We start from the raw sequence: 115343 nt of genomic DNA, 5'->3' as shown, positions 1-115343 counted from the left end.
TTTATTGACGATCACCGCGTAGCCGTCCATGGCTTCGGCAATTTCGCGGGCCGCAGCGTACACATAGGATAAATCAGCATGGCCGCCGCCGGGTTCAGTCGGTGTACCAACGCAAATAAAGACAACATCAACACCGCTGACGGCCTGTTTCAGATCGGTGGTAAAACTCAAGCGTCCGGCTTTGACGTTACTTGCAACCAGATCGTCCAGCCCCGGCTCGAAGATCGGCATGATGCCCTCGCCTAGCCGGTCAATCTTGCCCTGGTCCTTGTCGACGCAAACCACATCAACGCCGAATTCTGAAAAGCAGGCACCTGAAACAAGGCCGACATAGCCGGTGCCAATCATCGCAATGCGCATTTAGTACCCCCTATCATAAAAGGACGACACGTCTGATCGCCTATCCGGCTTTCCGGGTAGGAGGTGACGTGAAAGCGATGTGGGCGCATCGTTGAACACCACCAACGACCTCCGGAAGGCCGGATAGGCGACCCGGCGGGCGACCTTACAAGCCCATCGAACAGCGTCGCAATGTCCTTGTGATGCACAACATCACGGCGGACACTGCTCCTTGTCGAATGGGCTTGTAAGGTCGTCATACGTATCGTCCTTTTATGATAGGGGGTACTCGTTTAGTCCTTCACGTACTTTTTTAGCATCCGGGTCATGCCTTCGTTGAGATCATCACGGGCCAGGGCGAAAGCGACATTGGCTTCCATAAATCCCAGTTTATCGCCGCAATCAAAACGGTCTCCCTTGAAACGAAGACCATGGAAAGGAATTCTGTCGATGGTTTTGGCAAGAGCGTCGGTCAGTTGTATTTCACCCCCTGCCCCTTGCTCCTGTTTGCCCAAATATTCAAAGACCTCCGGCTGCAGGATATAACGGCCGATGATGCAAAGATTGGACGGCGCTTTTGCCGGTTCGGGTTTTTCAACCAGCCCCTTGGCGCGGGCCAGACGGCCATCGTCTTCAACAACATCCAGAATACCATAACGAGCGGTGTGTTCAGGGGGCACTTCTTCGCTGGCGACGACATTGCCGCCAGTGTCACTGTAAACGTCCATCATTTGTTTCAGGCAACCCGGTTCGGCCATAATCAGATCGTCGGCTAAAAGCACCGCAAACGGCTCATCTTCAATAAAATGACGCGCGCACCATACCGCATGACCAAGACCAAGCGGGCGTTGCTGGCGGGTTGATGAAATCTGCCCCGGCTTTGACATCACGTCCTGCACCTGGAACAACGCTTCGGCCTTGCCGTGATTTTTAAGAATTTCTTCAAGCTCGAAACTGTGATCAAAGTGGTCAAGCAGAACCGCCTTGCCGCGACCGGTGACGAAAATGATTTCCTCAATCCCGGCGTCACGCGCCTCTTCGACCGCGTACTGGATCAGTGGTTTGTCAACGACCGGCAGCATTTCTTTCGGCATCGCCTTGGTCGCAGGCAAAAACCGCGTGCCCAGACCGGCAACGGGAAAGACCGCTTTTCTAACAGGCTTGACCATAAAAATTTCCTCGGATCACTAAGAATCACCAACGCGTAGCGAATGCGCGGCCTTTGTGCCACACCCATAAGGCCGCTGCAACCTTACGTTCCCTCAAGAAAGAAGCACGTCCTTGGCGCGGTTTATTTTTGCAGCCAGATAGGTCGAACCGCCATGATCCGGATGCAGGCCCGCAATCAGCCTGTGATATGCCTCTTTTATCTGCTCATCGCTTGCCTCTTCGGATAAACCGAGTATCTCAAAAGCCTCTGCTCGGTCCATTTCATCTTTGAATGACGTGTTCGAGGCAGCTTCTTTTTCCGCCCCGGCGCGCCAATCCGGATAGTAACGATCCAGGTAGGCTTCGAGAATTTGCGCCGATTGCTCATCCTCACTCCAGCAAGTCTTAAGCAGGCTGACAACCGCGTGTTGGCCGACATCGCTTAACAATCGCCCTTTATGGGGACCTTCCAGAATTTCTCCATCCATGGTGCCACTGCCGTGATCGAGGGTCATGCGCAGGAAGCGGGTTTCCACTTCCGATGCTCCGGGCTGTTGCGCCTCCCCGGCCATGCGAGAGAAGTTCTTGAACATCGTGGCGGCGGAACGAAAACGCATCAGCCAACCGATCAATACCGGCAGGGTAACAAAGGCCCAGGCGAGACGACCGGTCAGGGCAAGGAACAGGCCGATAGAGATGATCAGTCCTAACGACAGCCATTTTAAGACCTTGAGCAGTGTCTTTGGATCGGCGCTTACATACCAGCGCATGGACAAAAGCATCCCCGCCAGCAGAGCCACCCCGAGAATGAAATACGGTAGCACCTCTATTTACCCTTCATCATGTTGGCCAGTTTTAAAACTTCACCACCGCGCTTGCTTCCCAAATCTTCCAGGGCCGTGCGGCCACCGGCGGCGAAGACGGCAACGGCGCTAAGCAATTCCCGCAACACATGGGCGCTGGTGGCATCAAAGCGGCAGCAAGCCCCGCCAGTCAATTTGGCAATCTGCCCGAAAGCAAACGTCGCAACCGGGTCCTCACCTTCCTGAAACATAAAAACCGGCAGCCCAAGAATGCCCAACTCGCCGGCCAATGCACCCAGTTTATCGACATCTTCCTCTACGCAATCACCAATAAACACAAGGGCGTTAACTTTTTCTTTTTTGGTTTCATTGATCGCGTGGCTCAGTAATTTACCGATCTGGGTTTCCCCGGCCAGACAAAAAACCGTGCTCATCAGTTTGAGCAGTTTATCCGCGTCGCCAAGCCAGTTCGACGCCTTAAACTCACCAAAGCCACGGTAGTAGGCCAATTGCAGGTCAAGGCCGCCAAGAGCCGCCGTTTCGCTAAACATCTCGCCTTGAATGTGCGCCGCCCGGTCCCACATGGGTTGCCGGCTGGCCGTCGCGTCCATGCCAAAAATCAGGCGGCCCCGCTTGCCCGGTGTTTTTACAGGCCTGGTGTGCGCAACCTTTTTAAGGAACGCCTCGACATCGCCGGGCGATGATTTTTTGGTGGGAAGATTTCCGTCGTTATCAGCCATGCCGATCCTTTAATATCAATGTAAAGAAATTACAATCTTGTCGCCCACAAGTCATTGACTTCTTGGAATGATTCATTACATATTGCGAACGTGTTACATTTGTTTGGCTGCCTAAACAACCGGTACGCCGATTAACTTGGTTACCTCCTAAACAGTGTTAACGCTATTACGACCGCGTCCTCACATGGTGTGAAGCGCGAAAATAACTATCCTGTTTGAGGAAACTGACTATGACTACCGGTACTGTAAAATGGTTTAACCCGACCAAGGGTTATGGCTTTATCGAACCCGAAGATGGTTCTAGCGACGCTTTTGTTCACATTTCGGCCGTCGAACGCGCTGGCCTGAGCTCGCTCAACGAAGGGCAGAAAGTTTCTTTTGAACTTCAGCCTGGACAGAACGGCAAATCTTCCGCCGAGAACCTGTCGATCATCGAATAGTTCTGTAAAGCGCCCACTTCTGACATCTGCCAGGGGTGGGCACTTCGCATTTACGCTTAAGACCCAAGACCTGCGACACCAAATAACAACACGAAGAAAGTGGGCTGACCGTCAGCGGTTATTTCTTCGACCTCTCATTTTTCAGCATGAAGATGGTATCCGGCGCGACTTACCCTCGCTGCCTTTGCTGTTTCTGCGTTTTACAAAAATTTAACATTCGCTCGCTACCATGGCGCTTAAAGCGCCGGTTTAAGAGCACTTGAACACCTAAGGATAATAAAATGAATAAAGAACAAAACTTTCTGGTCAGATATGGCCTGCATAACTTCGTCACCTGCGAGCGCACAAGCGGCAGTCACGTCTTTTTTATCAAAGGCATGGAAGGTCAGAACATGATCTGTCATGCGAAAAACCTGATCAAGGGCGGCTTCGGCGAAACCACGACGATCGAAGTGGTTTGACGAGCGGCTGCACCCGGCCCACAGTAGCGGCGTCAATAACAGCTTAAGGATCTCCGGGAGATCACGATGATGCTTTTGAGGCTCACGCTGTTTGTCCTGCTTTCCCTCACCACCTTATCCCATGCCGCTGAACCCATCGACCTGATACATAGCCGGGCCGAACTGGAGACCCTGTGGCGCGGGCGCGTCCAGACCATGCTCGATCAGGGGAAATTGCCGAAGATCGACATGGAAACCAGCATCCAGTCCGGACAGGTCGTCGATTATATTCCCGGCGTCTTCGACACCATGGACGAACTGGGCGTGGCGCTGATCGCCGCCGATGGTTACCAGCGCCCGAAAGACGGCTCCGATGGCTACCGCTGGAGCTTCTACATCCACGAACTGGTCAACAAGTATCCCGAACGCTTCATCCCCACCGCCAACGCCGGCACCAACCCCAACTGGGCAAGGCAAAAAGGTGGCTCGGAAAAACATTTCATCGACCAAATGGAAAGATATGTTCGCGCCGGCGTCTATGCCCACATGGGTGAGTTGGAATTTCGCCACTACATGTCGTCCAGCCAGTGCAGGGACAAGCGCCGCGACCGTAACGTCGACATCCCCCTGAACGGCAAAAACGGCCGCCGCCTGTTCACCCTGGCCGCGTTGACCAGTGTGCCCTTCGTCATCCATCTGGAGGCCGAGGACAGGCCCCTGGAGGAGCTCGAGGAAATGTTAAAGGACTACCCTGGGGCCAAGGTGATCGTCGCCCACTTCGCCCAAATCCGCCACCCGGAAAAGCAGAAGCGCTTCACCCCGGCGTACGTCCGTCGCCTGCTGTCACGCCATGCGAACCTCTATTTCGACCTCGCCAACGGCCAGCCTAACCGCAAGTACCGCTGCGCCGGCAAGGATAACAAGGCCACGCTAACCGGTGACACGACGCTGTGGAAAGGCGGCCCGGGCCATCAGAGCGACACGCTCAAGCCGGAATGGCGGGCCATTCTCGGCGATTTCTCGAAGCGCTTCGTGTTCGCCACGGATTACGGCGGCGGTCGCCCGCCCCTGCCCGTTTTCCTGAGGCAGAAGGTGGATAATTTCAGGCGCATCGTCCGCGACCTGCCCGAGCCGGCCAAACACGACATCGCCTACCGGAACGCCTGGAAACTGCTGACCGGCAAGGACTGGTAATGATTACGGAAAATGATTACGGCAGCCCGATAGCGTCGATCAGCCCGCGCACTTCCTGACGCGCCGACAGGTGCGACATGGTCAGGCTATCAGGGCCTAAAACGTCGATGATATCCATCATGGTCAAACCGGCAAGAAACAATTCCCGGTAGATCACCCGCTCGCCGAACCCGGCGACCTGCCTGAAGCCAACCCGCGCTGCCAACTCACCTAGCAGACGCTCGACTTCGCGTTTGTTGCGGGCGTCCACATGGCTTAGGCGGTTACGCATGACAATCCAGTCGGTAGAACCGCCATCGCGCTGGGCCCGGCGCATTTTCTGTTGCCATACCATTTCCGAATAATGACTGGGGTTCTGGATTTTCAGGCTGACCGGGTCAACCCGGGCCAGCACATCCAGATCGATAAAACTGTCGTTCAAGGGCGTGATCAGGGTATCGGCAAAGGAATGACCGAGCCGGGTCAGAATGCTGTCAGCGCCGGGAGTATCGATAACGATGACATCGTGGTTTTGCGACAGATCCCCAATGGCTTCATCCAGGGCCTTCTCGTCATCAATTTCGGCGGTGTCACGGTTGAGGTCGGCGCTGTGCTCGATAACCCTGAATTCCGGCATTGGCAATGCCATACCCTTGTCATCTATAAAGCGCTGGCGATTGCCCAAGTAGTTGGTCAGCGTCCCCTGACGGGCGTCCAGATCAATAGCGGCGACCCGACGCTCGTCTCGCAACAGCCCGATGACCAGATGCATGGCCGTCGTCGACTTGCCACTGCCGCCCTTCTCATTACCCGTAACGATGACGTGTGCGCGTTTGGATGTCATGTGGAAATCATGGCCCCTGCCGAATCACTTGAGAATTTAGAAAATTTTAATCCGGCATTCAGGTGCTGGCAAACGCTGTGGTCGTCTTACTGATGAATAACACCCTTGGGATGAAAGGCGTGGAAGACGAAGGCGAAGGTAATGTCGTGGGCGACGTCCTGCCATTTATCACCCTGACGCTGACGCACGACGATATTGCCTACATCGCGGCCGTTGGCAATGACACGACTGTCCAGGGCGGAATTTTGCCCGGCCTGCCAGCTGATTTCCAGACCATCACCGGCGTTGATAACACCGGCGTTGCTCAGCAATGGCAGACTCCAGGCTTCGCCGTTTACAACGATAACCCGAACCATGGCCTCGATACCTTCGGGCATTTCACCGCGGAAGAAACCGTAAGGCGTATCCCGGCTGTCATAACCGACATAAGGATTGGCCCCGTAACTACGCATATGCGGGGAATTCGGAACCAGCACCTTGCCGTAAGGTGCGCGTTTTTTGAAGCGCTCGAATGATTCCATCCGCGACGGTATGACTTTTAAGACCTTGCCGGTCATCGAACCGACAATCCCTTGCCCGAGAAACTGTTGCCACCAGGATTCTGTTTGTCGGTCATACATGACCAGATCGCTGTTGCGTAATTTGCCGGTGGTTCCGAAATCGAGAACCACGCCGTCCAGCTCACGCTCAAAAACGATGGATGAATTACAAAGCGGACAATAGGTCACCGTCACCGGCACGCCGCCAATGCTGTCATTGACGATTTCATGCCACATCAAAATGCGCAAAGGATAAGCCCGGGCCTCGCCGTTGACATGTAAGGCGATGACCGGTTCCTGCGGGCCCAGATCATCAATTTCAGTTACCGGCAGGAAGGAAGGCTGATCGATGGACGGAATCCCATCTTTGGCCGGGCCACCGGAAAAGATCTCGCTTAAATCGACAGTGGTATTGCTGAAATCCGTTTTCGGCCAATCCAGAGTCCAGCTATCAGGGTACGATGCCGCCCAGGCCCTGACGCCAGCCAGGGTAAGAAAAACAAAAATCACCAGAACAAGATTGCTTATACGGTTTTTACTCATCAACCAAAGGTGCCCTCGCTGTCGCTTTAAGGCAACTCAAACAGTGATCACATTACGGTGAGCCATTTTCTTGACCGGGCAATACGCAAAGGTCACACTCCGCTCGGGAAATAAAGCAAGGACCGATCCAGGTTATGAGCGAACGTGTAGATTGTGCCGTCATTGGGGCAGGCGTCATCGGGCTTGCCATCGCCCGTAAGCTGGCCATGCAGGGCCGCGAAGTCATTGTGCTCGAAAGCGAAGACGCCATCGGCACCATCACCAGTGCGCGTAACAGCGAAGTTATCCACGCTGGCCTTTATTACCCAGAGGGTAGCCTGAAAGCCCGTCTGTGCGTCGCCGGCAGGGCCCTGCTCTATGATTTCCTGCAAGAGCGCGCCATCACCCACCAGCGTTGTGGCAAACTGATCGTTGCCACCACTGAAGAAGAATCCGACGCTCTGGATGGTATTCTCGAAAAAGCCCGCATAAACGGTGTCGATGACATGACCCGGATCAGCGCCGCCGATGCCCGTGCCATGGAACCGGAACTCTCCTGCCATGGCGCCTTGTTTTCACCATCAACAGGCATTTTCGATTCCCATTCCTATATGCTGAATTTGCAAGGCGACGCGGAAAACCACGGGGCCAGCTTCGCTTTTTTGAGTGCCGTTACCGGTGGAAAAATCAAAGATGGAACAGTTTCGCTCGATGTTTCAGGAGCTGATGGAACGATGACGCTCGATTGCGCTACGGTTATTAATGCTGCCGGTCTTGGTGCTCAAAAAATCGCTTCATCTATGGACGGTTTCCCTGACGAAAAAGTGCCGCCCCTGCACTATGCCAAGGGAAATTACTTTACCCTTAACGGCAAAGCGCCCTTTGAACACCTGATTTACCCACTACCAGGCAAGGCCAGTCTTGGCACCCATTACACCCGCGATCTTGGTGGTCAGGGTCGCTTTGGTCCTGACGTTCAGTGGATAGACGAAATCGACTACAACGTCGACCCGGGCCGGGCTGAAAGTTTCTACGCCGCGATCCGCCGCTATTGGCCAGGACTTGCCGATGGCACCCTTAACCCCGCCTACAGCGGCATCCGCCCAAAGGTACAGGCACCGGGGGAACCCGCTGCAGATTTTATCATTCAGGATGCCGGTGTTCATGGTGTCAGGGGCCTCATCAACCTGTTCGGAATTGAATCACCGGGGTTAACGGCATCCCTGGCCGTGGCCGATGAGGTCGCCAGCAGACTTTGATCAGCAGCGGTGCGATGTGGTAAAACTGATTCTCTGTTTTGCCCTTTAGGATAAACCGCATGACCCGGTCAGGGACGACCCGCACGACTGTTCTCCTGTTTCTTCTTGTAGCCCTGACCCTGGCTGCCTTGCCGGCCTACGCGCAAACCACCATTCAGGGCCGAACAACTGATGAGGAAGTGCAAATTCAACGCCAGGATACAGGCATTCTGCTTGATTTCCGTGAGCAGATACGCGAACTGGTTCAAAAAATTTCCGCCTATGCCCGTAGCCAGCACCCCAACTTCGTCGTCATCGCCAAGGGCAATCCGGAACTTCTGAAAAAAGTTGACGATATCGACGAGACCAAAACCTTTCCGGCCCGCGCCTATATGCGCTCTATCGACGGCATCATGATTGATGGCCTTTTTTACGGCGAGAAAATCGTCGGCATCCCGACCCCGCCTGAGCAACTTGAGAAAAAACTGCAACTGGTGCGTATGGCCAAAAAGAATCGCCTCAACGTCATGGTCATCGATTATGTGGAAAATACCGAACAGGCCGATCAGTCCTATGCCTTTAACGAAGAACTCAACCTGACCCCATTCGTCGCCGGGGCCATGGGCGAGGAATTGAATTCAATTCCTGATTTTCGCAAGTATCCCTACCAGGAGAACCCGAAGAGCATTGTTTCCATGACCGACGCGAAGAATTTTCTCTACCTGGGCGATACCTCGGGCTTTGGTCGTCAGGACGAATTTTCCCTAAAAATTCACGATACCAATTACGACATCATCGCCGTCAATATCATGCATGGCCGCACCCCGCTTTCCAGGCAGGCGGTGGAAACCCTGAAATACAAGAAGCTGGGCTCCAAGCGACTGGTCCTGGCCCATGTGGATATCGGCTCGGCGGCGGCTTACGATTACTATTGGCAGGAAGGATGGCGCGAAGGATCACCAAGCTGGATCGCCGCGCCGCTCAGGGATAACCCGGACCGTTATTACGTGCAGTACTGGCGACAGGAATGGCAAAACCTGTTGTTCGGGGACACCAATTCCTACATCTACGGCCTCATCTACCAGGGCTTCGACGGCGTCATTTTGACCGGACTCGATGTCTACAAGTACTTCCTGGGCGGTGATAGCGCTGAGGAAGAGCAGTAACCCCTACTCCGCCGCCACCATCTTGCCACCTTCCCTGTCATGGTAGTAGCCGTTGGAGAATTTCAGCCCGTCCGCCAGTTCTTCGAGATCATGAGCGGGTGTTTTGCCGTCGAGCACGTCCCGGAACACTTGCGCGACTGCGACCATGTCGATGTCTTGCGGTGACAGGCGGAAGCGGTTGATATCCGTCTCCTGCATTTCGCCCAGTTCTTCGATCAGATTGTTGCAAGTGTAAGACAACGTCTGGGTGCCGTTGACAGTGAGGAAGGCTTCGCCGTCCAGGGTGTCCAGATCCATGCCGTCCGGGTCATCGGCGCAAACGTATTGGCAGTTGTCTTTACTCAAAGTGTGGGCGCGGGCGTGGTAGCAGCGGGCCGAGACAGCCAGCGGCAGGCGCCCGAAGGCCAGGACTTCCAGTTCTACGTCCGCATTCTTTGCCAGAACCGACAGGGTTGTCCCCGACAGTTCGACGGGCAGACAAACACGGGTCGCACCCTTTTTGGCGAAGAAGTCCAGCGTCCCCTCGTTATAGATATTGATAAACGGACCGATGGTGTGGGGCCTTCCGGCCAGTAATGTGGCGGTGGAAACGTCATTGGCTTCAACAAGCACGCCCTCCATGGCGGTTATGTCGCGGACGATGTCCATCTCGCGTTTGTTCATGATCAAAGCCAGGGTCGACAGCACGACTTCCTTACCCGCCCCTTGCAGACGTTCAATAACATCGGCCATGACCGGTTCAAAAAACGGCAGTCGCTTGGAACACACAACTTCGCCAAGGGTGACACAATCTACAGGAGCCTCATCGGCGATACGGAAATAGAAATCCCGCCACTTTTCAGGTGGCCAGTTAAACAGCACCGGTCCCAGTGTCAGCATGGCTTTGTTTGTCATCGCCCCCCCCCTAACGCCATGTCTTTTCGTAAACGCCGGTGGTTTCCTGCTGGCCCTCACTTAAACCGGACAGATTCATGGGTGGCGGCGTCTGTCCGGCATGAACGGCGTCAACAGCCTTGCGGAAAGCCTTGACCACCGCCGCCACATAGGCACGTCCACGCTGGCGGCCTTCGATTTTAAGGGCCGTCACCCCGGCTGCGGCCAGTTCGGGCAACATCGTACCCAGACTGAGGCTGGTCGGCTCCTCAAACAGATAGGACGTCTTGCCACCGGCCCTAAAGCGACCCTTGCAGAGTGTCGGATAACCGGCGGGCTCGTTTGCATCAAAAGCGTTGATGGTGAAATCACCCAGTTTGGAAACCAGCCGGTCACCCTCATCTTCGTAATGGACATGGCTGGCGGGCGAACAGGCACCGTTCTTGTTTGGCGAGATTCCCGTCGCATAGGAGGACAGCGCACAACGTCCTTCGGCCATCACACACAGACCACCGAATACGAAGACTTCCGTCTCGACCCCGATTTGTTTGTTGAGGGCGGCTATTTCGGCGACCGTTAAAACCCTGGGCAGGACGACCCGCTTGACGCCGAAGTTTTCCACGTAAAAGCGGATCGCTTCGGGGTTGGAAGCTGATGCCTGAACCGATAAATGACGGCGTAGGTCAGGATGCCTGGTGGCGGTGTAATCGAGCAGGCCAACGTCAGCAAGTATCACCGCGTCAGCACCCAGGACGGCGGCGCTGTTAACGGCCCTTTGCCACGGCCCGGGATTGCCTGCCTCCGGATAAGTGTTAATGGCGACCAGTACTTTTGCGCCGTGCCGATGGGCGTAATCCAGACCCTCAGCCAGTTCCTTTTCATTGAAATTAAGGCCCGGAAAATTGCGGGCGTTGGTTTCATCGCGAAACCCCAGATAGACACAATCGGCGCCGGCATCGACTGCTGAACGCAGTGCCGCCGGGGTTCCTGCCGGACAAACCAGTTCCAGGAAGGGGCTGGTCATGATTCTTTTGAGCGCCGCTTGCGGGTGCGCTTGTCAACGTCACCCAGCTTGTCGGAAATTTTACGGACCCGCGCATCCTGGGCGTCATGGCGGGCCATTGACGGGGCCAGCAAGGCTTCGGCCAGGGTTTGCAAGTCGCGACTGGCTAGGCCGGCTATGTGATTTGCGGTTTTAACGGCGGCCCGCGCAGGGCCGGCAAAAGGTCCGAACAGGGACAGGATATCGGCGGTCAAATTAATTTCAGCACCGTCGACGGCATTGCGAAGGGCGACAATCACTTCCGTGTCGCCCTCGATTGCCAATCCCCGCGAGAAAAACATGGCATCCCCGTCAAGGCGGCCCTCAAGCATATCGAGCAAGGACAAAAGTGGTCCCCGGATAACGGCGTCGACCTCATTTGTTGGATGGTTGCGGGCTGCAATCAATTTTGGAGCGCGCCCGTCGGGACTTAAAAGAAATACATAAGGCAGGTCGATAGGATCAATCAGGATCTGCGAACCGGCGTAGCCTTCCATCCGCTCGAAAACATCCGGATGGCTACGGTGAATGATCAAAAGCGCCGTATTCAGCGCCGGTTGCAGCATCACGGCGGGTACTGGATACAGGGCCATCCCGGCGAGGAGCACCGGCGTGAACGGCGGTGTCATGTTCGATGTCGACGTCATATTGCGATAACTTTACCTCGGCAAAGCATTTGCCATGTTGATCTGGGTCAATCACTCATTTTTTGTTGCCCGCGATGTCGTCCCATTCCTCATCGGTCAGGATATCGGCAAAATTGAATTGTCCGGCCCCGGCCAACCATTCACCGCCATCAATGGTGATGGCGTCTCCGTTGATGTAGGCGGAACCGTCACTGAGCAAATAGGCGGCCAGATCGGCCAGTTCCTTATGATCACCGACACGCCCCAACGGATTGCGTTTGGCCCAGGCCGCGGCAAGCTTTTCATTGGGCACCAACCTGTCCCAAGCGCCATCAGTAGGGAACGGTCCCGGCGCAATGGCGTTCAGACGGATGCCCTTGGGGCCCCATTCGACAGCCAACGAGCGGGTCATGGCCAAAACACCGGCCTTGGCGATGGCTGACGGCACGACGAAGGCAGAGCCGGTCCAAGCGTAGGTGGTGATGATGGAAAGAACATTGCCGGGTTTATCAGCTTCAATCCAGCGCTTCCCGCAAGCCAGCGTCATATAGGTGCTGCCGTGCATGACAATGTTAAGCACCGCATCAACGGCCCGGTGTGACAGGGTTTCCGTACGGGCGAGAAAATTACCCGCGGCATTATTGATCAGGGCGTCGATGGGGCCATCGTCCCAAATCGAGGAGACGACGCTTTCAACGGCTTCCGGGTCGCGAATATCAAGCCCCCGCCATTCTATGCGACCACCCGTGTCTGCCGCCAGCTCAGCCGCCGTTTCTTCCAAAAGCTCTTCACGGCGCGAACAGATAATTGGCACCGCCCCCAGCTCCATACAGCGACGGGCCATGGTCTTGCCCAGGCCGCTGCCGCCGCCGGTTATGAGGATTCGCTTGTTTTTCAGTAAATCAGGAACGAACATGGCTATGGGTGACTTTCTTGAAATGAACATCAATGAAGGGCATGAATATAACGTAATGACATTTTTTTCGGGAACAAGAAATGCTTATCAGGTCAGATAGTTACGATAAGGTTCGCGACGCCCTGAGGTGGCAAATTCCGGAATACTTCAACATGGGTGTCGATGTTTGCGATAAACATGCTGAGCGCACCCCCGATAAAACAGCGCTGATCATTGAAGACGAAGACGGCGACGTCACCCAGTACAGCTTCCTTGCCTTAAAAAAACTGTCCAACAAACTGGCCAACCTGTATGTGGCCAGGGGCTTGAAGCCCGGCGACAGGGTGGCGATCCTGTTGAGCCAGTCCGTCGAGACCGGGATCGCCCATATCGCCGCCTGGAAAGCCGGCCTGATTTCCATCCCCATGTTCACCCTGTTCGGTGAAGACGCCCTGGAATTCCGCCTGAGCGATTGCGGCGCAAAGGCGCTGGTCACCGATACGGAAAACTATCAAAAGATTGAGGCGATCCGTGATAAATTGCCGAACCTTGAGACGGTCCTGCTGACCGGATCTGGTGATTTTTCCGTTGACGGAACCAGCCCCGTTTCCCTGTGGAAAGCCCTTGATGACGCTTCGGACGCCTTCACGCCCTTAAACACCAAATCAGAAGAACCGGGCCTGATCATTTACACATCGGGGACAACCGGCAACCCGAAGGGCGCACTTCATGCCCATCGGGCCTTACTTGGCCATTTACCGGGTGTTGAATTCCCCCACGAATTCTTCCCGAAGCCTGATGACCTGATGTGGACACCCGCCGACTGGGCCTGGATTGGCGGCTTGATGAACGTTTTGATGTCTTCCTGGCATCATGGCGTGCCGGTATTGGCCCAAAGGGCCCGCAAGTACGATCCGGAAAAGGCGCTGGCCCTGATGGCCCGCCACCGGGTCCGCAATACCTTCATGCCACCGACAGCCTTGCGACTGATGCGTCAGGTCGAACACCCGGCGGAGCGTTTTGACATTGACCTTCGCACCGTCACTTGTGCCGGGGAACCGATGGGTGCGGAACTGCTGGATTGGGGCAAGCAGGCGCTGGGGGTTACTTTTAATGAATACTATGGTCAGACCGAATGTAACCTTGTGGTCTCCAATTGTGCCGAACTGATGGATGTCAAACCCGGCTCCATGGGTCGTGCTGTGCCCGGTCATGACGTTGAAATTATTGACGAAAACGGCCAAATCCTACCCCCCGAAACAACCGGCGCCATTGCTGTACGAAGCCCGGACCCGGTGATGTTTCTTCAGTACTGGAATAATGTGCAAGCCACAAAAGACAAGTTTAATGGCGACTGGTTGCTGACCGGCGATCTGGGTACAAAAGACGCGGACGGCTATCTGTGGTTTGTCGGTCGAGATGATGATGTGATCTCCTCAGCCGGCTACCGGATCGGCCCGGGCGAGATAGAAGACTGTATCTCCAAGCATCCGGCGGTGTCACTGGTCGCCGTCGTTGGTGTGCCTGATCCACTACGCACCGAAGCGGTCAAGGCGTTCATTCTGTTGCGTGAAGGAAATAACGGCGATCCAGATCTGGAAAATGACATCCGCAATTTTGTCAAAACCCGCCTGTCGCCCCATGAATACCCGCGTCATATAGAATTTGTCGATGACCTGCCCATGACAGCCACCGGCAAGATCAGGCGCAATGTTTTGCGTGATGGTGAAAAGGAAACGTAGGTCACGCGCGCATAAGCTGCCCGTGATGGCCGTTTCTGTGATCTTAATCTCCCCCCGAAGAGTCAGCCCTTAAACGAAAGCCGAATATTCAGAAGTCGCTTTCCTCGACAAGCTCAATGACGAAACCGTCTTCGGACGGAAAGCGTTTGGAGATGATGGAGACGGCTTCGCCTTCATCGCGGGCGGTGACATTCCTGACATGGATATCGGCCCATTGATCATCAAAGAAATGATGGTGCTGGTTTTCCTTAACCATGGCCCGCACTTCTTTATTATAGATGGACACCTCATAAATGTTGTGTCCGTTAATCGGCATTTGTAACATCGTTTCAGAACCTTTCCGGTGAAGTTGCCTTCCGGTGTTTTCTTCCGGGGCCATGCCGTACCGCTGAAAAACGGATTAAGAATGACCGTCTGTTTCTATCTCCACTAACGTACAGTTTGATTGTTAAGAAACTCTTTCGCCCTGTCAATTGAAGTAATTACATACAAGCTATTGATAAAATGCGGCAAAATTTTGTCAGGGTTCCTGTCACTTTTCGGGATCGCCTTTCCTTTTACAGGTTTCATTGATTTTTCGTGGCAAGTTTTCGACAGCCAAAAACCCGCGCGAATCGCTCGCGCGGGCGAATCAGACCCGGATTGAATTTCAGGAAATTCTAGAAATCGCCATCGGGAATAACGGCGGAAATTTGTTCAATAACAAAGCCGCGGTGAGCCGGATACTGCTTTTCAATTCTGCCCCGGGCCATTTCCTCGTTGGGCGCATTGACCTCGACATAGTGGGTATCGGCCCAGGAATCTTCAAAACCTTCATGGCTATCGCCCTGTTTGACCAGGACGCGGACCTCTTCGTTAAAAAGCGCTATTTCATACTTAGGCATACCCCGGCCCTTTGCTTGATTAAAACGTTGCAAAAAGTATGGCCCAATTGGGCGATCAACGCCAGTTTCATCATCATGCTGAAGGTCAAGAAAAAAGCCCCTGCCGAAATCGACAGGGACTTTTAAATGGTAGGCGCAACAGGATTCGAACCTGTGACCGTTCGATTAAAAGTCGAATGCTCTACCAACTGAGCTATGCGCCCGCATATGTGATGGCCTGCTTATCCAAAAGTTCCAGCTTTAGAATCTATTGGTTAGGACATCATCGGGAAGCCCGGAAAATAGGGATCAGGGGCGGGTCGGTCAACACCTTTAATTGGCCTTTTATTTAAGCCTCTCAGGCTTTCAGTTCGGCAAGGCGCGCAATCAGCTTTTGCTTGACGCCAGCAGGCACAAAATGGCCGATATCACCATCCAGGCGTCCAATTTCCTTAACAAAACGCGAGGCGATAAACTGATGCCTGTCAGAAGCCATCAGGAACACCGTTTCAATTACACTATTCAGGCGGGCGTTCATGCCGGCCATCTGGAATTCGTATTCAAAGTCAGAGACAGCCCGAAGGCCACGGATAATCACCGAAGCATTGACGTTTTCGGCAAATTTCATGAGCAGGGAATTGAACGAACAAACCTCGATATCGGATTTGAGCGCCCCGTTAATTACAGCAATTTCCTCACCAACCATGTCCAGACGTTCATCAAGGCTAAACAGCGTGTCCTTGCCTGTATGTTCGGCGACGCCGACAATCAGCTTGTCGACAACTTTGGTGGCCCGGGAAATGATATCCATGTGGCCATTTGTCAGCGGATCAAAGGTTCCGGGGTAAATGCCGATACGCGGCTCTGCCATTGGACGTTCCTTCCCTTAAGAGGGTTCAGAGTCTGGCGTGGGTTCAGGCGTTGAGAATTCTTCAGCCTCCTCGGGCGCGTCCTCGCCTGCTTCCTCGTCGCCATCATCATCATCGTCGTTCAAACGGCTGACCGATACAACCCGTTCTTTATCAGCGACATTGAAGATGGTGACCCCGCGCGAGGACCTGCCGACGACGCTGATACCGGCAACCGGGCACCTGATCAACTGGCCGCCATCGGAAACCATGACCAACTGGTCATCGGTTTCAACAGGGAATGAACCAACGACGCTGGTCGCCTGGCCTTTCGGTCGTTTCAAATCGATACTGGCGATCCCTTTGCCGCCGCGTTTTGAAATCCGGTATTCATAGGCCGAGGTCCGCTTGCCAATACCATCATCGGCGAGGGTCAGGATGAATTCTTCATTTTCACCCATTTCAGCAAACAATGCCTCGTTCAGACGTTCGGCGCGGCTTTCGTCCTGGACCTTATCTTCGGGCCTGTCCGAGTAATCCCCGCCAGCCAGTCTTCGTGAAGCGCTGACCGATTGCAGATACTCGTCACGCTCTGAAATTTCGGCTTTGACGTGGCTGAGAACCGACATGGAAATTACCTTGTCATCACCATCGAGCCGGATACCACGCACGCCGGTTGACGAGCGGGAGGAGAACACACGAACATCGGTTACCGGGAAGCGAATGCACTTGCCGTTGCGTGATGATAACAGAATATCGTCGGTTTCAGAGCACGCCTGAACACCAATCAACTGGTCATCATCACCCAGCTTCATGGCGATCTTGCCGTTGGCCTTGACGTTGGTAAAATCTGAAAGGGAATTACGGCGCGCCCCACCGGATGCTGTGGCGAACATCACCGACAGTTCGCCCCAGCTTTCCTCGTCTTCGGGCAGTGGCATCAAGGTGGTGATACTTTCACCTTCATCCAGTGGCAACAGGTTGATCATCGCCTTGCCCAGCGAGGTTGGCGAGCCCAGCGGCAATTTGTAGACCTTGAGCTTGTAGACGATGCCCGTTGAGGAGAAAAACAGCACCGGCGTATGAGTGTTGACGACAAACACCTGTGAGACGAAATCCTCATCCCGGGTACTCATGCCGCTGCGGCCCTTGCCGCCGCGCTTCTGGGCCCTGTACGTGGAAAGCGGCACCCGCTTCATGTAACCGGTGTTGGAGACGGTAACGACCATGTCCTCGCGCTGGATAAGGTCCTCAATATCGTGTTCAAACTCGTTATCATCAATCATGGTGCGCCTGGGGGTGGCGAATTGCTCGCGCATTTCCAGTAATTCTTCGCGCAGGAGTTTAAGCAACAACGTGCGCGATGCCAGTAACGCCAGATGATCGGCGATTTCGACGCCCAGTTCGGCCAGATCGGCGGCGATCTTGTCCCGCTCCAGTCCCGTCAGGCGATGCAGGCGTAACTCCAGAATCGCCTTGGCCTGTTCTTCGGAAAGCTTGTACTTGCCATCGACAACGGCCCGGCCTGGCTCATCAAGCAATTTAATCATCGGTTCGATATCTTCGGCTGGCCAGTCGCGTTCCATCAGTTGCTGGCGGGCAGTGGCTGAATCCTTGGCGGCCCGGATCAATTTGATGACCTCGTCGATATTGGCGACGGCGACGGCGAGACCGGCCAGGATGTGGGCCTTTTCACGGGCCTTGCCGAGCAGGTAAATAATGCGGCGGCGGATAACCACTTCCCGAAAATCGACAAATGCCTGAATGATTTCCAGCAAGTTCATCAATTTGGGCATGCCGCCATCCAGGGCCAGCATGTTAACGCCGAAACTGGTTTGCAGCGGCGTGAAACGATAAAGCTGGTTCAGGACGACTTCGGCGATGGCGTCGCGTTTGATCTCGACGACGACGCGCACGCCGTCACGATCGGATTCATCGCGCAGGTCAGATATGCCTTCGATCTTTTTGTCACGCACGCATTCGGCCATTTGTTCGACCATGCGCGCCTTGTTGACCTGAAAGGGCACCTCGGTAATGACGATGGCCTGGCGATCTTTGCGGATTTCCTCAATCGTTGCCCGGCCACGCATGACCACAGAGCCACGACCGGTGCGGAAGGCCGAATGGATACCCTGACGGCCCAGAATGGACGCCCCGGTGGGGAAATCAGGCCCCTGGACATGGTTTTCAATAATTTCATCAATGGAAATGGCCGGATTATCGATCAAGGCGCAACAGGCATCGATCACCTCGCCCAGATTGTGCGGCGGAATATTTGTCGCCATGCCGACGGCGATACCGCCGGCGCCGTTGACCAGCAAATTGGGGAACTGGGCCGGCAGCACCGTCGGTTCACTTTCCGATTCGTCATAGTTGGGCTTGAAGTCGACGGTGTCCTTGTCGATGTCTTCAATCAATGAATGGGCTGAACGGGCCAGACGGGCTTCCGTATAACGCATGGCAGCGGCCCGGTCGCCGTCCATGGAGCCGAAATTACCCTGGCTGTCGATCAGCGGCAGACGCATGGAAAAATCCTGAGCCATGCGGACCATGGCGTCGTAAATCGACTGGTCACCATGGGGGTGATACTTACCCATCACATCACCGACGATGCGGGCCGATTTGCGGAACGGTTTGTTGTATTCGTAACCGTTTTCTTTCATCGAATAGAGGATGCGCCGATGCACCGGTTTCAGACCGTCGCGGACGTCCGGCAAAGCGCGACTGACGATCACGCTCATGGCGTAATCAAGATAGGAGCTGCGCATTTCTTCTACGATTGATACAGGGGAAACGCCCAATTCCTCAGGGGTTTCGGGCGGGGGTGTGTCGGAAGGCGTCGTCACAAATAATAATCCAATGAATTCAATGGGTTAAAAAAGATTTAGAGCCCCCTGAAAAGTGGCGACTCTAGGTTCCAAAATCTAGCATGTTACGGGGTCCGGTACAACCGGCTGGAGGGTCAAAAAAGGCTTGAAAATTGAGCCATTTCAAGGGCCAAAATCCCGTGTTACCTTTACCTCCGTCTCAGGTTTTTAAAGGTTGGTGGAAGCAGCATGTCAGGCAATCCGGAAAGTGATGCTTTCAGCAAAACCATCGGCGTCGCCGGGTGTGGCGCTATGGGTTTGCCGATGGCCAAAGCGCTCGTCGGGTCGGGCTTCACGGTGTCCGGTTTTGATATCCGGCCGACAAAAGAATTTGGCGATTTCGCCAGCAAGATGGTTGCATCGGCGGATGAATTTTGCGGACGCGTCGATGTGCTGATCTCGGTTGTCAGGGACCAACAGCAAACCCTTGATCTGTACTTTGAAGAACAGGCCATTTTCAAACAACCGACTTATCCGAAAACATGCCTGCTGGCCTCAACGGTTTCACCACGTTTTATCGAGCAGGTTGCCGCTCTGCTTCCGAACGATGTCAGCTTCTTTGATATCCCCATGTCTGGAGCGCCCATTGCGGCGATGGAAAAAAGGCTGTCGTTTATGATCGGCGCCGACGAGGAAACCGCAGAACCTGTAAGACCCCTGCTTGAAGCCATGGGCCGGGACCTGCATTTCCTGGGTGGTTTGGGCAAGGGGATGGCCGGAAAGGTCCTCAACAACTTTGTCGCTGCGGCCTGCGTAACCGCCGTCAGGCAGGTGCTAAACGAAGCCGAAAATCTGGACGTTGCGCCTGATCAATTGTTGCAGGTGATGAAAAGCAGCTCAGGCGGCACCTGGTTCGGCGATAATTTTGACAGTATTTCCTGGTCTCGTGAACAGTATGACCCCGCCAACACCATTGCCATCGTCGAAAAGGACGTCAATTCCCTGCTCGACGCCCTGCAGGAAGGCCAGAGCGATCCTGATGCCCTGAACTACATAAAGACCATCCGCGACCGCCTGAGCGCCCTGCCGCCAGCACCGAATAGAACTGACAGCTAATTTAACAGTCATTCCGGCCGGGCGTCGGCAATTTCCCACATGGCGAGGGCCAGATAGGAACGGTGCGGGGCAAAATGCTGTGCCGCTTTGGCTGGTTTTTTTCTGCCAATCAGGCGGGTGAAGGTCTTTTGCACCGTTACATCGCCTTGCGGCCAAACGTCAGGACAGCAGCAGAAGAAAATGGAGGCCATATCGCAGGTCCATTGACCGACGCCCCAGATTTTCAATAACTGTTCTGATCTGTCGGCGTGATCCATTTTGGCCAGGGTTTTACCGCAAAGGTCGCCCGCCTTGTGGGCAGCGGAAATGCCTTGCAGGGCTTTAACCTTGCTTCCTGACACACCGCACGCCCTGATCGGATCAAAGCAGTCATCGTCAAAAAATTCCGGAATTGCGGATTTGGAAGACGCAACCGCCGCCTCAACCCGTTGCCAAATACTGGCGGCCGCCTTGGTCGATAATTGCTGCCCGACGATGGCCCGCGACAAGAAGTATCCCAAGGTGTTGGTCTTTTTGCTTGGTTTGGGCTTTGCCAATGAAAGAACGCCAACGCCCTTTAGCGCTTCGGCAAGCGCCGGGGACACCTCACTGGCTGTCGTTAAAATGTGCTCATGGATGGCAATCTCATCAGCTGACGCGGCCATCTAGAACGGAATTTCGTCGTCCAGATCGCTTCCCGGTGCATTGCCCTCGCCGCCACCAGCACCACCGCTGCTACCGCCGCCATTGTCTGAGCCGCCGCCGTAATCGGAGCCGCTGTCAGAACCACCACCGCCGCCGGAATAGCCGCCGCCTTCACTGCGGGTGTCGAGCATCGTCAACTCGCCCTGATAACGTTGCAGGACCACTTCGGTAGAGTACTTCTCGACCCCGGAATTATCGGTCCACTTGCGGGTTTGCAGCGCCCCTTCAATATAAATCTTGGAGCCCTTGCGCAGATATTTTTCGGCGATATCGGCCAGGTGGTTGTTAAAAATAACGACCCGGTGCCATTCGGTCTTCTCGCGGCGTTCGCCGGTTGATTTGTCTTTCCAGGATTCAGAAGTCGCCAGGCTCATATTGACGATCTTGGTGCCATCCTGGGCGAACCGTACTTCCGGGTCGCGACCCAGATTACCCACCAGAATGACCTTGTTAACACTGCCTGCCATAAAAAAATCCCCTTAACTGAAACTGTATTCGCGACTCGCTTGTCGCGGACTCTACACGCTTGCCCGACCCCCTGCCAGACAGCTTTTATCCACAAGCTGTGGGAGAAATGAGGCCCCAGCATCATGCCAAATATTACCCGACTAGACAAGAACAAAAAGGGAACATACCATTATCATCAAGATTCGGCAACCATCCCCCTTTACGTGCGGGCCGATCACTATTAAATCTGGAGGTTTACGCCCGCTTGATGACACATATTAAGGCCATTATGGATAAAATTTCCGTCCGCGGCGCCCGCGAACACAACCTGCAAAACGTCGACGTCGATATTCCGCGCAACAAGCTGACGGTGATTACCGGCCTGTCCGGGTCGGGAAAATCATCGCTGGCTTTCGACACCATTTACGCCGAAGGGCAACGCCGCTACGTGGAATCCTTGTCGGCCTATGCCCGGCAGTTTCTGGAACTGATGCAAAAGCCCGATGTCGATCACATTGAAGGCTTAAGCCCGGCGATCTCGATCGAACAGAAGACAACATCCCGCAACCCGCGCTCAACAGTCGGCACGGTGACCGAAATCTACGACTACATGCGCCTGCTGTTCGCCCGTGCCGGTATTCCTCACTCCCCGGCCACCGGCCTTCCCATCGAAAGCCAAAGCGTCAGCCAGATGGTCGACAAGGTCATGTCCATGGACGAAGGCACCCGGCTTTACCTGCTGGCCCCCATCGTGCGTGGCCGCAAGGGTGAATACAAACGCGAGATGCTGGACCTGTCCAAGCGCGGCTTTCAGCGGGTCAAGGTTGACGGCGAGCTTTATGAAATCGACGACGTGCCGCCCCTTAACAAGAAACTCAAACACGATATTGAAGTTGTCGTTGACCGCATTGTCGTGCGCCCTGAAATCGAAACCCGCCTTGCCGACAGCTTCGAGACGGCGCTGGGCCTTGCCGACGGTCTGGCCTTTGCCGAAAATTCAGAAACCGGCGAACGGGCGACATTTTCGGCCAAGTTCGCCTGCCCGGTATCGGGTTTCACCATTGATGAGATCGAGCCCCGGCTGTTCTCGTTCAACAATCCCTTCGGGGCCTGCCCGTCCTGTGATGGCCTGGGCACGGAAATGTATTTCGACCCGGAACTGGTCGTCCCCGATGACCGCCTGTCGCTGGCCGAAGGAGCGATTGCGCCGTGGGCCAATTCGACCTCGCAATATTACCGCCAAACACTTGAAAGCCTAGCCGCGCACTTCGGTTTCAAGCTCTCGACACCGATCAACAAATTGAAAAAGAAAGTTGTCGACCTCTTGCTTTACGGCAGCGACGATGAAGAAGTGACCATGAGCTACCACGATGGTCACAAGTCTTATGACGTCAGCAAGGCGTTCGAGGGGGTCGTCCCCAATATGGAGCGGCGCTGGCGGGAGACTGACTCCTCATGGGTGCGCGACGAGTTGGGGCGTTATCAAACCGTGACCACCTGTGATACCTGCAAGGGACACCGCCTTAAACCGGAAGCGTTGGCGGTCAAAATCGCCGGACTACAAATCAGCGAGGTCACAGACATGTCCATTGATGGGGCGGCCCTGTGGTTTGCAGGACTGAATGATCAACTCAACAAAAAACAGCAGCAAATCGCCGAGCGCATCTTGCGTGAAATTAACGAGCGGCTGGGCTTTCTGGTTAACGTCGGGCTCGAGTATCTGACCTTGTCGCGAAATTCGGGAACCTTGTCGGGTGGCGAAAGCCAGCGCATTCGTCTGGCCTCGCAAATCGGTTCCGGGCTGACCGGGGTTCTGTACGTGTTGGATGAACCGTCCATCGGCCTGCACCAGCGCGACAATGCGCGACTGCTGGAAACCCTGAAACGGCTACGCGATATCGGCAACACGGTGATCGTCGTTGAACATGACGAAGACGCGATCCTCAGTGCCGATTACTTGATCGACATGGGCCCCGCCGCCGGAATTCACGGTGGCCAGGTTGTCGCATCGGGGACCCCTGACCAGGTCATGAGCAACCCGCAAAGCCTGACCGGCCAGTACATGACGGGGATCAGGCAGATCCCCATGCCCCACAAGCGACGGGTCGCCAAAAAGGGCCGCAAGGTTACACTCAAGGGAGCCAAAGCCAACAACCTGGACAACGTCAGCGTCGACTTCCCGCTGGGCACCTTCACCTGTATTACCGGCGTATCGGGCGGTGGCAAGTCGACACTGGTGATCGAGACCTTGTATCGGGCTTTGGCCCGGCGGCTGCATTCGGCCCGCGCCCACGCCGGTGAGCACGAAGCCATTGAGGGTGTCGAATTTATCGACAAGATCATCGACATCGACCAGTCACCTATTGGCCGCACGCCTCGTTCCAACCCTGCCACCTACACAGGCGCGTTCTCGCCCATCCGCGACTGGTTTGCGGCCCTGCCCGAAGCCAAAACCCGCGGTTACAAGCCGGGGCGCTTCTCGTTCAACGTCAAGGGCGGGCGCTGTGAATCCTGTCAGGGCGACGGCGTCATAAAAATCGAAATGCATTTTTTGCCGGACGTCTACGTTCAGTGCGATGTCTGCCACGGCAAGCGCTACAACCGGGAAACCCTGGAAATCCGTTTTCGCGACAAATCCATCGCCGATGTGCTCGATATGACCATTGACGAGGGAGCAGAATTTTTCAAGGCGGTGCCGTCCATCCGCGACAAGATGCTGACCCTGCAAAAAGTCGGGCTCGGCTACATTCACCTGGGACAGCAGGCGACGACCCTGTCCGGTGGTGAAGCGCAGCGGGTCAAACTGGCCAAGGAACTGTCAAAACGGGCGACCGGCAAGACCTTCTATATTCTTGATGAGCCGACCACCGGGCTGCACTTCGCCGATGTCGAAAAACTGCTCGAGGTCCTGCACACCCTGGTCGAAACAGGGAACACGGTGATTGTTATCGAGCATAATCTGGAAGTCATCAAAACCGCCGACTGGGTCATTGACTTAGGCCCGGGCGGCGGCACCAAAGGCGGCAAAATCGTCGCCACCGGCACCCCCGAAGACGTCGCCAAAGTGAAGAAAAGCTACACCGGCCAATACCTGAAACCGTATTTCAAAAAGTCACGGGCGAAGAAGCGGGCTTAGGATCTAGCTTTGTCCTTCGTACATAGCCTTGCCAAATGTTATTACAAATGTAATACTTTCCAAATATCTACAGGAGAGATTCCATGACAGTTCTCAAACTCAAAGCGGTTGGCAATTCCACCGGTGTTATCCTTCCCAAGGATGTTCTCTCTAAGCTTCAGGTAGAGAAAGGGGATAATCTTTATGTTGTGGAAACACCAAACGGGATTACGCTGACCCCTTACGACCCCGAATTCGAGCAGCAAATGGAGACGGCACGTAAAATTATGAAAAAGCGCCGTGCCGTTTTGCGTGAGTTGGCAAAGTGACATCCTGGATTTGGGTTGATCAGAAAGTTGTCTTTGCCCTTCATGATGAACAAATTTTTGAACATGGAGGCCAATCAGGGATACGAGATCAAGGATTGCTTGATTCTGCTCTTGCCCGTCCGCTCAATCGTGCCAATTACGATGAAGCATCTGTGAGCGCCTTGGCCGCGTCATACGGATTTGGTATCGCTAAAAATCATCCTTTTCTTGACGGCAACAAAAGAACGGCCCTTGTGGTAACAGAACTTTTTCTCATGCTGAATGGGTATATTCTTAATGCAGATGATGCCTCATCTCTGGTGACCTTCCTCGCCTTGGCTGACGGCAGTTTAACGGAAGAGGCTTTATCTGAATGGGTAAATCAGAATATCATACCTGCTGACGAGTAACTTCCTCTTTAAATGGTTCGCTGCCAATAGCGCTGTTTCTGAAAACTAAAACCGTTATAGTCAGCGCCATGAAAACACTGATTTCCATTTCCGATTTATCGAAAGTCTATGATAACGGTTTTCAGGCCCTGAAAGGGGTTAATCTGGATATCCGGGACGGTGAAATTCTTGCCTTGCTTGGCCCCAACGGGGCCGGTAAGACGACGCTGATCAGCATCATTTGTGGGCTGGTCAATGCCAGCACGGGCAAGGTCACGGTCGATGGTTTCGATATAATTGATGATTACCGGATGACCCGCTCGAAAATCGGCCTGGTACCGCAAGAGCTGACCACCGACTCCTTTGAATCGGTCAAGGATACCCTGGCGTTCAGCCGTGGCCTGTTCGGCAAAAAACCTGATCCGGCACATATCGAAAAAGTCCTGAGGGACATGTCCCTGTGGGACAAGCGAGACAGCAAGATCATGGAACTTTCCGGCGGTATGAAACGCCGGGTGCTGATCGCCAAGGCGCTGGCCCACGAACCGGAAATCCTGTTCCTGGATGAGCCCACCGCCGGTGTCGATGTGGAATTGCGCAAGGACATGTGGCACCACATCAATATCCTGAGAGAGTCTGGCGTCACCATCATCCTGACCACCCACTATATCGAAGAAGCAGAGGAAATTGCCGACCGGGTCGGCATCATCAGCCACGGCAAGATTATCCTCGTCGAGGAAAAAGCCGAACTGATGCAAAAGCTCGGCAAGAAGCAGCTGACACTGGAATTACAGCAACAGCTTTCTGGCATTCCGGTTTCCCTGAATACCTACAATCTTGAACTGTCAGATGACGGCGCGCGCATGATCTATACCTACGACAGCCAGGACGAACGCACCGGCATTACCGGCCTGTTGGGCGACCTGCATGATGCCGGCATCAAATTCAAGGATCTCCACACGACGCAAAGCTCGCTGGAAGATATTTTCGTAACACTGGTCAAGGAAGGCCAATGAACTATTACGCGGTCAAGTCGATTTACCTGTTTGAAATGGCGCGAACCATCCGGACGCTGTTTCAAAGCATTGTCTCGCCGGTTATTTCGACATCGCTTTACTTCGTTGTTTTCGGTTCGGCCATCGGCTCGCGGATCAGCCAGATTGACGGCATTTCTTACGGTTCGTTCATCGTACCCGGACTGATCATGTTGTCGATCCTGACCCAAAGCGTCTCCAATGCGTCGTTTGGTATCTATTTCCCGAAATACAGCGGCACTATCTACGAGTTGATGTCTGCGCCGGTTTCGTATTTTGAAATTATTCTGGGATATGTGGGGGCGGCGGCAACAAAATCGATCATCCTTGGCCTGATTATCCTGTCAACGGCTGGCCTGTTCGTGCCCATCCAGATCGCCCATCCCTTATGGATGTTGATGTTTCTGGTGCTAACCGCCATCACCTTCAGTCTGTTCGGATTTATCATCGGCATCTGGGCCAACAACTTCGAGCAGTTGCAGATCATCCCGCTGCTGGTTGTCACGCCACTGGTGTTCCTGGGTGGCAGTTTCTATTCCATCGATATGCTGCCGCCCTTATGGCAGAAAATTACCCTGTTCAATCCGGTGCTCTATCTGGTCAGTGGCTTCCGCTGGAGCTTCTATGAGATTTCCGATGTCAGTGTCATGTGGAGTCTGTCCATGATCACCATCTTCCTGGGGGTCTGCATCATCACCGTCTGGTGGATTTTCAAAACTGGTTATCAGGTCAAGAAGTAACCCGCCCCTTCCAGGTCGTAAGGGCAATACCCAACATGATCAAAGCAATACCAGGGAAGTGGAAGGGCTCGAGCCTCTCCCCCAGGAAGGTCATCGCCAACAGTGCTGAAAATACCGGCATCAGGTGCAGGAACGGCCCGGCCTTGATTGCGCCGACGTCGCCAACCCCCTTGTTCCACGCGAAATAGGCAAGCACTGAGGCAAACACCGACACATAAGCGACAGAGACAACGGTACTCACGTTGATCGGGATGCCGCCCAACCGGTTCAGTTCCCAAAGGTAGAGGGGCAACATCATCAGCGTGCCAACGCCGGTAATCGCCAGCATCATTGCGCGCGAAGACAAGCCTTGCGGTTTGTCTTTTATGATCACCGAATAAAACGCCCACATGGGGACAGCGGCGAGAAACCACAAATCACCCGTGCTGATGCTTAAGGAAAGAAGCAAATCCGGATCGGCGCGGGTGATGATAACGACGACGCCAATCACCGATGCGACGATCCCCATGGATTGGCGCATGGTCAAACGGTCACCGTGAATAAGGTAGGCAATCCCCGGAATGATAATCGGACAGACCGCCATCATCAGCCCTGCGTTCAAGACCGTCGTTGTTTGCAGCCCGGTGTAGACAAAGCTGTGAAAAATCCCGACCCCCGAAGCCGCCATCAACAACACCCACTTCCAGTGGCGCTTTAAAATGGCCACATCGGCGCGGAATTTACCCAGACAGAGTGGCAACAACACAACAAAGGCGCCGCTCCAGCGCAGAAAATTCAAGGTCAGCGGAGGAATTTCACCACGCATGTAGCGGGCGACGACAAAATTACCGGCCCACGTGGCAATCGCCAACACCAGCAGCAGGTACGGCAGGGCTGGATGATCCTGCTTACTTTGCAACAGGACATTCCTGCTTATTCCAGTTGATCATCCCGCCTTTGATAATGGCAACCTGACTGAACCCGGCCTTGGTCAACATCCGGGCGGCCCGGGGCGAACGGTTGTGGGTGCGGCAGACAATAAATATTGGCGCGTCTTTCAAATCATCGAGTTGTTTGTCGGCGGCAGCCAGTCGATTATCCAGTTCCATGCCGGCCAGGTTGAGGGCCCCGCGCACATGGCCAAGCGGGCCGTTAAATTCATCTTTCGTGCGAACATCGATGATGACAAGCTCTTTACCGCTCTCCATCAGATCGTTAATCGCCCTGGGCTCGACAAACGGCACCCCGGCCATCAAACGCGGCATAAAACGCATCATGATGATTGCCCCGCCGATGACAACACCGGCAAGGAACAAGTCGGGCTTAATGATATCGAAGAACGAAGACTCCACGGATTTTCACCTTTTTAGACTGATATTTAGAACAACCGGAACGTAAGCCGGGACATTGTTCGTTGCAAGGTCTTCTCTTGGCGTATATGAGTTGCCGCCATGAATATAAAATCCTTAAATCCCGTCCACATCATCGGTGGCGGCCTTGCCGGCAGCGAGGCGGCGTGGCAACTGGCGCGCGCCGGGGTGCCCGTTACCCTGCATGAGATGCGCCCCAAGCGTTCCACCGATGCCCACGTGACCGACGGACTTGCAGAACTGGTCTGCTCCAACTCTTTTCGTTCCGATGATGCCGACTTCAACGCCGTCGGCCTGTTGCATCAGGAAATGCGGACAATGGGATCTTTAATCATGCAAGCGGCGGACGCCAACAAGGTTCCCGCCGGTGGCGCACTGGCCGTTGACCGGGAAGCCTTTTCCCGGAGCGTCGAGAAGGCGTTGGTTGATGACCCCTTAATCGAGATATGCCGTGAAGAAGTTGCAGGCCCGATCCCGGAAGATTGGGAAAATGTTATTATCGCAACCGGGCCGCTGACATCAGAACGACTGGCCGGGGCGATTCGCGAACTGACCGGCAAGAACGCGCTTTCCTTCTTCGATGCCATTGCGCCAATCGTTCACAAAGACTCCATCGATTTTGACAAAGCCTGGTACCAGTCACGCTATGACAAGGGTGATGGATCGGACTACATCAACTGCCCGCTCGATGGCGACCAATACGAAACCTTTATCGATGACTTGCTGTCGGCTGAGAAGACCGAATTCAAGGAGTGGGAAGGCACTCCCTACTTTGAAGGCTGTCTGCCTATCGAGGTGATGGCCGAACGTGGACGCCAGACACTGGCCTACGGCCCCATGAAGCCGGTCGGCCTGACCAACCCGAACAATCCGACTGTCAAACCCCGTGGCATCGTGCAGCTACGGCAGGACAATGCGCTGGGTACGCTATACAATATTGTCGGCTTTCAAACCAAGTTGACCTACGGTGAACAGAAACGCATCTTCCGCTCTATTCCGGGCCTGGAAAAGGCAGAATTCGCCCGTCTGGGCGGCCTGCATCGCAACACTTTTCTCAATTCACCAAAACTTCTCGATGCAACTTTGGCATTGAAATCCCATCCGCAAATTCGCTTCGCCGGTCAGATTACCGGTTGTGAAGGCTACGTGGAAAGTACCGCTGTCGGCTTGATGGCCGGACGCTACGCCGCTGCCGAACGGACGGGCCAAACCCCGTCACGGCCACCGCCGACGATGGCGCTGGGCGCTTTGCTGGATCACATTACCGGCGGTGCGGATGAGAAAACCTATCAGCCCATGAACGTCAACTTCGGCCTGTTCCCGCCCCTTGATGGCCCCGAAGGCCTGAACGAAAAAGGCAAGCGCTTAAAGGGTAAGGACCGCAAGCAGGCCATGAGCGACCGCGCCCGTGCTGATCTCAAAGACTGGCTTGGCTCGTAAGCTGGGCATTCAAATGTCCTGATCGAAGACAGCCTCCCGACTGTAAGGGGCCTGACACGCCCTTTAGGGCGGCGTCCTCCAGTTCATGAACCATCAACCGCGCAGGGTCCTCACCGGGCATGGTCAATCCATGGGGCTGGGCCGGATTATAGCCAAAACGGCTGTAGTATTTTTCCTCGCCGACCAAAAACACCAGTTTGTAGCCCAGCGCGCTCGCCATCATGTGTCCACGACAGACAAGCCCCCGCCCGATGCCGTAGTTGCGCATTTCCGGCGCGACGCCCAATGGTCCAAGCAACAAGGACGCAATGGGCGTGTCACCCACGAGAAGCGGCCAGAAGCGAATACTGCCAACCAGCCTGTTCCCACAACGGGCGACAAAGGAAAGTCCCGCAACGGCCGGACCGTCCTGCCTGAAAGCGTATGACGCTTTGTCGTGCCGCCCGGCACCAAAAGCGTCGTCAAGAAGGGGTTCAATGGCGGCTTCGTCATCGGGCCGCTCGGGTAAAATCAAAAACATCTTTATTAGGTCTCCGCTTTAAACAGGACGAAATGGACAAGGCTTGGGTGCCGCGCCACGGAAGTCCGAACGGTGATTTCCTGAAAAGATTAACGAAGGGCTTCGGACACGACAGGCGGGCTACGGCGCGTAATGGGCGCGTATCGTCGTCGCAGAAACTGGTATTTGCCGTTCGTCACGAAGCTAAAACTCCTTTGATTTTCAAAAGATTTACGGCTGACGGGCAGCGATGTCAAGAAATCCGTGCTTTCATGGCTCAAATGGATTCAAATGGAATGAAGCCCGTTAAAAATATATAATGCCAGTTGATTTCCATCGCTGCGGTTTGAAGTTTCAATGATCAGTTTATTTTCCAAATTATGGCGATACTCAGGCGTGGCCTTATGGTGCGCCGCCTTGATGCTCTCCCCTATAGGCGAGAGTGCCGGGCAAGAACAATCAGAGGCGACAAAGCAACTGTTCGAAGCCGTTTATGACGGCAACATGGCAAAAGTGCAGATCAGTATCGCCGGTGGCGGCGATATCCATGCCCTCAATTCCTGGGGAATAACGCCCGTTGACCTGGCTGTCGACAAGGGTCATTTCGATATTGTTCATTACCTGCTGCAAGTCCGTGACTTACAGAGCCAAAAGAAGAAACCGGCCCCGACACCACCCGTGGCCCGTGTCACCTCCCTTGGCGCAACACCCAATCAGCCACCACCCCTGGCCCCTGCGCCATCCGCCGCACCGGTCGCCGAAGTTTACGCACCACCACCGGAAGCTGGTCCCTGGTCGGCGACTGTTGTCACATCCGAACCACCGCCGCCACCCGCAGTGATCGCTGGACCAAGTCCCTTCGATCAGGAGACGCAAACCAGCACGGCGCTACCGGTCATCGGCACCGTGCGCGGCCCCGCGGCGACGAGCGCGGGCAAGGTCATTGATACAAGCGTTCAGGCGGCTGTAGAAGACACTTTCCAGGAAGTGGTCAAGAAGCAACCCAAACCAAAGCCAGCACCAATAAAAGCCATTCCTGAAGTCGTCGTCAAACAGCAACCGGCCAAGCAGGTTGCCAAGCCCAAACCTACACCAAAAAAGACCCCGCCCATCGCCAACGATGAGCCCGGAATTTGGGGCAACATCAAAAGCTTTCTCAGCTTTGACGACGAGCCAAAGACCGAAACGCCTGCCCCGTCCAAGCCAGCGCCGAAACCTGCACCCGTCGTCAAGACCGCCGAAGAACCAAAACCCGGACCCGTGGTCGAAGTGGTAAAGTCAGCTTCGCTTGAACAGGCAACGGCCCCGGTCAGCCCGCCAAATGTGACCGGACCACCACCGGACATAGACGTTAAAATTCTGCCTGAAAATGTTACCCCTGCGCCGCTGACAAAGGTATCCGATGATGATCTGGAGCCGCCTCAAGTCGTCCCTGTGGAAGCCAAGGCCCCCCCGGCGAAAATCGTCAAAAAAGTCGTTCCGCCAGATACCACGGTGGCCAAGGTAACCCGCATCGACAATTCCAAAAGCGCGGCACCCAAGAAAATCGTCGAGGGAAAATCAGGTAAACCGGCAGTTCAGGTCGGCTCAACCACGCTGCCTGGAAAACCGCGCGAACAGGACGGTTTCTTCAGCAAGGTCATGTCCATATTCTCCTCTGAGGAAGAGGAAGCCAAAACTGCCGAAAAGCCATCTGAAGACACCAATTCAGCGACAGAAGAAACCAGCGATTGGTCAGTGAAGAATGTCGAGCAGGCGCAGGTCGTGCCCCGCAAACCGACCAAAAAAGTTGTCCGTGAGCTTCCCGACAACCGCCTTGACGGCGTCATTTTGAGCCTTGGCAGAACAACATCGTTGGGCAAATCGCCCCCACCGCAAACCCCTGCCCCCTGGTATTACAAGTCGTGCATCAACAAAAAAATGGGCTCGACGGTTTTTTGCATTGAACCGCTGGACTGGCCGAGTGATATCCAGCCTTATTTGCTGACGGACAGCATCCTGTATGAAGGCACCCAGTCTATCGTTCGTTACGACGAGGGAGCGGCAACCTATTTCCATATCTTGTTCCCGTCGCAATCCTATCCGTCAATTATTACATATTTCAGCAAACGATACGGGGCGCCGACACAGAAGCTGAAACGCTCCATCGCGCCACTGGCCGAACCCCGGAGAATAAACCCGACGGTGATCTGGCAAAGCATTGCCCCGGTGACCAACTTGCTGACGACTCTTGAAATCAGAATGTTCGACGACAATCGGGGAAGCTTCCCCGATACCAAACGCGGTGCTATTTACTTGTACCATGAATGGTCTCAACCGGTTTTCCCGCAGTTGTCTTCGGTTGAGTTGATGTTGCTCAGATCGGAAGTCAAACAGCGCTAATATTTTCCGCTTAGCACCTTCCAGTAAAATCCGAACAATCGGCTTATTCCCTGTCGGCGAGCACCCCCAGACAGCAATTGTTTGAGGTTTTGTTCAGCAAGGCCGACAGGCAACATGATGGGCAGCATTGATTTGGGAACGCGGCTGCGGGCGCTGCGTGCCTTTCCGATATGACGTTCTGCCGCCTGAGTCAGCGCTTTCACCCCGTCTTCCTGATCAGCTGGCAGGTAACTGCGTCCCCGTTTGGCATGAAAGTCGACTGTAGCCAGCAATCCCGTCATGGCCCAGGCGACACCGCCATGGGCAACGGCCTCGCCAACCTGCGGCCGCAGATCCTGCGCCAAACCGGCAAGGCCCAGAACTTCAGCCATCAAGGTATGCAGGACCCCGGCCGTGTCTTCGACATATTTTTCCATCACCATCATCGAAGCCGGAGGCTCGCCATTCAAATCAAAGGCGCGGGCGTCCAAATACCTGTCGAACAGGGATTTGCTTAAATCCGCCTTTTCAATAGCCTCGGCAAGTCCAAGGGCGACGGGATGATCGACGCTATTTCCATCATAAAGACGCGTGAGCGTTTCACGCCACCATTGCAGACGGATCTCGCCCAGCATCGGTTCACTGACAAGTTCCGGGATCGTCGCGATTTCCAGATTGAAGGCAAGCAACGCCACAAGGGCGTCGCGTTTGCCTGGCGGTGCGACCATGGCGCACATCAGGCGATCACGGTCCAGACGGTGAACCATATCGTGGCAAACGGACAACCATTGATCTTTGTTCATCAGCGAATCGCAATCCCTGTTTTGGCCCTATTTTTCCATGTTGTATCCCGAATGTGGCACCGGGATGATTGATTTCATTAAACTTTCAGCTAAAGCATTGAAAAAGCAACCGTCAGTCGTATATACAGTGTTCGTAATTAGAATTAATCCATTTAACCCTTTATCTCATAACAATTAAGAGGAAAAAGCCCATGTCTGGCATCCTTTCAAATCTCAAAAGCACCGTCATCGCGGGTTTCGTGTTGACCGTGGTCATGATCATCGTCGTGAGCGGTGCAACCGGTGACGAATTTGCCGTTGATCATTCTTACATGACCTTCATCGTACGCTGGCTACATGTTCTCAACGGCGTCATGTGGATCGGCCTGCTTTGGTATTTCAACTTCGTGCAGATTCCCAACATGCCGAACATTCCCGACGAACATAAACCGGCCATTGGCAAAGTCATCGCACCGGCCGCCCTGTTCTGGTTCCGCCACGCCGCTATGGGCACCATTATTTTTGGCCTGATCCTGGCCGCTATGAATGGCTACTTTGTCGAAGTTCTGACCCTTGGCGCATCTGACGGGTTCGCCGTGGCCAAACACACCCAGTTGGGTATTGGTATGTGGTTTGGCATTATCATGTGGTTCAACGTCTGGTTCGTTATTTGGCCGAACCAGAAAGTGGCCTTGGGGCTAGTTGATGGCACACCTGAAGAAAAAGCGGCTGCTGGTCGCAAGGCAATGTTGTTCTCGCGCACCAACACCCTTCTCTCCTTCCCCATGCTCTATGCCATGGTATCGGCTCAAAACATCTACTAAGTCGAAGCCGAATTTTCAAGAAAAGCGGAGCCTTCGGGCTCCGCTTTTTTTTCGCCATTTAGATAAAGCGTCATATCATGTTATGCTGCGTGCTGCGGGGTCTTAAAGAATAGGGATATGGGGGAGTATGATGCGTCACGCCTACAAAGCATTTTTGCTCCTTATCGTTCTCGCCCTGCCCTTACCCGCCCATAGCGAGCAGAGCCTTTCATTCGTAACGGTCGAAAATTTCGCCCCCTACGCCTGGCTGCAAGATGGCAATCCCACCGGCATTGACGTCGAGATCATTGATGACCTGTCACAGCGAAGTGGAATCCCTGTTACCATCAGTCTGTTACCTGCCAAGCGTCTTATTCAGATGATAAAAACCGGCATCGCCCACGGCGGATTTGCAGCGTTTAAAACCCCGGCTCGCGAAGAAATAGCCGACTTTATCGAGACACCCGTTCATCTGAGCACCTATCAAATATTTGTCAAAAAAGATGCTGAATTTGATTTTCAGTCAACTAAAGACCTGCATGGAAAAAGCATCGGTAAAAACAGGGGATTTCACATTAGCGAGGAATTTTCCAAGGCCGAAGCCGACGGGAAAATCCACATTGTTGAAGTCAGCAAAATGGAACAGAACATCGAAATGTTGAACAAAGGCCGGCTCGATGTCTTTGTCGGCAATAAACTGGAAGTTGCCTACACCCTAAGACAACTGGGCCTTTCCAACATGATTCTTCCTCTTCCCGTTCCGGTGAGAACACCCCAGGGCGCACATCTGATGATTTCAAAGGCCGCAAAAATCGACGACAGAAGAGATATAATTAAACGCCTGAGCGAAACTCTACTTGGAATGCAGAGCGATGGAACGTTAAACAAGATCTATGAAAAATACGGCAAATAACCTTCTTCTGCATGTTTGATACTCTCACCCTCATCGCCATTGCCGGAACTTTCCTGCTCGCTGGCGCCATCAAAGGCGTTATTGGGCTGGGCCTTCCAACAGTAAGCCTCGCCCTGCTAAGTGTTGCGATCGATCTTCCTCATGCCATGGCGTTGCTGCTGGTGCCGTCATTTGTGACAAATTTCTGGCAAGCCGTGATCGGTGGAAATGGCCGTCCAATTTTGCGAAGGCTTTGGCCGTTCCTGTTGATGGTCACCGTTACGGTTTGGATTGGTACGATCATCCTCACACGGGTTGATGTCTCATGGCTGTCAGCACTTCTTGGCGTGCTCCTGATTGCCTATTCATCCGTTAGCCTTGCTAATCTCCATTTGAAAATCACCCCGCCTCAGGAAGTGTGGGTTGGACCGCTGGCTGGTTCTGTGAGTGGTATCCTGACAGGCCTGACCGGCTCGTTCGTGGTGCCGGGCGTGTGGTTCCTTCTGGCCATCGGCCTGTCACGAGACATGCTCATTCAGGCCATGGGAATGCTGTTTACGGTCTCGACATTCTCTTTGGGCATCGCCATGCAGAGCAACAATCTTTTGACCCCAGAACTTGCAACCGTCTCATCCATGGCGCTGCTACCGGCGATTATCGGTATGGTTCTTGGTCGAAAAATAAGGCAATGGCTATCAGAACAACTGTTCCGACGCCTGTTCTTTGTGTCTCTGTTATTACTGGGTTTCTACATCATCGCCAAAAGCATTTAGCCCACTAAATGGCAAGCAAAGCCACGGCGACCGGACGTTCTTCGACCAGCAACACATTGAAAGTGCGACACGCAGCCCCCGTATCCATCCATTCAAGGACGATACCGTGATCTTTTAAGGCCTCGCGAAGATCATCAGGGATGGGCTGGAATTCTTCACCGCATCCGATAATCAGGATGTCTATTTCATCGGATTGATCAATAACAGCACTGAGGCTTTCCAGGGTAATACCGGCAAGCGATGTTACAGGCCAGGGGCACGCCTGTGCGGGAAAGATGATGTGGGAGCCCTCAAGGCGTTCACCGGCGACGCGAAAACCGCCCTCGCCATAGCCCTGCAAGAGCATTCGGGAAGCAGCGATCTGCGGCGTGATATCAAGGGAAATGGCCTTACGGCGCCGGTTCGGCCGCCGCCTCCTCGTTCGTATCATCAACATTGCCACCGGAACGGCGTTCAATGTTCATATACAGCAACACCGGCACGGCCAGACAGATTGACGAATAAGTACCGATCAAGACACCCCAGATCATGGCGAAGCTGAAGCCGCGCAGGACTTCACCGCCAAGAATATAAAGGGCAAGCAACGCCAGCAGGGTTGTCACACTGGTCATCACCGTACGCGCCAGCGTCTCGTTGATGGAGTTGTTCAGCAATTCGGCAAAGGGCATGGTCTTGTAGCGGCGCAAATTCTCGCGCACACGGTCATAAACGACAACTGTGTCGTTGATCGAATAACCGGCAATGGTCAAAATCGCCGCCACCGTTGTCAGGTTGAATTCCAGCCCTAACAAAGAGAACACGCCGATGGTGCTGACCACATCATGGACCAGGGCGACAACCGCGCCCATGCCAAACTGCCATTCAAAGCGGAACCACACGTACAATAAAATAGCGAAAATCGCCGCACTGACGGCGTAAATACCGTCCCAAAACAATTCATCACTGATTTTTGGGCCGACGAATTCCGTGCGTCGGTATTCGATACCGTCGCCAAGGGCTTCCTTAACTTTATCAATGGCGACTTGCTGGGCCTTCTCGCCACCTTCCTGGGCCTGAATACGGATCAGGACCTCATCGACAGCGCCAAATTCCTGCAAGCCGATTTCGCCCAGTCCCAAACCGGATAAATTGCTGCGCATGGCCTTGATATTGGATGCGCCGCCAGTGGTTTTGATTTCAATCAGGATACCGCCCTTGAAATCAATGCCGTAATTAAGGCCCTTGGAGACATACAGTCCAATCGAACTGACAATCAGCAAAGCGGAAAAAACAAAAAACAGGACCCTGCGCGGAATAAAGCGCAAGTTTATGTCACTGGGTACAAGATGAAATCCACGCAATGTTTTTGTCCTAAATAGGTAAGCTGTCAGGGCGGGTTTTACGCAACCACACCACGACCATTAATCGGGTTAACATGATCGCCGTAAACAATGAAGTGACGATGCCGATGGCCAGGGTCACGGCAAAACCGCGAACCGGTCCGGAACCGAACTGATAAAGCAATATGGCGGCAATCAGGGTGGTGACGTTGGCGTCGATAATCGTCTTGATGGCCCGTGAATAGCCCGCGTCAATGGATGAGATCGGGGTCCGCCCGGCTCGCACTTCCTCGCGAATGCGCTCAAAAACCAGCACATTGGCGTCAACCGCCATACCGATAGTCAAAACAATACCAGCGATACCAGGCAGGGTCAGCGTGGCTTGCAGAAGCGACAGCGCCGCACCGATCAAGACGATGTTGGCAAGCAGCGCGACATCAGCCATCAGGCCAAAGCGGCCATAAACCAAGACCATAAAACCAATAACCAGCGCCATACCGATGATCGAGGCGATTTTGCCTGCAGCAATGGAATCCGCACCCAATCCCGGTCCAACCGAACGTTCTTCGAGGATGGTAAGGGGCGCTGGCAGGGCACCAGCACGCAACAGCAAGGCAAGGTCCTGTGCGCCCTGAACCGTGAAGTTGCCCGATATAACACCGGTTCCGCCCAGAATGGGCTCACGGATAACCGGGGCGCTGATGACTTTACTGTCAAGAACGATGGCAAACAGCTTGTTGACGTTATCGGTGGTCACCTTGCCGAAACGCTTACCGCCCACTGTATCAAAACGGAAGCTGACGACCGGCTGGTTGTCCTGAAATGTCGGTTGCGAGTCGATCAGGGTGTCACCGCTGAGCATGACCTTCTTTTTAAGCAAGTACATGCGGGGGCGGCCATCGCTACCGACTTGATCGCCTGACGGCATCAGCATTGATCCCGGCGGCACCCGCCCGCCAAGTCCCGGCACCTCGCGTTCATCAACCAGATGAAATGACAACTTGGCGGTTTTACCAAGCAACCGCTTGACCCGTTCAGGATCATCAAGGCCCGGAAGCTGGACCAGAATGCGGTCTTCGCCCTGGCGCTGAATGGTCGGTTCGCGCACACCCGTTTCATCAATGCGACGACGGACGATCTCAATGGATTGCTCGATTGCGGCAGTGCGGCGATCACGAGCAGCCTGCTCTTTAAGCTTCATGGTAATGCGGTTGTTGTCGGAAATTTCGACGTCAAAATCAACATCCAGGTTGCGCATCAACTGGCGGGCCTGTTCGGCTTGTGATGCATCCTTGATCGTGACACTGGCTGACAGGCCATCAACGCCAAGGCCGCCGTATCTGATACGGGCCTTGCGCAGGGTGGTGCGCATGGTATCGATCACTGATTCCAGACGCTCTGTCAGGACACTGTCAACGGCGACTTCCAGCAACAAGTGAGAGCCGCCCTGAAGATCAAGGCCCAGGCTAACCTGCTTATGGGGCAGCCATGACGGTAACGCCGCGGCCTGTTTTGAGCTTAGAAAGTTGGGGGCTGCGAAAATCAAACCGAACAGGCAAATGCCCAATATGGTGATGATTTTCCATTTGGCGAAATAGATCATGGTCTCAGTTTTTTCCGCCCAGCAGGCCCTTCAACTTTGAAGCCGGACCCTTTTTTTCGCCATCACCATCACCGTCTGACTTATCATCCTTTTTACTCTTTTTATCTTTTTTGTCTTCTTTCACCGGTTCGGTTTTGCTCAACACAGAGGCGAGCAAGCCGCGCTGAACGCGAACCTTGACCCCGTCGGCGATTTCAACGGTGATTTCCTGATCATCGGAAACCTTGGTTACGGTTCCCAGGATGCCACCGCCGGTGACAACCTTGTCTCCACGACGAACCGCTTCCAGCATGGCCTTGTGCTCTTTGGCCTTCTTTTGCTGCGGACGGATCAGCAGAAAATAGAAAACAACAAAAATCAGGATCAGCGGGAACATAGCCTCGAGGCCACTGGCGCCACCGGCACCTCCGGCGGCCTGAGCGTAAGCTGGCGAAATAAAACTCATGGGACTCCCCGATATAAAAACATTAAAGTGCCGAAAAATCCGGCAAGCGAGGGACTATAACGTCCTCGACGCGACTTGCAACCGCTAACAGCCTGTCTTAAAAACGTTATTCACTGGAATCTGGATACGATGAGCGAATTTGACTTTAAACCCGTACTGGAACGCATTGCCGACGCCCTTGAACGCCTGGCGCCGCCCAAAAATGCCGGCATTGATCTTAACGCCGCTGATGCCTTCGTCTGGCATACCGAAGGGGCGGCTTTGCAACCTATTAAAAACGTCAACCGTGTCGAATTTGATTTACTTAAAGGTATTACCCACCAATCGGACATCCTGCTTGATAACACACTGAATTTCGCAAATGGCCTGCCGGCCAACAACGCCCTGCTGTGGGGGGCGCGCGGCACCGGCAAAAGCTCGCTGGTCAAGGCCGTACACGCCCGCGCCAACGAACAAGCCTCCCCTGCCCTGGCGCTTGTTGAAATTCACCGCGAGGACATCCCCTCGCTGCCGCAATTGCTCAGTCTGCTCAGCGGTAGCGAACGCCGCTGCCTGATCTTCTGCGACGATTTGTCCTTTGACGGCGAGGATTCGTCCTATAAGTCCCTAAAAGCAGTGCTGGAAGGCGGCATTGAGGGGCGTCCCGAAAATGTTATTTTTTACGCCACCTCCAACCGTCGCCACCTGATGCCCCGTGACATGATCGAAAACGAACGCTCAACGGCTATCAATCCTGCCGAAGCGGTCGAGGAAAAGGTCTCCCTGTCGGATCGTTTTGGCTTGTGGCTGGGTTTCCATAATTGCGATCAGCAAACTTACTTCGACATCATCGACGGTTACGTCGAATACTTCGGCCTGAAAATCGATGCCGACGAACTGCGCGCCCAAGCAGTCGAATGGACGGTGACTCGCGGCGCACGCTCTGGCCGTACTGCCTGGCAGTTCATTCAGCATCTTGCCGGGCAGCTGGGGAAGAAAATTTAATTGCTCACCAGCTTCAGTTTTGAAGCTCTTTCGTTTTGCCTTAGTTCGAGGGCAAAAAACGGGTTTTCAGAAACCGGTTTAAAATCAAAATTGTCTTGTTTGAATACATCAACACAAGCCTCAACATAATACTGGTTCAGGGTTAATCCAGATTGCGATTCGATGATCGAAAGAGCTTTTTCAAGGCCATGGCCTGGGCGATAGGGGCGATGAGACATTATTGCCTCCATCATATCGGCGACGGAAACAATCTGGGCCTCGCGAACAATCTCGTCACCTTTCAATCCATAAGGATATCCTGACCCGTCAAGACGTTCATGATGCTGAAGGATAATATTGGAAATCGGCCAGGGAAAAGCGATATCCTTGGTGATACTGTATCCGAACTCGCAATGGGTCTTGACCAGACTCATGGAAAGGTCGTCCAGCCGACCCGGCCGGTTGAGGATTTCCCCCGGAACGGCGATTTTTCCAATGTCGTGAATCGATGCGCCGATGCGAATGCCTTCGACCATGTGTTCGGAGCATTCCAGTTTGATGGCGATTGCTTCACTTAACTGGGCAACCCGTTGCTGGTGGCCCGATGTATAGGGATCACGCATTTCAATTGTACGGGAAACCGAAGACACCGTTTGTTCCAGCATCTTACGCATTTCTTGATCATGTTCCAGGCGCACGTCTTCAATAATTTTTTGATCGGACATATCTCTTAAATATGCCGTAAAAATCGGTGAATCACCGGGGGTTACAGGAATGATTGTCAGTTCAACGGGAATTTCTCGGCCATCAGCCCGCACGGCCATAACCTCAACCCTTTTACCGGCGACGCTCCTTTTTCCGGTTTTCATGTAATGCTCCATTCCCGCTTTATGGGCATTATGAAACCGTTCAGGAATGATTAGTTCCGTCAGTAATTTGCCAAGGGTGTCTTCGCGTTTATAGCCGAAGGTTTTTTCAGCTGCGCAATTAAATTCAATGACTCGGCCCTGATGATCAATGGCGATGATGCAATCGAGCGCTGAAGATATGATGGCGTTTAACCATTCACGGTCGGGGAAAGGCTTCGTGTCCAAGGGTCTTTTCCTTCACATCTCAGCCTCAAGATAGTTGTACTCCCTTTCCATGAGCTTGTATTTACATTAATGGTCTCCAAATCTCGCACATTGGTCCGTTCGCCTTGTGAAATTTCGCCTTTTAACTTGTTTATCAATGGTGTGCGCCAGATCACTTACAACTTGGTGGAAATCCAATATTATTGAGTCACAGTCAGGAAATGGAGATCGATATGTCAGTCCAGACAGTGATGATCGATAACTGGAAAGAATCCACCCCGCATGTAACGATCGATGCGTCGGGACAGTCGACGATAGTTCTTCCTGAAGGTTTCAGCCTTGCAGACGGGCAGTTCATCAGGCATGGCAATGACCTGTTGATCCGCTCCCTGGACGGCGTCATCCTTTCGGTTCGTGGTTACTTTGATATTTCCACGGCCCCGAAACTTATCGAATTCGATGACCCGGACGGTTCCCGAACCGCCCAATATGAAAGCCTGTACGCCATTTTGGAAGAAGATCTTGGCGAAGAAGAATTAGCCCATGAGGAATTGGCTGAAGAAAATCTCGGTGAGTTTGTAACCGAGGCTGGCATTGGGGAAGAACCAGCACTGGATATTGAAGATCACATTCGCGTCGTTGCCGGTGACTATACTGACAGCACCGAAAGTGACGTTCCGGTTGATCCTGTCCAAGCGGTGCCATTTGTCAGCACGGCAACACAGGAAGCTGCGTTCACACCCTTGCACGACACGGAACGCCCCGATGACCTGCAACCTGAAACCATTGTAGATAGCCTTGTTATTGAACCTGATTCCAAACCGGAGCCAGTGCCAATTCCTGAGCCGGAGCCTGTGCCTGTTCCTGATCCCGAACCAGAACCGGAACCCGAGCCAGTGCCAGTTCCTGAACCGGAGCCAGAGGAAGATCATCCCAAGAAGGACAAAGACGATGATGATCGTGGCAAAGGTCACGGCAAGGATAAGGGAAAAGACAAAGACAAGGATGACGATAAAGACGACGGTGGCAAAGGCCATGGCAAGGATAAAGACAAGGACAAGGATGACGATGACAACGATCAGGACGACGAGGGGTCAGCCCAAGACGTGGACGATGAAACCCCCGACGACGTCTTTGTCTTTCAACAGGGCGATGGAAAAGTGAAAATTGATGACTTCGATATCAATGATGTTATTCGTCTGGAAGGGTTTGACAGCGAAGATGTCCTTATCAAGAGCAAGGGTCACAATATTGAACTGACCATTGTCGGCGATAAAGGCGATAAGTTGACCCTGCAAGCGCCGCACGATACCGACGTCGATAGCTACTCGATCACCCAAAGTGATGACGGCAGCGTCATTGTAACCCTTGATAGCGACTGAGCCTTACGTCAAACCTTCGGCAAATATTTGATCGGATTGATGGCCTTTTTGCCCTTACGCAGTTCAAAATGAAGCTGCGGCACCTGGACACTGCCTGATGAACCGACCTTGGCGATTGTTTGGCCCTTTTTGATTTTATCCCCACGCTTGACCAGCAGCGTCTCGTTATGGGCGTAGGCCGTAATCCAGCCGCCTGTATGTTTGAGAAGCAGCAGATTCCCAAAACCGCGTAATTCGTTTCCGGCGTAGGCGACGACACCGTTTTCCGCCGCCACCACCTGCGCTCCACGCGGCGCTGCGATGTTAATACCGTCATTCTTCAAGCCTTCCGACTTGCCGCCGTAACTCGAAACAATCTTCCCCCTGAGCGGCCACAAGAAACCTTTGCCCGTTCTGGCTGGTGGCGCTCCAACAATTTTCGCTGCCGGTTTTGCTTTTGTCGAAAGCGATTGGCGCTTCGGTGACGGCGCGTCGGCTGTCGGCATACTGACAGGTCGTGTCCGGTTCACATCCGGCAAGGACAGGCGCTGACCAATTTGAATCGTATAAGGGGGTCGCAATCCGTTGAGGCGGGCAATGGCGTACATATCGGCGTTCTGGTTTTCGGCAATGACGCTTAAGGAATCACCACGTTTGACGACATAATCCCGGGCCCTTGGCAAAACCAGCCGCTGACCCGGCGTCAAGACATAGGGTGCCTGCAAATGGTTGGCCTGGATAATCGCCCGCGCCGATACCCGGTGGCGCTTGGACAGGCCATAAACCGTGTCACCCTTACCGACAATGACAGCATCGGCATTAACGAAGGCCGTCGCTGACCCGCCTGAGGTTTGCGGCCGGTTGGTGGCCCTGGGGCCCTCGTCAGGGGGTGGCCATTCGGCCCAGCCGCAGGCACTGAGCAGAAACAGGCAAGCCAGCAAGGCAAAGGGTAAGGTGCGAATCATCCCCGATTATCGCCAAGCCACCCGGTTTCTTCAATCATCGTGGCTAAAAGCTTTTTTTCTTGTTCTTGTTCTTCTTCTTTTTCTTCCGCTTCAGCGGGCTTGAGCCGGGCTCGCCTGGGCCACTTGCAGCGGTTTTTTCAAACTGGCTTTTATAGGGTTTTTTACCCTTATTGCTAGGCTTGAACTTGCCTCGATGGGCCGGTTTATCTGCGTTAAAGGGTTTCTTTTTGGCAAATGGTTTTTTGCCGCCTCCCCTGCCCAGATCAGGAGCCGCATCCAGGCGCTTCATGGTGACAGTCTTGTCGACCTTGCCACCGGGGCCAATCGCTTGCATGAATTTATCGACACTTTCAGGCGTCAACTCGACAAAGGTCTCGGTTTGCTTAATCCTGATCGCACCGATATCGTGCTTGGTGATATGTCCGGCACGACACAGCATGGGCAACAACCAGCGCGGTTCGGCATTTTGTTCACGCCCCACCGAAAGAGAGAACCAGACCCCGTTCTTGAAATCCTGTCGCGATTTTTGCTGCGGCCGGGATTCCACGGGCCCTGTGTCGATCAACTCTTCAGGTGCTGTTCGTTCGGCAAAATTTTGACGCACGAATGCGGCGGCCACCTGCTCGGCACTGTGTTTGGCGAGCAGTTCATCCACGAACGATTGCTCAAAATCGCTTAAAGGTTCACTTAAAACCGGGTCTTCAAGGATACGTTCACGATCACGGATCATGATTTCATTGGCCGATGGCGGTTTCGCCCAAGTCGCCTCTACATTGGCGCTGCCCAGCAGCCGTTCGGTCCGCTTGCGCCAGTTGTGGGGGACAATAAGTGTACACACACCCTTGCGCCCGGCCCGCCCGGTGCGACCACTTCGGTGCAAAAGGGATTCACGATTTTTCGGAATGTCCGCATGGATCACCAGTTCCAGGTTTGGTAAATCAATACCGCGGGCCGCAACGTCGGTGGCAACACAAACCCGGGCCCGACCGTCACGCATGGCTTGCAGGGCGTGGGTGCGCTCGTTCTGGCTTAATTCACCGGACAGGGCGACGACAGAAAAACCCCGATTGTTCAGACGGCTGGTCATGTGGTTGACAGTGGCGCGGGTCGCACAGAAGACAAGAGCATTCTTTGCTTCAAAATAGCGCAACACATTGATAATCGCATTTTCCCGATCATTTGGCGCAATGGTCAGGGCCCGGTATTCGATATCCAGGTGTTGTTCCTGATCGGACGAGGTCGAAACCCGCACCGCGTCACGTTGGTAGCGCTTGGCAAGGGAGGCAATAGAGCGCGGCACAGTCGCCGAAAACATCAAGGTCCGACGCACAGCCGGAGCAGACTCCAGAATGTATTCCAGATCCTCGCGAAATCCCAGATCGAGCATTTCGTCGGCTTCATCAAGGACAATGGCTTTCAGTGCCGAACTGTCAAAGGAGCCGCGCTCGATATGGTCGCGCAATCGCCCCGGGGTGCCAACCACGATGTGGGCGCCTTGTTGCAGGGCGCGGCGTTCCTGGCGCATATCCATGCCGCCAACACACGAAGCGATAGAGGCGCCGGTCATTTCATAAAGCCATTCCAATTCGCGCCTGACCTGCAGGGCGAGTTCCCGGGTCGGGGCGACGACCAGGGCCAACGGCGCCTTTTCTTTGGAGAAGCGATCCCCACTGCCAAGCAGCGTCGGTCCCAGTGAAAGTCCGAAAGCAACGGTCTTCCCTGATCCGGTTTGGGCCGAAACCAGGGCGTCGGCGTCGCGGAGTTCTGGGGCGAGGACGGCTTTTTGCACCGGCGTCAGTTGATCGTAACCATGCTTGGTCAATGCTTGCCCAAGCGGTCCAAGGACGCCTTCAAATTCAGTCATTTCATTTCTTTCTGTTGGTTTAAGGCTCATCGCCTTCGACCAGGGGGACAAACCGGGTAATGCCCAGCTCCTCGGTTTCGACGCCGTCTTGTGTGCGCACGACCCGCAACAGCCGCTGATCGTGCTCGTCGCGTCCATCATTGACCGGCACCACCATAACACCACCAATGGCCAGTTGATCAACCAGCAGCGGTGGAATGTCATGGGCCGCGGCAGTGACGATGATCCGCTCAAACGGGGCTTGTTCCTTCCAGCCCATGGAGCCATCGCCTATTCGGGTGGTAATATTGGTAAGCCGCAACTCATCAAAACGTTGTTCAGCGCCGCGCATCAACTCCCGATACCGCTCGATGGTGTACAACCTGCGACACAGGGGCGAGAGCACCGCCGACTGGTAACCCGATCCGGTGCCGACTTCCAACACCTTCATGCGGTCGCTGACATCCAGCGCCTGGGTCATCAGGGCGACGGTTAGCGGTTGACTGACCGTTTGATGATGACCGATAGGCAGGGCGATATTTTCATAAGCCTGTTCACGCAAGGCTTCGGGCACGAACATTTCACGCGGCAGACGTTCCATGGCGTCGATGACACGGCGATCGCTCACTCCGCCGCGACGCAATTCCAAAATCAGCAGCGCCTTGCCGTCTTCTTCAAACACTTAAAAAGATACCTTTCAGCTTTTTCAAAGAACCCGTATGGCTAAGGTCCGTACTTAAGGGGGAAACGGAAATAGCGCCACGATTGACCGCCTCCAGATCTGAGCCCTTGCGAAATTTATCTTCGACCCGCTGTGGACCGACCCAGAAATAAGTGTCGCCCCGGGGATCAACGCCCGACTGCAAGTCGCCACCAATTTTACGGCGACCCTGGCGGGTGATCTCGATACCGCTAACAGCGCTTGCCACGACATCAGGGAAATTGACGTTTATCAAAACCGAACGGGGAAACGGCATTTTCATCAAGCCTTTGAGAACCTTGGGCAACCATTTTTCCGTCGTTGCCCACTTCACCGGTTGCTGGTCACTGCAAACCTGCGACAAGGCAATGGCCGGAAAATCCATCAAGGTCCCTTCCATGGCCGCCGCCACAGTGCCTGAATAAATCACGTCTTCACCCAGATTACCGCCACGGTTAACGCCCGAAAGGACAAGATCAGGGCGATGGTCCTTCATCACTTCATTTATGCCCAAAAGAACACTGTCCGTGGGGGTGCCGTTAATGGCGAAGCGACGGGTCGAAACCTTGCGAATGCGTAATGGTTGACGCAGGGTCAGGGAATGGCTGGCGGCACTCTGCTCGGTTTCCGGGGCGACGACCCACACTTCACCGGCCAGCTTGGCCATCACCCGTTCAAGCATTTTAAGGCCCGGCGCATTAATGCCGTCGTCATTGGAAATCAGCACCCGCGCGGTGCGCAAGGACTTCACCCGTTCACGCATCGGCTGAAATGACCTCAAGTCCGCCCATGTAGGGGCGCAGCGCCTCAGGCACGACGATGGAACCGTCTTCACGTTGATAATTTTCCAACACCGCGACCAGGGTGCGGCCAACGGCAAGCCCCGAACCGTTCAGGGTGTGGACGAATTGCGTCCCCTTCTCGCCTTCGGTCCTGAAGCGCGCCTTCATGCGACGGGCCTGAAAATCCCCACAATTAGAGCAACTGGAAATTTCCCGGTAGCGATCCTGACCGGGCAACCACACTTCAATATCAAAGGTGCGGCGTGCGCCAAAACCAAGATCACCGGTGCACAGGGTGACGACACGGTACGGCAGTCCCAGACGTTTCAGAACTTCTTCGGCGCAGCCGGTCATGCGTTCCAACTCATCTTCGGAATTCTCTGGCTTAACGATTGAGACCATCTCCACCTTGGTGAACTGGTGTTGGCGGATCATACCGCGGGTGTCCTTACCCGATGATCCGGCTTCAGAACGGAAGCACCAGGTCATCGCCGCATAGCGACGCGGTAAAGTGGCCTCGTCGACGATTTCATCGGCGACAATGTTGGTCAGCGGCACTTCGGCGGTCGGGATCATCCACAGGCCATCTTCCGTCTTGAACAGGTCCTCGCCAAACTTCGGCAACTGACCAGTATTATAAAGCGCCGTATCACGGACAAGGGCCGGTGGATTGACCTCGGTCAGATCGTGCTCGTTTGTATGAAGATCGAGCATAAAGGCGGCCAGGGCCCGCTCCATACGCGCCAGAGCGCCAGTGAGCAGGACAAAGCGGGCGCCGGACATTTTCGCCGCCGTATCGAAATCCATCAAGCCAAGAGCCTCGCCCAGGTCGAAATGCTCCTTGGGGCTAAAATCAAAGCCGGGAATATCGCCCCAGGTACGTTCCTCGCGGTTATCATTCTCGTTGTCCCCGTCAGGGACGCTATCCATGGGCAAGTTGGGAATGACCGACAGAGCCTCGGTCAGATGATCCGTCATAACGCGGGCCTGTTCTTCGGCCTCACCTTGCGCTTCTTTTGAACGCGAGACTTCGGCGATGATGTCCGTGGCGTCTTCGCCCTTTGCCTTGGCGTTACCGATTTCCTTGGACAGTTTGTTACGGCTGGCCTGCAGTTCCTGAGCCTGGGTTTCGGCTTCGCGGCGCTGTTTGTCGAGCGCGATCAGTGCAGAGGACTGCGGGTCCAGTTTTCGACGCGCCAGCCCCTTGTCGAAAGCATCCGGGTTTTCACGAATCCACTTAATGTCAAACATGTCAGGTTTCCGTCGTTTCCTCTGATTCGTCCTCACTATCGTCTTCATCTTCGTCGTCGTCATCATCCTCTTCGACGACTGCGGGCTGAACCATACTAACGGCAATAATCGAAATTTCGTAAAGCAGGATCGTCGGCAAAGCCAAACCAATCTGTGAAATTACATCTGGCGGCGTCAACACCGCAGCAGCGATAAAGGCAATCACGACGGCGTAACGGCGTTTTTTGCGCAAGCCATCGGCAGTCACCATACCGACCTTACCCATCAAGGTCAGAACGACAGGAAGTTCAAAACACAGGCCAAAAGCAAAAATAAGCTGCATCACCAGCGACAGGTACTGATCGACCTTGGCTTCAAGCTGGATAGGCAAAGCACCGGCCCCGCCCACGGATTCAAAACCGAGGAAAAACTTCCAGGCCAGCGGAAAAATGAAGTAATAGACCAGCGAACCGCCCATGAAAAAAAGGATCGGGGTTGCGACCAGGAACGGCAGCAGGGTCTTTTTCTCGTTCTTATAAAGACCCGGCGCAATAAACAACCACAACTGCATGGATATAAACGGGAAGGCCAGGAACAAGGCGGCAAAGAAGGCAACCTTGATATAGGTGAAGAAGGCTTCATGCAGGGCGGTAAAGATCAGCCGGCGATTGCCGCCCAATGTTGAAAGAATATCGGCCAGCGGCTGGACGAGAAAATCATACAGGGTCGGGGCGAAATAATAGCAAACGAAGAACAGCAAGATAACCGAGGCGAATGCGTAGATCATCCGTTGCCTGAGCTCGATCAGATGCTCAAGCAAGGGGGCCTTGCTTTCTTCTATCTTCTCATCTGTTTCGATATCGGCCACGGATCAGGCGTCCTTATCTGATTTTGGGTCGGATTCGATTGCCGGGGTTTTGGCTTCTTCGCCGACCGAACGTGACGGGGCCGCTGCTTCATCCTCGGGGACTTCAGGTTCCTTGCCCAGGGCTTCGATATCTCCCTTTATTTCGGACATATCAAGATCGCTTGCCAGACCACCTGTCGGGTCGATGGTATCGTGAATACTTTTTTCGATGTCACCATCGGACAGGTTTTCGAGTTTGTTTTTCATATCATCGAGATCGGCTTCGCGAACCACATCGTCGATGCCGTCCTGAAAGTCACGAGCCATGCCGCGGGCCTTGCGAACCAGCCCCATGATGGTGCGTAGCGCACGCGGCAAATCCTTTGGCCCGACAACAATCAGGGCCAGAACGGCAACAATAAAAAGTTCCTGCCAGCCAATATCGAACATGGCGCGACGGTACCCCCAAAAAAAGAAAAGAAGACGGCAGGGCCTGAAAAAGACCCCGGTTCAACGCAAGCCTGAAAAGCTAATCGCTTTTCTTTTCTTCAGAAGCAGCCTGATCGACGGTTTCGGAGTTTTTCTCGCTCAACTTCGGCGCGTCTTCTGATGCCTTGGCGTCATCGCCATCCTCATCCTTCATGCCCTTCTTGAAGGATTTAAGGCCTTTGCCAAAATCACCCATCAGAGCTGAAATTTTACCCTTACCGCCAAACAGAACAAGGACAACCGCAAGAACGATAACCCAATGCCAAATGCTAAATGCACCCATAGTAGTCTCTCACTTAATCTTAAAGGAAAATTGGAGGGCGGATAATGGCAGAAACCCTATGACAGGGCAACGCCACAAACGCCTTTAACCTAAACAACTTCATTCTAGTGGATTTTATCTGAACAGGGGGTGAAAAGCCCCGGTTCATGTTTCTTCTTCCAAATCAGCCGCCAAAGGCAGTTCTGCCTCATCATCCCCGGCCTCTGCCCCATCAATATGAGCCACGTCGGCGGCAGAGGCGGCAACTTGACCACTGATCGTATAAGCGTCGATGGCCGGACGTTTATCCAGCAATCCTGCGGACTTCAACTCTTCAATTCCCGGCAAATCCTTGACACTTTCCAGGCCGAAATGGTCAAGAAATCCGTCTGTCGTTCCCCATGTCGTTGGCCGACCCGGTGTTTTGCGACGACCACGCGGATGTATCCAGCCATGATCAAACAAGGCGTCAAAGGTGCCCTTGCTTAGGGAGACACCGCGAATTTCTTCAATCTCGCCGCGGGTAATGGGCTGGTGATACGCGATAATGGCTAAAGTTTCGACGGTTGCGCGACCCAGTTTGCGGGCAACTTCAATTTCGCGGTTCAGCATATTGGTCAAATCAGCAGCCGAACGAAACGCCCACGAACCGCCGACATTGACAAGATTAACGCCGCGTCCCTGATAATGGTCTTTCAATTCTTCAAGCAACGGACCGGGCTCGACGCCTTCGGGCAATCTGCGGGCCAGTGACTTTTCTTTCACAGGATCGGTGGAGGCGAACAAAATCGCTTCCAGCAGTCTGATATTCTGATCGGGTATGTCGTTCATTCTTCTTCGTCCGTATCGCCCAAGGACGCTTCGATAAGCTCTGCCGGTCTGGACGTCAAGTCATCAGGGGCGCTGCGCAGGAAAATAGGTTCAAAAGCGGCATTTTGACGCAGTCTGAGTTTACCCTCGCGGGCCATTTCCAGGGTCGCGGCAAAGGTCGAGGCGACAGCCGAACGAAAGGTCAGGCCCTCTTTCAAACCGGCCGGCAGAAACTTTGACAGCACATTCCAGTCGGGCATTTTGCCAACCACCTGAAGCAGACGCTCAAGGGCGTCATCGACACTGTGTAAATCCCAAGCCTCGATATGCAACGTCCTGTCAGCCTTGGCATTGTTTTGCGAACCATAAGCCTTTAGCAAATCAATCAAACTGACATCAAACACCGTTGATTGAGATATTTTGAACTTTTCAGGAATCCCCCGGGCGAAAAAATCCTGCCCCAGTTTATCAAGGGTCATCAGGGCGGCGCCCGCCTGTTGCATGGATTCCAGTCTTTTTAGCTGAAACGCCAGGGCATGGGCCATTTCCTCGCCGGTTGGTTCGTCTTCAGCGCCAAGATCAGGCAACATCAAGCGCGACTTCAGGTACGCCAGCCAGGCAGCCATGACAAGGTAATCAGCAGCGAGTTCCAGGTTGTTGTGGCTGGCGATGGTGACAAACTCCAGATATTGATCGGCCAGTTGCAGGATCGAAATCTGGGTAATATCGACCTTTTGATCACGGGCCAGCGCCAACAGCACATCAATTGGGCCTTCAAAGCCGTCAATATCGACGACGAAGGAGGCGACTCCTTTCGCTTCGAGCGGGCTATCGTTTTCAAACTCTTCGATGGTTTCCATTAAAGTACGCCCGTAAGCCGGAATATCCACTGCGACAGATGAGCAGCGGGTTCAAAAACCAGCCAGTAGAAAATATTCAGATCAAGGCCAAGTTTATCCCCGATCCATGGCAAAACAAAGATTCCACCCAGAATAATAAAAAAGCCTAGCCGTTCCAAGCGCGCAAGTTGCATAGCCAAAACCCGCGGCAAAAGGCCAACCGCAACCCGCCCGCCATCAAGGGGCGGCAAGGGCAGCATATTGAAGACAGCCAAAATCATATTAAGCAAGATGGAGTTCCTGAGGTTTAAGAAAACCCACTCGGCAACGTCAGGTGGAAATAAAGGCAACGTGTGGATAAGCAGGGCAGAAATAATGGCCAGCAGGATATTTGTTCCGGGTCCGGCCAGGGCAACCAACACCATGTCACGGCGGGGATGGCGTAGACGGTGGAACGCCACCGGCACCGGTTTGGCGAAACCGAACATCATTTTTCCGCCCGAAGCAAACAGCAATAGCGCCGGCATCACGATCGTTCCAAACGGATCGACATGACGAAAAGGGTTAAAACTGACGCGACCCTTCAGGTAAGCGGTATTGTCACCCAGTCGCCAGGCGACAAAGCCGTGCGCAGCCTCGTGAAAGGTAATCGCCAACAATAGTGGCAAGGCCCAGACCGAGACCGTAAACATCAAGCCGTCAAAATCCACTTCAGTTCCCCTCCCCGGTCATCATAGAGGTAAGTGTTTGGACAGCGGCGGAAAAATCTTCGACCAGGGTAACCCGGTTATCGCGACCCATGGATGTGCCTCGTTCAATGCGGCTGACGGCGTCTGCGGTTAAATTCCCACAGTTTTCTGTGACCATTTTCATCTCGGCCATATCACCATTACAATGCAAGGCAACATCACAACCGGCCGCTATAGCCCGGCTGGTGCGCTCCCCCAGGGTTCCGCTCAATGCCTGCATGGACAAGTCGTCGGAAACAAGGACACCGTCAAAACCAATGTCCTCACGAATTATGGAGATAATGTCCGGCGACAAGGTCGCAGGTTGATTGATATCCAGCGCTGTATAGAGAACATGCGCGCTCATCGCCCAGGGCATGGCCTTTAAAGCGCGAAATGGCGCGAAGTCGGTTTTTGACAAGGTTTCAAGGTCCGCATCAACACGCGGCAATTTTTTATGGGAGTCCGCATCGGCTCGCCCGTGGCCGGGAATATGCTTGATCACCGGCATTACGCCGCCCATCAGGAAACCCTCGCAAGCTGCACGCGCCAGCGCCGTTATGGTCTCAGGGTCATCACCGAAAGCGCGATCACCAATGACCGGGTCAGCGCCCGGCTGTACGACATCGAGGAGCGGCGCACAATCAACGTTGATACCAAGAGCGGTCAATTCATAGGCGATCAGGCGCGCATTCAGACGCGCCGCGTCAATGGCAAGGCCAGGGTCTTTTTGATAGAGCGTGACGAAATTGTTGGCCGCTGGAGCATCGCGCCAGTGGGGCGGTTTCAGTCTTTGAACACGACCGCCTTCCTGATCAATCAGAACCGGTGCATCCGTGCGCTCAATGCACTGACGCAAGGATGCGACCAGCGCCCGCACTTGATCCGGATTGTCGCAATTGCGTGCAAAGAGGATAAAACCGAGCGGTTGGACATCTGTAAAAAAAGCTCGTTCCTGATCACTAAGGACAAGGCCGGAACAGCCTAAAATAGAAGCCAGAGGTGTCACATTAACCGCCAGGCCGGACGATCAGGCAGCCAACCTTGCGTTTGGCCAAATTTTGACACAGGGCCTGGGCCACATCCTCGCCAGCAATCGGCCCTGCGCGCAAACGGAAAAAGATACCCTTGTCAGCGCCCAAATCGGCACGGACGATGTTCAGGGAATAGCCGCCAAGCAGGTCGCCGTGTTTCTTTATCAAACGCTCCCATTCACTTTCCGCCCGTTCCCGCGAGCGAACAGCGGCAATCTGAATTTGATAGGCAAGTTTGGAAAGCGCCGTCGCGGCGGGTGGCGGCGGTGTTGCTGTTTCTATCTTCTTCTCAACCGGGGCAACGGGTTCGGGCATCATGTCCTGATTGACAGTGACGGCAGGCTCAGGCGTTTTTTCAGGTTCTTTCTTGAGTTCGACTTTGCCGGGTTCCAGCTTTTGCGGCTTAGCCAGTAATTTTGGCTTTTGGACTTCCGTTTCGGCTTTCGCAACCGGGGTTTCTGCTTTTGCTTCAGCTACCGGAGCCTGTGGTGTTTTTGGCATTTCAGGCATTGGCAAAAGGCGTTCGATCCTGGGTTCGGGAACGCTGCCATTCATGCGGTCATAGACCAGCTTGTCGCGGTCGGGGATGCTCATGCCACCGGGTGTTTTGGGGCGTACTTTCACGGGCCCCTCGGCGGCGTGAATGACAGGGAGATTATCCTTGTCCTTTCCCATCAACCGGTCGCCGTAATAATGCCAACCGGCACCAGCGCCGGAACCGATCAGGACCATCAGCATCAGCAGCCAGAAGCCGCGACGTTTGGGCTTTGCCCGCTTGACCCGTTGGAACTCAAGGGCATCAGAGGGATCGGGAACAATTTCGTCTTCTGGTTCGTCCGAAGGGACCATTAACGCATCTCCTCCACGGGAACGACTCCGATTACCTGTAACCCCGATGCGATCACGAACGCGACCCCTTTGACAAGCGCTAATCGCGCCAGCGTCAACTCGCGATCCTCGGGAAGAATAAAGCGTAAGGAGGCGTTGTCCGATCCCTTGTTCCACAGGGAGTGAAATTCCGTCGCCAGATCACCAAGATAAAAAGCAATACGGTGCGGTTCGTGGGCCAGCGCCGCCCCTTCGACAACCCGCGGCCAGCTTGCCATCAATTTGATCAGCGCCAGTTCGGAAGGGTCTTTCAGGCGCTCAAGGGGTGCCTTTGCCAGGGAGTCAGCTGTCAGCTCGTCGGCCTTGAAAAGTTCTGAACAATGACGCAACACCGAATGAATACGGGCATGGGCGTACTGCACATAAAACACCGGGTTTTCCCGCGACTGCTCGCAAACCTTGGTTAAATCGAAATCCAGTTGGGCGTCGTTCTTGCGGGTCAACATGATAAACCGGACGACATCCTTGCCGACTTTTTCGACGACGTCGCGAATAGTGACGAACGTCCCCGCCCGCTTTGACATCTTCACCGGCTGACCATTGTCAAGGAGATTGACCATCTGACACAGCTTGACGTCCAGTTCACCCTGCTCTTCTGTCAGTGCCTTGACGGCAGAAGTCATGCGCTTGACATAGCCGCCGTGATCAGCGCCCCAGACATCGATCATGGTGTTGAAGCCACGCCGGTGTTTATCCTCGTGATAGGCAATATCGGTGGCGAAGTAGGTCCACGAGCCATCGGACTTTTTGACCGGGCGGTCGGTATCATCGCCAAAATCTGAAGATTTGAACAACGTCTGTTCGCGCGGTTCCCAATCGTCGGGCTTTCTGCCCTTTGGCGGCTCCAGAATACCTTCGTAGATTAATCCCCTTTCCTGCAGGGCGGTAAGGGCTTTTTCGACGCCGCCAGCAGCGACCATTTGCCGTTCGGATGAAAACACATCCTGTTTGATCCCCAGCGTCGCAAGGTCATCGCGAATGAGATCCATCATCTCGGAAATGGCGAACTGGGAAACCGGCTCAAGCCATTCTTCTTCGGAAGCGTCTTTCCATTTATCGCCGTCAGCCTCTACCAGTTTCTGCGCTGCCGGAATGAGGTAGTCGCCCGGATACAAACCTTCCGGGATGGTTCCAATATCCGCCCCCAAGGCCTCCAGATAGCGCAGGTGCAGGGAGCGCGCCAGGGTATCGATCTGGGCCCCGGCATCATTGATGTAATATTCGCGGGTAACGGCGAAACCGGCCTTTTCCAGAAGCGAAGCCAGGGCGTCACCAAAAACAGCGCCGCGGCCATGACCCACATGCAAGGGGCCGGTCGGATTGGCCGAGACGTACTCCACATTGACGGGCTCAGCCGCGCCGATGGTGGATGTTCCGTATGCGGTGCCTTCATTCAAGACTTCGACAAGGCGTTGACGCCAGAAGCTGGGCTCGAGGGTCAGGTTGATAAAACCAGGCCCGGCAATATCTACCCCGGTGACGAATTCAAGATCCTTCAGGCGCTCAGCCAGGGCTTCGGCAATATCGCGCGGTTTTTTGCCCGCAGGCTTGGCCAATAACATGGCCGCGTTGGTGGTGATATCGCCGTGGCTGGCTTCTCTGGGAGGTTCGACACCTATTCTTGAGGTCTCAAGCCCTTCGGAAAGAATGCCGTCACTGACAAGGGCATCGATAAGCCCGAGCACCTGATGGCGAAAATGATCAAACAAATTCATGAATTTTTAGCCTGAACGTCAAAAAGATTTTGGTATTCGTCGAGCGCGAAACGGTCGGTCATGCCAGCAATATAATCGGCGACCGTGCGCGCGGTTTGTTGTGAATTTTCGGTACCGCCCAATAAACACCACTCGGCTGGAAGACATTCTGGCTCTTTGATCAGTAACGTGAAAAGTTCCGTGACCACCCGTTTTGCCTTGCTGGTCATGCGGTTGAGTTTGTAATGCCTGTACATGTTTTCAAACAGGAATTTTTTAAGGCTGGCATCATTGGCCCGCATGGTGTCGGAAAAACCGGCTACCGGCTGCGTATGGGCGCGAATGTCATCGGCGGATTTGGGGCCAAGATCTTTCAGGCGCCGCCCGGTTTCATCAAGCAGGTCGTTGACCATGTCACCAATCATCCGCCTGATTACCTCAAAAATAAGGCGCGATTGTTCAAGCTCTGGATAGGTCTTTTGAACTTCCGCAAACAGTGGCCCGGCAAGGGGCACGTCGGCGAGGTCTTCAATGGTGAACAAACCGGCGCGCAGACCATCATCCAGATCATGATTATTGTAGGCGACATCGTCTGATATCGCCGCGACCTGGGCTTCGGCACTGGCAAAGGTCGCCAGTTCCAGATCATGGCTGGCATTGTATTTTGCGACGGCGTTGGGAAGATCGTCTTGGCCGCGGGCATCATTAATCAGGGGACCGTTATGCTTGACCACCCCTTCAAGGGTTTCCCAGGTCAGGTTCAAGCCATTGAAATCGGCATAGCGCTGTTCGAGCATGGTGATCACCCGTAGCGACTGGGCGTTGTGATCGAATCCGCCGTAGGGTTCCATCAATTCCTTCAAGGCATCCTCGCCCGCATGACCAAATGGCGGATGGCCCAGGTCATGGGCCAGAGCCAGTGCCTCGCCAAGATCTTCATTCAAACCAAGGGCGCGACAGACGGAACGGGTAATTTGTGAAACTTCCAATGAATGGGTCAGGCGGGTGCGGAAAAAGTCACCTTCATGATTGACGAAAACCTGGGTTTTGTATTCCAGGGCACGAAAAGCGGCCGAGTGAATAATCCGGTCTCGGTCTCGTTGAAAACAGGTTCGAGTTGCGCTGTCAGGCTCGTCAAACAGGCGTCCGCGGCTCTGTTTTGGATGACAGGCATAAATATTGGTTTCCATGGTCCGGAAACTACAGTGACTGAGCCCGGCAAGCAACTACCAGAAGACCCTTTGACAAACGGAAATTCCTGACTATATGAGTAGGGCATGATATAGTTATCCATCGAATAAAGTGGAGCAGCAGCAAAATGCCTGATACCAGCGCCGTAAGCGAGACCGAATCCTTCGCCATTTCCGACAATGCGGCCAAGCGCATCGCCGCCCTTGTCGCCATGGAGGAAACAGCGGACATGCGCCTGCGCGTTGCGGTTTCAGGTGGCGGATGCTCTGGCTTTCAGTATGGCTTTAGCCTGGATAACGAACTGAAAGACGACGACCTTTTGTATGAGAAGAACGGCATCGAAGTGGTTATCGACGAGGTGTCGCTGGATTTCCTGAAAGGCTCGGAACTGGATTTTAAGGAGGATCTGATCGGATCCTACTTCGCCATGACCAATCCCAACGCCACATCGACGTGCGGTTGCGGCACCTCATTCGCGGTTTAGATCAAACTTCATTGAAGATAATTTGATCGTTATTAAAAAATCAGGCAACGTAGTTGCGTTTGATTAAACGCAGGTTGCACCAGAAATGACCCGAATCGCCAGCTGGAATGTTAATTCCGTCAAAGCCCGCCTTGAACACCTGCAGCGCTGGCTGAAAGAGGCTGCGCCCGACATCGTCCTGTTGCAGGAACTCAAATGCGTCGATGAGGCGTTCCCGAGGATGGAAATCGAAGCCCTGGGCTATAACGTCGCGGTGGTCGGTCAGAAGACCTATAACGGCGTCGCCATCCTGTCCAAATTTCCCATTGACGTGGAACTGACCGCCCTGCCCGGCGACGTGGATGACGAGCAAGCCCGTTATCTTGAAGTTTTCACTGGTTCGCTCAGGGTCGGTTGCATCTATCTCCCCAACGGCAATCCCCTCCCCGGTGAAAAATTCGACTACAAGCTGGCATGGATGGAGCGCTTGTACCTTCACGTTCAGAAATTGCTCAAGGGCGGTGACGCTTTCGTCCTTGGCGGCGACTATAATGTCATCCCCGAAGAAGGCGATGTCTACAGCCCCGCCGCGTTTGCCAATGACGCCCTGTTCCAGCCACAGTCTCGGGCCGCCTTAAGAAAAATCATCAACCTTGGCCTGACCGACGCCTTTCGGGCGACGACGTCCGAAACCGGGCTCTATACCTGGTGGGGATATATGGCCGGCGGCTGGCAGAAGGATCACGGGGTCAGAATCGATCACCTGTTGCTCAGCCCGCAGGCCGCGGACCGTCTGAAAAGCTGTGACATCGACCGCACCCCCAGAGGCTGGGAAAAACCATCAGACCACACCCCGATCTGGTGTGAGTTGGACCTTTAGGTTCAAGTAAGCTAAAGTTTTTCCATTATGGGAAAACAAAACCCCACATGGACACGTCCAGAAGTATTATTAGCTCTCGATTTTTATTTTCGTCGAAAGGGTAACATTCCACCACGAACAAGCCCTGCAATTGCCGAACTCAGTGAGCTTATTCACCAATATTCACCGGTACCGATGTCTTTACGGAAGGAAACTTTCCGAAACACAAGTGGTGTCTACATGAAATTAATGAACATAAGGAGCCTAGACCCGGGCTTCAGAGGTGCTGGTTTGCCTCGTGGAGGTGTTCTAGAAAAAGAAATGTGGGGAGAATTTGTAAACAATCCCCGACTGTGTCGAGAAGAGGCCGAAAAAATCTACAATGGGTAATAACCATACCCACGAAGGCGGTTGCCAGTGTGGACGGATACGCTACCAGGTTCGCGGCACCCCCAATAACACCACCACCTGTCATTGCACCCAGTGCCGCATGGCGGCCGGTGCGGCTTTCGTCACCTGGAGCGAATTTCCGGCTGAAATGGTGACGTTCACAAACGAGCGACCACAATTTTACCACTCCTCCGACGCTGCCGAACGAGGCTTTTGTCCATCCTGCGGAACCACCCTGACCTTTTGCTATCTGGACGGTGCGGATATTGATATCAGTACCGCCACCCTGGACGATCCGGGCGTGTTCCCCCCGCAAGATCATTTATGGGTGGACAGCAAAATTTCCTGGCAGCCCATTAATGACGGCCTGCCCCAGTACCCCCGCAGGCGCGGCAGTGACTAATTGATGGTAATAGCTGAAATTGAATCGATCAGGCTTTTTGCCGTAATCGGTTTTTCAAGATAGCCCTCAACCGCGTCACTGGAAGAACGCATCTGCAAAGTCTCAACTGAATAACCGGTCAATAGCACCACCTTTGTCGGCAGGCCCATGTCCTTGACTTTCTGGGCGAATTCAGCGCCGTTCATGTCTTCCATCACCCAGTCACAGAACACCAGGTCGGTCGGACGTTTAATTAATTTATCAATGGCTTTTTCCGGAAATTGTTCAAGCTGCACGCGACGAACGCCAATGGCCTTGAGGATGGTTTCGACGAGCTGCAGGAAGTTTTTGTTGTCATCAACCACCATAACTGAAAGATCGGCCAGCTTGTGTGCCCTACTACCGGTTATTTCATCTTCCATAAAACGGATAGCCCCTGCTTTGTCGCGGGCGGTTTTGTTTTTCAGACAGGCTTCCCGATATTCAAAATCGTGGCCGGAAATATGCTCAAGCAACCAGTTGTTAAGGAAATCCCGAACTTCAGTGGCGTTGACGCTTCCCGGATCTTCGCGAAAACTCACATCAATATCGTAAACCTGCTTGGCCAGAGAGCGATGAATGATTTTGTGAAGACCAAGACCGCCGTAATTTGACAGCTCCATCAGTTTCTCTTCGCGCGAGAAATGATATTCCGTGTAGTCGAAAAGAGTCCCCAGCACACTGGCCAGGGTCGTCGTTTCCTCACGTTTGTCTATGCAGGCGTTAACCTGATTGATCAAATCAACAAGAATTCGATGGTCGGCGTCAACAAACGGTACGCCGACCTTGAACGCCTTGGTCCAGGTTACAAAATCCATGACGCGCCCCCACGCATTTCCTCAGCAAATGACGCCCCCGCGTCAATTCATCCCAAACAATTGCGTCGCACTATAAGACGACAATCGAACCGGTCAATGAACTTACTAATTATAGGGGTATTATTCAACCAGAGTGATAGGCGTCTGCTTTATGTAGCTCAAGCCCCTTATTCAGGTCGACCATTACCCTTCGACCTGGCTGACATCGCGCACCGCACCCCTGTCGGCTGATGTGGCGAGGGCGGCGTAGGCCCGGAGCGCCTGCGAGACGACACGGGTGCGATTGGGCTTCCAGCCATCCTTGCCTTGGGCGTCCATGGCTTCACGGCGTTTGCTCAGGTCGTCGTCGGAAATTTTCAGATTGACCGAACGGTTAGGGATATCGAATTCGATGGTGTCGCCGGCCTCAATCAGGCCGATAGCCCCGCCCGCAGCAGCTTCCGGTGACACATGACCGACCGAAAGCCCCGATGTCGCGCCTGAGAACCTGCCGTCGGTGAGCAATGCACAGGCCGCGCCCAGGCCCATAGATTTAAGGTAACTGGTCGGATACAGCATTTCCTGCATGCCCGGCCCGCCCTTGGGCCCTTCGTAGCGAATGACAACCACATGGCCTTCCTTGACTTCTCCACCCATGATTTTGGCGATCGCCTCGTCCTGACTGTCGACGACGAATGCTGTGCCCGAAAACGTGTAGCAGCTTTCATCGACACCAGCGGTTTTGACGACGCAGCCGTCTTCGGCGATGTTGCCATAGAGCACAGCCAGTCCGCCTTCAGTGCTATATGGATTAGCCACATCACGGATACAGCCCCCTTCCCTGTCCATATCCAGAGTGTCGTACTTCTTGTTTTGACTGAAGGCTTCGGTGGTGATCACCCCGCCCGGTCCGTCACGGTAGAAATCCCTGACCTCTTCGGAATTGCTGCGGCCAACATCCCAGGCATCAATAACGTCGCCGATCATGCCGCCGTGGACGCTGGGCACATCGCGGTGAATGAGCCCGGCCCTCTCAAGCTCGCCCATGATGGCGATGATGCCGCCAGCCCGGTGAACATCTTCCATGTGGTAGTCCGGATGGGACGGCGCGACCTTGCACAGATGCGGCACCTTGCGCGACAACCGGTCCATATCCTTCAAGGTGAAATCACACTCTGCTTCCTGGGCAATCGCCAACAAGTGCAGCACTGTGTTGGTTGATCCGCCCATGGCGATGTCGACAGTCATGGCGTTCTCGAACCCTTTTAAAGAGCCCATGGCGCGCGGCAGAACGCTTTCGTCGTCGTCGTCGTAGTAGCGTTTGGTGATATCGACAATCAAAGCCCCTGCCTTGTGAAACAGGGCTTCCCGGTCCGCATGTGTGGCCAGCAGTGAGCCATTGCCCGGCAATGCCATTCCCAACGCTTCGGCCAGACAATTCATGGAATTGGCCGTGAACATGCCCGAACACGAACCGCAAGTCGGACAGCTTGAGCGTTCAAATTCAAGGGCTTCTTCGTCCGAGACATCAGGATTGGCACCCCTGATCATGGCGTCGACCAGATTGATCGACTGGTCCTTGCCGTCAATATTGATCTTGCCCGCTTCCATGGGGCCACCTGAAATCATCACCGTCGGGATGTTTGTGCGCATGGACGCCATCAACATACCCGGTGTGATCTTGTCACAGTTGGAAATACAGACCATGGCGTCAGCGCAGTGGGCATTGACCATGTATTCCACCGAATCGGCAATGATTTCGCGGCTGGGCAGCGAATACAACATGCCGTCATGTCCCATAGCGATGCCATCATCGACGGCGATGGTGTTAAACTCTTTGGCGACACCACCTGCGGCCTCGATATCGCGGGCGACCATCTGGCCCAGGTCTTTTAAGTGAACATGTCCCGGCACGAACTGGGTGAACGAGTTGACGACGGCGATAATCGGCTTGCCGAAATCATCATCGGTCATACCGGTTGCGCGCCACAACCCGCGAGCGCCCGCCATATTGCGGCCATGTGTGGAAGTGCGTGAGCGAAGTTCGGGCATGATCTTAAATCCTTTAAAGAAGCGGGTGACGTTTCGGGCACAATAGTGCTGACCGGCCGCTCTTTAAAGCCCTTTTAAGACGCTTTATCCTCAAGATTATTAAGGATATCCTCGCGCGCCCGGTCGTAATTTCGCTTCAATTTGCTTTGCAGGGCGTGGGATTCCTCTTTAAGTTCTTTTTCCATGCGCTTGATCCGGCGGGTCAGATCTTCGACCCGGTGTAAGGATTTTTCGCGCTGGCGCGCCTGATGGCGGCGGAAGTATTTCATCAACCGCCATTCACCGACGATGGCCAAAAGAATGATACCGGTGATGCCAAAGATAATGGCAACGACCAGATACTGCACTTTGTCATAGGCGAAAAGCACCCCCCAGAAACCGATGGTCGTAAGGGAGGCTGCGACGGTGAACAAAAGCCGTTTGGAGACAGCTTCGTCATCGTGCTGGGCATTTTCAGCCGCCATCAGGGCGTTGGCGATTTCAAAGCGGGCCATATCCATCCATTGTCTGAGCGACATGCCCTCGGCAATGGTGCGTCCTTCGCGGATAAACTGCTCAAGACGTTTGACGACGAAGTCGGCCCGTTGTTCGGGTGAAGGGTGGGCATTATTATCGGGTGGCGGGTTGCTGTCCTCAAAGTCAGGCAGCTCTGGCGGACCCCCGGCCTGTGGGGTCGCCAGATCATCATCATCTTCCCTTAGTTCGACAACAGCCACGTTCAGTATTCCTTCTTGTCAATCTTCCAACGAAGATAACACACAAGCCGTTTACTGTTTATTACCGATCAAAATCTCTTATTACCGATCAAAACCTCCCCGGGCCAGCTCATTCCGGTAAGCCTTCCAGGCCTTACGGTAGGCGATTTTGGCGCGTGCCTTTTCACTGAAGTGTGCGCCGACTTCATCAACCAGCAAACCAACGCCATGCAAGGCAACATCAATGGAAAGCGGCACCACCGATACGGCAAGCTGGAAAACAATAATCCCCGCCAGCAGCCCGAGAGTCATGCCCAAAGCCAGTGAATCAATGCGGGTGATAAGCCCATATAACGTCCATACCGCCAACGGCACGGCCACACTTAGACCCAAACCCCAGTTAGCAGCCGGGGATAATCGTTTGGGAATGGCGAGGTCGCCCATTTTAATCGTCTCAAGGCTTTCACTTTGCACATCAGCCTCTTTAAGGCCAAAGTCCCCGGGTCTCGGGGGGGTTAGTTTTTCAGGGGTTGTATTCATGATGGTGCAATCAAAAAGCCTTTAGTACCTATGAAAAAACAGAATACCCGATATTATGGACTCCGGGGCTTGCCAAAAGGAAGTCCCGCACCCAGATTAATTGCCCGCTAAGCAATTCTGAACCAGAAGACAAAAACATGAACCACAACGAGACACCCATCAAAACTGCCCGCTACCGCATCGGTGAGCTTGTGCGCCACCGCATCTATCCGTTTCGTGGCGCTATTTTTGATGTCGACCCGGTATTTGATAATGACGAAGAATGGTGGCTTTCCATCCCTGTAGACGTGCGTCCGAAAAAGGACCAGCCGTTCTACCACCTGTTGGCGGAGAACGAGGAAGGCCCGTACATCGCCTATGTTTCAGAACAGAACCTGCTGCCCGACGAATCTGGTGAACCGGTATCCCATCCCAACGCCGATGAAATTTTCGACGGCTTTACCGACGGCCACTACATAATTTCCAGAGATCTGGCCAACTAGTGAACACCTTCCCGACCCTTGCCGGTTTCAATAAATGGGCCAACGGCCGTATTTATGATTGCGTCGCCGAACTACCGGACGCCGCCTACCGCCAAGACCGCAAGGCCTTCTTTGGTTCCATCCACGCGACACTCAATCATCTGCTGCTGGTTGACCAATTGTGGACCGGTCGCATCAAAGAAACTCCAGTCGACATTAACGGCCTGACCGATATTCTGCATGACGATTTTCAGGAACTGGCCAGCGCCCGCAAGGCCGAAGACATGGCCCTTATCGACCTTGTCGCGGGCATGAGCGAAGATGACTTGCAGGCCAGCATCGACTATCACTCAATTGCTGGCACCGCCGGCCAAAACACGGTCTGGATGATCCTGGCAACCCTGTTCAATCACCAAACCCACCACCGCGGCCAAGTCCACACCATGTTGACGCAGGCCAGCATCACCCCGCCAGAAATGGATGTGATTTATTACGCCCACGAAATTGGGATCAGCTAAGCGCAGGCTGCACCTAGCCAGAGCCAGCAGCACTAAACCCTTTAAGCACCTTCTTGGCCGCGCGCATGGCTTTCATGGAATCTTTTGATCTGATGCCGACCGTGGTCTTAAGGTTGGTGACCCCGCCCGACGCTGCGGCCGCCATCGACGCCGCCATCATATCGGCTTCACTTTTTCCCCGACCGCCTTCAATAATGACGGTGAAATCGTACTCACCAAAAGTGACGTAATAATCCAGTAATTTCCCACCAACGGCTTTCGCCAGTTTGGCGACGGCGATAGAACGGTCTTCGGGTTTGTTGATCATGCCGATAATCGACGCTTGGGAATAGCAGCCTTGGACAATAAAAATAGCCATGTGAACCTCCCCCGGAATTGACCCAGCGCGTGTTATGGCTCGTGGTGATTTGCAGGCTAGGTCGGAACTGCTCCTCACTAGTTAGAGGAATTCTAAACTTAAACCATTGGAGGAGTCCATGTTCAATGGAATAACAAAGCCTATCTCACAAACACCAATTCCTGGTACCCACGCCGGAAATCGATAACGTCCTTGCGCACAGCCTCGGCGCGCTCCCCGTGCAGCCAGAGACGCGCCATCAGACGGGCAATTTCGGCCATGGCATTTGCCCCCATGCCCTGACGGGTGATCTCCTGGGTGCCGATACGAATACCGTTGAGGTCGCCTTCCACCGGATCAATGGGCAGGCCAATGCCACAGAGCAGGATGTTGGCTTCGGCCAGTCTTTTTGATGCCGCCTGGCCGCCGCCCAAGGGAGCTGCGTGCAGGGCCAGGTGGTGACTTTGCGTATGCCCCTGCCCGTCAACACCGTGAACGGCAAACCCTTCGGCCTCAAGCGCTTTGGCCAAACTTTTCGCATTTGAAAGACAGGTATCGGCATAGGTTTCGCCATATTCCAGCAAATCAAGGACGCTCATCAACAACGCCGCCGTCTTGCCCAAATCAAAATTGGCGGTCATGCCGGGAAAGGCGATGGCGTCAATGCGCCGGGCCAATTCTTCATCGGCCGAGACAAGTAATCCCGAGGGAGGACCACCGAACGCTTTGTACGTGGACATGGTCATCAGGTGGGCGCCTTCCCTTAGCGGGTCCTGAAAGCGCTTGCCGGCGATCATGCCACCCATGTGGGCGGCGTCGTAAAGCACATACGCCCCGACCTCATCTGCAATAGCGCGCACCTCGGCGACCGGATAGGGAAACAGGCACAACGACCCGGCCAGGGTGATCAGCTTCGGTTTAATGCGTCGGGCTTCCTTGGCCAGGCGCTCCAGATCAATGGTCATGCGGGCGGCGTCATAGGGAACGGGATGGATATCGAGCCCGTAAAGGCCCGCACATCCGGCACTGTGATGGGTAACGTGGCCACCCATTTCACCGGGGAACGCCATAATCGCGTCACCGGCTTTGCACGTCGCCATGAAGGTGTACAGGTTGGCGATGGCACCTGAAGGCACCCTGATTTCGGCAAATGGCGCCTCGAACAGTTTTTTAACCAGCGACTCACAGGTTATTTCCAGCTTTTCGGCATGTTGCATTCCCATTTCGTATTTATCGCCGGGAAAGCCCAGACTGGGTCGATTGCCAAGTGAACGCCCTAGCAGTGCCGCGGCACGCGGGTTCATAACATTCGTTCCGGCATTCAGGCCGATGGTTTCAACATCCATGTGGCGTTCGTGACTGTCGATCAAGTCCATAACGCGGGCGTCGATATCATCGAAGGAGCCTGCCATCAGCGGCCCCTCCAGATCGGCAATAACGGCCCGACTATCATCGGGCAACCAGGCTTTTTCAGCAATCGGTCGTGTAACCATAAGTGACGCCCCCAATCAGGAACAGAAATAAGACGTTGATCAATATCAAGGAAAGCCTGATACGCCAATGATAGATTGACCATGGAACCGAACATGCTTTTTTGAGGCAATCGGGAGGTTGATATTTTCCAGATACGCATCCACGGCAGGGGCGGACAAGGCGTCGTCACTGCCGCCGAACTGATGTCCGTGGCGGCCTTCATCGAAGGCAAGCACGCACAGGCATTTCCGAGCTTCGGTTCGGAACGCATGGGCGCGCCGGTGGTCTCGTTCTGCCGTATAGATGACAAGGAAATCCGCCTGCGCGAACCGATCATGGAGCCCGACGCCCTGATCATTCAGGACACCACCCTGCTGCATTCCATCGACGTTTTTCAGGGCTTAAAACCGGGTGGTTTCATCGTCATTAATTCAGCCCGCAGTTTCGATGATCTGGGCATTTTGGATTACGTGGCAAAATTCCCACCCCATCATGTCTGTCATATCGGGGCCACGGAACTGGCCATGAAACACGTGGGGCGTGCCGTTCCCAACGCTGTCCTGCTTGGCGCGTTCGCCGCCATTTCGGGGCAATTACACATGGACGCGGTGGCCAAAGCCATTACCGAGAAATTCCCGGGGCCCATCGGTGAAGCCAATATTGCCGCAGCCCGCGAAGCCTTCGATCTGGCCAGGGAGGCCTAGAAGTCATGTTGAAACAAATGGAAGGATCAGAGGCCGTCGCCCAGGCCGTGGCCCTGTGTAGACCGGAAGTCGTCTGTGCCTATCCGATTACGCCCCAGACCCACATCGTCGAGGGAGTCGGTGCGCTGGTCAAGGACGGTAGCCTCGAGAATTGTGAATTCATCAACGTCGAGTCCGAATTCGCGGCCCTTTCCGTCGCCATCGGCGCGTCTGCTGCCGGGGCCAGAACCTATACGGCGACAGCCAGTCAGGGTCTACTGTTTATGGCCGAGGCCGTCTACAACACCGCCGGACTGGGCCTGCCCATCGTCATGACCATCGGCAACCGGGCCATCGGTGCGCCCATCAACATCTGGAATGATCATTCCGACAGCATGTCCATGCGCGACGCGGGTTGGATTCAACTGTACGCCGAAACCAATCAGGAAGCCCTCGACCTGCACATTCAGGCTTTCCGGCTGGCGGAAGAACTAAGCTGCCCGGTTATGGTTTGCATGGACGGGTTCATCCTGACTCACGCCTACGAACGCCTCGACATGCCAAGCCAGCAAGATGTCGATGCCTTTCTGCCCGCCTTTGATCCGGTACAAATGCTCGATCCCGATGACCCCTACTCCATCGGCGCCATGGTTGGCCCGGAAGCCTTCACCGAAGTTCGCTATCTGGCCAACGACACCCAACTACAGGCGCTGAAACTGATCCCGGAAATCGGCAATGTCTTCAGGCAGGTGTTCGGGCGGGAATCAGGTGGCCTTATTCATCAGTACAAAACCGAAGATGCAGAAACCATCGTCGTGGCGCTTGGTTCGGTTAATGGCACCATCAAGGAAGTTATCGACACCATGCGTGAGGACGGGACCGCTATCGGCTCCGTCAGCATCTGTTCGTTCAGACCCTTCCCGCTTGATGAATTGCAAGACGCCCTGAAGAATGCAAAGCGTGTCGTGGTTATCGAGAAAAGCCTGGCCCCGGGTCTGGGTGGGGTCGTCGCTTCCAACGTTCGCATGGCCCTGCGCGGGGTAACGCTTCCGGTCTATACGGTGATTGCCGGTCTGGGTGGCCGGACCATCACCATGACATCATTACAGGAAGTCTTCGAGGCTGCCGGGGAAGACCGCTTGCCCGATCTTCAGTTCCTCGACCTTGACCACAGCGCCGTCGAACATGAAATCGTTCGCGCCCGCAGGACGCGGCGTTCCGGCCCGAAGGCTGAAAATATTCTGCGCCAAAAAGCAGGCGGGATAAAAAAATGACAGATCAGAAAAGCCAGCCCGTCAAATTCTATCAAACCGGCACCCACACCGTTGGCAACCGGTTGCTTGATGACGCCCGGCGGACCGTGCAGGCCAGCATGGATCGCTCGAACGCCATAACATCAGGCCACAGGGCCTGTCAGGGTTGCGGCGAGGCGCTGGGTGCTCGCTACGCCCTTGATGCGGCCATGCGCGCAACAGACGGTCAACTTGTCGCCGTCAACGCCACTGGCTGTCTGGAAGTCTTCACCACCCCGTATCCGGAAACATCATGGCAGCTGCCGTGGCTGCATTCACTTTTTGGCAATGCCCCAGCCGTCGCAACCGGCGTTGCTGCGGCCCTTCGGGTCAAGGGTCGCAAAGATGTCAAGGTCGTCGCCCAGGGCGGTGACGGCGGCACCACCGACATCGGCTTTGGCTGCCTGTCGGGAATGTTCGAGCGCAATGATGATGTGCTCTATATCTGTTACGACAACGAAGCCTACATGAATACCGGTGTTCAGCGATCAAGCGCCACACCGCCGACAGCCCGCACGGCGACCACGCAAGCCATTGGTGACGCCCCGGGCAACGTTTTTGGCACCGGCAAAAACCTGCCACTGATCGCCATGGCCCATAACATTCCTTATGTGGCGACGGCCAGTGTTGCCGACCTTCACGATCTTGAAGCCAAGGTGACAAAGGCGATGGATATATCGGGCTCTCGCTACATCCACATTATGGTGCCTTGTCCCTTAGGGTGGGGGTCGGCATCGGATGCGACCATCAGCGTCGCCAGAATGGCTGTCGAGAGTGGCTTGTTTCCGTTGTTTGAAGCCGAACACGGCGCGCTGACAAACGTCTGCAAAATTCGCCGCCAGGTGCAGGTCGAAGACTATCTGAAAATGCAAAAGCGCTTCGCCCATCTGTTCGCCAAGGATGATAAGGATCAAGACAGCATCGACGCCATTCAGGCCATGGCCGACCACAACATCGAGCGCTTTGGGTTGCTTGATGGGGAGACGCCGTCATGAGCAAGCCGTTACCCTTCGCCATTACCCTTGACCCCGGCACCTCGCTGGCCAATCACACCGGCTCGTGGCGGACCCTTAAACCGGTCTATCTGGATCGCCTGCCTCCTTGCAACAGCACTTGCCCGGCCGGCGAGAACATTCAGGGCTGGCTCTACCATGCCGAGGAAGGCGACTATCACAAGGCCTGGCAAATACTGATGAAAGACAACCCGATGCCAGCGGTGATGGGGCGGGTCTGTTATCATCCCTGCGAGGGCGCCTGCAACCGGGCCACCCTTGACGAACCCGTCGCCATTCATGCGGTCGAGCGTTTCCTTGGCGATCAGGCAATAAAGAACGGCTGGGCACCGGAATTTGATCATCATTCGACAGGAAAGCGGGTGCTGATCGTTGGCGCCGGTCCAAGCGGATTATCGGCGGCCTATCATCTGCGAACCCTTGGACACAGCGTCACCATTCGCGAGGCCGGACCGATGGCCGGTGGCATGATGCGTTTCGGCATTCCCAAGTACCGGCTGCCACGTGATATTCTTGATAAAGAAATTCAGCGCATCGTCGATATGGGTGTCGAGATGCAGTTGGACTGCAAGGTCGATGATATTCCGCTCGCCTTCCAAGCGGAAGGCTTTGATGCGGTTTTCATCGCCGTTGGCGCCCATCTCGCCAAGCGCATCGACATTCCGGCCCACGCCGCCGGTAAAATCCTTGATGCTGCCAGCATCCTGCGCGACATGGAAGTTGGTGAGGAGCCACCCAAACTTGGACGCCGGGTGATCGTCTATGGCGGCGGCAACACAGCCATGGACGCGGCCCGCACGGCCAAGCGTCTGGGAGTCGACGAGGCGATGATTGTTTACCGGCGTTCGCGCAAGGAAATGCCCGCCCATGACTTTGAAGCCTCTGAGGCCGAAGAGGAAGGGGTACTGATCCACTGGCTACGCACCATCAAGCAAATTGACGAGACCACGTTCACCGTCGAGAGAATGGAAATTGATGAAGACGGTCGTCCGCAACCGACCGGTGAAATCGAAACCCTTGAAGCCGACACCCTTATTCTGGCTCTTGGACAAGACGTCGATACCTCGTTTTTGGAAAAAGTGCCGGGCGTTGTCATCGCCGGGGACGGCGTCGTCGATGTGGACGCGTCCATGATGACAGGCTACCCCGGCCTGTTCGCCGGTGGTGATATGGTGCCGTCTGAACGCACCGTTACCGTCGCCGTCGGGCACGGCAAAAAAGCGGCCCGGCACATTGATGCATGGCTGAACGGTGGCGTTTTTGAAAAGCCGGAAACCGGCAAACTGGCTGAATATGAAAACCTCAACACCTGGTATTACGACAACGCGCCGGCCTCTGTGCAGCCAGAACTCAACATCATTCGCCGCCAAACCAGTTTCGATGAAGTGATCGGAGACCTGAATGAAGACAACGCCCTGTTCGAGGCGCGGCGCTGCCTGTCCTGCGGCAATTGCTTTGAATGCGATAACTGTTACGGGGTCTGCCCCGACAACGCGGTCAAAAAGCTGGGGCCAGGCAAACGCTTTGAATTCATTTACGACTTCTGCAAGGGCTGCGGCCTGTGCGCAACAGAATGTCCATGCGGTGCGATTGAGATGGAACCCGAAACGACTTGAGTGATTATCCCCCTTACAAAACGCGGTGCCGAAGTGTTGCCTTGTCTTGACTGACACGATCAAGGAATTCGACGATCTGTCCTGACAGCACATCAAAATACGGGTTGAAGGTAAGTTTGAAGTGATTGGGAGACTTATCTTCCAGGCGCACGTTGGTGTAATAGATATCCGTCGCGGCCAGACATAAATTATGATCCTTTGAACCCTCGGAATAGTCCCCGCACGACCTGATGCCGTTGCGTCCATAAGCGGGATTACCCGGCGAAAAGGGCATTGCCATATGGGAAAATTTTAAAATCCCCTGATCGGGTATAGAACTGGGAAGCTTTGTGATCTGGTAATCATGATGGTTTTTCAGCAATTTTTCGGTGTCCTCAGGATTCCCTATTAACAACATCTGTTTATGAGGGGATGTCAAAAACTCATCATACGCGCGCAAGGCAAAAGGAACATCGATCACTGAATCATCCGAAGTGACCGCCATGTATACAGGAATCGAAAGCTCGGCATCTTCACGGCCTATATCCGACAGCCTTTTGGTCAGGCGATGAAATTCCGCAGCTGCACTGACCGCAACAGTACTGTATCTGCCCGGCATTTCCCCGGGTTCACGGTGAACCCAATTCATGAACGGTTCCAACCAGGTGGCCAGAAATTGCAATCCGGAAAATGCCTGGAAGGCGGGCGATAACAGAATCAAGCCATCAATGGGCTCTCCCTCATATGCCAACAACGTCCCAATTGTGGCCCCCATGGAAAAACCGGCAACATATAGCTGATCGACTTCGCTACTCATTTGTCGGACCGCCTGACGGGTCGATAGCAACCATTGATCGTGGGTAACATTGATCAAATCGCCTGGTCGGGTTCCATGTCCCGGCAGCAGGATGGCCCTGACGTGATAACAGTTTTGCGCTATTTCTTCTGACAGGTCCCGCCAACTGGCCGGAGAGCCTGACAATCCATGCACTACCAGCACGCCATGCCGCGGCCGATTGGCGCACTGGACCGGATCTGGATGAATTTCAAACGGTGCGTTAAATTCGATTTCCTGTTGTCGTTGTTTCGGGTCTTCAAAAACCCGGGCACGCGAAATCATGGATTTTGTCCGGCCAAGGTAGGCGTCGAACCCGCCTTCCATTGATAGGGCGCTGTCGTTGTGTCCGGATGGCGCATACCTGACGTCCGCATTCATATCAGTTATTCCAGAACAAGCCTGAACGGTCAGTAATATGGCAATTGCGAATCCAACAAGTATGACGGATGCTGGCGTTTTCACGACCGGGGACCGCTTCGGCATTAACGGATATTTTTTCATCAGCCGCTCTCCTCTATGCATGGACGAACCTGTTTCACGTTCATCAACGGCAATAAAATAGAGGGAATTTTCTGTCTGTTCTTTGATAATTGCGCCAGGTAAAAGACAAGGTTGGCTTTGACACCGGCAGCATCAAATTTTTCAATTACTTTTTGCGGCGGGTAGACGCTACGGGCTGGCTGGGAATAATGGGCATGAGCGTCAATAATCGGGCCGCTTTAGAGAACACCAACCTGATCCCCATGAGCTTCGGCGTTAATTAAAACAAAGACAGCTATCAATGCAAAACAGTTCTTGATAAAGGCGCTCATATTGCCTTTGCCGTGTCTAAAGTTCCTTCAGCCGCTGCAGTGCTTCTGAAACTTTGATAAGGGTCTCTGCTTCATCGGCCCGGCGCTGGCGTTCGGTTTCCACGACGGCGGCCGGGGCCTTGTCGGTGAAACCCTTGTTGGCCAGTTTCTTGTCGTGCTTGCTGATTTCCATTTCCAGCCTGGCGATTTCCTTTTCAAGGCGGGCTGTCTCATCGGCAACGTCAACAAGGCCATCAAGCGGCAGGACAATGGTCGCTTCGCCCAGAACATCCTGAAGCGCACCCTTGGGGGCCTCGCCATCAAGAATATCCAGAGAAGACAAGCGGGCCAGCGTGGACAAAATGTCATTGTGGGTTTCCATGCGCGCCCTGGTGACGTCACTTGCGTCTTTCAGCAACATGGAAATTTTAGAACCCGGCGAAACATTCATTTCCGAACGCAAAGCACGAACCTTGGTAATTAATTGCACGACCCAGTCCATTTCGGCTTCGGCTTCTGCGTCAATCAGGCTGGTCGAAAGGTCCGGCCATGACGACCCCATCAACGAGTCACCCGGTGCATATTGCGATTGCCACAACTCCTCAGTGATAAACGGCATGATCGGGTGCAGCATGTGTAATACCTGCCCCAATGCCCAGGCGGTGGCGGCGCGGGTTTCGGCCTTGGCTGCTTCATCCGATCCCTGAAAGATCGGCTTGGCGAATTCCAGATGCCAATCGCAGAAGGCACCCCAGGTAAACTGATACAAAGCCCCCGCCACATCGTTGAAGCGGTAACTTTCCAACCCTGCTTCGGCAGCCGCCGCAGCTTCGGCGGTCTTGCCGACAATCCAGCGGTTGAGCGTCAACTTACAGGCGGCGGGGTCGAAATCCGGGTCGGGAGTGCATTCGTTCATTTCGGCGAAGCGGGCCGCGTTCCACAGCTTGGTGCAGAAGTTACGATACCCTTCGACCCGCGATTCCGACATCTTGACGTCGCGCCCTTGAGCGGCAAAGGCGGTCAGGGTGAAACGCAGGGCGTCGGCACCGAACTTGTCGATCAGATCAAGGGGGTCCATGACGTTGCCCTTGGATTTGGACATCTTCTGGCCCTTCTCGTCGCGGACAAGAGCGTGGATATAGACTGTGTGAAACGGCACTTCATCCATGAAATGCAAGCCCATCATCATCATCCGGGCAACCCAGAAGAAAATAATATCAAAGCCGGTGACCAGCACATCGGTCTGATAATAACGCGCAACTTCCGGTGTTTCTTCGGGCCAGCCCAGGGTCGAAAACGGCCACAGGGCGGAGGAAAACCATGTATCGAGAACATCATCGTCACGCTTTAACTCGACGGTTTTTCCGTAATGGGTGTCGGCGGCGGCTTGTGCGGCGTCTTCGTCCAGTTCAACAAAGATTTCCCCGTCCGGGCCGTACCAGGCGGGGATTTGATGACCCCACCAAATTTGCCGGGACACACACCAGGGCTGGATATTGCGCATCCATTCAAAATAGGTCTTTTCCCAGTTCTGGGGCACGAATTTGGTTTTGCCCTGCTCGACGGCTTCGATAGCAGGTTTTGCCAGTGTCGCCGCATCGACAAACCACTGGTCCGTGAGCCATGGCTCGATGATCACACCGGAGCGATCGCCGTAGGGGATGGTCATCAGGTTGTCTTCTATTTTTTCCAGTAAACCGAGACCCTCAATCTCCTTAATGACAACGTCACGGGCCTCGGCCCGGTCCAGTCCCTGCAAGTGATCGGGAGCGTTTTCGTTAATCCGTGCATCGCGATCAAAAATATTGATGACCTCAAGATCTTGCCTGCGGCCAACCTCGAAATCGTTGAAATCATGGGCCGGGGTGATCTTGACCGCTCCCGAACCTTTTTCCGGGTCAGCGTATTCATCGGCAACGATGGGAATTCTGCGCCCGACAATCGGCAGGATGCAAAACTTGCCGATTAAGTCCTTGTAGCGTTCATCATCAGGATGGACGGCGACGCCGGTGTCGCCGAGCATGGTTTCAGGTCTTGTTGTGCCGACGCTGATAAACTCACCGTCGCGCCCCTCTATCGGGTATTTGACATACCACATCTTGCCGTTGATTTCGCGCTGTTCAACCTCAAGATCGGAAATCGCCGTATGCAGCAACGGGTCCCAGTTGACCAGACGTTGATCCCGGTAGATCAAACCCTGCTTGTGCAGATCGACAAAAACCTTGCGCACCGCAGCCGACAAACCATCGTCCATGGTGAAGCGTTCCCGGGCCCAGTCACACGATGCGCCAAGCCTGCGCAACTGGCCAGTGATCGATCCACCGGATTCGGCCTTCCACTTCCACACCCGCTCGATAAATTTGTCACGGCCAAGGTCGTGGCGGGTCAGGCCTTCCTTTTCCATCTGGCGTTCAACGACCATCTGGGTGGCGATACCGGCATGATCGGTGCCCGGCTGCCACAGCACATCAAAACCCTTCATGCGTTTGTAGCGAACAAGAATGTCCTGCAGCGTATTATTGAGCGCGTGGCCCATGTGCAGGTTACCCGTCACATTGGGCGGCGGAATGACGATGGTGTAGGTCTCGGCGTCAGGACGCTGGCCACAGGCGAAGGAGCCGTTTTCTTCCCACGCCTCGTAGTGTTTTTGTTCGACCCCTTGGGGGTTGTAGGACTTATCCAGCATCATCAAAGCTCTTTATTGCAGTCTAAAAATTTAGGAAGGGGGTCAATAGCACCGACAGCGCCTTCTATAAACAAAAAAACCGGGCAGCTTGCCGCCACCCGGTTTTTAAAAATTATCATAAATGATGGCTTAAAGGTCTTCGAACATTTCAGCCCGGTTGACCATTTTATCGATTTCTTTCTTGACCAGACGTTCAATCAGGTAAGGCAGGTTGCGGTCGAGCCACTCACGCAGCAACGGACGCAGCATCTCGCGGACCATGCCTTCCAGCGTCACATCCTTGTCGCCAAGCCCCATTTCGCGACGATCCATGATGGCGCGAGCCAGTTCAGACAACACATCCGACGACATTTGAACCGTCTGCCCTGAAAGCAGGGTATCAGCAGGGGCGATCATCGCCTCGGTCAGTTCCAGAACATCATCGCCAGTATGTTGAGGCGGTGGTGGTGGTGGTGGAGGCGGTGGTGGCGACGGTTCGAGAACATCCGTCGGCTCAGGCATCGCCATCGGTTCGGGTTCGGGTTCCGGCGCTGGTTCTGGTTCCGGCTCGGGTTCCGGCTCCGGTTCGGCCAATTCGATTTCGGGTTCAGGCTCCGGCTCCGGTTCAGCCTCTTCCATGGCGGCGGCCATATCCATTTCTTCTTCAGGCGCCTCCTCTTCCATGGCGGCGGCCATATCCACTTCTTCTTCCGGTTCCGGTTCTGGTACTGCTTCAGGTTCGGCTTCCGGCTCAGCCTCAGCTTCCGGAGCGGCTGCTTCGCCTGCCTCTGCCTCTTCTTCCTCTTCCGACAGAATCCGGCGAATGGACGCCAGAATGTCTTCCATCGAAGGCTCTTGGCCTGCTTCTTCCTGACCTTCTTCGCTCATCTCTTCATCACCCGATTGAAGACCCCTATTAGCCCCTTGGTATCCTTCACGAATCTTTACGCAGGATTCGTTTAAGACTAATTCAGAAGCCGTCCGAATGCCACCCGCAAAGGCACATCTATTTCCAACGTATTATATTGTGAAAAGTTCTTTATTTTTCGTTACTTCACGGGAAGCTTATTTTGGCTCATCATTTTTGATGCCGCCACCGAACCATTTTTGCCGCACCTCGTTGTAATGAGAGGTCGAATCATAAGCCTCAACCGGTAACGATAAATGGCTGGCCGTTAATTCACCAATGGCGCTTTTCAGCTCAAAGATGGCAATGGTCTCGTCGCGTTCTGCACTGACGACGTTGACCTTGGCGTCCAGCAACTCCTGTTCGGCGTCAAGAACGTCAAGTACGGTGCGCGAACCGACTGATGCTTCACGTTGCACACCTTCCAGGGCAACTTCACTGGCCTTGATCTGGGCATTGAGCGACAGGATTCGGGCCCGGCTGGTTTGCAGGTTTTCCCAGGCGCGTGTGGCTATTTCTGTGGCGTCGCGTCGGGCTGTGTCGATCTGGCGGCGTCTTTGCGACGCGGTTTGACGAGCAGCACGAAGGCGCGAATAAACCGATCCCGATTGATAAAGCGGTACGGTCAGTGTCAGCTTGGCGCTGTAACTGTCCGTGCGGGTTCTTTCGGAAGCGGCGTTGAGCGACCGGGACGCAGAGCCGGCCAGGTCCAGAGACGGCAGCAATTCCCCCCTGACTTCCTTAATATCTTCGCGGGAGGCGCGTTCGTCGAATTCGGCGCTGAGGACATCCGGATTTTGGGCAACAGCAAGTTTGACCGACTCATTGGCATCGCCAGGTAGGTTTAAATCCATCACCGGGCGGTTCAGTTTTTCCGGCGTCGAACCTATAACGTTACGGTAAGTGGCGCGATTAGACACCAAATCGCCTTCGGCCTGAATCCTGTCAGCAGTGGTTCTGGCGAGTCGCGCTTCGGCCTGATGGACATCGGTACGGGTAATTTCACCGACTTCAAAACGGTCGCTTGTCGCCTCTAACTGGCGACGGAGCACCTGCTCGTTACTGACCCTGAGTTCCAATATAGCCTGGGCGCGGAAGACATTGACGTACGACTTGACAGCGTCCAACAAGACCGTTTGTTCGATACCGGCAAGTTCCGCACGACCGGCAAGCACCGCATTTTCGGCCGAAGCAACGGCTGCCTGAGTCTGACCGCCGCTATAAAGGGGCTGGGACAGGGTCAGGCTTGTTGAATGAGGCGTCGGTTGCTGGGTTTGATTGCTGCTCCGGGTATTGATGTAGTTATTGGTGTATCCGCTGGCAGCCTCGGCAGACAGGCTGGGACGCCAGTCCGACAGAGCTTGCGGGACGCCTTCATCAGTTGCCCTGAGCTCGGCCCGTTTCGCCTGTAGTGTCGGATTGCCGGCATATGCAGCAGCCAGGGCATCTTCAAGGCTTTGCGCCCGGGCCCCGTGCGCATGAGCGAGGACAACAATCAACCCCGCCAAAATCAATGAGAAACGCATCGCTAAAACTACTCCCGGACCGGCTTTAACCGTCACAAACAGAAGTATAGATAAAGACCAGATAGCCGTACACAGGTCAACAGGACTCTGCGGACATACAGAATGCCTTGGCCTTAGAGCTCTTTGGTTCGGCGAGCCTAGAAGGAAAAGGCCGAATCCGTCTCGAATCCGGGAAGTGTCGGGGTGCTGGCGTCGAAGAAAGTCCGGCTGGTGACAACATCGCCGAAACGGGTCATCAGCGTTCCTCTGCCGAAAGCCCCTTGGCCGACAATGCTAACCAGACGCCCGCCTTCGGCAAGCTGATCGCCGAAGCGTTCAGGGATGGCCGAAACCGCACCGTTGATAAAAATAACATCATAAGGGGCCTGGCGGGAATAGCCCCGGGCCAGTCCCCCGCCAACGACGGCGACCGTATCGATGGACAATTCAGCCAAAACCTCATTGGCCTGTTTGGCCAGATCTTCATTTGATTCCAGGGCGACGACGGTGCTGGCCATGGTTGAAAGCACGGCAGCTTCGTAACCCGAACCACAACCAATCAACAGGGCGACATCATCGGACTGAACCTCTGCGGCTTGCAGGAGACGGGCCAGCACCCAGGCTTCCATCAGGTGACGACCTTCGCCAATATCAATGGCTTCATCAACGTAGGCGACCCCCTGCATTGCCTTGGGGACAAATTGTTCCCGCGGCAATTGGGCAAGCGCGTCCATGATCAGGGTATCGGTGACCCTGTTCGGTTTGATCTGGCTTTCCACCATATTGTGGCGGGCGGTTGCGTAATCCATGTTGGCACCGTTTTAAGTGGGTTAAATCATTGTCGTTATTTAATCCGATCAAGGCCGCAAACACAATGACCTAGACCGGAAAAGAAGTACCGCAGTGAGCATTTTTGCAGAACCGCTGAACTTCTCTTGACCGCCCTGAATGATGAGTCTAAGTTCCCCAACCTTCGCTACCCGAACCACATTCGTGTTACGAGGATGCCCGGAAAACGAAGCCACGTTTGACGGGCAAGGCGTGAAAAGGATCGGCGCGGTGGCGGAGTGGCTACGCAGCGGCCTGCAAAGCCGTGTACACCGGTTCGATTCCGGTCCGCGCCTCCAAGCACTGATCCGGCTTAGTTCAGTTGGTAGAACGGTGGACTGTTAATCCATATGTCGCAGGTTCGAGTCCTGCAGCCGGAGCCAAATTCATCAAGGGGTTAGCTAGAAATAGCTGGCCCCTTGTTTGCTTCTAGTAACCAATTAGCAACCACCCGGAGCGGTTTCGGGGTGGGTTTAGAGTAGGAAATGTAGATGCTGTCGGCCTTGTTCTGGCTTTTGATATTTATAGTCGTCGTCGTTGCTGCCATGGTGGTGCGCGAGCGTGCGCGATCCGCCAAGCGGATTCGTGCGTGGTATGAGAACGTGGTGAAAGACCGCCTCGATCTGCTTAAGAAAATTATCGTTTATGGCACCCTCATTCTCTGGATCGGTATTTGGCTGGCAACAAGGGGGGACGATAAAGCCAGTTTTGGAAGTCTTATGGAAGAAATTTCAAACTCTTGGAAGAAACAGGAAAGCCGTTCCCCTACCCCGTGACAATAGCGACGGCGCCAGGGATTCGAGTTTGCTAAAGTTGTTATTTTGCAATGATTCTGGAGTCATAAAATCGCCATGTCCGCTTTGAGGGGGTAAAGCAGACATTATTGCAGGGTGCTGATTAGGACTGCTTCTGACCCATAGCAGACATCAGAGATCAACAGCGGTGCAGGGAATTTCGATCCAGAATTTGCTTCCCTGACCTTCCGTACTTTCAAAATCGATCCTGCCACCCATGAGTTCTACCAGGTTCTTTGAGATAGTCAGGCCGATGCCAGTTCCTTTGATATTGGTGTCGTCAAAACCCAAGCGATTGAACGCCTCAAACAGATGTGGCTGAGAGGTAAGCGGAATACCCAAGCCTGTGTCTTCGACCGTGATTTTGGTCATTCCATTTGCTAACCCTTCGCAGCCTAGAAAAACCTTGCCGCCTTCGGTGTTATATTTGATTGCATTGGTGAACAAATTTAACAGAGCCTGCTTAAATTTGGTTTTGTCGGCCAATACACTGACATTCTCATGACCATCGCACAGGTCAACAAATTCAATACGCCGGTCGTCCATCATCTCGCTAATATATGGAATTATTTCACCGATAATTTCTTTCGGTGGGACTTCTTCAATATGCAGGTCTATCGTCTCGTGCTCCAACTTTGCCAGGTCGAGAATGTCACTGACGAGTTCGAGCAGGTGTTTGCCAGAACTGTTAATATCGTTAGCGTATTCTATATATTTTTCATTGAGGGGACCGAATATTGCTTCCTTCATCGTGTCGGAAAACCCGATAACCGCATTCAGGGGCGTACGCAACTCGTGACTCATGTTTGCGAGGAAGTCGGATTTAGCCCGGTTGGCGGATACAGCCTCGTCCTTGGCTAGAAGTAGACTTTCTTCAATTTGTTTGCGATCAAGATAAGTAGAAATTTTTTTAGCAATAGCTTCAATGAGGTCCCGTTCCTCATTGAGGAATGGCCCTTCGTCCAGTTCAGGTTTTTTCGCCAAGTAAAATACTTCAACCAAACCGGCTTTGCCATCCTGGGCGATGATATCACAAGTCTGTCTCCAGATCGTTTCCTTGAAATTTCCAGTGGTGAATTTGTTATTATTCAAGGTAATTCGGGCGCAGGTAATTTCTGGGTAATGCCAAGCGGGTGGGAGAATGTTGACTGCCCCCTGCAAAGCTTCCTCAATAGATACGTTCGAGTGACTGAGGACTTCCGTAAGCGCATAAAGGCCGGTTAATTCTTTAACCCGTTCGCCAAGATCATGCGTTCGTTTTAATAACTTTTCCTCTGCTTTCTTTCGCTCGGTGATATCCATGACAGTTCCGGACATGAATGTATCATTCGGATCGTCTTCACGGATGGTTTCGCCGATAATATGAATGATTTTTTCCTCTCCATCTGGCAGGGAAATGCGGCATTCTGTATCGAGAATTTCTCCAGATTTAATTGCATTCATCATTTCTGATGCCACCCTGTCACGGTCATCAGGATGAATACTTTTTTTAAAATTTTCTAAGGATGGTTCGATTTCACCCGGCTTGTAGCCAAATATCCGAAAGCGTTCATCGGACCAATAAGCTTCTCCTGTAATAGCGTTGAATTCCCAGCTTCCAATACCAGCAATCCTTTGGGCCTCAGCTAGATTAGCTTCACTTGTTTTCAAGGCTTTTTGTGAAAGAACTTTCTCACTGATGTCTTCGACACTTGACCAGATTAGTTTTTCATTTTTTTCTGTAATAAGAACACCGGATAAGCGAACAGGAAAGCGGCGACCGTCCTTATGGATATATTCTTTTTCGTAAGGTCCGTAATTACCTGTCTTTTCTAGAGAACCCAGTTGTTTCTGTTCTTGTCGTTCATACTCTTTTGGTGTGACTTCCCAATAGGTAAGTTCAAGTGTCTCCTGAACTGTATATCCAAGCATATTAGCATAGGCAGGATTGACGTATGTTAAATTGCCTTCCATATCACAAATTGCCAAGCCGATTGGTAGGACTTCAAATAGCTTATGATTGAAATGGTCCGTCATACCAGAACCCTACATTTAAAAACGTCGCATGAAATACTAATGTAATAGGTTATTTGGGAATGCTGTGTAATGCGTACAAGTAAATGTCCCCTTTTGGCTAAAAGCAAACTCTATTTTCACCACCTGAATACGTCTGCTTTTCTACGCTAAGCAGAAGTCAAATTCACAAAATCCAATTTCTGGAATTTAATGTCCGCTTTTAGGGGGTAGAGCAGACATTATTTAAAGCGGTTGATCACGTCTGGTTGTGACCTGAAGCAGACATCTTAGGGGAGTATTTGAAATAATATAATATTTACAGTTGTAAAATTGTGAATTTTTATATCCACTAGAGTCACGTATTTAATTCAATAAAAATACTCAGGTTCTCTCGCCTAATGTCCATTTCATTCCCCTACACAATTGATGCTGATAAAAAAATTGTTCGCGCTGACGCCTCAGGATTAACGCTTACGAAAGAACTAATCGTCAATTCAGCGAAGACATTTAAAAATGACCCGCTCTGTGATCCAGAGTTCGATTTCATCTTTGACTATTCAGCTATTCTTGGCATTGACATCCCGAACGAGGATTTTAATGCAATCATCAAAGCTGAAGCCAAAGAGAAAGCGTACATAGGAAAGGTGGCCTTGGTAATGGGGAGAAAAAATACCGATTATATATACGCAAGTCTTTATGCAGATGTAGCCCCATCTGATGTCCAACACATGCCTAAGGTTTTTGTCACTATGAAAGAGGCTGAGCAGTGGATTGGTGAGAGGTAGAACGTGAGGACAGTCTAGCTGAACAAGGTCTCTTATTGGCTATTAGCGGACTCAAATTTCACCACCTGATTATGTCTGCTTTTCTACGGAAAGCAGAAGTCAAAATATCAAAAATCAATTTCAGGAATTTGATGTCCGCTTCCAGGGGGTAAAGCGGACGTTATTTTGGGACGCCGTTTACTTCTGTTTTTGACCCGATTCGGACATTCAACTTCGGTTGCGCAACAAGGCTAAGTCACAGAGAATGACCGAGTGTCGATAACACCAATTGGAAGGTCTGTTATATGATTGACGAACAGAACATCCCATCCGGCTATCATTCGATCACGCCCTATTTTACGGTCCGTGATGCGGACAGGTTATTAGAATTTCTGACAACAGCATTTAAAGCAACGATCATCAAAGAAACCAGATATGACAACAAGAAAATCCAGCACGCACGCGTTCGCATCGGAAATTCTATTCTGATGCTAAACGAAAGTACCGATACCTATCCTGTTAATGTTTCGCAGATGCACCTCTATGTCGAAGATGCTGACGAAACTTACACTGCGGCACTTCAATGCGGAGCGACCACGCTGATGGAACCGAATGACCGTCCACACGGGGATCGGATGGCAGGCGTCGAAGATCCGTGCGGCAATATCTGGTGGATTGCGACTTCAAGACGCTAGGTCTGGGTGAAGTCCGGTTGTGGCTATTAGCAGAAGAAATTTCCTCGGCCTGAGAATGTCTGCTTTTCTACGCTTAGCGGACATCCTCATAAAGTAGCCCCGCCACTTGGGCGGGGTTAATGGGTTACTGCAACGCCCTCACCAGCCAATCCAGCACCGGAAGGAACAGGGCAAGGGCGAGACAACGCGGTTCATGCAGAGAGCCATTCGATGTACCCGTGTTTCTCCAAGACGTCCTCAATCTCCGAGATAGAGCCAGCAATCATCTGCCCTACTTTCGATATTGTGTCTGGTTCAGCATTAAGACTGTTAATCTGTATGTCGCAGGTTCGAGTCCTGCAGCCGGAGCCATTTACATCAAGGTCCTAGCTGGAAACGGCTAGGACCTTGATTGCTTCTGGGCAACACATGGGTAACAATCGGGAAGGTAAGGAGCGCTCCTCTGCTAAGGGAGTATGACCTCGCCATTACCAATGGTGCGTTGAAATAGAGCATTCGACTATTAATCGAACGCTCAGGGTTTTCGAGAGACGAGGGTCGGCGTTAGGCTTAAGGAGAAGTGATATGGAAAATGAACCGCTTACGCCGCTGTTTGCCCTAGCGGTATCGATGGCCTATGAAATTAGGGTGGATGAGAAAACCACACCTCAAGAAAAGGGACAGTTGATTGCTCTTTTCGGCAAACTCGTGGAGATGGAAACGATAAATGATGGGGAGTTGCAATCCCTAATAAGCAAGGCCTTCAACTATACCAATAACAACAGTGTTGATGATTTTTTGTTAAATGCCACCCCGGGCCTCTCTGGCACACAGAGGTTAGCCATCATCATAAACCTGTATGACACAATGCAGACTGACGGCCACATAAAGAAGGGGGAACAGGACATTATTCAAAAGTTCGAGAAAGCCTTCAATATTGACAAAAATATTGCGTCCGGAATCAGGAAGTTCCTTATGCTGAAGAACGACACCTCAATTTTTCTTGATCAATCTCACCCCCTTAACAATACGGCCTTTAACTTCGAAGAACTGTTTGTAAAAAAATGAACGAAGGACCTGGGGTGCGGATGAGAGACAAAGTAGATTAAAGGACGCCCCCTAGAATGGAGAAAATATTAAATGTCTCATGACATGGAAGACCACAGCCGGTTATTGCTCGAGATAGACAGGAAAATAAAAACACTTAACAAGGAAATTATCGATCCGATGATTCCCTCGTTAAAGATCGAAGACCTGACGCCCGTAATCAAACTGGTCGCCCACATTCGCGGAGCCTACTTGAAGGAACTCTTCGCTATTTCTTCTGCAAGCGAGGGCATACCATCACATGACCAGATCAAACGACTACGTGAGTTGCGCATCGCCTTCGAGGAGTTTGTCTCCGCAGCCCAAGCCATGGAAACGGCTATCGAACGGGGCTATCTGGAAGTCGAGGAGAAATAGATGAAAGAAACACCCAAACGATCCAAAGAGCGGCCAAAGGAACGCGCCGACATTCCCCGGCGCTCACATAAAGACCGGAGACACAACGTAGCCCCTTGGGAAGAGATTGAACGACGGGTGGCCAACAGGCGCAAAGCTTTTCACCGCCGTGAAGAAGAATCTTGAACGACCTGGGGTTTGGGGTGAGGTTGAGGGAAAAATGAACCTTTCTAAACTTGAATCCACAATCCGTTCGGCATCGGGTGCGGACTCAAACCTGGACAGAAAAATTGCATCGACACTCCATGTAACGGATCGAGACTTCACGTCCTCTGTTGATGCTTGCCTAGACCTGCTGCATGAGAAGCTTCCCACTACCCACTGGCATGTAGGGCGGACGGCAGACGGTGTTGGGGTATATGCCTTTCTTGAAGATGGTGATGTGAAGTGTGAGGCTGAAGCCGTGACAGTGCCGCTGGCATTATTAGCGGTTATTATTCAGGGTTTGGAGGATTAAGTGATGGACCTGTTTGATCTAATCTTACTCGGCATTGCTGCGTTTTTCGTCGTCAAAGTGATTGGGGAATACCGCAAGATAAAAAAAGAGCCGAAAAAAACTGACCCAGACGGAGAGTAGACGACTCAGAACATGCGTCAAAACGGGCAAAAGAAAACCGGCCCTGAATGGTCGGGGCCGGGGGCAAAACTTTATAGATTTATAAGTGGCCTTGGGGTGAATAAAGAGAATGTCTGGTTTTGAAAGAATAAGCTGCTGACGACACCGTCATGGAACCGGTAAGTCCGCATCAAGGTCGTCTTCGCTTGATATTCTAAGATTTGGCACCCTCCGGGTGTTCACCTCAAGACCAATTAAATTATAAGACAAGGGCGAGGGAGAAACAAGTGAACAAGGCTAAAATTTGGCGGGGGATAGTTGGCGTTGGCGTCCTTGTCATTATTGGCTTGGTTGTCGTGACCGTCATTAATGGTCAGTATCTGGAAGCCATTGCCATTAGCTCCGTCGGATCAGTATTTGCCTGGTTCGCACTGGGTGCAGATAGAAAAAACGAGTAAGCGAGACATAATATGGAAGTGCTCTTTGTGCTCATGACTGTCGCAACAGCGGTGATATTTTACTTCATATGGAAATAGCACCGCTCCGGCAATTCCGTCTTGATCTGCTTAAGAAAATTGTCGTTTATGGCACCCTCATTCCGGCAATCCGGCTTTTCTCAAGCCGTCGAGATAACGTTCCATGGTTTTCGATTCCTTGAAATAGGGAAGGTTCTCGCGAAGCTGCGAGATAGTCAGATGGGGGAGAAGTTCCTGCAACTTCAATCGCGCATCCGTGGCTTCTTTAAGTTTTCCTATACTGCCGTAACTGGCGGCCAGTGAGCGATGCCCCCCCGGGAACTGCGGGTTTGCCTGAACTGTCTTTTTTGACCACTCAACCGCTTCCTCGTCCCGGCCGGCGACAAAGGCGGCGATAGCCAGATAGTTGTACCAGGTTGCAACATGGACATCGCGCGGGCTGAGACTGAAAGCCGCTTCGAACTGTTCGCGCGCCCCTTCATAGTCGCCAGCGACACCCAATGCCCCACCCAGGAGAGCCCGGTTTTCAGCTTCGTTCGGGTTCACCTGAACGGCCTTTCGGTAATAACTGAGAGCAACATCGTGGTTCTTTGAAAAGAAATGGGTGGCCCCGATTGCTCTGATCGCCAGGGAATTATTGTCGTCCAGCGCGATGCCGCGTTCGGCGCGCTCAAGGGCCAGGCTGAGCGAGACATCCCGTGAGTCACTCCATCCATAGAGGGCGTCCATAAGATGGGTAACGGCCAGCAACCCATGGTATTGCGCCAGATTGGGGGTTAACTCAATGGCCTTTTGAAGCAAATTTTGTGCCGTTGCGTTGTCATCGCGGGTGAACCGGAAAAAGTGCCAATAAGCACGAATGAAGGCATCCCAGGCGTCAAAATTTCGAACGTCTTTGCGCTGTGTTCGCTCCATCTCGGCGGACAGGAACTGTGGCGCGATGGTGGTGACGATACTCTGCGTTATATCTTCCTGGAGCCTGAAGATGTCCTTAAGTTCCCCGTCGTATTTCTCGGCCCATATATGCGTGTCAGCGACGGCGTCGATAAGTTGGGCGCTGATGCGGACCTGGCCAACGGTTTTGCGGACGCTGCCCTCCAGCACATATTGAACGCCAAGTTCGCGCGCAACATCCCTTACATTTACCGGGGCCCCCTTGTACGAGAAGGTAGAGTTGCGGCTGATGACGTAGAACAATCCAAATTTCGAGAGACCCGTTATGATGTCCTCGGTAATGCCGTCGGCGAAGTATTCCTGGTCGGGGTCTCCACTCATGTTCGCGAACGGCAGGACCGCGATGGAAGGTTTGTCGCGCAAGTGAATGCCCGCAGTCGCATCCGTGGAATCTGTGGACGTGGAAACGGGGGCACGACTATAAGTGTCCCACATTGCCCAGCTAAAGATGGCGACTAGTATTACCGCTGCAACACCAATCCACTGCCGCGGCCTAACCCGGGTCGCCGACGTCAACCCAGCCGTACCTGGGGATTCTTTGTTATGCGTTTCCTCCCCAAAATTCTTGTCGGTCTCCTCGGAATCCAATAGCAGCGCTATACTAGCTCCCTCTCGAATCATTTCCGCAAGACGGATCGTCCGGGCATCCGGATCGGTGTCGAGTTCGAGCCTGAGGGCAGCGGCAACTGCCTGATAATGCTTGAGCGCCTCGGCGCCTCGGCCAGCCATCACATAGGCCGTCATGAGCAGCCGGGCACCGGTCTCGCGCCACGGGTCCTGGGCCTGAAGCTGTATTCCAACCTGGATCGCTCGAGCGCTGTCACCTTCCTTCAGCAGCCGATTGCCAAGCGCCTCCATTGTCACGCAGGCAAGGTCGGCGAGCCGTGCCCGTTCCTGTGCAATCCAGGCTTCGAACGCATCCGAATAAACTGCCGGTTCCTCCATCAGATCGCCACGGTAAGCGGCCACAGCTTCGTCCAGTTTGCCCTCTGCGATGTTGGTCTGGAATTCGGCGACATCGGTTCGGCCCGCAGCACTGCGGAAGGTGACCGTATTGTCGTCCACCTCGAGGGCATCGGCGGCGGCCTCACCAAGGGACTTGCGTAGGGAAAGAATGGCTTGGCGCAGACTCTGGCGGGCCTGGTTCTCTGGGCTCTCGCCCCAAAGGAGGCTGGCTAGGGTCTCGCGTTTGACCTGTTGATCGGGATGTAGGGCCAAATAGGTGATCAAGGCACGGAGCTTGGGACTGCGCACCGGAACCTCATGTCCCAATTCGTCGCGCAGACAAAATTCACCAAGAAGCTCAACACGTATCTGTGCCATTGGCTTGATTCGAGCCCTTTTAAGGTCCTCAAAAAATTGGAATTTAAGATTTCTCGCACTTTATCAGACTTCACGAGTCCCACATACAGCAATGTTTTTTCATTCAAATAGTAAATTGACGGTGGATTGACGCTTCTCCAACGCTTCGGCGAACGCTCGCTTGACATCCTACCCACACAATTCGACGTGTTGGCGCTGAACCAGCGTGGGCGCCAAGGGACATGTTGAATTCTAAAATAATCATAGGAGAAACGGCCATGCAATCCATCGACGTTAACGGCAGAAAAGTTGCATTCCTGGACGAAGGTTCCGGTAAAACCATCGTCCTGTTGCACAGTTCAACCGGCTCGCATAGACAGTGGAAGGCGGCGACCACTGACTGGTCGGATCAATACCGGATCATCGCACCGGACCTTTTGGGTTACGGCGACACGGAACCATGGCCCGGCCCCCGACCCCACACCTTGGCCAACGAGGTCGAGATCGTCGCCGCAGTGATAAACCGCACCGACGACCCCGTCCATCTGGTTGGACATTCCTACGGTGGAGCCATCGCCTTACAGACGGCCATGAAACTGGGCTCTCGCATTGCCAGCCTGAGCCTGATCGAGCCCACAGCTTTTTATCTGCTTGCCCAGGAAGATGACACAGAGCATGAACCTATGACTGAGCTCACCGAAATCGTTGGTGTTGTACGTGACATTGGTAAATCCGTTGTCACGGGTTTTCCGATGGCCGCTGCGCAAAGATTTGTCGAATACTGGTGCGGTGAAGAGGCCTGGTCAAACCTCTCGCCTGATCGTAAATGGCGGACCAGCAATCAAATGCATAAGGTCCACCAGGATTTCCATGCTTTACTGTGTGAGAAATCACCGCTGATAGCGCTGGCCGAAATCAAGACGCCGACACTGATCCTGTGCGGCACCGACTCTCCCCGGCCGACCCGACGACTGACGCGTATCATCGCCGAGGCCATTCCCGGTTCGCGCCATAGCACCATTCCTCATGCCGGGCATATGCTTCCAATTACTCATGCCGCGAAAGTTAATGCACTCATTTTGGAGCACGTGCAGCGGGTTGAGGGTCAAACATCAGAGTCAAGTCCGGCAGTCGTTACGTTTTTCCCAAAAAGAGTAGCGGCCCAGGGCATGCGATTTGCGGACGCCTGATTGCGAGACCGGACCAACAACTTTGTAACTCAAAGCATACCAGGAGAATGGACAATGACATCAACAGAAATATGGCCAAACGGGATGCCCCAGGTTGGCCAGACAGCCCGGAGATCTAGGAAAGTAACAGCCCAAGACATTGAGTTATTCACTGAAATCAGTGGTGACCGTAATCCGCTGCATTATGATAAAGAGGTTGCCAAAGCGACCCGTTTCGGAGGCATTGTGGTTCAGGGTGGTATCACAAGTGCAATTCTGAACGCCGTCGTTGCAGAAGACTTGCCGGGCCCCGGTACGGTGTTCCTACAGGTAAATTGGAATTTCAACGCGCCTGTTCGCCCTGGAGACACCATCACTGGCGAGGTTGAGGTCAGCAAATCACGGCCCGACAAACCCATAACAGAGCTCAAGACCCGTGTTATAAGTGATGATGGCACTGTTGTTCTGGATGGCGATGCGGTTTGCTACACAATGCCAATCCAGAAGTGAGTCTATCCAGCTCTAGATTTATCGGGTTCCCTCTCCTGCACACTGTGCCAACACGATTGCGACACCGCCCAGCGTTGCAGCAGAGACCAGCAACAGACGCAGCGTTAGATCTTCCGAAAGCAAGATAACCCCACCGAAGGCCGTTATTGCAGGGACAGACAGTTGAACGCTCACAGCTCAACCGGCTGTCAGGTTTGGAAGTGCGGCATACCAATTGTCATAGCCGCAACCGGAGGCATTTAGATCAAAGTCCCTCGAACGTTGAACGGTACGCATGGAGCGCGACCTGCCCGCCGGTGTGGATGAAGATCACCGTGTCGCCTTTTTTAATGGTTCCATTACGAATTTTCCCGATCAGTCCGGACATCGCTTTGCCTGAATAGACCGGATCAAGCAACAGGCCCTCAAGACGGGCGCACAGGGTGACAGCCTCAATCATACCGTCGTTGGGCTGACCGTAGCCCGGCGCGTAGTAGCCGTCATCACAGATAACGCTGGCCCGTTCAATGGGCGTTGTCAGACCGGCATACAGGGCTGTTTGTTTAGCCAGGTCAAAGACCGCCTCTTCCAGTTCCGGGGCGTCCCGGCTAACGCAAATGCCGTGCACCGGAAATTCTGATCCACCTGCAGCCAGACCGACCAGCAGGCCGCCCTGGGTGCCCTGAGAGCCACTGGCTACGACGATACCATCAACGGCCAGTCCCATTTCGGCCGATTGGCCGATAATTTCGCTGGCGCAATCCGCGTAACCCAGGGCGCCGATCTTGTTGGAGCCGCCAACCGGAATGAAATATGGCTTTGCCCCCTCGCCCGCCAGTTTATCGGCAAGCGCCTGACAGTCGGCATTCAGGTCATCGACCGGATCACAGTAATGGATTTTTGCGCCCATCAGGTTATCGAGGATAATGTTACCGTTGCCCGCGTAATCGTCATCGCGAATGGTTCTGACTTCCAGCAGAACCTCCGCGTGCATCCCCATTTTCGCGGCGGCCGCAATGGACTGGCGCACATGATTGGATTGGGTGGCACCAGCGGTGACAATCGTATCGGCCCCCTGTTCAAGGGCGTCAGCCATCAGGAATTCAAGTTTTCGGGTTTTATTGCCGCCACCAGCAAGCCCCGTACAGTCATCACGTTTGACATAAATATCAGGGCCATCCAGATGCCGACTGAGGGTTTCCAGCGGCTCCAGTGGTGTTGGCAGGTGGGCAAGCTGAACGCGGGGAATACTGGTTAAATCCATGGCTCTTTTCCTGATTAATTCTGACACTTTTTGCACGCGCATTATCATGGCATATCGGAAAAATTAAGCGACGCAAAAATGGGTCAATGTGTTTCTAAATCCGTAATAACTATTGCTAAAGGCATAATTTCTGTTTGATGATTACCTCATAAGTTTATCAGCGGAAGAGAATCAAAGCATATTGGTTGTGTGAGGGGCCCAGAATTGAGAGACGACACGTCAAACTTCGGCCAGGCTCCCCGATTGGGACAGTGGTGGGTTGATGACAGGGGCGACAAAAATCCGGCGGAGTCAATCGACAGCTCGCTGGACAGTGTTTTTCTGCGTCACCTTGGGCAGGTAAAGCTCAGTGCCACGGCCAATCGAATCGATATTATGTGGGATACCACAGAAGTAGCAGATGAAGCGCTGGCTTCTGTCGTTGATCGCCTGACCCACTGTCAGGCAGATGTTCCCGTTAAACTATATTTTTTCTATTACGGTTGGGTTAGCGAGACCTACAAACACCGTAAAGACGCCATTGAGCGGATTATGCAGGTTCAAAGTAACCGCACCATCGCCATCCTTCACCCGACAATGATTGATAACCACGATTTTTCGGACATCGAAAATGCCTCCCCGCTTATCCGGCGCGGTTATGAGATATGGGACAAGGCAAAGGGAAAATTTGACAATGTCGCCAAAGATACCCTTTCTGCGTACTTGCCCCACACCCTGATTTATCAACTCAATCAACGGGAAGACGAACTGGTTTTTTCGTGGATTGGCGATCAAACGCCCTCGGCCAGGATTTATGGAGAAGAATGGGCGAACCTGGCCGTTGGTGAGCATTCTGCCAGCCAGTCGGAACAGGAAACGGCCGAATTCATGAGCAAAATCTCGGCTGCCATGCATGAAACACTGGAAACCGGCGAACCACACCTGCAACACATCAGAACGCTGATGGAAGACACCGAACAGGAACCATTCTGGCTTAACTACGAGCGCCTAATTACTCTCCATCGCATGGCTGACGGTCGGGAAGGTGTCGACGTGTTGTGCAACCTGTCCCAAAACCTGAGTATCCCGCTTGCCGGATGACCATAGATCGTTCAGGTCCTGGCCAGTCACCCAAACCAGATATTCGTCATAAAATTCATCCTCGTTGCTGATATACCAACGCGGAGCCCACGGATGAATATGAAGATATCCCGCCCTTGAGGCCCACCCCTGCTTGACCAACCTTGCCGCCATGAAGCCGTAAAAGTACGCCGGATTAAAGCGGGCCAATGACAGCACCATCGCGTAATTGGAAAGCAGGGAAGCAAGTTCCAAATTGCGGTATTCCTTATCCAACCAGAAATCAGCGTGGTAACAGACGGCCCCGGTAATTTCGTGGGTGATCGGGGCGGTATCAAAATCACTCTTGTGAAAATCAATATCCAGCCAGGCCGGTGCATACATGGCCGGATCGTTCAGCCAGTGCTGGGACAATGTCTGGCCCTTTAAATATTCATAGCGCACGGCCTGGATATGGATAAGTTTGGCGGCATCGTTGGTGGCGATGACCCAAAAACCGTTCTCGGGACCAATCCTGGAAATCCTGTTATCAAGAATCCCCGTTACCGCCCCCACTTCTGAATATTCCTCGACGACACTTCTATAATCTTCAAAATCTGTCAGGTATTGTAAATGGGCGCCGTTGTCCTTCGCAAAACCGGTGAGTTGAAAAATTCTCAAACCCAATTCGGATTTGTCAACGCCATCGCCTTTTATAACAGTCATGGCACAAGTGCTCCTTCCTTTCTACCTAAGGAAGCAACAAGAACATGTGACTTGTTATCGCGCAAGTTGAATAGAAAAAAACATTTTATTGATATTGTTTTACCAACCACCAATATTCCTGCAATGTCGCTCGCAACAACCTGTAAGCCCGGAGAATCCTTTGAATAAAATTGAATCACCCTGCATTTCTGTGTGCAAAATTGATCCCGAAAGTACTTTTTGCACCGGATGCTGGAGAACAAAGGAAGAGATAAAAAGCTGGAAAGAAGCCGGGGATGATGACCGATTTGAGATTCTCAACCGTTCACGCGAGCGCCGTGAATCTGCAGGCGGCAAAAAACGCCGGCGCACAAGGCGGCGGGCTTCCTGACTTTGGCTCCAGCGAGGCTTATCAATCTTTTAAGCGATAGAGCCTTCACAGCCGTTCAATATTGAAAAAAGAAAAAGGCGCCCGGGCCGGTTTCCCGGCGAGGCCGCCTCTCCTCAGAATTCCTTCATCCCCCGAAAGGGCCCTGGGAAAGCTGAATGTTCCGAATTTCCTAGTCTTCCTTGCGGTCCACCCTGAGCCTCGAAACTGATTAAACAATACGCCTGTCGAATGCCTTCGACAAGACCAATACAATCCACACCCCTGTGGAACCCGGGGATAACCTTGCCCCTTCCGTCAGGTATTTTCCGAACCGTGTCGCAGCACCATGTCGCGCAGGGTGACAATGCCCTTTAAACGTCTGTGATCATCGGTAACAAAGGCGCGGCTCAGTCCGAACTGGCTAAGCAGGCGGACGGCGTAACGGATGTCCATGTCTTCGGATACCGAAAGCACGGGCTTGGTCATAATTTCATAAACCCCAACCCGTTCCGGCGCTTTGTCGGGGCCAGTCACCTTGGTCGCAATATCGGAGACCACGACCATGCCGTATTCATCATCATCATCGCGACGATCAACGACCAGTGAACTGACCCCCGAGGAACGCATCATCTCAATGGCTTTATCGACGGTCTGTGTGCCTTCGATTGTTTTTACATCCGGCGTCATAACTTCGCCTACCTTGATAATACTTATGTCGTTCATATCGACTCCTCGATTTCTTGCTTGATGGCATCCGCCTGTGAGCCAAGACCAACGGCGTCTTCAATACTGAGCTGGAAGGCGATGCCGCTTCCCGGCTCATCATCGAAACAGCCAGCCTCGTTAATGGTTTCAAGAATTTCACGGGCCTTGGGGGCGGCAACGATGAACATCAGAACATCGCGCTTGGCCGCAACCTCAAGGCCGAGAAATGTTTTAACCGGCTCCAGGCCCTCACCGCGGACACTGGTGATAACGGTCGACCCTGTCGCGCCTGCCGCACGCGCCGCATCCAGCACCGGTTCGGTTTTATCGTCGGCCACCAGGGCCATAATTAATTTCAGGTTCACTGTCCCACCTCCTCTTCGGTAATTTCAGATTTCAACTTCTTCCGGCGCAGGAACCACGTTGACACAATGTCATAGCCCAACACCGTTATAATAGGAAACACACTTGCAAACGCGATCAGCCCAAAACCGTCAAGAAGCGGGCTGCGTCCCGGCACGGCGACGGCTAACCCAAGCCCCAGTGCGGCCAGCACCGGCACCGTTACCGTCGACGTCGTCACACCACCTGAATCGTATGCCAGGGGTATAATTGTTTTCGATGCAAAGAACGTCTGTACGATGACGACGGCGTATCCGGCCATGATATAAAGCCCCAGTGAATCCCCCGATACGATCCGGTAAGCACCGATGGTGACCCCGACTGACACCCCCAGGGCAACGGCGAGGCGCAAACCCCAGGCCGTCAAACTGCCACCGGCAATTTCTTCGGCCTTCAACGCCACCGCAATCAGCGAAGGTTCGGCAATCGTTGTCGCGAATCCAATCATCCAGGCAAAGGCGAAAACCCATAAAAACGACGTCCATTCGATCACCGTTGCATCCGCGGCGACGCCAATAAATTCCGGATTGGTCAACTGCTGAGCCATCGCCTTGCCGACGGGAAACAGGGCCTTTTCCAACCCGACCAGAAAGAAGGTCAACCCCAGCAAGACGTAGAGCAGACCAACCAGAATACGCGATAAGTTTCTTGGTCTTTGCCGCAACACCCCGATCTGGAACCCCAACAGCACGGCGGCGATGGGCAGCACGTCTGTGAATGTCGCCAGGGCAGTATCCAGAAACAGCGTGAACATTTCCATCACACCAAAATCCCGAAAATCATCACGAAAATCATCGGTGTCAGGCTGGCCAGAGCGATCAGACCGAAACCATCGGTCATCGGGTTTCTGCCGCGAATCGTCTGGGCCAGGCCAACCCCCAGTGCCGTGACCAGGGGAACCGTAATGGTCGATGTTGTGACCCCGCCTGCGTCATAGGCGATGCCAACGATTTCCGCCGGTGCGAAAGGCGTTATGGCGATCACCAACAAATAGCCCGAAATAATGAAATAATAAATTGGCCAGCCTTTAAGGATACGAAAGACGCCAACCAGCAAGGCCATGCCAACCGACAGGGCGACAATGATCCGCAGACTGTTTGCATACGAAGCCCTGGCTTCTTCACTGGTTGCGATGATTCCGGCTTCCGAGGCTATTTTCGCCGCCTCGGCAGAAACCGCAATCAGCGCCGGTTCGGCCACCGTGGTGCCGAAACCAAGACAGAAGGCAAAGGCCAGAAGCGCCAACAGGCTACCTTTGCGGGCGAAGGCTTCAGCCATGTCATTGCCTAGCGGGAACAAGCCCATTTCCAGTCCCTGAATGAACAGGGTCAGGCCAACGACCACAAAAACAAGGCCGATAAGAACTTCATCAAGGTTGGGAAACGGCTGTTGCAGGACGACAATCTGAAAGAAAGCGACGGTCAGGATGATCGGCAAAAGATCGCGCATGGATCCGGCCAGGAGTCTCAGAAAATCAGCAAGTGCGCTTATCATCTTGTTATCGATTCACCGTTTTAGACGCCGTCGGAGGATTCAATAATTATTTATAGCAAGCAACAACCTTAATCTCCACGTCTGGGTGGATAGAAAAAGAACGTCATCACAACAAGACAGCCAAACAGGCTGTAAAGGGTTGTAAACACCCATGTTGGAGCCTGAAAGTAAAGTAGTCGGTCCAGCCAGTAACCGATAAATGAAATCTCGGCCCCGCTATCGCGCAGGTCCGCTTCGATGATGGTCAACGGACAAGGAATGGCGAACCAGGATTCGAGAACGACAAAACAGATGGCGGCCAGATGCAACAGTCGAAAAACCCGCACCCGGGTCCAACTCCAGCCACTAAGCCAGCCAATCAAAATCAGGCATTGCCCGCCGACAACGAACAACACGAACAGGCCATGCCACAAACCAACCAGATCGGCGAGAATCAGATCGTCCATATCCCGTGCCGCCTCTTTAGCCTATCCTACGATCCCATAAATGCCGGGCAAGAACCAGTCATTGCAACGATCCGTTGCTTGACGCCCTTGAAAAGACTGGCAAAATTGGTCAAAAATGAGACAATCGACTGCCGCACAAGAACGGCACCAAATGGGGCGGTCCGTCAGGGGACCGAAAAAGGCCAGAAAACATGAACGCTCGCAGCGCTAATGCCCAAAAACATGATCATCCGGATGATGGCGAAAATGCTGAGCTTCTGGAAGCCCAGGCGACTGCCCGGCACTTGAAAATCACGATTGATTCCTTGCGCGACAATATGGAAGCCATGGACTTCCAGAAGGATGCGGCCATACAGGAAGCCGTTTCTCTTTCAAATGACGAACTGGTGCAACTGAGAAACACCGTCGAGGCACTTCGCCAGGAATTGGAAAACATGCGCTTTCAAGGCGAGGAAGACGTCCAGAACGCCACGGCCAATGCCAATGACGAAATAATCCAGTTAAAAAGGGCCGCCCAGGCCCTGCGCGACGAACTGGAAAATATGAGCTTCCAGAAGGATGAAGAAGTTCAGAACGCCGTCACCCATGCCAATGATGAAATCACACAACTCAAAAATACCATCAGCGCCTTGCGTCAGGAACTTGAAAATCTTCGCTTTGAAAAAGACGAGGCCGTGCAAGAAGCCGTTGCCAACGGTACTGACGAAATCATCCAGCTTAAAAGTGCCGTTGGCGCCCTGCGCGACCAGCTCGACAAGATCAGTATTGAATACGAAGATAAAATCCAGACACTGAACACAAACTCACGCGATGAAATATCTCAACTTCATGCAATCATTAGTGAATTTCGCGACAAACTGGAAATCGGGAACAAACCCCGCAAGACATCCGCAAAAGCGAAAAAACGCAAATAGGGTTTAGACGTATGGCAAAAAAGGCAACAACACCGAAAAAACCGTCAAAGGGCATGGGCTCCGATGAGAAGCGGATGATTCAGGCAGAGATGTTGCTGGATGTCTCGCGCAAGGTCGCCGCCATTGAATCCCTGGACGAAGTTCTTGCCGTACTGATGGAAATGAGCACCTGGGAGTTGGGCGCGGAACGAAGCTCGTTGTTCCTAAACGACCCCCAATCAGGAGAGTTGTATTCACGTTTCGCGCAAGGAAACTTCCAGCGGGAAATCCGTATTATTAACGACAGCGGCATTGCCGGTCATGTCTTTACCACCGGTAAAGGCATGATTATTCACGATGTTTACAAGCACAAATGGTTCAACCGTTCCGTTGATGAGCAGACCGGGTTTGTCACGCGCAACATGATGTGTGTGCCGATCAAGACGGTGAAAAACGAAGTCATCGGCGTCGCCCAGGTTTTGAACAAGAAAAAAGGCCGCTTCACCAAGGATGATCTGGCCCTTCTCGAGGCCATGACAACCCAGGCATCAATCGCCCTGCAAAGTACGCAATTCGTCGAAAAAATGAAAAAGACCCGCGAAAAGGAAATGGAATTCCTCGACGTGGTCTCTGACGTAACTTCTGAAATTGACCTGGGCGCCATGCTGGCCAAGGTGATGACGGAAGCAACCCGGATGCTTCAGGCGGACCGCTCGACCCTGTTCCTCAATGATGAGAAAACCAACGAATTGTTCTCGCGCGTCGCCATGGGCGACTCCATTGGTGAAATCCGCTTACCCAATCACTTAGGGATCGCCGGGGCCGTGTTCACCAGCGGACACACCATTAACATTCCCTACGCCTACGCAGATCTGCGTTTCAACCCGGCGTTCGATAAGCAAACAGGTTACTTCACCCGTTCAATCCTGTGTGTTCCGATTATAAACAAGGATGGCAAAACCATCGGTGTCACCCAGACCCTGAACAGGCGCGGCGGACCCTTCACCGAGGAAGACGAGCAACGCCTGAAGGCCTTCACCGCCCAGGTTTCCATTGGCCTTGAAAACGCCAAGCTGTTCGATGACGTCCAGAACATGAAGAACTACAACGAAAGCATGTTGGAAAGTATGACCAACGCCGTCATCACCACCGACGAGGACGGCAAGATCATTACCTGCAACGCAGCCGGGTTCAGCATCCTGAAAGTGACCAAGGAAGAAATTCTGGATAAAACGGCGGAGGATTTTTTCATCGGCCCCAACGCCTGGGTCATGGACAAGATCCGCAAAGTCGACGAGGCCCAGGAATCTGATCTGATGATGGACGCCGAAATGGTGGTCGGCTCCGAAGAAGAGGAAACCATTGAAACGCTTTCGACCAACATAACTTTCCTGCCGCTGGTTGACGGGGAGATGAAAAAACTCGGTTCAATGGTCATGATCGAGGACATCAGCTCTGAAAAACGCATGAAATCAACGATGTCGCGCTATATGGACCCGACCCTTGCCGACCAGATGATGTCCGGTAGCGACGGTGGCGACATGATGGGTGGCCTGGATACCGTCGCCACGGTGCTGTTTTCAGATATTCGCTCCTTCACCACAATTACCGAGACCCTGGGCGCCCAGGGGACCGTCGAATTCCTCAACGAATACTTTGAAATCATGGTCGATTGCATTACTTCCGAAGGCGGTATGCTGGACAAGTTCATCGGCGACGCCATTATGGCCGCCTTTGGCATCCCCATCGGCCATGAAGACGACGAGGACCGTGGTTTGCGTGCCGCCATCGCCATGATGACCCGCCTGAACGATTACAACCAGACCCGCATTGATAAGGGTCTGATGCCTGTCGATCATGGCATGGGCCTGAACACCGGCAAGATCGTCGCCGGCAACATTGGCAGCAAAAAGCGTATGGACTACACCATGATCGGTGACGGGGTAAATCTGGCGGCCCGCCTGGAGAGCGCCTGCAAGCAGTATTCGGCGCATATCCTGATCAGTGAATACACCATTGGCAAGCTGAAGGGCACCTACCGCACCCGCTATATTGACGACGTGGTGGTCAAGGGCAAAACCCAACCAGTTGGCGTTTACGAGGTGCTGGACTACCACACGGACGAAACCTTCCCCAACCTGATGGAGAACGTCAATTACTTCAACGAAGGTCGCAAACACTACCGGGAAGGAAACTGGGACAAGGCGATCAAGTCGTTTCAGGAGGCGATCAAGGCCAACCCGAACGACAAGCTGGCCAACACCTATATCGAGGACCGCTGCAAATTCCTGAAAAAGAAACCCCCGAAAGACTGGGATGGCATCTGGGTGATGACATCTAAATAGTTGAATCAGTTTCTCAAGCAACCCACGTATGGGGCTGAAAAGACTCAAACATCCAAAATACCGGAGACGAAGCCTTGAGGATTTACATTATCGACGACGACTGGGACATGGTTCAGTACGTAACCGCCCTGCTGGAGAGCGCCGGGCACGAGGTTCATTCCGGTGTCTCAGGCGTTTCAAACCTGCCCAAGATCGTCGCCCGCAAACCCGACGCCATCCTCGTTGATCTGGTCATGGCGGAAATGGACGGCATTGAGCTTGTCGGTCAATTACGGGCCAAAAAAGAGCTGGCGAACACAAAAATCATCATGGTGACGTCAAAAGACCACAGCCACTGGCGAAGCCAGGCAGAAGAGGCCGGTGTTGACGGATACATCACAAAGCCGCTTGATGAAACCACCTTCGCCACTGAAGTGGAGGCGATTGTCGGGACAGAAGCGTAAGGTTTGCAAAAAAAAATGACCAATCGTCCCTACCCCATCGAACTCGAAGAGATTATTCACCTGGAGGACGGAAGTCTTATCCTGCTGCGGCCCATCCGTCCTGATGATGAAACCGACCATTACGCCTTCCTTGACAAATTAACCCCCGAAGACATCCGATTTCGCTTCTTTGGCAAGATCGGTGAGATGTCCCATGACCAGATGTACGGGTTGACCCATATTGATTACGACAACCACATGGCCTTCATCGCCACCACCAACAGGCAAGACGGGGGCCATGAAACCCTGGGTGTCGTGCGCACCATTGCCGACCCGGCTGATGGCATTGCCGAATTCGCCATCGTTGTGCGTTCCGACTTCAAGGAACATGGACTGGGCGGAAAATTATTACTCAAGATCATTAGTTATTGCCGTTCTCATGGCGTCAAAATACTGGTCGGTTATGTCATGCCCGACAACATTCGCATGTTGCACTTCTCTCGTGATCTGGGCTTCAAAATTCACCACAGGATAGAAGAAGGCGACGTCGAGGTGGTTCTCCACCTGTAACTACTTCGTCGTCGCGATAAACACACCGTCCCAGTCTTCGGCTGGCGGGGTTTCTTTGTATTCGGCGATGCGTTCTTCGTAAAGGTCGCATAGGACGTCCAGATTGATTTCCAACTCCCAGGGACCGTTCTCGTCGTTGCCCAGGAAGCGGATTTGCTTGAACATTTCGAGCGCTTCGTCAAATTTTTGCGCCCGGTAAGTATCCATGGCGTCGGAAATCAGCTCCTTGATTTTTTTGAATTCGGGATCTTCCATCAGTTCCGCGTCGCCCATCAATCCATAGATAAGCGTGCCTGAGGTCTTACCCTTGACCTGAATGAAGTCCAGATCGATGGTCGCCAGCCGGTCTTTCACTTCTCCCCATGTCGTCGGCCCTAGCACCACGTTCATGCCGTAGCTCTTGGACTGGCCTTCCAGCCGCGCCGCTAGGTTGACCGTGTCGCCAAGCACCGAATAATCGAAACGCTGGTCGGACCCCATGTTGCCGACTACGCATTCGCCCGAATTAAGCCCAAGGCCAACCTTCAGCGGGATATGCTTGCGGCCTTCTTCAATGGCTTCCTGCTCCAGGCGGTCATTGAGCGGTCCCATCTCGCCCAGCATGGCCAGCGCCGAAAGACAGCCGTTGTAGGCATGTTGGTCATCGTCCAACGGGGCGTTCCAAAACGCCATGATGCAGTCACCCATGTATTTATCAACAGTTCCCTGACGATCAAGGATGACATTGGTCAGCGGCGTCAGCAGCTTGTTGATCAACGCCGTCAGGCCCTCGGCGTCGAATTGTTCGGAGATTGTCGTAAACCCGCGAACATCGCAAAACAGTAAAGTCAGATCGCGCTTGTCGCCGCCCAGTTTCAGCTCGCCCGGGTTTCCGGCAACCCTGGCCACCATGTCTGGTGAAAGATATTTGGAAAAGGCGTCGCGGGTCTGGCGACGCTGCTTTTCTTCCTTGGCGTAACCCGAATAGGTCAACGTCGTATACAGAAGCAGGATTGAGCCAGCCGCAAAACCGGCGTCGAACAGCAGTCCCCCGTCAGCTTTCAGGGACAGGGCCGGCAACATTTCGGGTAGCGGCTGGAAGTCAATACCGGCAAAAAGGAACCACGATGTCGCCGCCGCACCACCGGAAACCGTCAGGAACAGTAACATCGTCCACTTGGCGCCAACCCACGGCACCAGAATGACCATCAACAGGCCACCGACGATAATCAGGAACATCTCGGCGGCATTGAAATAGTTGGGACGGGACAGATATGTGTTGTGCATAGCTGCCTCAATCAACTGTGCGTGCACCTCGACCCCAGGGATAATCGGATCAATGGGGGTTGAGCGAATATCAAGCAGACCAGCGGCGGAGGTGCCGACGATAATCAGCTTTCCGCGAATCATTTCCGGCTTCACATTGCCCGAAAGAACATCACGCGCCGATACGTATTTAGTAGGATCGCGTTTCGAGAAATAAGGCCACACCCGCCCGTTGCTGTCGGTAGGCAAAATCAGGCCGTTGGGCGGAAACATCCGTTTTGAGGCAATGCCGATCGACCTGATCCCGGCATGATCATAGCGTAACTGAATGGTCGGCCTGTTAAAGGCCACGCGCATCATTTCAACAGAAAGCGCGGGGTACATGTCTTCACCGTACTTAAACACCGTCGGCACCCGGCGGATAATACCATCGGGCTCGCCCTCAACCGTAAAGACACCGTGACCGGCGGCATATTTTTCAATGACCGGCGTATTGCGAACAAGGGACGGAAATTCATTCATCCAGATACTGGGATGGGGGGCGCCTTTTTTACCCTTCAGGGCGATCGATTTCTTGATTGGCGGTGGTGCTATGGCGTCGGCGTCACGTTCTTCCCAGTAACCGGTTTGGCCCAGCACAACCCGCGATTTCTTGATAACCTGTGCAAAAATCTCGTCATTATCGGGAAGCAGGCTTAATTTGGCCTTCGTTTCCTCATCCAGTCCACCAAGAGAATTGGCGATCAAAGACGGATTCATGGGGTCGGGTTCGGCAAAGACGACGTCGAAGGCGACCAGCACGGCGCCCATCTGGGTCAGGTTTGTAACCATTTTTGCAACGATGTCGCGCGACCACGGCCACCGCCCGATTTCAGTCAGGCTGTTTTCATCCAGATCGACAATGGTAACCGGCTTGCCTATGGGTTCAGGGATTTCCCGGGGTTTAAGTTTTTGATAAAAATCGAAGGTCTTGGCGCGAACGAACTTCACCGGATAGGGATCATTATAATAGACGGCGATAAAACCGACGATCATGGCGATGCCGATCAGTCGTTCCATCGAAAAGGCGCTTCTCAGGCGGGCTCCCATTAAATAAAATCCCCATTTCCGGCTATTTTTGTTCTTGGCGGTTTATTTTCCATCACTACACCGGGACAAGGCGCTTAGGTCAAGATGTAATTGACCGTTTAAGGGGTCGGCACAAGCATCATGAAGTGTTCCTGAATACAGAGATTGGCAGAGGGGATAGGAGCAGCTTATACTCCCAGCCAAGATGGAAGAAAATTCAACAACCTCATGGCTTAAGCCTTTCCTGAAACCTTTGCGGGCGACCTTCAATGAAGTCGTCGCCATGTCGGCGTTCGTCAACTTGCTGGCCCTGGCGGTGCCGATCTTTACCATGCAGGTATATAACCGTGTCGTCGCCCACAACGGCATCTCGACACTTAAGGGCCTTGTTGTCGGCATGGTCATCATCGTGGTGTTTGATTACGTCCTGCGTCAGGCGCGCTCGCGCATCATGCAAACCATCGCCCTTAGAATCGATGTCCAGGTTGGGCGCAAACTGTTCGACAAGTTTATGTCGCTGCCCTTGCAAGCCCTTGAAAGCCAGCCTTCGGCCCATTGGTTGGCGTTGTTTCGCGACGCCGACGCCGTACGCAACACCCTGTCGGGTGCGTCGGCCATTCTGATTGCCGACTTGCCCTTTGCGATTCTGTTTCTGGTTATCATTTTCGTTATTGCAACGCCCATTGCCTGGGTGCTGGTGATCGTCATGCCGGTCTTCATGTTTGTCGCCTGGCGTTCAAGCGCCGTCATGTCATTGGCCAACCAGAACGAGCGGGCGACGGCGCAAACCCGTGATTCCCTGGTCGCCGAAATGATCAACGCCCGGACAACCATCAAGGCCCTGTCGCTGGATAGGGTTATGCGGCCGATGTGGGAGGACATGCAGTCCGATAATATCGAGACCTCTGTCATCCGTGGTTCAAAAACCGATAGCTTTTCCAACATGGGCGCCAGCCTGACGATGGTCACCTCGATCTCCCTGACCACGGTCGGGGCGCTCTTCATCATCAACCAGGAACTGACCATCGGCGCGCTGATCGCCACCAACATGCTCAGCGGACGTTTGCTGGGCCCCCTAAATCAATTGGTCGGTCAGTGGCGCACCTATTCATCGTTCCGCCAGTCCGTTGAACGTCTTGGTGAACTGTTCAATACGATCAGTGAACGCCAGGAAAGCGAAGTCGAGATGGACAAGCCGAAGGGCGAAATCACGATGGAAAACATCACCTTCGCCTACGCCGAAGAACTGCCCAAGGTGATCAACGATATCGAAATTACCTTCAAGGCGACAGGCGTCCACGCCCTTGTCGGTCGAAACGGCAGCGGCAAGTCGACGATGCTGAAACTGATTCAGGGCCTGTATAAACCGATGAACGGGCGGGTCTTGATCGATGGCGCTGACATCACTCAGTTCTCACGCTCTGAAATGGCCCTGTGGATGGGGTACGTCCCTCAGGATTGCATCCTGTTTACCGGCAATGTTCGCGATAACATCGCCCAACGTATGCCTGACGCCACCGATGAACAAATCCTGAAAGCCGCACAAGCCGCGGGCGTCCACACATTCATTATCGACATGCCCGAAGGTTACAGCACCGAAATCGGCGAGGCCGGGCAGCGCCTGTCGGGGGGGCAGCGTCAACGTATCGCCATCGCCCGCGCCCTGGTCGGTGACCCGCCAGTGGTGCTGCTCGACGAACCATCGAGTAGCCTGGACCGGCAAGCGGAATTTGAATTACGCAACACCCTGACGACGATCGCCAAGGAACGGACCGTCATCATCGTCACCCACAGCCCGATCCTGCTGGCGACCTGTGATGATCTTGTCGCCCTGGATAAGGGCCGCATTGCGCTTGCTGGCCCCTCGAAAGATATCCTGCCGAAGTTGTTTGGCACCGGTGCCAAATCCGGTCAAAAGAAGGCCGCACCACCTGCGCAGACTGCCAATCAACAGGCTCCTCAACCTCAACAGGCTCCGGCCGGACAAAAGCCGGCTTCAGAAAAACCTCAACAACCACCGGCTGGGCAAAAACCTGCCCCGGGACAACCAAACATAGCCCAGCCGATCAAGGCCCGGCCCATCCCGGCCAAACCCATTGTGGCCAAACCCACCCCGCCCAAACCCATCCCGACCCAGCCTGTTAAGACCGAACCCGCCCCGGCCAAGCCTGCCGCAGCCAAACCCGCCGCTGCGCCCCCTGCCCCTGCGAAACCCGCCGCTGCGGCAAGTCCGGCAAAGCCAGATGATGAAACTCAGGAAATTGATATTCCGACACCTCCTGAAAAAACCGGGGAGGACAAACCTTGACCACATCCCGACTTGACGCCCTGCTCGAACATCATCCCATGCCCAGTTGGCGGTTGGCGGCGTGGCCTGTGATGATCATGATGGCGCTTATATTAACCTGGTCCAACTTCACAAAACTTGAAGAGGTGACTGTCACTGATGGTGAAGTTATCCCACTTGGCGATTTCCAGACGATCCAGCATCTGGAGGGTGGTATCGTTAAGGAAATCCATGTCCGCGATGGGCAGATCGTTGATAAAGGAGCGGCGCTCATCCTGCTTGATCTGGCGACCTCCGGGGTCAATCGTGAAGAATTACAGGTTCGCCTGGATGGGCAAATATTGTTAAAGGCCCGTCTGGAAGCCGAAGCGCAAGGTAAACGCACGATTACATTCCCTGAAGAGGCCGCAAAGCGCCGTCCCGAGCAGCTCGCCGCCCAACGTCAGAACTTTGAAGCCCGTCGCCGCCAGTTGGCCTCGACAATTGGTGCTTTGGGGCAGGCCGTAAAGCAACGCCGTCAGGATGTAAAAGAACTTGATGCCCAAATTCGCGCCGTTAAAAAAAACCTGAACCTGGCGAAGAAACGTTTCGCCATGTCCAAAAACCTTCTCAAGGATGGCCTGACACCGGAAATGGAACATTTGCAACTTGAGGCAGAAGTCGAAAGCCTTGAAGGTGAAACTCAAACCCTGATACCGTCCCTTTCAAGGGCAAAGTCCGCCATTTCAGAGGCTGAAAGCCGCGTAAACGAAGAACGCAATCGCTTTCGAAGTGGCGCCCGCGAAGAGCTTGTTCAGGCCGAGCAGGCCCTTGGCAGGATCAATGAGTTGCTGACATCCGCCGACGAACAGGGACTGCGCGCGATGATCAAAAGCCCCATCGATGGCGTCGTCCAGAATATGAAATACAACACCATCGGCGGCGTCATCCGCCCCGGTGAACCAATTATGGAAATCGTTCCAACAGGGGCCAGCATGGTTATTGATGCCAAGTTGAAGCCAGCCGACAGGGCCTTTGTAACTGTTGATCAGCGGGTCATGGTCAAATTGTCGACCTATGATTACGCCATTTTTGGCGGTCTGGAAGGAAAAGTGACCATGGTCGCCCCGGACACCGTTATCGATGAAAAGGGCGAACCGTATTTCCGGATTTTTGTCAAAACCGACAAAACCTATATTGGCGATGATCCCGATCTTTATAAGATCACACCGGGTATGCAGGCGACGGTGGATATTCATACCGGTGAAAAATCGGTGATGGAATATTTAATCATGCCGGTGCTGAAGCTAAAAAGTGAAGCATTCCGCGAGCGCTAGAGCCGATCAGTTTTTCACGTTTCGTTCGAACACAAAGTGTTTAAACGAAAGGTGAACTAATCAAGTTACAGCGCACCCTTGCCGACAAGGCCTGTAAGCATTTAGAATTAATTAATTGATTCTGCAGTAGTTTGATTCGATTGGCATTATCGTGCTGTGTGTCGACGAGATTTTGAGTCGTGATTAGGGGTGGGAAATGTCGTTAGCGACAATCATCGCAATTGTAACCGCTTTCGGTCTGTTTATCGGTGCTATCCTCATCAGTACCGACAACGTTACCGTCTTCCTTAGCCTGTCCAGTTTCATCATGGTTTTCGGCGGCACCATGTCGGCGATGTTCATTTCTTATGAACCCCGATATGTCTTGTTGTCACTGAAATTGATCATGAAAATTTTCTTCGCCCCGGCAATGGGTCGCGATCTTTTAAAGGCGGAAGTCGGGCGAATTATCAAGTGGGCATACGCTGTCCAAAAAAATGGCACCCCCGCCCTTGAATCCGAAGCCAAAAAAGCGGTCAAGGGTGACCGCTTCATGAAATTCGGCGTTGAAATGGTGATCAGTGGTTACACTGGCGCCGAAGTGCGCGAAATCCTGACCAATACAGTCGAGACGACTTTCGGTCGCAACACGGTTCCGGTCTTTATCCTCAAGGATATGGCCGCTGGCGCCCCGGCTTTCGGTATGGTCGGCACCCTGGTCGGCCTGGTGGTTATGCTCAACAGTATGGGTGGCGACCCCTCACAATTGGGCGCCGGCCTCGCCGTCGCCATGATCACCACCCTTTACGGTGTGTTTTTCGCGCGTGTTATCTTTATGCCTGCTGCTTCCAAGGTGATGCAGCGCGAGCAGATCGTCAAATTCAGAAATTACCTTGTTCTTGAAGGCCTGTGTCTGCTTGCCGACCGAAAAAGCCCCCGCTTCATTCAGGACAAGATGAACAGCTACCTTGATCCGGCTATCCATTTCGACATCGACAAGATGAAGAAATAGTCCGCACGCGCGAAGGAAAAGATATCAATGCCACCGCCAAACCCGGCAGAAGAACCCATTGACGAATCATGGATGGCGACTTTCGCCGATATGGTCACCCTGCTGATGGCCTTCTTCGTGATGCTGCTTAACTTCTCGAAAATTGATATCCCCATGTTCAATGAAGTCGCCGCCGGTATTGCCAATGAAATTGGCATGGGCCAGAAAGAATCCAACCCCATAGCGACAATGAAGGAAGCGCTGGAAGATGTCGTTGCCGAAATGCAGGCAGACCAGGTCGTTGACGTTCAGACCAGTGATGAAGGCATTACCATCGAACTGGCAAGTGCCGCTTTCTATAAATCCGGCTCGGCCGAATTTCGTCCGCAAGCAATTCCGGTACTGGAAAAGGTTGGCCAGCTTCTGATTGCGCCACGTTTTATGGCCTATCAGGTGGAGGTCGCAGGCCATACTGACGACGATCCCATCCATACAGCCATGTACCCGTCAAACTGGGAACTTTCGACCGGACGGGCAACCCAGATCGTCCGTTACTTCATCACCCTGGGTATGGATTTCAGACGCCTTAAGGCTGCGGGATTTGCCGATACCCGTCCCAAATATCCAAACCGTGACAAGGACGGCAACCCGATTGTCGAAAATCAGTTGGAAAACCGTCGCATCGTCATCGATACCACCCCCATGTCCCTGGAAGAACGGGCAATGATCTTTGGTAATGCCTCATACGGGCTAGCCGAACAAAAAGTCATCTCTGACGAACGCGCCGCCGAGGAAGAAGCCCAAAAAGGTGCACCCGATCCCAGCACCCTGACCGGCCTACCAAAGAAAAAAGAATAAAAATTTTAGTCGATCCCGACGACCATACCTTCACGAGCCGCGAAACAGTCTTTCCACACGCCTTGGGCCTCGACCTCTAATTGATCCATAAAGTCGTCTTCGTGGGCTGGTTCATGGTGGAAGATAGCCATTTTCTTGACGTTTGCGGCCTGACAGAGCGCCACCCCCTCGTTCCATGTGGAGTGACCCCAGCCAACCTTGGTGGTGAATTCTTCCTCCGTATAGGTGCTGTCGTATATGACCAGGTCAGAACCCTCGATCAGGCCGAGAATATTCTGATCAGGCTCACCGACAACGTGCTCCGTGTCGGTGATATAGCACATGGATTTGCCATCGTATTCGATCCGATAGCCGGTGGCGCCGTTGGGATGGTTGAGCGGCGCGGTACGCACTTCCACATCCGGGTATAGCTTGAAATGATCACCGGCTTCAAAATCGTCGAAGCGGATTTTAGCCTGCATGGCTTCCAGCGGCACCGGGAACATGGGGCTGTCCATTTGCGCTGAAAGCGCCCCATGAATACCACCTTCACGGTGGCCCAAATGACCAGCCATGATGTGGATGGAACGGTTGGGATCGTAGGCGGGAACAAAGAAAGGAAAGCCGTTGATATGATCCCAGTGAGTATGGGTCATCAACAGATGGGCTTCACGAATATCACGCTTGAGGAATTCATTGCCAAGCTCACGGATACCGGTTCCGGCATCCAGAACAAAGATACGATCGCCTACACTGACTTCAATACAACTGGTATTGCCACCGTACTTGATGTGCTTGATCGACGGGCAAGCAATTGAGCCACGAACCCCCCAAAATCGAACGTCAAACGCCATTCAAATGCTCCAGAATTTCCCTGCCGTATCACCAACACCATTTATATTGGCGATTCAACACCGTAACACAATATTTTTGTTGGCGACTGTGATAAATCGCACATGTCTGGAACATCAATGAAAGGCTGTTTAAGACGTCTCGAATCCGGGTTCTCTGTTTTCTAGAGCTTCTGCAGCTGCGGTTGTCGCGGCACTGATTTTCTCGAAGGCGCGTGCCTCAAGCTGGCGCACACGCTCACGACTGATGCCGTAACGCTTGCCCAGTTTATCCAGGGTCATGGGATCTTCACTGAGGCGGCGTTCGGTGATGATATCGCGCTCGCGTTCGTTCAAATCTTCCATCGCCCGATGCAAAAGCTGGCTACGGAAAGACAATTCCTGGCTTTCGGCGGTCAGGGATTCGGGTGACGGGGTATCACTGACCAGGATATCCTGAAATTCGGCCCCTTCATCATCCTGCGACAAGGGCGCGTTAAGTGACGCATCCCTGGCCATCAGGCGACGGTTCATGGAATTGATTTCGTCTTCGGATACATCCATGGCCTCGGCCAGTTGTGTCAACTGTTCCGGGCTCAGGTCGCCGCTTTCAATGATGTTGAGGCGACTTTTCATCTTGCGCAAGCTGAAGAACAGCTTCTTTTGGGCGGCCATGGTGCCAAGTTTGACCATGGACCACGAGCGCAGCACGTATTCGGTGATCGAAGCCCTGATCCACCACATGGCATAGGTTGAAAGCCTGAAACCCCGTTCGGGATCGAATTTTTTGACCGCCTTCATCAAGCCAATGCTGCCTTCTGACACCAGGTCAGAAACAGGAAGACCATAACCGCGATAACTCATGGCGATCTTGGCGACGAGGCGAAGGTGACTGGTCACCAGTTGGTGGGCGGCATCCGTATCGCCGCTATCGGCGTAACGTTTGGCCAGCATGTATTCCTCTTCCTTTTCAAGAATAGGAAAAGTCCAGACTTCCCGGAAATACCTGGAAAGTCCGCCATCTACAGTGACTGTTGGTAAATTCATTGTTGCCATGTCGTCATACCCTCCTTCAAGAAGCAATATGTTTACACAACGCACTCATGGCTGAATGCCGTTGCTTAAATGAGCCTGTATCTCCCACCAAAAAGGTCAGGAAGGCTTGTTTTCGGCCCCATTGGGCACCGCTGATTATCATTTTAGCAAATACCTTAGGAGAGTCAAGGGTTTTAGAAATATACCCATTTGTTACAAAGGGTTACAAAAAATAGAGCGAAACGGGAAGGGCCATTAAAACTCCCCTCTTTTCCTTGCGCTCGATCAGCATTATGTATGGGGTCAATGAAACGAAACCTGAAAATCCTGCTTGCCCGGCCGCGCGGCTTTTGCGCCGGTGTGGTGCGTGCTATCGATGTGGTCAACAAGGCGATTGACCGCTACGGCGCGCCGATCTACGTGCGCCATGAAATTGTCCATAACAGGCGGGTTGTCGAAACCCTGCGCCAGCGTGGCGCGGTGTTTGTTAAGGAACTTGATGAAATCCCAACTGGCGGCGTCACCATCTTCAGCGCCCACGGTGTCGCCGAGGCGATTGAAACAGACGCAAGTCAGCGCGGACTGCCGGTTATCGATGCGACCTGCCCGTTGGTCTCGAAAGTCCACGCAGAGGGCCGCCGTCACGCCAGCCAGGGCCTGGAAGTGATCATGATCGGTCATAACGGCCATCCGGAAGTGGAAGGCACACGAGGTAGAATCCCCGGTGGCGTGCAGGTCGTCTCTTCTGTTGAGGATGTCAGTAATCTGAACGTTAAAGATCCGCAAAAGCTTGCCTTTGTTACCCAGACCACCCTCAGCGTCGATGACACGCGTGACATTATTTCCATGTTACGCGCACGATTCCCGGCCATTGAAGGCCCCGATCTGAATGACATCTGCTACGCCACCCAAAATCGTCAAAGCTCGGTACGTGATCTGTGCGAAAAAATCGACCTGTTGCTGGTGGTCGGGGCGAAAAACAGCTCCAATTCAAACCGGTTGAAGGAAATCGGCACGGAAATGAAGATCAAAAGCTATCTCATCGACGATGCTAACGCCTTTGACGAGAAGTGGCTTGAAGGCATTGAAACCATCGGCATTACCGCCGGCGCTTCGGCCCCTGAAGAGCTGATCAGCGAATTACTGGAGAAACTGGCAGGCCTCGGCGAAACCACAGTCGATGAAATTTCCGACCTGGTCGAAAACATCCAGTTCAAATTGCCGAAGGCCCTGAGCGCCCCTTAAGAATGATTTCAGCCGCCCGGTGTCCCGATGTGATCGCCCCTTCTATGGTCGCGGGAAGGCCCGTTTGCGTCCAGTCACCGGCCAGCAACAGATTGTCCCAGCGGGTGCGCGTTTCGAGCCTTAGGCGAACCTGCCCGGGGCTCTGCTCTATGGTCGCACGCTTTTCCTTGATGATGCGATGGCGGCCGAGTGGCACCTCGCCCAGTTGCAAGGCTGAACACACTTCCGCCCATAATATCTTTGCAATGTCTCCGGCGCTTTCCCCCGCCAGATCATCGGCGGCGCTAACGGTTACCGAAGCCACATCGTCGCGCACAAACAACCACTGCGAGACACCACCGACCAGCCCAAAGAAACTGATGTTCCTGGAAGGCGCGGGCAACAGGAAGTGGCCGTTGACGATAGCCCTGAACTTTTCAGGCGGGTTTAAATCCTCAATAAGCGTCGCTGCCGTCTCGGCAGGTACGGCGAGGATAACGGTGTCATCCGCATCAGGGGCAATGTCTTCATCAGCAAAGGATAAGCCCCCTGCCCGCTCTCCGACAAAATTTATCGCCCGCAGGCGCTGATTGAAATGAACCGGCACGCCACGTTTTTCAAGTAGGCTCAAAGCCGGATCAATGAAACTTTCGCTCAATCCCTGTTTGGCAATGCCGGGGCGACAAGCCGCGGCACCCCGCCCGAAAGTTTGTTGGATGACAGGCCACATCAAGCGCGCCGATGCCACCTCGAGGGGTGTATTGAGGACGGAGACACAAAACGGCTGCCAGAAATTCCGAAACACCGGACGGTTGGTGTTAAAAATGTCGGCTACCGTCGCGTTCTCCGAAGCCCAAGCCAGCTTCAAAACACTGAGATAGTCCATCAATGAGGCATCCGGCAGCGCCTTGAATCCCGGCCTGACCAGCCAGCGCGCACCATTTTCAAAATCAAGGAAAGGGAAGGCCGCCTGCTCTGGCTGGTACAGGCTATGGTGCGCGCCAATGGCCCGTAAATAGGCCATGGCTTGCTTGTTCCCCGATAACAGCATGTGGTTGCCGTTGTCGATGCGTCTCTCAAGGGTCTCGTCATAAAAAGAGCGACACCGCCCACCACCATGAGCCGCCGCCTCATGGACGACGACGGGCTGGCCCCTGTCGCTCAAACGTACAGCGGCTGACAATCCGGCCAGTCCGGCGCCGATAATGTGAACCGTCATGCCCCAAGCAGCCCATAGCGAATGGCAATCCAGATCCTTGTCAGGCGGGACAGACGCACCGGTGTGTTCAAGTCTGCCCAGCCACGGGCGATCAGGCGACGCAGGACCCGTTTGTACATCTCGCTCATAATAATGGCGGGGCGAATTTTAGCCCGTTGCAATCCTGACAGGATGATATCGGACTGGATGAAGTACTGTTCGGCCATCTGCGCAATTTCGGCGCAAACAGCCCCGATTGCTGGTGCGGACAGAACGTCATCTGGTTCGGTTGCCTCAATGCCATGGCGTTTTAACAATTCCAGGGGTAGATAAAGCCGGTCAATCCCGGCGTCTTCCTTCAGATCGCGCAGGATATTGGTCAGTTGCAAGGCCCGGCCTAGGGAGATACCCAGGCTTTCACGGGACTTCAGATCAAGGCCAAAGACCTGGGTTGATAGCCGCCCAACAGCACCCGCAACACGGTCACAGTAAAGTTCCAATTCGGCAAGATCAGCTATGCGAACCCGGCCTTGTGTCCGGCCAACGCCCACATCCATATCCATACCATCGATAATGGCCATAAAATCCGCCTGGGCGAGGTCAAAACGACTGTTCGCCACCGACAAGGCCCGGCCGACCGGCCCGGTTGGGTTTCCGGCAAAGATATTGGCTATTTCCTGGCGCCATGACTGCAGTCGCGCCCGCTTGTCATCTGCTTCGCCCGGATTATCGGCAATATCGTCAACGACCCGACAGAAAGCGTAAATGGCATACATGGCATTGCGCTTTTGCGGTTCCAGCACCCGCATGGCCCAGTAAAACGAAGTATGGGCACGCTTGACCGTCGCCGTAGCGTAGGCTTCCGCTTCATGAGTTTCGGACGTTATCATCATCTACTCAAGATACCCCTGATCGAGCAAACCAACAGCTCAGGCTTGCTTAATTCGATGCGCCGTGACAACGGATCGTGCTTTTTCAGCCGCTTGTTGAGTGCTCTGGCGATTTGAAATATCACCGACGCTTCAAAACCCAGCCTGCGTGAATACAGGTTACTGCTCAAAGCCCCGGCATCAAGCAAAAGCGTATCGATGCCGTGGACCATCCAGTCCAGCACCCGGCGCAGGGCGGGTGAAGACTGGGCAGTCCCCAAATCAGCATCATTTGCACCGGCCTCGGTCATCCAGTCGCCGGGCAGGTAGATGCGGTCCAGGGTTTGATAGTCATCGCCGCAATCCTGGACATGATTAATCAGTTGCAAGGCGGCACAAAGAGCGTCTGATGGCCAGTAACCAAGACGCGAACCACCATGCAGATCAATCAGGTAACGACCGACCGGCGCCGCCGATAAACGGCAGTACGCCATCACATCAGACCAGCTGTCATAGCGGGATTTGACAGCATCCTGCTTGAAGGCGGCAAGAATATCCAGACAGTGCTCCGGGGAGACACCGGTTTCATTCAGGCTTTCGCCCATGTTGAGGGCTTTTTGGTAGGCAGAATCATCGCCGCCGGTGCCAAGTAAGGCGTGTTGGAAGCCATCCAGGCGGTGGATTTTTTCCCGGGGCGGCAAATCGGGACTGTCGGCGATATCATCAGCAGCACGGGCAAATGCGTAAAAACAGGCGACGTGTCTGCGCAATCGTCTGGGTAATAGAACCGAACCAACAGGGAAATTTTCGTAAACAACATCCTTGCCCGATGGCATTTCGACAGGATTTGCGGCGGCCAGGATACTTAACCGACTCGCTTGCGAAGCTCTGCAAGCAAGCCCTCAACGTTACCGCCATGCTGACGGATAACCGAGGCGAATTCGGACCGCTGTGTCTGGCCCATGCTGACGCCCTCGACCAGTACGTCGATGATCTTGAAGGTCACACTGTCTTTGGTGCGAACACGCCAATCAACATGTATGGGCTTGTTTCCCTCATGGGAAATTTCAGAGAACACCACAGCGTCCTTGGGATTGTTGACCAGAGATTTGACGATTTTCAGACTTTCGCCGGAATAGCTGGAAAACCTGTCCACATAGGTGACGACAAGCAGTTCCTCGAACAAGTGCAGGTATTCGGTCTTTTCAGCGTCGCTGGCTTTTTTCCAGTGCCTTCCCAGAACCCAACGGGCAATGGTTTTAATGGCAAAATTATCAGTCAGCATGACACGGAACCGTTTCGCGCGATCTTGCTTGGAAATGTCGGTATTTGTCAGTGCTTCGACCGCCTGATCGGCAAGGCCGGAAATGAACTGTTCAGCATTTTTACCGGGATCTTCGGCAGCAACAGGCTGCGCCCCTGCCGCCAAAAGCAAGACAAAGCCAAAAACCCCAACCATGAAATAGCGTCTGAACATCATTGTTAAAATCTAAGCCTCAAATCTGACAATACTATGACGTCCTAAAAAGGACGAAGGCATATTATAGAATCTGAACGAGGAGACAAGAAACTAAAAAAGCCCCACCCGGCAGGGATGAGGCTTTTTAATCGTATTAGCTAAAAACGGCTTATTTCAGCGTTTTCAGGTATGCAATGATGTCTTCGCGATCATCCTCTTTCTTCAGTTTCAAAGACATTGAGGTTTTCTTGCCGTTATACTTTTTCGGGTTTTCCAGCCACTTATCGAGGTTATCCTCATCCCAAACGCCATCATCTGCTGAAAGGGCCTTATATTTTTTAAAGTCCGTGCTGGCGACTGCACGATCGTAAACACCGAACAGGTTTGGCCCGGATTTGTGTTTGCCGCCATCATCAACGGTGTGACAGGCTTTACATTTTTTGAAAACTTTCTCGCCTTTGGCAGCATCACCATCAGCCATGGCGGAGCCTGAAAACAAGGCGACAGACAAAGCCGCAGCAAGGGCGAATGCGGATACAATCTTCATGGGTAAACTCCTTCAAATCAAGCCAATGGATAGGATAATCCAATCATCGCGCAAAATATCTATAAAATATCTATATATGTACGCTTGACGGTATAGCCGAAGATTTATTGCAACAACTTAACCGGGGTCAAGTGTCGGTTTTTTGCTGATCGCCCCGCGCCGCATTAATCACATATCCGTGGGCGCCATCCCTGAACGGCTGCATCAGCATCTTATCGAGCCGCTGATCTTCCGGTTCGCGAAAAACATTGATGCCAATTGTCATATCATCATGTCCTGCTGCGGGTTGCGCCTTATAAGTTCCAAACAAGCGATCCCACCAGGGCATGTTGAAGCCGAAATTGCTGTTTGCTTCGGACGGGATCACAGAATGATGGACCCGGTGCATATCCGGGGTTACGACAAACAGCCTTAAGATGCCATCCAGGGCCAGATTCAGACGAATGTTTCCGTGGTTGAACATGGCTGTCGCATTGAGCAAGACCTCGAAAATAATGACCGCAACCGGGGATGCCCCAAGCACCGTGACGACAGCAAGTTTTATGACCATCGAGAGAACAATTTCGATGGGATGAAAGCGCGCCCCGGTGGTGACGTCATAATCCATATCCGCATGATGCATCCGGTGAAGCCGCCACAGCGCGGGAACCGCATGAAACATCACGTGTTGCAAATAAATCGCCGCATCAAGTAGGGCCACGGCCCCTATCACCTCGACCCATAACGGCAATTCAATCATGTTGAATATGCCCCAACCACTGGCCGAGACATTGACCGCCATGGCGACGGCGGCAACCGGAAACATAACCCGCATTAGCACCGTGTTGAGAACAACGATACCCAGATTTGAGGGCCAGCGTTGCCAGCGGCCAAGACTACGCGGACGCCTTGGCGTAGCGGTTTCCCACAAAGCGACCACGGCAAAGACGCCAAAGAAAAAACCAAGGCGAATGACCGGTTCAAATTCCAAAATGTTATTGATCATGCATGAAGTCCATCGACCACGTTTGATTGATGGACGTTGGCACCGCCAAAGGTTCAGGTTTGTCCCGATACAGCCTCTTTTTTGGTTTAATCCTTAGGTTTAGCGCTAATTCACAGTAAATTCGATAAACCCG

At 53.6% G+C, this 115343-nt stretch carries 115 protein-coding genes, 3 tRNA genes and 3 pseudogenes (1 of these 121 running past the window's edge); 49 read left to right on the top strand and 72 right to left on the bottom strand.

The window, feature by feature from the left end:
- The 4 genes from HOL66_03785 to HOL66_03770 form a co-directional block, all read right to left on the bottom strand.
- Positions 1-360, bottom strand: partial view of a UDP-glucose/GDP-mannose dehydrogenase family protein gene (locus HOL66_03785; protein MBT5243345.1) — the 5' end (the start) only. The gene continues 951 nt to the left of window position 1, outside the view; only the first 360 of its 1311 coding nucleotides appear in the window; its start codon is at positions 358-360; its stop codon lies off the left edge, out of view.
- A gap of 272 nt (positions 361-632) precedes the next feature.
- A complete protein-coding gene (gene galU / locus HOL66_03780) occupies positions 633-1508 on the bottom strand; it encodes a UTP--glucose-1-phosphate uridylyltransferase GalU (GenBank protein MBT5243344.1) in 876 nt (291 codons plus the stop codon).
- A 93-nt stretch (positions 1509-1601) separates the two neighbouring features.
- A complete protein-coding gene (locus HOL66_03775; GenBank protein MBT5243343.1) occupies positions 1602-2312 on the bottom strand; it encodes a DnaJ domain-containing protein in 711 nt (236 codons plus the stop codon).
- A 2-nt stretch (positions 2313-2314) separates the two neighbouring features.
- On the bottom strand, positions 2315-3031 hold the full coding sequence (locus HOL66_03770) for a VWA domain-containing protein (GenBank protein ID MBT5243342.1): 717 nt from the start codon (positions 3029-3031) through the stop codon (positions 2315-2317).
- Positions 3032-3261: 230 nt separating this feature from the next.
- On the opposite strand from HOL66_03770, the gene HOL66_03765 reads away from it, so the two are divergent.
- The 3 genes from HOL66_03765 to HOL66_03755 all read left to right on the top strand — a co-directional run bounded on the left by HOL66_03765 (position 3262) and on the right by HOL66_03755 (position 5105).
- Entirely contained in the window at positions 3262-3471 is a 210-nt protein-coding gene (locus tag HOL66_03765; protein MBT5243341.1) for a cold-shock protein, read from the top strand.
- Positions 3472-3752: 281 nt separating this feature from the next.
- Complete coding sequence (locus tag HOL66_03760) at positions 3753-3932, top strand: hypothetical protein (GenBank protein ID MBT5243340.1); 180 nt, start codon at positions 3753-3755, stop codon at positions 3930-3932.
- Positions 3933-3998: 66 nt separating this feature from the next.
- The gene (locus HOL66_03755) at positions 3999-5105 is read left to right on the top strand and encodes an amidohydrolase family protein (GenBank protein ID MBT5243339.1); all 1107 of its coding nucleotides are present in this window, start codon (positions 3999-4001) and stop codon (positions 5103-5105) included.
- A 16-nt stretch (positions 5106-5121) separates the two neighbouring features.
- On the opposite strand, the gene HOL66_03750 is transcribed toward HOL66_03755, so the two are convergent.
- On the bottom strand, positions 5122-5928 hold the full coding sequence (locus HOL66_03750) for an AAA family ATPase (protein ID MBT5243338.1): 807 nt from the start codon (positions 5926-5928) through the stop codon (positions 5122-5124).
- Between the two features lie 86 nt (positions 5929-6014).
- Positions 6015-7010, bottom strand: coding sequence for a DUF3179 domain-containing protein (locus tag HOL66_03745; protein ID MBT5243337.1), 996 nt, complete (start codon positions 7008-7010; stop codon positions 6015-6017).
- Between the two features lie 134 nt (positions 7011-7144).
- Here HOL66_03745 and HOL66_03740 point away from each other — a divergent pair, with 134 nt between their 5' ends.
- Both HOL66_03740 and HOL66_03735 read left to right on the top strand, forming a co-directional pair.
- Positions 7145-8248, top strand: a complete 1104-nt coding sequence (locus HOL66_03740; protein MBT5243336.1) for an NAD(P)/FAD-dependent oxidoreductase — start codon at positions 7145-7147, stop codon at positions 8246-8248.
- Positions 8249-8307: 59 nt separating this feature from the next.
- On the top strand, positions 8308-9393 hold the full coding sequence (locus HOL66_03735) for a hypothetical protein (GenBank protein MBT5243335.1): 1086 nt from the start codon (positions 8308-8310) through the stop codon (positions 9391-9393).
- Positions 9394-9396: 3 nt separating this feature from the next.
- On the opposite strand, the gene HOL66_03730 is transcribed toward HOL66_03735, so the two are convergent.
- From HOL66_03730 to HOL66_03715, 4 genes are read right to left on the bottom strand one after another with little or no spacing between them, the layout of a single operon-like run.
- Positions 9397-10287, bottom strand: a complete 891-nt coding sequence (locus HOL66_03730) for a U32 family peptidase (protein MBT5243334.1) — start codon at positions 10285-10287, stop codon at positions 9397-9399.
- A 10-nt stretch (positions 10288-10297) separates the two neighbouring features.
- Positions 10298-11290, bottom strand: coding sequence for a U32 family peptidase (locus HOL66_03725; GenBank protein ID MBT5243333.1), 993 nt, complete (start codon positions 11288-11290; stop codon positions 10298-10300).
- Positions 11287-11955 (bottom strand): lipid carrier protein, encoded by a 669-nt coding sequence (locus HOL66_03720; protein ID MBT5243332.1) that lies wholly within the window; start codon positions 11953-11955, stop codon positions 11287-11289. Before HOL66_03720 ends, HOL66_03725 begins: the two co-directional genes overlap by 4 nt.
- A 55-nt stretch (positions 11956-12010) precedes the next feature.
- Complete coding sequence (locus HOL66_03715) at positions 12011-12850, bottom strand: SDR family oxidoreductase (protein ID MBT5243331.1); 840 nt, start codon at positions 12848-12850, stop codon at positions 12011-12013.
- Between the two features lie 80 nt (positions 12851-12930).
- Between HOL66_03715 and HOL66_03710 the strand changes: the two genes are divergently transcribed.
- Entirely contained in the window at positions 12931-14571 is a 1641-nt protein-coding gene (locus HOL66_03710) for an AMP-binding protein (GenBank protein ID MBT5243330.1), read from the top strand.
- 88 nt (positions 14572-14659) lie between these two features.
- On the opposite strand, the gene HOL66_03705 is transcribed toward HOL66_03710, so the two are convergent.
- The 5 genes from HOL66_03705 to gyrA all read right to left on the bottom strand — a co-directional run bounded on the left by HOL66_03705 (position 14660) and on the right by gyrA (position 19050).
- On the bottom strand, positions 14660-14887 hold the full coding sequence (locus HOL66_03705; protein ID MBT5243329.1) for a hypothetical protein: 228 nt from the start codon (positions 14885-14887) through the stop codon (positions 14660-14662).
- 343 nt (positions 14888-15230) lie between these two features.
- Complete coding sequence (locus HOL66_03700) at positions 15231-15455, bottom strand: hypothetical protein (protein ID MBT5243328.1); 225 nt, start codon at positions 15453-15455, stop codon at positions 15231-15233.
- Positions 15456-15582: 127 nt separating this feature from the next.
- Positions 15583-15658 (bottom strand) — tRNA-Lys (locus HOL66_03695).
- Positions 15659-15792: 134 nt separating this feature from the next.
- On the bottom strand, positions 15793-16305 hold the full coding sequence (coaD, locus tag HOL66_03690) for a pantetheine-phosphate adenylyltransferase (GenBank protein MBT5243327.1): 513 nt from the start codon (positions 16303-16305) through the stop codon (positions 15793-15795).
- A gap of 15 nt (positions 16306-16320) precedes the next feature.
- Positions 16321-19050 carry a DNA topoisomerase (ATP-hydrolyzing) subunit A gene (gyrA, locus tag HOL66_03685; protein MBT5243326.1) on the bottom strand — a complete coding sequence of 910 codons (2730 nt, stop codon included), beginning with the start codon at positions 19048-19050 and terminating at the stop codon, positions 16321-16323.
- Between the two features lie 288 nt (positions 19051-19338).
- Between gyrA and HOL66_03680 the strand changes: the two genes are divergently transcribed.
- Positions 19339-20205, top strand: a complete 867-nt coding sequence (locus HOL66_03680; protein ID MBT5243325.1) for an NAD(P)-dependent oxidoreductase — start codon at positions 19339-19341, stop codon at positions 20203-20205.
- A gap of 8 nt (positions 20206-20213) precedes the next feature.
- Here the strand turns inward: HOL66_03680 and HOL66_03675 are convergent, their stop codons facing one another.
- Together HOL66_03675 and ssb are read right to left on the bottom strand one after the other, a co-directional pair.
- Positions 20214-20849 (bottom strand): DNA-3-methyladenine glycosylase 2 family protein, encoded by a 636-nt coding sequence (locus tag HOL66_03675; GenBank protein ID MBT5243324.1) that lies wholly within the window; start codon positions 20847-20849, stop codon positions 20214-20216.
- Complete coding sequence (ssb, locus tag HOL66_03670) at positions 20850-21356, bottom strand: single-stranded DNA-binding protein (GenBank protein ID MBT5243323.1); 507 nt, start codon at positions 21354-21356, stop codon at positions 20850-20852.
- 269 nt (positions 21357-21625) lie between these two features.
- On the opposite strand from ssb, the gene uvrA reads away from it, so the two are divergent.
- The 5 genes from uvrA to HOL66_03645 all read left to right on the top strand — a co-directional run bounded on the left by uvrA (position 21626) and on the right by HOL66_03645 (position 26922).
- Positions 21626-24472 (top strand): excinuclease ABC subunit UvrA, encoded by a 2847-nt coding sequence (gene uvrA, locus HOL66_03665; GenBank protein ID MBT5243322.1) that lies wholly within the window; start codon positions 21626-21628, stop codon positions 24470-24472.
- 83 nt (positions 24473-24555) lie between these two features.
- Complete coding sequence (locus HOL66_03660; protein MBT5243321.1) at positions 24556-24780, top strand: AbrB/MazE/SpoVT family DNA-binding domain-containing protein; 225 nt, start codon at positions 24556-24558, stop codon at positions 24778-24780.
- Positions 24777-25169, top strand: coding sequence for a type II toxin-antitoxin system death-on-curing family toxin (locus HOL66_03655; GenBank protein MBT5243320.1), 393 nt, complete (start codon positions 24777-24779; stop codon positions 25167-25169). The genes HOL66_03660 and HOL66_03655 overlap by 4 nt, the downstream gene beginning before the upstream one ends.
- A gap of 68 nt (positions 25170-25237) precedes the next feature.
- Positions 25238-26164 carry an ABC transporter ATP-binding protein gene (locus tag HOL66_03650; protein ID MBT5243319.1) on the top strand — a complete coding sequence of 309 codons (927 nt, stop codon included), beginning with the start codon at positions 25238-25240 and terminating at the stop codon, positions 26162-26164.
- Complete coding sequence (locus HOL66_03645; protein MBT5243318.1) at positions 26161-26922, top strand: ABC transporter permease; 762 nt, start codon at positions 26161-26163, stop codon at positions 26920-26922. Before HOL66_03650 ends, HOL66_03645 begins: the two co-directional genes overlap by 4 nt.
- Here the strand turns inward: HOL66_03645 and HOL66_03640 are convergent.
- Together HOL66_03640 and HOL66_03635 are read right to left on the bottom strand one after the other, a co-directional pair.
- Complete coding sequence (locus tag HOL66_03640) at positions 26912-27820, bottom strand: DMT family transporter (GenBank protein MBT5243317.1); 909 nt, start codon at positions 27818-27820, stop codon at positions 26912-26914. The two genes, HOL66_03645 and HOL66_03640, sit on opposite strands and share 11 nt — an antisense overlap.
- The gene (locus HOL66_03635) at positions 27810-28253 is read right to left on the bottom strand and encodes a rhodanese-like domain-containing protein (GenBank protein MBT5243316.1); all 444 of its coding nucleotides are present in this window, start codon (positions 28251-28253) and stop codon (positions 27810-27812) included. The genes HOL66_03640 and HOL66_03635 overlap by 11 nt, the downstream gene beginning before the upstream one ends.
- Positions 28254-28352: 99 nt before the next feature.
- Between HOL66_03635 and trmFO the strand changes: the two genes are divergently transcribed.
- A complete protein-coding gene (trmFO, locus tag HOL66_03630; protein MBT5243315.1) occupies positions 28353-29711 on the top strand; it encodes a methylenetetrahydrofolate--tRNA-(uracil(54)-C(5))-methyltransferase (FADH(2)-oxidizing) TrmFO in 1359 nt (452 codons plus the stop codon).
- Here the strand turns inward: trmFO and HOL66_03625 are convergent.
- Positions 29689-30231: an N-acetyltransferase gene (locus HOL66_03625; protein MBT5243314.1), complete on the bottom strand. Its 543-nt coding sequence runs from the start codon at positions 30229-30231 to the stop codon at positions 29689-29691. The two genes, trmFO and HOL66_03625, sit on opposite strands and share 23 nt — an antisense overlap.
- A 336-nt stretch (positions 30232-30567) precedes the next feature.
- Here HOL66_03625 and HOL66_03620 point away from each other — a divergent pair, with 336 nt between their 5' ends.
- Entirely contained in the window at positions 30568-32592 is a 2025-nt protein-coding gene (locus tag HOL66_03620) for an ankyrin repeat domain-containing protein (protein ID MBT5243313.1), read from the top strand.
- On the opposite strand, the gene HOL66_03615 is transcribed toward HOL66_03620, so the two are convergent.
- A complete protein-coding gene (locus HOL66_03615) occupies positions 32589-33374 on the bottom strand; it encodes a squalene/phytoene synthase family protein (GenBank protein ID MBT5243312.1) in 786 nt (261 codons plus the stop codon). The two genes, HOL66_03620 and HOL66_03615, sit on opposite strands and share 4 nt — an antisense overlap.
- 191 nt (positions 33375-33565) lie before the next feature.
- Between HOL66_03615 and HOL66_03610 the strand changes: the two genes are divergently transcribed.
- From HOL66_03610 to HOL66_03600, 3 genes are all read left to right on the top strand, one after another.
- Entirely contained in the window at positions 33566-34177 is a 612-nt protein-coding gene (locus tag HOL66_03610) for a hypothetical protein (GenBank protein ID MBT5243311.1), read from the top strand.
- 127 nt (positions 34178-34304) lie between these two features.
- Positions 34305-35069 (top strand): amino acid ABC transporter substrate-binding protein, encoded by a 765-nt coding sequence (locus tag HOL66_03605; GenBank protein ID MBT5243310.1) that lies wholly within the window; start codon positions 34305-34307, stop codon positions 35067-35069.
- A gap of 11 nt (positions 35070-35080) precedes the next feature.
- Positions 35081-35821, top strand: a complete 741-nt coding sequence (locus HOL66_03600) for a sulfite exporter TauE/SafE family protein (protein MBT5243309.1) — start codon at positions 35081-35083, stop codon at positions 35819-35821.
- A gap of 4 nt (positions 35822-35825) precedes the next feature.
- On the opposite strand, the gene HOL66_03595 is transcribed toward HOL66_03600, so the two are convergent.
- The 4 genes from HOL66_03595 to yajC are packed head-to-tail and all read right to left on the bottom strand — an operon-like array spanning position 35826 to position 39188.
- A complete protein-coding gene (locus HOL66_03595) occupies positions 35826-36251 on the bottom strand; it encodes a hypothetical protein (protein ID MBT5243308.1) in 426 nt (141 codons plus the stop codon).
- Positions 36211-37161 carry a protein translocase subunit SecF gene (gene secF, locus HOL66_03590; GenBank protein ID MBT5243307.1) on the bottom strand — a complete coding sequence of 317 codons (951 nt, stop codon included), beginning with the start codon at positions 37159-37161 and terminating at the stop codon, positions 36211-36213. The genes HOL66_03595 and secF overlap by 41 nt, the downstream gene beginning before the upstream one ends.
- A gap of 10 nt (positions 37162-37171) precedes the next feature.
- Positions 37172-38743, bottom strand: a complete 1572-nt coding sequence (secD, locus tag HOL66_03585; GenBank protein ID MBT5243306.1) for a protein translocase subunit SecD — start codon at positions 38741-38743, stop codon at positions 37172-37174.
- 4 nt (positions 38744-38747) lie between these two features.
- The gene (gene yajC / locus HOL66_03580) at positions 38748-39188 is read right to left on the bottom strand and encodes a preprotein translocase subunit YajC (protein MBT5243305.1); all 441 of its coding nucleotides are present in this window, start codon (positions 39186-39188) and stop codon (positions 38748-38750) included.
- 129 nt (positions 39189-39317) lie between these two features.
- Here yajC and HOL66_03575 point away from each other — a divergent pair, with 129 nt between their 5' ends.
- Positions 39318-40172 (top strand): ATP-binding protein, encoded by an 855-nt coding sequence (locus HOL66_03575; protein ID MBT5243304.1) that lies wholly within the window; start codon positions 39318-39320, stop codon positions 40170-40172.
- On the opposite strand, the gene HOL66_03570 is transcribed toward HOL66_03575, so the two are convergent.
- From HOL66_03570 to HOL66_03490, 17 genes and pseudogenes are all read right to left on the bottom strand, one after another.
- A complete protein-coding gene (locus HOL66_03570; protein MBT5243303.1) occupies positions 40169-41245 on the bottom strand; it encodes a PAS domain S-box protein in 1077 nt (358 codons plus the stop codon). The genes HOL66_03575 and HOL66_03570 overlap by 4 nt on opposite strands.
- A gap of 817 nt (positions 41246-42062) precedes the next feature.
- Positions 42063-42152, bottom strand: a pseudogene (locus tag HOL66_03565) (endoglucanase).
- A gap of 462 nt (positions 42153-42614) precedes the next feature.
- Positions 42615-43550 (bottom strand): M23 family metallopeptidase, encoded by a 936-nt coding sequence (locus tag HOL66_03560; GenBank protein ID MBT5243302.1) that lies wholly within the window; start codon positions 43548-43550, stop codon positions 42615-42617.
- Positions 43551-43593: 43 nt separating this feature from the next.
- Complete coding sequence (locus HOL66_03555; protein ID MBT5243301.1) at positions 43594-45414, bottom strand: DEAD/DEAH box helicase; 1821 nt, start codon at positions 45412-45414, stop codon at positions 43594-43596.
- Positions 45415-45433: 19 nt separating this feature from the next.
- Positions 45434-46075, bottom strand: coding sequence for a protein-L-isoaspartate(D-aspartate) O-methyltransferase (locus HOL66_03550; protein ID MBT5243300.1), 642 nt, complete (start codon positions 46073-46075; stop codon positions 45434-45436).
- A complete protein-coding gene (gene surE, locus HOL66_03545; GenBank protein ID MBT5243299.1) occupies positions 46068-46856 on the bottom strand; it encodes a 5'/3'-nucleotidase SurE in 789 nt (262 codons plus the stop codon). The genes HOL66_03550 and surE overlap by 8 nt, the downstream gene beginning before the upstream one ends.
- Positions 46849-48126 (bottom strand): serine--tRNA ligase, encoded by a 1278-nt coding sequence (gene serS / locus HOL66_03540; protein ID MBT5243298.1) that lies wholly within the window; start codon positions 48124-48126, stop codon positions 46849-46851. Before serS ends, surE begins: the two co-directional genes overlap by 8 nt.
- Position 48127: 1 nt before the next feature.
- Positions 48128-48964 (bottom strand): twin-arginine translocase subunit TatC, encoded by an 837-nt coding sequence (gene tatC / locus HOL66_03535; GenBank protein MBT5243297.1) that lies wholly within the window; start codon positions 48962-48964, stop codon positions 48128-48130.
- A gap of 12 nt (positions 48965-48976) precedes the next feature.
- On the bottom strand, positions 48977-49402 hold the full coding sequence (tatB, locus tag HOL66_03530; GenBank protein MBT5243296.1) for a twin-arginine translocase subunit TatB: 426 nt from the start codon (positions 49400-49402) through the stop codon (positions 48977-48979).
- 79 nt (positions 49403-49481) lie between these two features.
- Entirely contained in the window at positions 49482-49724 is a 243-nt protein-coding gene (locus HOL66_03525; protein ID MBT5243295.1) for a twin-arginine translocase TatA/TatE family subunit, read from the bottom strand.
- Positions 49725-49868: 144 nt separating this feature from the next.
- Positions 49869-50534, bottom strand: coding sequence for an SMC-Scp complex subunit ScpB (gene scpB / locus HOL66_03520; GenBank protein ID MBT5243294.1), 666 nt, complete (start codon positions 50532-50534; stop codon positions 49869-49871).
- Positions 50531-51373, bottom strand: a complete 843-nt coding sequence (locus HOL66_03515; GenBank protein ID MBT5243293.1) for a segregation/condensation protein A — start codon at positions 51371-51373, stop codon at positions 50531-50533. Before HOL66_03515 ends, scpB begins: the two co-directional genes overlap by 4 nt.
- Positions 51373-52044, bottom strand: coding sequence for a site-2 protease family protein (locus HOL66_03510; GenBank protein ID MBT5243292.1), 672 nt, complete (start codon positions 52042-52044; stop codon positions 51373-51375). Before HOL66_03510 ends, HOL66_03515 begins: the two co-directional genes overlap by 1 nt.
- Before the next feature lie 19 nt (positions 52045-52063).
- Positions 52064-53101 (bottom strand): beta-N-acetylhexosaminidase, encoded by a 1038-nt coding sequence (gene nagZ, locus HOL66_03505; GenBank protein ID MBT5243291.1) that lies wholly within the window; start codon positions 53099-53101, stop codon positions 52064-52066.
- Positions 53091-53963 carry an SPOR domain-containing protein gene (locus HOL66_03500; GenBank protein MBT5243290.1) on the bottom strand — a complete coding sequence of 291 codons (873 nt, stop codon included), beginning with the start codon at positions 53961-53963 and terminating at the stop codon, positions 53091-53093. The genes nagZ and HOL66_03500 overlap by 11 nt, the downstream gene beginning before the upstream one ends.
- On the bottom strand, positions 53963-55717 hold the full coding sequence (locus tag HOL66_03495; protein MBT5243289.1) for an arginine--tRNA ligase: 1755 nt from the start codon (positions 55715-55717) through the stop codon (positions 53963-53965). Before HOL66_03495 ends, HOL66_03500 begins: the two co-directional genes overlap by 1 nt.
- A complete protein-coding gene (locus HOL66_03490) occupies positions 55714-56886 on the bottom strand; it encodes a deoxyguanosinetriphosphate triphosphohydrolase (protein ID MBT5243288.1) in 1173 nt (390 codons plus the stop codon). Before HOL66_03490 ends, HOL66_03495 begins: the two co-directional genes overlap by 4 nt.
- A 128-nt stretch (positions 56887-57014) precedes the next feature.
- Between HOL66_03490 and erpA the strand changes: the two genes are divergently transcribed.
- The 3 genes from erpA to HOL66_03475 all read left to right on the top strand — a co-directional run bounded on the left by erpA (position 57015) and on the right by HOL66_03475 (position 59002).
- Complete coding sequence (erpA, locus tag HOL66_03485; GenBank protein ID MBT5243287.1) at positions 57015-57371, top strand: iron-sulfur cluster insertion protein ErpA; 357 nt, start codon at positions 57015-57017, stop codon at positions 57369-57371.
- Between the two features lie 85 nt (positions 57372-57456).
- A complete protein-coding gene (gene xth / locus HOL66_03480; protein MBT5243286.1) occupies positions 57457-58230 on the top strand; it encodes an exodeoxyribonuclease III in 774 nt (257 codons plus the stop codon).
- 361 nt (positions 58231-58591) lie between these two features.
- The gene (locus HOL66_03475; GenBank protein ID MBT5243285.1) at positions 58592-59002 is read left to right on the top strand and encodes a GFA family protein; all 411 of its coding nucleotides are present in this window, start codon (positions 58592-58594) and stop codon (positions 59000-59002) included.
- On the opposite strand, the gene HOL66_03470 is transcribed toward HOL66_03475, so the two are convergent.
- The 4 genes from HOL66_03470 to HOL66_03455 form a co-directional block, all read right to left on the bottom strand.
- A complete protein-coding gene (locus HOL66_03470; protein ID MBT5243284.1) occupies positions 58999-59838 on the bottom strand; it encodes a bacteriohemerythrin in 840 nt (279 codons plus the stop codon). The two genes, HOL66_03475 and HOL66_03470, sit on opposite strands and share 4 nt — an antisense overlap.
- A 183-nt stretch (positions 59839-60021) precedes the next feature.
- Entirely contained in the window at positions 60022-61869 is a 1848-nt protein-coding gene (gene ilvD, locus HOL66_03465) for a dihydroxy-acid dehydratase (GenBank protein MBT5243283.1), read from the bottom strand.
- A gap of 74 nt (positions 61870-61943) precedes the next feature.
- The gene (locus HOL66_03460) at positions 61944-62585 is read right to left on the bottom strand and encodes a hypothetical protein (GenBank protein MBT5243282.1); all 642 of its coding nucleotides are present in this window, start codon (positions 62583-62585) and stop codon (positions 61944-61946) included.
- 81 nt (positions 62586-62666) lie between these two features.
- Positions 62667-63104 (bottom strand): hypothetical protein, encoded by a 438-nt coding sequence (locus tag HOL66_03455; protein MBT5243281.1) that lies wholly within the window; start codon positions 63102-63104, stop codon positions 62667-62669.
- A 137-nt stretch (positions 63105-63241) separates the two neighbouring features.
- Between HOL66_03455 and hspQ the strand changes: the two genes are divergently transcribed.
- On the top strand, positions 63242-63586 hold the full coding sequence (hspQ, locus tag HOL66_03450) for a heat shock protein HspQ (protein MBT5243280.1): 345 nt from the start codon (positions 63242-63244) through the stop codon (positions 63584-63586).
- Positions 63586-64083, top strand: a complete 498-nt coding sequence (locus HOL66_03445; GenBank protein ID MBT5243279.1) for a damage-inducible protein DinB — start codon at positions 63586-63588, stop codon at positions 64081-64083. The genes hspQ and HOL66_03445 overlap by 1 nt, the downstream gene beginning before the upstream one ends.
- A 13-nt stretch (positions 64084-64096) precedes the next feature.
- Here the strand turns inward: HOL66_03445 and HOL66_03440 are convergent, their stop codons facing one another.
- Positions 64097-64441, bottom strand: a complete 345-nt coding sequence (locus HOL66_03440) for a GYD domain-containing protein (protein MBT5243278.1) — start codon at positions 64439-64441, stop codon at positions 64097-64099.
- 140 nt (positions 64442-64581) lie between these two features.
- Positions 64582-65913, bottom strand: coding sequence for an aminotransferase class I/II-fold pyridoxal phosphate-dependent enzyme (locus tag HOL66_03435; protein MBT5243277.1), 1332 nt, complete (start codon positions 65911-65913; stop codon positions 64582-64584).
- A 123-nt stretch (positions 65914-66036) separates the two neighbouring features.
- Here HOL66_03435 and HOL66_03430 point away from each other — a divergent pair, with 123 nt between their 5' ends.
- The 4 genes from HOL66_03430 to HOL66_03415 are packed head-to-tail and all read left to right on the top strand — an operon-like array spanning position 66037 to position 70497.
- Positions 66037-66597 (top strand): 2-oxoacid:acceptor oxidoreductase, encoded by a 561-nt coding sequence (locus tag HOL66_03430; GenBank protein ID MBT5243276.1) that lies wholly within the window; start codon positions 66037-66039, stop codon positions 66595-66597.
- Between the two features lie 5 nt (positions 66598-66602).
- Positions 66603-67850 (top strand): pyruvate ferredoxin oxidoreductase, encoded by a 1248-nt coding sequence (porA, locus tag HOL66_03425; GenBank protein MBT5243275.1) that lies wholly within the window; start codon positions 66603-66605, stop codon positions 67848-67850.
- Entirely contained in the window at positions 67847-68863 is a 1017-nt protein-coding gene (locus HOL66_03420; protein MBT5243274.1) for a pyruvate ferredoxin oxidoreductase, read from the top strand. The genes porA and HOL66_03420 overlap by 4 nt, the downstream gene beginning before the upstream one ends.
- Positions 68860-70497, top strand: coding sequence for an NAD(P)-binding protein (locus HOL66_03415; protein ID MBT5243273.1), 1638 nt, complete (start codon positions 68860-68862; stop codon positions 70495-70497). Before HOL66_03420 ends, HOL66_03415 begins: the two co-directional genes overlap by 4 nt.
- A 13-nt stretch (positions 70498-70510) precedes the next feature.
- On the opposite strand, the gene HOL66_03410 is transcribed toward HOL66_03415, so the two are convergent.
- The 5 genes from HOL66_03410 to HOL66_03390 form a co-directional block, all read right to left on the bottom strand.
- Complete coding sequence (locus HOL66_03410; GenBank protein MBT5243272.1) at positions 70511-71692, bottom strand: alpha/beta fold hydrolase; 1182 nt, start codon at positions 71690-71692, stop codon at positions 70511-70513.
- A 450-nt stretch (positions 71693-72142) separates the two neighbouring features.
- A complete protein-coding gene (locus HOL66_03405) occupies positions 72143-74797 on the bottom strand; it encodes a valine--tRNA ligase (GenBank protein MBT5243271.1) in 2655 nt (884 codons plus the stop codon).
- A gap of 123 nt (positions 74798-74920) precedes the next feature.
- Positions 74921-75616, bottom strand: coding sequence for a DUF2497 domain-containing protein (locus HOL66_03400; protein ID MBT5243270.1), 696 nt, complete (start codon positions 75614-75616; stop codon positions 74921-74923).
- A gap of 219 nt (positions 75617-75835) precedes the next feature.
- A complete protein-coding gene (locus tag HOL66_03395) occupies positions 75836-77203 on the bottom strand; it encodes a TolC family outer membrane protein (GenBank protein ID MBT5243269.1) in 1368 nt (455 codons plus the stop codon).
- Positions 77204-77340: 137 nt separating this feature from the next.
- Positions 77341-77991: a protein-L-isoaspartate O-methyltransferase gene (locus tag HOL66_03390; GenBank protein MBT5243268.1), complete on the bottom strand. Its 651-nt coding sequence runs from the start codon at positions 77989-77991 to the stop codon at positions 77341-77343.
- Between the two features lie 244 nt (positions 77992-78235).
- On the opposite strand from HOL66_03390, the gene HOL66_03385 reads away from it, so the two are divergent.
- From HOL66_03385 to HOL66_03375, 3 genes are all read left to right on the top strand, one after another.
- Positions 78236-78309, top strand: a tRNA-Cys gene (locus HOL66_03385).
- An 8-nt stretch (positions 78310-78317) separates the two neighbouring features.
- A tRNA-Asn gene (locus HOL66_03380) sits at positions 78318-78393 on the top strand.
- Between the two features lie 108 nt (positions 78394-78501).
- Complete coding sequence (locus HOL66_03375) at positions 78502-78786, top strand: hypothetical protein (protein MBT5243267.1); 285 nt, start codon at positions 78502-78504, stop codon at positions 78784-78786.
- A gap of 150 nt (positions 78787-78936) precedes the next feature.
- Here the strand turns inward: HOL66_03375 and HOL66_03370 are convergent, their stop codons facing one another.
- A complete protein-coding gene (locus HOL66_03370) occupies positions 78937-80820 on the bottom strand; it encodes a PAS domain S-box protein (GenBank protein MBT5243266.1) in 1884 nt (627 codons plus the stop codon).
- Between the two features lie 377 nt (positions 80821-81197).
- On the opposite strand from HOL66_03370, the gene HOL66_03365 reads away from it, so the two are divergent.
- The 6 genes from HOL66_03365 (at position 81198) to HOL66_03340 (ending at position 84754) form a co-directional block, all read left to right on the top strand.
- Positions 81198-81584 carry a hypothetical protein gene (locus tag HOL66_03365; GenBank protein MBT5243265.1) on the top strand — a complete coding sequence of 129 codons (387 nt, stop codon included), beginning with the start codon at positions 81198-81200 and terminating at the stop codon, positions 81582-81584.
- A 284-nt stretch (positions 81585-81868) separates the two neighbouring features.
- The gene (locus HOL66_03360; protein ID MBT5243264.1) at positions 81869-82258 is read left to right on the top strand and encodes a VOC family protein; all 390 of its coding nucleotides are present in this window, start codon (positions 81869-81871) and stop codon (positions 82256-82258) included.
- A gap of 564 nt (positions 82259-82822) precedes the next feature.
- Positions 82823-83305 (top strand): TerB family tellurite resistance protein, encoded by a 483-nt coding sequence (locus HOL66_03355; protein MBT5243263.1) that lies wholly within the window; start codon positions 82823-82825, stop codon positions 83303-83305.
- 84 nt (positions 83306-83389) lie between these two features.
- Entirely contained in the window at positions 83390-83701 is a 312-nt protein-coding gene (locus HOL66_03350) for a hypothetical protein (protein ID MBT5243262.1), read from the top strand.
- Between the two features lie 106 nt (positions 83702-83807).
- Positions 83808-84197 carry a hypothetical protein gene (locus HOL66_03345; protein ID MBT5243261.1) on the top strand — a complete coding sequence of 130 codons (390 nt, stop codon included), beginning with the start codon at positions 83808-83810 and terminating at the stop codon, positions 84195-84197.
- Between the two features lie 386 nt (positions 84198-84583).
- On the top strand, positions 84584-84754 hold the full coding sequence (locus tag HOL66_03340; protein ID MBT5243260.1) for a hypothetical protein: 171 nt from the start codon (positions 84584-84586) through the stop codon (positions 84752-84754).
- A gap of 135 nt (positions 84755-84889) precedes the next feature.
- On the opposite strand, the gene HOL66_03335 is transcribed toward HOL66_03340, so the two are convergent.
- Positions 84890-87049: a hypothetical protein gene (locus HOL66_03335; protein ID MBT5243259.1), complete on the bottom strand. Its 2160-nt coding sequence runs from the start codon at positions 87047-87049 to the stop codon at positions 84890-84892.
- A 257-nt stretch (positions 87050-87306) separates the two neighbouring features.
- On the opposite strand from HOL66_03335, the gene HOL66_03330 reads away from it, so the two are divergent.
- Positions 87307-88218, top strand: a complete 912-nt coding sequence (locus HOL66_03330; GenBank protein ID MBT5243258.1) for an alpha/beta hydrolase — start codon at positions 87307-87309, stop codon at positions 88216-88218.
- 54 nt (positions 88219-88272) lie between these two features.
- Positions 88273-88707, top strand: coding sequence for a MaoC family dehydratase (locus HOL66_03325; protein ID MBT5243257.1), 435 nt, complete (start codon positions 88273-88275; stop codon positions 88705-88707).
- A 244-nt stretch (positions 88708-88951) separates the two neighbouring features.
- Here HOL66_03325 and HOL66_03320 read toward each other — a convergent pair whose 3' ends face one another.
- Positions 88952-89950: a D-cysteine desulfhydrase gene (locus HOL66_03320; GenBank protein MBT5243256.1), complete on the bottom strand. Its 999-nt coding sequence runs from the start codon at positions 89948-89950 to the stop codon at positions 88952-88954.
- Between the two features lie 204 nt (positions 89951-90154).
- Between HOL66_03320 and HOL66_03315 the strand changes: the two genes are divergently transcribed.
- Positions 90155-91030 carry a hypothetical protein gene (locus HOL66_03315; GenBank protein MBT5243255.1) on the top strand — a complete coding sequence of 292 codons (876 nt, stop codon included), beginning with the start codon at positions 90155-90157 and terminating at the stop codon, positions 91028-91030.
- On the opposite strand, the gene HOL66_03310 is transcribed toward HOL66_03315, so the two are convergent.
- Positions 90938-91714, bottom strand: a complete 777-nt coding sequence (locus HOL66_03310) for a hypothetical protein (GenBank protein MBT5243254.1) — start codon at positions 91712-91714, stop codon at positions 90938-90940. The genes HOL66_03315 and HOL66_03310 overlap by 93 nt on opposite strands.
- 160 nt (positions 91715-91874) lie before the next feature.
- Here HOL66_03310 and HOL66_03305 point away from each other — a divergent pair, with 160 nt between their 5' ends.
- On the top strand, positions 91875-92084 hold the full coding sequence (locus tag HOL66_03305; GenBank protein ID MBT5243253.1) for a DUF1289 domain-containing protein: 210 nt from the start codon (positions 91875-91877) through the stop codon (positions 92082-92084).
- Between the two features lie 294 nt (positions 92085-92378).
- Here HOL66_03305 and HOL66_03300 read toward each other — a convergent pair whose 3' ends face one another.
- From HOL66_03300 to HOL66_03280, 5 genes are all read right to left on the bottom strand, one after another.
- Positions 92379-92786 (bottom strand): CBS domain-containing protein, encoded by a 408-nt coding sequence (locus HOL66_03300; GenBank protein MBT5243252.1) that lies wholly within the window; start codon positions 92784-92786, stop codon positions 92379-92381.
- Positions 92783-93133 carry a P-II family nitrogen regulator gene (locus HOL66_03295; protein MBT5243251.1) on the bottom strand — a complete coding sequence of 117 codons (351 nt, stop codon included), beginning with the start codon at positions 93131-93133 and terminating at the stop codon, positions 92783-92785. The genes HOL66_03300 and HOL66_03295 overlap by 4 nt, the downstream gene beginning before the upstream one ends.
- A complete protein-coding gene (locus HOL66_03290) occupies positions 93130-93930 on the bottom strand; it encodes a DUF1538 domain-containing protein (GenBank protein MBT5243250.1) in 801 nt (266 codons plus the stop codon). Before HOL66_03290 ends, HOL66_03295 begins: the two co-directional genes overlap by 4 nt.
- Positions 93930-94664 (bottom strand): DUF1538 domain-containing protein, encoded by a 735-nt coding sequence (locus HOL66_03285; protein MBT5243249.1) that lies wholly within the window; start codon positions 94662-94664, stop codon positions 93930-93932. Before HOL66_03285 ends, HOL66_03290 begins: the two co-directional genes overlap by 1 nt.
- A gap of 68 nt (positions 94665-94732) precedes the next feature.
- A complete protein-coding gene (locus HOL66_03280) occupies positions 94733-95110 on the bottom strand; it encodes a DUF2784 domain-containing protein (GenBank protein ID MBT5243248.1) in 378 nt (125 codons plus the stop codon).
- A gap of 191 nt (positions 95111-95301) precedes the next feature.
- Between HOL66_03280 and HOL66_03275 the strand changes: the two genes are divergently transcribed.
- From HOL66_03275 to HOL66_03260, 4 genes are all read left to right on the top strand, one after another.
- Complete coding sequence (locus tag HOL66_03275) at positions 95302-96024, top strand: hypothetical protein (GenBank protein MBT5243247.1); 723 nt, start codon at positions 95302-95304, stop codon at positions 96022-96024.
- Positions 96025-96077: 53 nt separating this feature from the next.
- On the top strand, positions 96078-98348 hold the full coding sequence (locus HOL66_03270) for a GAF domain-containing protein (GenBank protein MBT5243246.1): 2271 nt from the start codon (positions 96078-96080) through the stop codon (positions 98346-98348).
- A gap of 74 nt (positions 98349-98422) precedes the next feature.
- Entirely contained in the window at positions 98423-98791 is a 369-nt protein-coding gene (locus HOL66_03265) for a response regulator (GenBank protein MBT5243245.1), read from the top strand.
- Positions 98792-98806: 15 nt separating this feature from the next.
- Positions 98807-99340 carry a GNAT family N-acetyltransferase gene (locus HOL66_03260; protein ID MBT5243244.1) on the top strand — a complete coding sequence of 178 codons (534 nt, stop codon included), beginning with the start codon at positions 98807-98809 and terminating at the stop codon, positions 99338-99340.
- Here HOL66_03260 and HOL66_03255 read toward each other — a convergent pair whose 3' ends face one another.
- Complete coding sequence (locus HOL66_03255) at positions 99341-101674, bottom strand: adenylate/guanylate cyclase domain-containing protein (GenBank protein ID MBT5243243.1); 2334 nt, start codon at positions 101672-101674, stop codon at positions 99341-99343. It lies immediately after the preceding gene.
- Positions 101675-101858: 184 nt separating this feature from the next.
- On the opposite strand from HOL66_03255, the pseudogene HOL66_03250 reads away from it, so the two are divergent.
- From HOL66_03250 to HOL66_03235, 4 genes and pseudogenes are all read left to right on the top strand, one after another.
- Positions 101859-103571 (top strand): annotated as a pseudogene (locus tag HOL66_03250) (ATP-binding cassette domain-containing protein).
- 428 nt (positions 103572-103999) lie between these two features.
- Entirely contained in the window at positions 104000-105256 is a 1257-nt protein-coding gene (locus HOL66_03245) for an HlyD family type I secretion periplasmic adaptor subunit (GenBank protein ID MBT5243242.1), read from the top strand.
- Positions 105257-105452: 196 nt separating this feature from the next.
- Complete coding sequence (locus HOL66_03240; protein ID MBT5243241.1) at positions 105453-106247, top strand: flagellar motor protein MotA; 795 nt, start codon at positions 105453-105455, stop codon at positions 106245-106247.
- A 27-nt stretch (positions 106248-106274) separates the two neighbouring features.
- The gene (locus tag HOL66_03235) at positions 106275-107084 is read left to right on the top strand and encodes a flagellar motor protein MotB (protein ID MBT5243240.1); all 810 of its coding nucleotides are present in this window, start codon (positions 106275-106277) and stop codon (positions 107082-107084) included.
- Positions 107085-107089: 5 nt separating this feature from the next.
- On the opposite strand, the gene HOL66_03230 is transcribed toward HOL66_03235, so the two are convergent.
- Together HOL66_03230 and rpoH are read right to left on the bottom strand one after the other, a co-directional pair.
- Positions 107090-107917: an MBL fold metallo-hydrolase gene (locus HOL66_03230; protein MBT5243239.1), complete on the bottom strand. Its 828-nt coding sequence runs from the start codon at positions 107915-107917 to the stop codon at positions 107090-107092.
- 129 nt (positions 107918-108046) lie between these two features.
- Positions 108047-108949 (bottom strand): RNA polymerase sigma factor RpoH, encoded by a 903-nt coding sequence (gene rpoH, locus HOL66_03225; protein MBT5243238.1) that lies wholly within the window; start codon positions 108947-108949, stop codon positions 108047-108049.
- A gap of 285 nt (positions 108950-109234) precedes the next feature.
- Here rpoH and ispH point away from each other — a divergent pair, with 285 nt between their 5' ends.
- Positions 109235-110173 (top strand): 4-hydroxy-3-methylbut-2-enyl diphosphate reductase, encoded by a 939-nt coding sequence (gene ispH, locus HOL66_03220; GenBank protein ID MBT5243237.1) that lies wholly within the window; start codon positions 109235-109237, stop codon positions 110171-110173.
- Here the strand turns inward: ispH and HOL66_03215 are convergent.
- From HOL66_03215 to HOL66_03185, 7 genes and pseudogenes are all read right to left on the bottom strand, one after another.
- Positions 110142-111371 carry an NAD(P)-binding protein gene (locus HOL66_03215; protein ID MBT5243236.1) on the bottom strand — a complete coding sequence of 410 codons (1230 nt, stop codon included), beginning with the start codon at positions 111369-111371 and terminating at the stop codon, positions 110142-110144. The genes ispH and HOL66_03215 overlap by 32 nt on opposite strands.
- A complete protein-coding gene (gene hpnD, locus HOL66_03210) occupies positions 111368-112243 on the bottom strand; it encodes a presqualene diphosphate synthase HpnD (protein MBT5243235.1) in 876 nt (291 codons plus the stop codon). Before hpnD ends, HOL66_03215 begins: the two co-directional genes overlap by 4 nt.
- Positions 112240-113055: a squalene synthase HpnC gene (gene hpnC, locus HOL66_03205; GenBank protein MBT5243234.1), complete on the bottom strand. Its 816-nt coding sequence runs from the start codon at positions 113053-113055 to the stop codon at positions 112240-112242. The genes hpnD and hpnC overlap by 4 nt, the downstream gene beginning before the upstream one ends.
- Before the next feature lie 29 nt (positions 113056-113084).
- Positions 113085-113699: an ABC transporter substrate-binding protein gene (locus tag HOL66_03200; GenBank protein MBT5243233.1), complete on the bottom strand. Its 615-nt coding sequence runs from the start codon at positions 113697-113699 to the stop codon at positions 113085-113087.
- A gap of 148 nt (positions 113700-113847) precedes the next feature.
- Positions 113848-114225, bottom strand: a complete 378-nt coding sequence (locus HOL66_03195; GenBank protein MBT5243232.1) for a c-type cytochrome — start codon at positions 114223-114225, stop codon at positions 113848-113850.
- A 127-nt stretch (positions 114226-114352) separates the two neighbouring features.
- Complete coding sequence (locus HOL66_03190; protein MBT5243231.1) at positions 114353-115210, bottom strand: sterol desaturase family protein; 858 nt, start codon at positions 115208-115210, stop codon at positions 114353-114355.
- Positions 115203-115343, bottom strand: a pseudogene (locus HOL66_03185) (IS3 family transposase). Before HOL66_03185 ends, HOL66_03190 begins: the two are co-directional and overlap by 8 nt.

It is taken from the genome of Rhodospirillaceae bacterium (assembly GCA_018662005.1).
In the GTDB taxonomy this organism is placed as follows: domain Bacteria; phylum Pseudomonadota; class Alphaproteobacteria; order Rhodospirillales; family JABHCV01; genus JACNJU01.
This window is presented reverse-complemented; position numbering and strand designations above follow the sequence as displayed.

Coding starts and splice junctions, on each gene's coding strand:
- HOL66_03275 (MBT5243247.1), top strand. CDS start 95,302: ATGAACGCTCGCAGCGCTAATGCCCAAAAACATGATCATCCGGATGAT.
- HOL66_03525 (MBT5243295.1), bottom strand. CDS start 49,724: ATGGGTGCATTTAGCATTTGGCATTGGGTTATCGTTCTTGCGGTTGTC.
- HOL66_03495 (MBT5243289.1), bottom strand. CDS start 55,717: ATGAATTTGTTTGATCATTTTCGCCATCAGGTGCTCGGGCTTATCGAT.
- HOL66_03560 (MBT5243302.1), bottom strand. CDS start 43,550: ATGATTCGCACCTTACCCTTTGCCTTGCTGGCTTGCCTGTTTCTGCTC.
- ssb (MBT5243323.1), bottom strand. CDS start 21,356: ATGGCAGGCAGTGTTAACAAGGTCATTCTGGTGGGTAATCTGGGTCGC.
- HOL66_03760 (MBT5243340.1), top strand. CDS start 3,753: ATGAATAAAGAACAAAACTTTCTGGTCAGATATGGCCTGCATAACTTC.
- porA (MBT5243275.1), top strand. CDS start 66,603: ATGTTGAAACAAATGGAAGGATCAGAGGCCGTCGCCCAGGCCGTGGCC.
- HOL66_03725 (MBT5243333.1), bottom strand. CDS start 11,290: ATGACCAGCCCCTTCCTGGAACTGGTTTGTCCGGCAGGAACCCCGGCG.
- HOL66_03770 (MBT5243342.1), bottom strand. CDS start 3,031: ATGGCTGATAACGACGGAAATCTTCCCACCAAAAAATCATCGCCCGGC.
- surE (MBT5243299.1), bottom strand. CDS start 46,856: ATGCGTGAACGGGTGAAGTCCTTGCGCACCGCGCGGGTGCTGATTTCC.
- serS (MBT5243298.1), bottom strand. CDS start 48,126: ATGTTTGACATTAAGTGGATTCGTGAAAACCCGGATGCTTTCGACAAG.
- HOL66_03455 (MBT5243281.1), bottom strand. CDS start 63,104: ATGAATACAACCCCTGAAAAACTAACCCCCCCGAGACCCGGGGACTTT.
- HOL66_03675 (MBT5243324.1), bottom strand. CDS start 20,849: ATGGCCGCGTCAGCTGATGAGATTGCCATCCATGAGCACATTTTAACG.
- HOL66_03420 (MBT5243274.1), top strand. CDS start 67,847: ATGACAGATCAGAAAAGCCAGCCCGTCAAATTCTATCAAACCGGCACC.
- HOL66_03395 (MBT5243269.1), bottom strand. CDS start 77,203: ATGCGTTTCTCATTGATTTTGGCGGGGTTGATTGTTGTCCTCGCTCAT.
- scpB (MBT5243294.1), bottom strand. CDS start 50,534: ATGAACGACATACCCGATCAGAATATCAGACTGCTGGAAGCGATTTTG.
- HOL66_03410 (MBT5243272.1), bottom strand. CDS start 71,692: ATGAATGCGGACGTCAGGTATGCGCCATCCGGACACAACGACAGCGCC.
- HOL66_03750 (MBT5243338.1), bottom strand. CDS start 5,928: ATGACATCCAAACGCGCACACGTCATCGTTACGGGTAATGAGAAGGGC.
- HOL66_03245 (MBT5243242.1), top strand. CDS start 104,000: ATGCCCAGTTGGCGGTTGGCGGCGTGGCCTGTGATGATCATGATGGCG.
- HOL66_03325 (MBT5243257.1), top strand. CDS start 88,273: ATGACATCAACAGAAATATGGCCAAACGGGATGCCCCAGGTTGGCCAG.
- HOL66_03705 (MBT5243329.1), bottom strand. CDS start 14,887: ATGCCGATTAACGGACACAACATTTATGAGGTGTCCATCTATAATAAA.
- rpoH (MBT5243238.1), bottom strand. CDS start 108,949: ATGGCAACAATGAATTTACCAACAGTCACTGTAGATGGCGGACTTTCC.
- hpnD (MBT5243235.1), bottom strand. CDS start 112,243: ATGATGATAACGTCCGAAACTCATGAAGCGGAAGCCTACGCTACGGCG.
- HOL66_03320 (MBT5243256.1), bottom strand. CDS start 89,950: ATGGATTTAACCAGTATTCCCCGCGTTCAGCTTGCCCACCTGCCAACA.
- HOL66_03330 (MBT5243258.1), top strand. CDS start 87,307: ATGCAATCCATCGACGTTAACGGCAGAAAAGTTGCATTCCTGGACGAA.
- HOL66_03310 (MBT5243254.1), bottom strand. CDS start 91,714: ATGACTGTTATAAAAGGCGATGGCGTTGACAAATCCGAATTGGGTTTG.
- tatB (MBT5243296.1), bottom strand. CDS start 49,402: ATGTTCGATATTGGCTGGCAGGAACTTTTTATTGTTGCCGTTCTGGCC.
- HOL66_03400 (MBT5243270.1), bottom strand. CDS start 75,616: ATGGAAGACATTCTGGCGTCCATTCGCCGGATTCTGTCGGAAGAGGAA.
- HOL66_03755 (MBT5243339.1), top strand. CDS start 3,999: ATGATGCTTTTGAGGCTCACGCTGTTTGTCCTGCTTTCCCTCACCACC.
- HOL66_03215 (MBT5243236.1), bottom strand. CDS start 111,371: ATGACGGTTCACATTATCGGCGCCGGACTGGCCGGATTGTCAGCCGCT.
- HOL66_03280 (MBT5243248.1), bottom strand. CDS start 95,110: ATGGACGATCTGATTCTCGCCGATCTGGTTGGTTTGTGGCATGGCCTG.
- ilvD (MBT5243283.1), bottom strand. CDS start 61,869: ATGCCCGAACTTCGCTCACGCACTTCCACACATGGCCGCAATATGGCG.
- HOL66_03645 (MBT5243318.1), top strand. CDS start 26,161: ATGAACTATTACGCGGTCAAGTCGATTTACCTGTTTGAAATGGCGCGA.
- xth (MBT5243286.1), top strand. CDS start 57,457: ATGACCCGAATCGCCAGCTGGAATGTTAATTCCGTCAAAGCCCGCCTT.
- HOL66_03715 (MBT5243331.1), bottom strand. CDS start 12,850: ATGTTCGTTCCTGATTTACTGAAAAACAAGCGAATCCTCATAACCGGC.
- HOL66_03350 (MBT5243262.1), top strand. CDS start 83,390: ATGGAAGACCACAGCCGGTTATTGCTCGAGATAGACAGGAAAATAAAA.
- ispH (MBT5243237.1), top strand. CDS start 109,235: ATGAAACGAAACCTGAAAATCCTGCTTGCCCGGCCGCGCGGCTTTTGC.
- HOL66_03375 (MBT5243267.1), top strand. CDS start 78,502: ATGCTGTCGGCCTTGTTCTGGCTTTTGATATTTATAGTCGTCGTCGTT.
- HOL66_03260 (MBT5243244.1), top strand. CDS start 98,807: ATGACCAATCGTCCCTACCCCATCGAACTCGAAGAGATTATTCACCTG.
- HOL66_03355 (MBT5243263.1), top strand. CDS start 82,823: ATGGAAAATGAACCGCTTACGCCGCTGTTTGCCCTAGCGGTATCGATG.
- HOL66_03370 (MBT5243266.1), bottom strand. CDS start 80,820: ATGACGGACCATTTCAATCATAAGCTATTTGAAGTCCTACCAATCGGC.
- gyrA (MBT5243326.1), bottom strand. CDS start 19,050: ATGCGCAGCTCCTATCTTGATTACGCCATGAGCGTGATCGTCAGTCGC.
- HOL66_03680 (MBT5243325.1), top strand. CDS start 19,339: ATGTCAGGCAATCCGGAAAGTGATGCTTTCAGCAAAACCATCGGCGTC.
- HOL66_03475 (MBT5243285.1), top strand. CDS start 58,592: ATGGGTAATAACCATACCCACGAAGGCGGTTGCCAGTGTGGACGGATA.
- HOL66_03740 (MBT5243336.1), top strand. CDS start 7,145: ATGAGCGAACGTGTAGATTGTGCCGTCATTGGGGCAGGCGTCATCGGG.
- HOL66_03415 (MBT5243273.1), top strand. CDS start 68,860: ATGAGCAAGCCGTTACCCTTCGCCATTACCCTTGACCCCGGCACCTCG.
- galU (MBT5243344.1), bottom strand. CDS start 1,508: ATGGTCAAGCCTGTTAGAAAAGCGGTCTTTCCCGTTGCCGGTCTGGGC.
- HOL66_03515 (MBT5243293.1), bottom strand. CDS start 51,373: ATGGAAACCATCGAAGAGTTTGAAAACGATAGCCCGCTCGAAGCGAAA.
- HOL66_03660 (MBT5243321.1), top strand. CDS start 24,556: ATGACAGTTCTCAAACTCAAAGCGGTTGGCAATTCCACCGGTGTTATC.
- HOL66_03735 (MBT5243335.1), top strand. CDS start 8,308: ATGACCCGGTCAGGGACGACCCGCACGACTGTTCTCCTGTTTCTTCTT.
- HOL66_03745 (MBT5243337.1), bottom strand. CDS start 7,010: ATGAGTAAAAACCGTATAAGCAATCTTGTTCTGGTGATTTTTGTTTTT.
- HOL66_03300 (MBT5243252.1), bottom strand. CDS start 92,786: ATGAACGACATAAGTATTATCAAGGTAGGCGAAGTTATGACGCCGGAT.
- HOL66_03435 (MBT5243277.1), bottom strand. CDS start 65,913: ATGGTTACACGACCGATTGCTGAAAAAGCCTGGTTGCCCGATGATAGT.
- HOL66_03490 (MBT5243288.1), bottom strand. CDS start 56,886: ATGGAAACCAATATTTATGCCTGTCATCCAAAACAGAGCCGCGGACGC.
- HOL66_03605 (MBT5243310.1), top strand. CDS start 34,305: ATGATGCGTCACGCCTACAAAGCATTTTTGCTCCTTATCGTTCTCGCC.
- HOL66_03285 (MBT5243249.1), bottom strand. CDS start 94,664: ATGATAAGCGCACTTGCTGATTTTCTGAGACTCCTGGCCGGATCCATG.
- hpnC (MBT5243234.1), bottom strand. CDS start 113,055: ATGCCATCGGGCAAGGATGTTGTTTACGAAAATTTCCCTGTTGGTTCG.
- HOL66_03595 (MBT5243308.1), bottom strand. CDS start 36,251: ATGATACGAACGAGGAGGCGGCGGCCGAACCGGCGCCGTAAGGCCATT.
- HOL66_03470 (MBT5243284.1), bottom strand. CDS start 59,838: ATGGATTTTGTAACCTGGACCAAGGCGTTCAAGGTCGGCGTACCGTTT.
- HOL66_03700 (MBT5243328.1), bottom strand. CDS start 15,455: ATGCCTAAGTATGAAATAGCGCTTTTTAACGAAGAGGTCCGCGTCCTG.
- yajC (MBT5243305.1), bottom strand. CDS start 39,188: ATGAGTTTTATTTCGCCAGCTTACGCTCAGGCCGCCGGAGGTGCCGGT.
- HOL66_03555 (MBT5243301.1), bottom strand. CDS start 45,414: ATGACTGAATTTGAAGGCGTCCTTGGACCGCTTGGGCAAGCATTGACC.
- HOL66_03360 (MBT5243264.1), top strand. CDS start 81,869: ATGATTGACGAACAGAACATCCCATCCGGCTATCATTCGATCACGCCC.
- HOL66_03730 (MBT5243334.1), bottom strand. CDS start 10,287: ATGACAAACAAAGCCATGCTGACACTGGGACCGGTGCTGTTTAACTGG.
- HOL66_03195 (MBT5243232.1), bottom strand. CDS start 114,225: ATGAAGATTGTATCCGCATTCGCCCTTGCTGCGGCTTTGTCTGTCGCC.
- HOL66_03765 (MBT5243341.1), top strand. CDS start 3,262: ATGACTACCGGTACTGTAAAATGGTTTAACCCGACCAAGGGTTATGGC.
- HOL66_03390 (MBT5243268.1), bottom strand. CDS start 77,991: ATGGATTACGCAACCGCCCGCCACAATATGGTGGAAAGCCAGATCAAA.
- HOL66_03440 (MBT5243278.1), bottom strand. CDS start 64,441: ATGGCTATTTTTATTGTCCAAGGCTGCTATTCCCAAGCGTCGATTATC.
- hspQ (MBT5243280.1), top strand. CDS start 63,242: ATGAACCACAACGAGACACCCATCAAAACTGCCCGCTACCGCATCGGT.
- coaD (MBT5243327.1), bottom strand. CDS start 16,305: ATGGCAGAGCCGCGTATCGGCATTTACCCCGGAACCTTTGATCCGCTG.
- trmFO (MBT5243315.1), top strand. CDS start 28,353: ATGAATATAAAATCCTTAAATCCCGTCCACATCATCGGTGGCGGCCTT.
- uvrA (MBT5243322.1), top strand. CDS start 21,626: ATGGATAAAATTTCCGTCCGCGGCGCCCGCGAACACAACCTGCAAAAC.
- HOL66_03575 (MBT5243304.1), top strand. CDS start 39,318: ATGAGCGAATTTGACTTTAAACCCGTACTGGAACGCATTGCCGACGCC.
- HOL66_03290 (MBT5243250.1), bottom strand. CDS start 93,930: ATGGAAATGTTCACGCTGTTTCTGGATACTGCCCTGGCGACATTCACA.
- HOL66_03230 (MBT5243239.1), bottom strand. CDS start 107,917: ATGGCGTTTGACGTTCGATTTTGGGGGGTTCGTGGCTCAATTGCTTGC.
- HOL66_03335 (MBT5243259.1), bottom strand. CDS start 87,049: ATGGCACAGATACGTGTTGAGCTTCTTGGTGAATTTTGTCTGCGCGAC.
- HOL66_03625 (MBT5243314.1), bottom strand. CDS start 30,231: ATGTTTTTGATTTTACCCGAGCGGCCCGATGACGAAGCCGCCATTGAA.
- HOL66_03610 (MBT5243311.1), top strand. CDS start 33,566: ATGTCTGGCATCCTTTCAAATCTCAAAAGCACCGTCATCGCGGGTTTC.
- HOL66_03615 (MBT5243312.1), bottom strand. CDS start 33,374: ATGAACAAAGATCAATGGTTGTCCGTTTGCCACGATATGGTTCACCGT.
- HOL66_03600 (MBT5243309.1), top strand. CDS start 35,081: ATGTTTGATACTCTCACCCTCATCGCCATTGCCGGAACTTTCCTGCTC.
- HOL66_03710 (MBT5243330.1), top strand. CDS start 12,931: ATGCTTATCAGGTCAGATAGTTACGATAAGGTTCGCGACGCCCTGAGG.
- HOL66_03255 (MBT5243243.1), bottom strand. CDS start 101,674: ATGGGAGCCCGCCTGAGAAGCGCCTTTTCGATGGAACGACTGATCGGC.
- HOL66_03365 (MBT5243265.1), top strand. CDS start 81,198: ATGTCCATTTCATTCCCCTACACAATTGATGCTGATAAAAAAATTGTT.
- erpA (MBT5243287.1), top strand. CDS start 57,015: ATGCCTGATACCAGCGCCGTAAGCGAGACCGAATCCTTCGCCATTTCC.
- HOL66_03510 (MBT5243292.1), bottom strand. CDS start 52,044: ATGTTTACGGTCTCGGTCTGGGCCTTGCCACTATTGTTGGCGATTACC.
- HOL66_03235 (MBT5243240.1), top strand. CDS start 106,275: ATGCCACCGCCAAACCCGGCAGAAGAACCCATTGACGAATCATGGATG.
- HOL66_03190 (MBT5243231.1), bottom strand. CDS start 115,210: ATGATCAATAACATTTTGGAATTTGAACCGGTCATTCGCCTTGGTTTT.
- HOL66_03720 (MBT5243332.1), bottom strand. CDS start 11,955: ATGACGTCGACATCGAACATGACACCGCCGTTCACGCCGGTGCTCCTC.
- secD (MBT5243306.1), bottom strand. CDS start 38,743: ATGATCTATTTCGCCAAATGGAAAATCATCACCATATTGGGCATTTGC.
- HOL66_03500 (MBT5243290.1), bottom strand. CDS start 53,963: ATGGTCCCTTCGGACGAACCAGAAGACGAAATTGTTCCCGATCCCTCT.
- HOL66_03240 (MBT5243241.1), top strand. CDS start 105,453: ATGTCGTTAGCGACAATCATCGCAATTGTAACCGCTTTCGGTCTGTTT.
- HOL66_03200 (MBT5243233.1), bottom strand. CDS start 113,699: ATGATGTTCAGACGCTATTTCATGGTTGGGGTTTTTGGCTTTGTCTTG.
- HOL66_03650 (MBT5243319.1), top strand. CDS start 25,238: ATGAAAACACTGATTTCCATTTCCGATTTATCGAAAGTCTATGATAAC.
- HOL66_03620 (MBT5243313.1), top strand. CDS start 30,568: ATGATCAGTTTATTTTCCAAATTATGGCGATACTCAGGCGTGGCCTTA.
- HOL66_03270 (MBT5243246.1), top strand. CDS start 96,078: ATGGGCTCCGATGAGAAGCGGATGATTCAGGCAGAGATGTTGCTGGAT.